Below are 101262 nucleotides of genomic sequence, written 5' to 3' on the forward strand. Positions count from 1 at the left end.
TGGCTTACGAACAGGAATAAAAGGGATCCCTAACGCGTAAGATAGCGGTGCACCAAAAATAAAGCCGCGAGATTCTGTACCAATAATTTTTGTAAAGCCTTGGTTTTTATATTCGTTTATAAAAGCATCGATTGTTGCTTTAAAGGCTTCTGGATTTGCCATTAGTGTTGTTACATCACGAAACATAATGCCTGGTTTAGGATAGTCGGCAATGGTTGCGATACTGTTTTTAATAATAGCGGGTGTTACTTGAGTCATAAGTTTAATTGCTCAATAGTTTATATTTCAAAGCAGCTGATTATAACCTTAACTGACGTTAAAATGCGAGTTTGCTGTTATTAATACCAAGGTGGTTTGAAAATTATAAGGGTGGAGGAAGAAAAGAAGCTTAAGGCTGATATAAACAACAGCCTTAATAGAGCAAGGAGCTTTAAGTTAGGCTTGTGATCCAGCCTAAAATCGCATTTAAACAGCCAATACCTACAAAAACTGCTAAAAAAGCAATAAAGTAAGTAGCGTTAAACGGATCTTTAAAGTCTTTATCATCTGACATTGGTATAACCTTTTTTTAAGCACGACAAATAAGGCTGCCATGATAGACGAAGTAAAAACATCTATAAAGACCTTAATGTTGATTTTTTGTCACGATAATACCGCGCTCGCACATTGCATTAAGCGTACTTAACGCACCATGCGCAATTTGTTGTTCACTAAAATTGGGCGCGTGGACTAAAACCTGCTGGCATACACTCTCAAAGTCAATGCCCGCATTAGATTCTATTATTGAAAGTAACAAGGCGGTCATTGCATTTGTGGCTAAAAACTGTACGTCGTCGTTATCATCTCTGTATACAACAAAGTAATTAGGCAGCTCAGATGGCGTGCTGGGTTTATACTCTGTGCTGATATTTTGCACCGCATACTGGTAGCTTAAATTACGCGCTACACTCGATAAGTAAAGTGTAGAACTGGTTAGTTCAGTGCTTTTTAAGCGTTGCTCATTGGTATCTTCATTAGCCACGGAAACATCAAGCTCTATCCACTCATAATGTGCCAGCTCCAGCATAAATGCATAATCGTACTCTTGCAGGGTATAGCTGCTCGATAAGTAATTAATAAATTCCCCTGCTATGTCTAAAAAATAAGGCGACTTACAGTCATGCTCACTAAAAAATGCCCTTATTAATTTTTGCCATTGCTGCTGTGTATATAAAGTTTTAAGCACCGGAAAACCAGATGAGATAAACCCTGCAATATTATTAAAAAATAAGTCGCGGTAAATCGCCATGCGTCTATCTTCAATATCTTTAGGCTTTGGGTTATGCTCAGGCTCACGTATGTGCGCCATAAACTCATTTTGGCTGTCAATAAAGCTCATATTTATTCCTTTATGCTAATTGCTGAGTAGGCGATGCGCATAACTGCTTATTTTGTAAATCGTGAATAATATCAAGTTCTTTTGTTAGTGTATTTATACTTGGAATATTAAAATCACGCTCTAATAAGGTAGGAAACACCCCATGCGCTTGGTACGCTTTATCAAGCAAGTCCCATACGGGGTCAATAACATCCGCGCCGTGGGTATCAACAATTAAATCATCGGCTTCATTGTAGTGCCCAGCTACGTGCCCATATGCAATGCGTTTTGAAGGTAACCCTAATAAAAACGCTTCGGCGTTGTAACCATGATTAATTGAATTAACATAAATATTATTTACATCAAGCAGTAGCTTACAATCGGCTTGCTCTAAAATCGTGTTTGTAAATTCAAGCTCAGATAACTGCTGGCCAGGCGCCGCATAATAAGAGACATTTTCGATGGCTATTTGGCGCTCTAAAATATCTTGCACTTGTTTGATGCGAGGTACAACGTGTGCAATGGCATCTTCAGTAAAAGGGATTGGCATTAAATCGTACATGTGCCCTTTTCCAGAGCAGTAACTTAGGTGCTCACTGAATAGTTTAATGTTGTGCTGATCAAAAAACGTTTTTAGCGATTTAACAAATTCAATATCAAGAGGTTCAGGCGAGCCGATAGAAAGCGATAAACCATGGCAAACAAAATTATTGGCGTCAGTTAAGGTTTTAAATTGTTTTTTAAAACGCCCTCCCAGCTTAAGCCAGTTTTCAGGCGCTACTTCCATAAAATCAATTTGCTTTGGTATATTCGCTAGTAGTTCATCAAGCATCTCTCGACGAAGACCTAAGCCCACCATCCCAAATGCTGAGTTTTGTGTTGCTCTCATCATTATCTCCTAAAACAAAAAGGGCCTTTTGGCCCTTTTAGCATAACGTATATCTGAGTAAATCAGGTACTTAAATCAGCCTGTTATTGGCCGCCACATTTGCCTTCGCCGCATTTACCTTCTTTTTTACCTTTTGCGTCGCCGCCACATTTGCCTTCGCCGCACTTACCTTCTTTTTTACCTTTTGCGTCGCCGCCACATTTGCCTTCGCCGCACTTACCTTCTTTTTTGCCTTTTGCGTCGCCGCCACATTTGCCTTCGCCGCACTTGCCTTCTTTTTTACCTTTTGCGTCGCCGCCACATTTGCCTTCGCCGCACTTACCTTCTTTTTTACCTTTTGCCTCACCGCCACATTTGCCTTCGCCGCACTTACCTTCTTTTTTACCTTTTGCGTCGCCGCCACATTTGCCTTCACCGCACTTACCTTCTGCCGCATCAAGCTGGTATCCGGTTACTAGCTGTTGAAATTCAAATGGGTTTGCTTGTGCATCTGCAGAGGCAAAACTTGCAGAGCCAACAACTACTGCACCTAAGGTTAACGCGATTGAGTTTTTCTTTACTGTATTCATTGTATGACTCTCTTATATAAGTGTGTATTAAGATAACGCAAACTAATTATTGTCAATTATGCGTTGCTTGTATAATTAAATAGACCCGCTATCAAATAAAAACTTTCATTTATTTTCATTTTTTTTACTTTTAAATTTATACAAACAAATATGGCCAGTAATTTAAGTTTTATCAAACCATACTTTGCAGGTACACTACGCACCCGTTTTTTCAATAAAAATACTCTATGAAACTTGTTTTAGCGCCTATGGAAGGTGTTGTTGATTTTAAAATGCGCCAACTTCTTACCAATATTGGTGGCTTTGACCTATGCGTAACAGAATTTGTTAGAGTAATTGATAAATGTTTACCGGCTAAAGTGTTTCATCGCTATTGCCCTGAGCTCAATAATAACGGTTTAACCAAAGCCGGTACTCCTGTGCGCGTACAGTTATTAGGGCAAGTGGCCGACGTATTAGCAGAAAATGCGGTTAGAGCTATCGAATTAGGCTCCCACGGTATAGATCTTAATTTTGGCTGCCCTGCAAAAACGGTAAATAAAAGCCGCGGGGGTGCTGTTCTGCTAAAAGACCCTGACCATATGTATGACATAATCAAAGCGGTAAGGGATGCGGTAGATAGTAAACATCAAGTAAGTGCTAAAATACGCTTGGGCTTTGATGATGATAGCAATAGCCAAGAAATTGTAGATGCCGTTGTCAGCGCCGGTGCAGATAGTATTGCAATACACGCCCGTACTAAGCGTGATGGTTATAACCCACCTGCATACTGGGAAAAAATCCCCCCGCTAATAAAAGGTAAAAACATAGCCGTGGTTGCCAATGGTGAAATTTGGCAAGTGGAAGATGCTCTACTTTGCCAAACCCGAAGCCAGTGTAGCGATTTAATGCTAGGGCGCGGTGCGCTTTCTCACCCTGATTTAGCAAAAAAAATTAAAGCTCATGTTAATAATGAACAATATAATGGCCTAGAGTGGGAACATATAATTTATCATTTGATTCACTCTGCTATTCATCAAGACCCCACACAAGATGAAAAATATTTTGCCTCTCGTACTAAACAATGGCTGGGTTATCTAAAACGCCAATACCCACAAGCTAATGCCCTATTTGATGAAATAAGACGTCTTAAAGTAAAAGGTGATGTAGCACAGGTTTTAAAAAAATACGCTAAGTCTCCGCAACTTGATTCAAATCATAGCGTATAAGCAGCGCAGCTCAGATAATACCGGTATAACGAAACGCTAAATGAAGGTTATACCAATATGCTTTATCAGCAACAACTGCACAGTGAAATAGCACACGTTAAATCAGTAATATTAGCGATGCTGAGCCAATCTGCACACCCTGCCCATCTTAAGCTACGTGACGTTATATTAACTAGCCAGCATAACGAATGGCTTGACACGGCCACCTACCACTTAGGTCCTGAATATCAAACTTTAGTTAATAGGCTGACAGAATTAGAAGCGGCAATAAGCCAAATTGATATTGGTCAATACGGCTATTGCTGCGATTGTGAAGAAGCAATTTCTGAGCGGTTACTTAAAAAAGACCCTGCAACACAGCGTTGTGAAATGTGCGCTAAGCGCACATAAGCGTTTAAAGTGTTAATAGTTGCTCGGCAAAACTAAAAGCGTGGCCTGGGTAAAGCACACTATCTTCAACTAAATACTGCGCATCGCGCTGTGAAATAGCTAATCGTTTTACTAAATTCACTTTTGCCTGAGATAAAGTCCATGCATGGTAGTGTATGCCCACATCGGTTTCCATTAGCGCAAGCATTAGCCTTTTATCTTCTGGGCTTAGCTGGCTGTTTTTAGCCATAGCGGGCAACAGCATGTAATCTGTTTGCCAATCAACCCCTTTTACTTTTGGCGCCTTGCTTAAATATTGGCTAATAAACGAAGTACTATGATGCTCGTTATAGCTCAAATTAGGTGCAGTATGCGAATCAATTTGAAGATGCTGATTAATAGTATCAACCCATTGCAAAGGCGACTTAACTGCCCCACTGAAGTAATTTAGTTTACTTTGATACCATTCACTGCCATTAGCAAGTCCACGTAAGCCAATGCTTCCCCTTGGTTTGTATTGGGCCAAGTAATCATTAAACTCTGCAATCTGGGCTTTTAAATCGTTTGCGCTAGATTGTTTTAATAGTGACGTTTGTAAGTAACCCTGCAGGAGGTTTAATTCAATCTTGTTTAATCTCAAATTGCTTTGCAGCGCACTGTCTAATTGATCTTGAGTGAACTTAAGCCACTCAATTACCTCGTTAGCCTTAGTACTTTGCATTTGCGCTGATAATAAGTTCTCTAACACATTGACCTGTGCAGGCCAGCTGAAAAAGCGCTCAGGAAAACGCTCAGCAATAATTAAGTAATTTAGCTGCTGTGTTTGCGCATTTGAAAGAGTCATTGTTTGTAGGCGCTGATACATCTGATGACGAAGCGATAAATACGCTGAGGAAAAAGGCAGTACTTGTTCAGTGGATACACTTGCAGTGTCCGCAGGCTTTAGCGCCGTGTTTAAACTTTTAATACTCTGCTGCGCAGCATCATAAGATTCAAAAGGCAGTGGTTGTTTTGAACAAGCAACCAAAAACAGACTAAATAGGACAGACAAAAGATGCGTTTTATTCATTATAAATTCCAATAAAAAAAGCCCCAAAGGGGCTTTTTATATAATTGCTAAAACAAATTAAAGTTAAATTTTAACACCGTTGCGAGCGGCTTTATCTTTAATAAATGTAGACCAACCTTTAGCAAACTTACGTGTGCGTGGGTCGTCCATTGCTTTAGTAATAGCAGCATAAGCTTGCTTGTATTTAGCTTGGTAGTAGTACGCTTCAGCTAAATCTGAATAAATGGTGCCTTTTTTGTCAGAGCCAAGCTCTAACGCTTTGTTCAAACGAACAACAGCAGCACTAAAGTTCTCAGATTGTAAAAGTAACGATCCTGCTTTGCGGTAAAGCTCTGCATCGTCGTCAAATTTAGCAGCTTCTTCGTAGTACTTAGCAGCTTTTTCGATGTCTTTAGAACGGTGGTAGTTACTAGCAATTGCGTTAACATTTTGCTTAGTACGCTTAACTTTGTCTTCTTTAATCGCATTTTCAAGGGTTTTAGCCGCTTTAAATGGAATTTCGTTTAAAGAGTAAAAGTTAGAAAGTACTTTGTAATCTACTTCCGCTTCAAAATAGCCATTTTTGAATGCTACTTCCATGGTCGCTAGACCTTTAGAGTAGTCTTCGGTTTGTAGGTAGTATTTACCTAAACTAACCCAGGCTTTTTTGTCATCTGGCCAAACTCGTACAATCTCTTCACCAATTTTCACCATGTTGGCGTAGTCTTTAAGTTCAAAGTAAGAACCTAATTTTAATTGGTAAGGGGCCTTGTTAGGCTCCTTTTGTAAAGAGATTGCCTTGTCGGCAGGTTTAAAAACATCACGAAACTGACCTAACTGATAGTTAGCTTGCGCGATACGAGTATACACTTTAGGGTCTTCTTCGCCGGTGAAGTCCATCCAAGCTGTATAAGCTTTTTTGGCTTCTTGGAACTTTTCAGTACCTGCGTATAAATCACCTAATAGCTTTAAAGTTTGCTCGTGATCTGCGAAGTTTAAAATATCAGGGGCAACAGCTTGTCTAGAGTATTTAATCGCTTCATCGTACTTCTCTTTTTGCGCGTACATGCTACCTAAGTAACGATTTACAGTCGCTTTATCGAAGTCGTTAGATGCGTCAATCTCTTTTAACAAGGCAATTGCTTCATCAATTTTGTCTTCATTGTACAAGTCAAACGCTTTAATTACCTTTTTACCAGTACGCTCGCCCATGATTTTAGTCTTGGCTTTTTTACGCTCTTCAATTTTAGCGTAATCCGGCGCTGCTAATACAGGTGCAGTTATAGCTGCACCTGACACAGACATAAGAATTGCAAGAGCAGTTACTTTAGATAAATTTCTCATTACTCGCCTCCTTAGCCTTGGTTAAGTTTAAAGTCTAGTTGAACTTGTAAACCAACTTGTTTCTGTGGTTTACCGTCAATAATTTTAGGACGGTATTTCCACTTGCGTAATGCACGTTTTGCTTCACGGTCAAAGATACGTTTTGGTTCTGCGTCAATAACTTGAACGTCAGTCACGCCACCTAACTCATCAATTGTGAACGAAAGTTGTACCCAACCTTCTTTACCATCACGCGCTGCTTGCGTTGGATATTTTGGTTCAATACGAACGATAGGTGTCGCATCACCATCTCGTCCAAATGCACCTGGACCACTTAGTCCACCAGCCGAACTTCCTACATCAATGCTACCCATGTTAAATGACATAGCACCAGGGTTAGGATTGTTATTCTCCGGCTGTGGCGGCTGCGGTTTAGGCGGCTGCTTTGGCGGTGGCGGAGGCGGAGGCGGAACACGCTTCCTCTCCTGCACCTTAGATTCAGGCGGATTCGTCATTATTTCGACTATGATCTGCTCTTTTTGTTCAGTATTACGGTCAGCCCCACCAGAGATGAGGTAAGCCATGAAGTAGAACAAGCCGAAAGTAACTGCCCCACCTGCAATCAGTGAAAACAGAAAACGAATCATTACTGATCTCCAGCTATTGAAATTCTCAGGTTGTCACCTGTCGCTTTGATCTGGTCCATAACTTTAACCACTACGCCGTGCTTTGCTTCTTTATCAGCTTGCAAAATCACAACATCAGTAGGTTGTTCTGCTAATAAACTTTCGATTTTTGCTGAAACACGTTCAACATCAACTTGCTGTTTATCAATCCAGATAGCACCATCACTGCGAATAGCAACAAAAATGTTAGCATTTTTTTGCTTCGTAGCTTGGGCCGCTTTAGGTTTATTGACCTCGATACCAGCCTCTTTAACGAACGATGTAGTTACGATAAAGAAAATAAGCATGATAAATACGATGTCAAGCATTGGCGTCATATCTACCGCTGCTTCTTCTTCTTCACGAAAACGTTGTTTACGTGCCATATTTAATTCTCTCTCTAGTGATGAGGCATGCTATCTACAAGTTTGGCTTTCACCATTCTCGCTCTTGCCTCAAGGCGTGAGCTAAAGAAAACTCCAGATAGTGCCGCAACCATTCCAGCCATTGTTGGGATTGTTGCCATTGAAATACCTGATGCCATTAAACGTGCATTACCAGTACCTTGGGTTGCCATGGTTTCGAAAACCGCGATCATACCCGTTACAGTTCCAAGTAAGCCTATTAAAGGACAAACAGCTACTAATGTTTTAATCAACAACATACGCTGATCTAATTTTTCAGACGCTTCAGAAATCCATGCTTCACGGATTCTGTGTGCGTACCAAGACGTAGTGTCTTGGCGGGCATCCCACTTTGCTACAATATCCTTCGTTAAACGAGGAAATTCAGCAAGTAGGAACCAATAGCGCTCAATCATTAAAACCCACATAAGAAAGAGTGCTATCGCGACCACGTATAATACCTGGCCGCCTGTGCCAACAAAATCCCTGATAGATTCCCATATCTCCATCAGGACTAGCATTAGGCTTTCTCCTTCTCCGCGTGAGTAGCAACGATACCCGCGCTTTGCTCATCAAGGATATGTAATACTGACTTACTACGACCTGCAACAATTGAATGAAGTAGGATAAGTGGTAGTGCAGCAATTAGACCTAGCGCTGTAGTTACAAGAGCTAGAGAGATGTTACCAGCCATGATCTTCGGATCGCCCGTACCGAACAATGTGATTGTTTGGAACGTTAAGATCATACCGATTACTGTACCTAGTAGACCAAGTAACGGTGCGATTGCAGCAAGAATCTTGATGATGTTGATGCCAGCTTCAACACGTGGCGTTTCACGTAAGATAGCTTCATCAAGTTTAAGCTCAAGGTTTTCAACGTCTTGGCTCTTGTTGTCATGGTACACTTTAAGAATACGACCCAGTGGGTTGTTTGTATTCGGTGTAGACAAGTTTTTAAGCTGAGACTTGATCTTAGAAGTAGTAAGCGCTAAGTCAACGAAACGTACTAAGAAGATTAGTAGACCAACAGCTAATAAAACTGTGATGATGTAACCAACTTCCGCACCTTGCTCGTAGTATTCCATAAGCGTTTTCTTCTGCGTGTTGATACGTAAGATTGCACCACGAGTCGGGTCAATGTATACGCCAGCGTAATTGTCAGAAGAAGTACCTTCAAGAGCAGAGATACCATCTAAAATGTAGCTATCAGGTTGTTTACCTAAAGGCTGAATAGATTTTGTCTCTGGCGAGTAGATTAAGTAACCTTCGTCAGTAACTAAGTTAAAGTTACCAATACGTGTTACTTGCTTAACTGTAGAGTTACCGTCAAGACCTGACACTTCAGTTTCAAAAGTAGAAACTTTTGCTGACTCAGTCATTTCTGTTTGAAGTGCAATCCAAAGTTCTTCAAGTTCACGAACTGTTGGAAGTTCTTTAGCTGCTGCTAATGAACGAAGTACTTCTGCACGGCCTGGCTTTTCAGCACTTACTAGTGAAGCTTCGATAGAACCGATAGCGTCTTGCGCTGCACGACGTACAACACCAAACATTTCACCAAGAGTACCTTGTGCGTTTTGAAGCGCTTGCTCTTTTTCAGCTAATGTATTTTCGTTTTGTGCATATTGCTTAGCTAAGCTGTCACCGCGTGCTTTTTCAGACGCTAATTGGCTTTTTGCTTTGTTAAGTAATGCTTGCTTGTCAGCACGTTCTGATAAGAACTCTTGCTCACGTTGCTTATTGATTTTACCTTCAGAGATACGTTCTTGCTTTACTTGCTCAAGAATTTTATCTAAAGCATCAGTATTTGCATGTGCATTAAGCGCGGTACCTGCAGAAACAGATAGTACTGCTGCAACAGCAAAACCTTTAAATAGTTTCTTCATTATTCGATTACTCCGCGCCAAAGATTGGTAGTTTAACAAGTTCTAGTGTCGCTTGCTTACGCGCCATACGAATCACTTCTTTAACTGGTTTTAGGTATTCTTCACCTAATTCTTTCCACTCTTTAGTGTTGTTGTCCCACACCCAAGCGTGTTTTAAGTCAAAAGATTGTGCTACGTAAGTGATACGACCTAAACGACCGATATCAACGTTAATGTTTTTACCATCAACTTCTAAAGTACCTTGAGAAGCAGTTACAGCCGAGCTGTAAGCAGTTTCAACTGTGTATGCTTCAAGAACTTGGCGGAATTTCTCAGACGTCGTTACAGACGCAGAAGCCATGATTTCACGAAGTCTTTCTACACGAGCAAGACGAGAATCAAGATTGAACGGAACGTCCGCTTTGATGAATTGCTCAAGCGTATCGATCATGCGATACATCAAAGGCACAACGTTTTGTTTAGTGTTGTCGATAGTAGCGATTTGACGGTCAAACGATTCGATTGACGCATTTTGGTCAGCGACCAAACGTGCTACGTGATCGTTGTACACTTTCATAAGTTCAGTCTCATCAACAATACTACGGTACTCAGCGATTAGCTCTTGAGTTTGACCGTATACGTTGTCAATTTTAGTTTGAGACTTAACAGCAGCCTTTTGAATTTGCTGACCTGCTTTTTGCACGTCATTCAAAGGATCTGCAATCACATTGCTGCTTGCAAATGCAAAAGCGCCAACCAACGCAGATGCTACAAGACTCTTTCTGATTTTAACAGACATAGTTCCCAACCAATTAAGTAATGTTACTTTTATAATTTAATTATCAACCTTATTAAGGATGACAACCCTGATATCTTTTAATAGATATCAACCCTCCAATAATGCTAAATGCAATACGCCCTGTCAACTTGATGTTAGCTATTCTAAGTAAATAAATACCTTGAAAAAGCTAAAACTAAAGTATTACAAAAAATACTGTTAACATAAATGCAACCAGCATTAAGGCGTTTTAGCATTATATAGCCCCTTTAAAATTAAACACTAGTTAAAAATTAGACACTTACATGAAACAAAAATGCAACATCTAAACAAAACTGAATTGCACCTTAAAAAAAAACAAAAATAATAAAAATGTGACAATTTGATGAACTAGATTTGGTTAAATTAGGCTAAAAGCACATCTTAACTTACAAATCCTGCGCTTCATCGTATAAAAATACAACAATTCGAACGTGGTTTTGAGATGATGTATAAATATTACTGCATTTAAGTTAATGGCTTTAACTTTGCTAAGCCCAAGTTAAGCCTTATTAAAGCCAGTAAAACACTCAGTTAATTACACGGTTTTTTAATACACACTATGCGTGTGGTAAATGTATTGTTTAACCTTGGTGAAAGTATGCAGATTATGAGCTGTTAGTGTATTGAAGCGGCGTTGCTATTAAATAGGGTTTTTAACTATTTAAATGGCAAATATGTTAAACGTGTTTGAAGCTATAGCGAGAAGTAAATTTTAACGTTTGACTGTATTATGGAGTGAACAAACAATATTAGAGAGTATAAAAACAATGAGGAAGATTTTGAGGAATTATGGTGAAACAGAAAACTGCTTCACCAAGATGAACTAAGGTTCACATAATTAAAATTATGCTACTTCTACGTTCTCAGCTTCAGGGCCTTTTTGACCTTGTTTGATGCTGAAAGTCACTGCTTGACCTTCGCTAAGAGTGCGAAAACCAGAACCAGTGATTGCGCTGAAATGTACAAACACGTCAGGACCATTTTCTTGTTCAATGAAACCAAAGCCTTTAGCTTCGTTGAAAAATTTTACTTTACCAGTAACCGACATACTAAATTTTCCTGTAAGTCAATAATTAAAATTCAGCCATATTATTATGGCTATATCCTCCCTGAGTCAGTGCCCAAAATTCTGGAGGTATAGTACAGGAACAAGTTTTAACCTAACCGGTAACCTTAAACGCAGCACAATATCCGTAAATTCAATACGCAAAAACTCAAAGCAAGTTAAGGTTAACACATTAATTTTTTTTTGGCTCTATTAATTAAGATTTATTTACTCAGAACAAAAATAAATAAAGCATTATGTGTAAGTGGTTATTTTTAAAGCTAAAATTGAACAAAAAACGGCAGCTTTGTTGCTCCTAATTGTAACAAATCATGTATAACAGCTTAGCTTTACAAATAAAGCCCCTCGTAAACAGCGTTAAAAACTCGCGTAAAGATTGAATTTCAAGCAAATAAAAAGCCGTACAGCAAGCTATACGGCTTTAATACAATGCTAATTTAATGCACTTTACTTAACCTGCCAGTCAATAGTAGCTTCTGCTTTAATAGGCACGACTTGTGAGTCACCAAGTGTGTAACTTGCGGGAACTTGCCAAGGGCTTTTCTCTAGGGTAATTGTATCGGTGTTACGGGCAAGTCCGTAAAAGTCAGGCCCAAAATGGCTTGCAAAGCCCTCTAGTTTGTCCAGTGCGCCCGCCTCTTCAAAGGCTTCGGCGTAAAGTTCAATCGCAGCATGTGCTGTATAGGCGCCGGCACAACCACATGCTGCTTCCTTTTTATCTTTATAATGTGGTGCTGAGTCAGTCCCTAAAAAGAACTTTTTATTTCCACTTATAGCTGCCGCCATTAATGCTTGTTGATGAATATTGCGCTTTAAAATAGGTAAACAGTAATAATGCGGACGTATGCCACCAGCTAACATGTGATTACGGTTATACAATAAGTGATGCGCGGTAATAGTTGCCGCCACATTTTGCGGCGCGGCTGTTACAAAATCAACGGCGTCTTTTGTCGTAATGTGTTCTAGCACTATTTTCAGCTTTGGAAAATCAGCTACAACTTCGCCTAAAATCGTCTCTAAAAATACTTTTTCACGGTCAAAAATATCTATTGATGAATCAGTCACCTCACCATGCACTAATAACAGCATGCCCACGTCTTGCATCGCTTCTAATACAGGGTAAATATTCTTTACTGATGTAACCCCTGAATCTGAGTTAGTGGTTGCCCCAGCGGGGTACAACTTGGCAGCAACAATTTTACCCGTTGCTTTGGCTTTTTTAATTTCTTCAGGTGTGGTTTTATCGGTTAGGTAAAGCACCATTAAGGGTTCAAAGTTGCCCTGCGGCCCCGCTGCCATAATTCGCTCTCGATAAGCTAGCGCTAAATCTGTGCTCGTTGCTGGCGGTACAAGGTTTGGCATTATGATGGCGCGGCCCATGTAGCGGCTAATATCGCGTACTGTATCTTTGAGTTGCTCACCATCACGTAAATGGACATGCCAATCATCAGGACGAGTTATGGTTAATGTGTTTTTTGAATCGGTATTAATGCTCATTACTTTTTTCCACGGCTGAATTTATCCGATCATAGGCATATGGAAAGACCTAGTAAAGTGTTATCTAAACTATTCCCCTTTATGAGTGCTGCAAAATACTATTGGGTTTAAGTTTAACGACGATTACACTCGTTTAAGCGTTTTATTTTGAACATGCTTTAAATTTGGGTTAACTTATCGGTGCTAATACAAATAAAAAGAATAAAATTACCCTATGTCGAATCATATCGATACTTATAAAGCGCTCGAAGTTAAAACTGAACAGCTGAGCATAATAAATCAGTTTTCCTCAAGCTTATTACAACTCGATACCCTAGAAGAGTTATTTGAGTATGTAACCACTCAAGTAGTAAACCGCCTTGGGTTTGTTGATTGTGTTATTTACCTGGCTGATGAAACACGTTTACAGCTAAATCAAGTCGCTTCTATGGGCATAACCCACGCCAGAGACGAATACCAAGCAGAGCGTAAAATTATTGGCTTTAACGAAGGTATAACCGGTTATGTTGCCCGTACAGGCACAGCTATTATTATTGGCGATGTTACGCAAGACCCTCGCTACATTGCTGATGAGCGCCCTGCTCAATCAGAGTTATGTGTGCCACTTATATACAAGGATCATGTTTTAGGGGTTATTGATTGTGAACATCCAATAAAAAACTACTTCACAAACGCCCATCTAGAAATATTAACCACGGTTGCGCATTTATTAAGTGCTAAGCTAAACCAAGTAAACACGGTCAATAGCTTAACGCACACAGTAAAACAGTTAAATGATGCGCAAAAGCTTGAAAACAGCTTACTGCAAATCGCTAATTTAACGTATAAAGCCAGTAACCTAGATACCTTTTTTGAAGCTCTTCACAGCATAATAAATAGCTTACTTCCTGCAGATAACTTTTTTATTGCCCTTTACGATAAGCAAGTAGACATACTCGATTTGGTTTACATCGTTGAAGAAGGCATTCAAACGCACGCCCACAAAAAAATATCAAAAGAGCAATTAAAAGACACAGCTTCGTATTACCTACTGAAATCAGACCGTGTACTGCTATTAAATCAAAACGATTATCAGCAACATATAAATAACGGCGACTTTAAACTTGTTGGCCGTCTTTCTGAATCCTGGCTAGGTGTGCCTTTTAAAGCAAATGATAGAATAAGCGGTGTAATTGTTGTTCAAAGTTACGATAAAAAGCTGCATTACAACGAACACGACAGCGCCCTTTTAACCTACGTAAGTAGGCAAATTAGTATGGCCATAGATAGGCAGCTTGCAAGGCAAGAGCTTGAACACAAAGCATTGCATGATGAGCTAACAGGCCTCGCTAATCGCTCGTTACTAATTGAGCGTATTAAACATGCAATTTTGCGTTTATCGCGTGTTAAAAAAGGCACGAGCCATGCCTTGCTATATTTAGATTTTGATCGATTTAAAAGTATCAATGATTCGCTTGGGCATGAGGTTGGCGATCATTTTTTAATTAAAATTTGTGAGCTCATAAAAGGCACCGTCAGAAACACCGATACGTTTGCACGCCTGGGTGGCGACGAATTTGCTATTTTTATGGAAAACATCACGCACCGAAACCAGGTTAGCGAAGCGCTAAAACGAATAAACACAGCCCTTGCTAAGCCACTTAATGTGGATAGTCATTTATTGCAAGCATCAACCAGCATTGGCATCGCCTTTAGTGAAAGCAGCGACGATAAAGCCTATTTGCTATTACAGCAAGCCGATGCCGCTATGTACGAAGCTAAATCAAGCGGGCGTGGCCAAGTTAAGTTTTTTAATAACACCATGCGTAAAAAGCTCAAAACACATGCCGATATAGAAAACGACTTACAACACGGCATTGAACACAACGAATTTGAGCTTTATTTTCAGCCTATTTTTACTATAGCGACAAGCGAAGTTGTCGGCTTTGAGGCATTAGTGAGATGGCACCATCCAAAAAAAGGGTTTGTGCCACCAAATGAGTTTATTCCGATAGCCGAAACCACCGGGCAAATTATTAACCTCGATTTGCACTTGCTTGACCTCGCTGCACAACATATTGCGCACTGGCACACATTAGGGCATCGCTTTTTAAAAGTAACGGTCAATGTGTCATCGCGTCATTTTGCCAGTCTCGACTTTGTTGCCCAAGTTCACGCATTATATAATAAATACCAACTGCCTTTAGGGTCGTTGTGTTTAGAAATCACTGAATCAGGGCTTATTGCTAACCTTGATTTAGCAACTCAAATAATAGAAGGGCTAGCCCCACTTAAAGTAAAGTTATGCTTAGATGACTTTGGTACTGGATACTCAGCACTTGGTTACTTACACCAATTACCTATTCATATTTTAAAAATAGATAAAAGCTTTATCGATCACCTCAACAAAACCAATAATCCGTTAGTAGAGGCCATTCTCTCATTAGCGCAATCACTAAACTTTGAAGTTGTGGCTGAGGGAATCGAAACCCAAGAGCAACTAAATATTTTACAAGCCACTCAATGTAATTACGGGCAAGGCTTTTTAAAGTCAAAACCAGTTACAGCACAACACGCCATTAAGCTTATCCACAATCCCCTGTAGTAGCTGTTATCAAAGGCTTACTTTTTCACAACCAAAAAGGTGTAAAAAGTAAGCCCCGTAATACCCATTCGTTTATTTAAGCGCTCAGTTTTAAAGCAATAAAAACATATTATTACTGTTTAAGCTTTAGCCCATTAAAAACAGACCTGTTATTACGCGTTGTGATAATTCCTTATCCCTCTTAAAAACCAGTGCCATTTATTAAGCTGCCCTGCCCATAACGCTGCTTTAAACAGCCGCTGTATTACCCAACAAAACAACTTGAGCTAAACTCATACCAAACTCATCAAACCAGTAGCAACCAAAGTACCCACATTAGTTAATTTAACTTTAAGGGATTATTTTAGTAATTAATAGATTATTTTAGCCATCTAGACGTTGAAACGTTTTTTGTAAAGGCGTAGTATGTAGTCAATCTGAGCCAAACTCACTTTTCCCTTGAGAATTATTAAAGATGATTGATATAAAACACCTTAAAACTATTGCGACATTAAAAGACACCGGATCGTTAGTTAATACAGCCCGCGAATTATTTTTAACGCAATCAGCTTTATCTCATCAAATTAAAGACTTAGAAAACAAATTAGACTGCCAATTATTTGAAAGAAAAACGCAACCTGTGCGCTTTACGCCACAAGGAATGCTATTACTCGAACTTGCCAACGAAGTTTTACCTAAAGTAGAAGCTACTAAGTGCCGTTTAAAAGAAAGCCTTAATCAACCTATTTCCCAACTGCGCTTAAGTGTTGAATGCCATGCATGTTTTCATTGGCTGCTGCCAACTATTAAAGAATTTAATAATTTTTGGCCAGACATTAAAATTGACTACGAACGCGGCTTTAGCTACGACGCTATACCAGATTTACTCAACGATGAGCTCGACTTAGTATTAACCTCAGATATACGCGATCCTGACAAGCTAGAATACGCTCATTTATTTGATTTTAAATTAAAGCTTATCGTCGCCCCTGATCACGACCTAGCTAAAAAGGCATATGTAACGGCGCTTGATTTAAAAAACGAAACCATTATTTCGTATCCTATTCCGCGCGAGCGACAAGATATATTTAAACACTTTATTCAAAATGCCCGCTTTGACGGCACCTTAAAAAATGTAGATCAAGGCTTATTAATTTTTCAGCTAGTGAGTGCAGGAATGGGTGTAGCAGCGCTGCCTGATTGGTTGGTAACACCTTACGAAAGCCAAGGTTTAATAAAATCAATCCCGCTTGGTGCACTAGGGCTAACCCGCCCTATGTACCTAGCAATGAAAAAAGACATGAAAGACAACCCCGTTTATCGCCATTTTTTAAATACCTGTAAGCAAAATAACGGTCGATAAATCACAAACGAATAAGTAACATAAGGCCTATTGTGTTTTATGTTGCTTGTTATGTTTGAATTAAAAAAATTATTAGGTGGCTTAATTATGCCGCTACCGCTATTTGGTTTACTTGCGTTTGTAATGCTAGTTTTGGCATTTCGTGCACGTAAGTCTGCTTTAGTGATCGCAAGCTTGAGTCTATTGGCGCTTTTAGTGTTAAGTACGCCATTTGCTGTGCATCAACTGATTAAAAACAATGAGCCCGCATCATTGGCATTTAATGCACTAAAACACCCAACCCTTGATAAAATTGTTGTGCTGGGTTGCGACATAAACCCTAACCCCGCTTTAAGCGCTAATAACCAGCTAGGAAATTGTGCGCTTACTCGCTTGGTAGAAGGGGTTAAGCTTGCAAAAAAATACCCTAATGCAACGCTTATCGTATCTGGCGGTGGCTATGGCAAAGTAACCAATAGCGCGTTAATGAGCCAAACAGCAATAAATTTAGGGGTGAGTAAAAACCGCATAAAACAAAACCCACAGGCGATGGATACAGCCGCAGAAGCCAAACTACTCGCGCCTAAGCTCGTTGATTTTAAGGTTGCACTGGTTACGTCTGTGCTACATATGCCGCGCTCAATAAACCTGTTTAATGCCCAAGGCATTGAGGTAATTCCTGCCGCTACGGATTATCACAATTTTTCGGCTTTACCTTTGTATAAACAATTTATACCAAATGCTGAGGCATTACGTGTAGTAACGCAATATGCCCATGAAGTGATTGGGAATGCTTGGATAAGTATGCGCCGCTGGATAAACCCAGAGGCGCTGTAGAGTATATAAATTTATACTGGGTTATCTATATCTATAAAGCTCACATCAAAACCATGTTCTTTAGCGAGTAATTCACCAAGGGCTTTAATTCCGTAACGCTCGGTTGCATGATGCCCTGCTGCAAAAAAGTCTATATTTTGCTCTCGCGAGCTGTGAATAGTTTGCTCTGAGGCTTCACCCGTTAGGTATGCATCAATCCCCTGCTCTGCAGCTAAATCGATATAACCTTGCCCGCCTCCTGTACACAGGGCAATGGTGTTAATTTTTTCATCGCGTACAACACTACTTAAAGGTTCGCGGTTTAAAACTTTGGCTATTTTATTTGCAAACTCGCTACCTGTAAGCGGAGTTTTTAACCGTCCTTTCATAGCAACGCTATTAGTAACGGGTTCAAGCCCTGTCTCTAATTCAATATCAAGCAAATTAGCAAGCTGGGCGTTGTTACCTATAACAGGGTGAATATCAAGCGGTAAATGATAGGCAAATAAATTAATATCGTGCGCTAACAAAGCCCCAATACGGCGTTTTTTCATGCCTGTAATAGGTTGCGATTCACCTTTCCAAAAATAACCATGGTGAACCAAAACAGCATCGGCTTTTTTTTCTATCGCTGCATCAATGAGTGCTTGGCTTGCAGTCACCCCCGTAACAATCGTTCTGATTTCATTTTTACCTTCGACTTGCAGCCCGTTAGGACAAAAATCTTTAATTGTGTGAGGCTTTAAAATGTCGTTTAACAGTTGGTTAAATTCTCTACGTTGCATACTTATTACCTTACTCAGCACTGAATTTTGTGCAAATTTTGGCGTTTATGGGGCTAAAATGGAAGGAAAATCGCAAAAAATTGAAAAACAGTTGGAAAATAGGTATAAATACGGCTTCTTTATCTGTGTTCACAACGTATAGGGTCTCTGATGAGCAAACTAGACAAAACAGAAGTTTTATCTGCCTTTGAAGCTGCATATGAAGCTGCCAATGGTAAAAAACCTGAAATTACTACAAAACCTGGCTGGTACAGCATCGATGGTGGCAAAAACTTACGCCTAGCTGATGTAGCAGAGCTAACGAAAGAATTAAGCTCTGGAAAATCGCCTGCACAAGCTGAGCAAAAAGCGCCTGCGAAAAAAACTAAAACTAAAGCTGCTGCGCCTGTTAAAGCACAAAAAACAGCGCCGTTTACTGTTGTAACACAAAGCGAAGACGGCTACACAGCTGAAGAGCTTTGGATTGTTGAGCTTGCAAGTAAAGATCACGACTGTCGCTTACCGCGCGGTGTTGTTTAAACAACATGTGATTAATAAAAAAGCCGCGTTAAGCGGTTTTTTTGTGACTGTTTATCACCTTCTATCAATTCGCTTTTTTAAATAATTTATTTTGAGCTAAAAAAAAGCGGCTAATAGCTAATGCCAGTCAGTTAAGCTGACTGGCATTTTTCTTTTTGGTGGGGTATTTACTTGGCTTGGGTTTGACCCTTCGAGGGTAAAATCTATCTTCCCACCTCGTCGGAAGTGCATAATAAGTTAGCTGAGTGATGAGATTTTCATACAGCACGGGGAGCTTTCCTGGGCTTGTAAGTCCTGTTGTAAGTAAGAATGCTACAACCGCGCTTGAGCACCCGCTGAAGCTTAGCTGATTTGGCCAGATACCTTTACGTGTAGCCGCTTCGGTCATAGCCACTCTTATCAAGTTGTAAGCAAGCAGTAATCCCCACAATTCTTGCTCAACCATGTCTGGGCGCTTGCTTCTAAGCGTGTATTCACTGTTCAGTAGCGTTTGTTTCATTTCACGATACCCTAACTCAATTTCCCAGCGGTGACTGTATAAGTCTACAATTTCGTCACTGGGGTAACGCATTACATCGGTAAGCGATGTAAGAATTCGGCACTCTTTTCCTTTCACTTTTTTCGTAATTAGCCGCGCCTCAATCTCCTCCGGCAGCTCGGGGAACTTTTTTCTCGCTTGTGGTGTGGCTCTCAGCCTTACCTGTTTATCTACACGGCTATAACTTTTTATTACATCAAATTGGAGCCCTTTTCTTGCCGGTATCATCCAGTGCCTCTCTTCTCCAGCGAGTTGCCATTGATGGAGTAAGCCTAAGGAATAAAAACCACGGTCAAACAGGGTCAGTGAATGATTAGGCGTATCGCTAATTAGCTGCTCTGCTAGCACCATTTCACTCGCTTTGTATTTATCAAACGCGCTATTAATGAGTTGGTGGCTTGTCAGCTCCATTTGGCACACCATGCGGATTTGAGGAAATGCCGTGTCGCCATACTGAGTACTACCAGAGCCATACTTTTCACGGTTTTGAGCTGTATCAGTCGTTCTCCACACAACCCCATCGACACCGAGTAAATTTAGTCCATTCCATGTTTCGAATTTACCTTGTTGATACCAATGCTTAGCCATCTTCTTAAAGGATTGTTCGACAGCGTTGGTTCCTAGGCGCTGTCGAGCCTGAACCATCGCACTGGGTGCAACAAGCGGTGCTTTACCTGGTAGTGCAATATCCATCTTAGTCGCAATATTCCACACTGACTCTTGCCTAAAAAGACTCATCCCCATGACGCACCACATCACAGATTCAAGAGGTAAGCGACGCTTTCTGACGGTTGCGACTCCCGCTTCAACAAAAGCCTCATCAATAATAGATGGATCTAGAAGTGATGAGAGTTTTTCAAATGAATGAAATTGGGTACTGGCATTAAATGCGGTGTCTAAAGCTGTTTTAATATTCATAAAAAAATCCGATGGCAAATGCTCATCGGATTCTTACATCTATAGAAGATCGGTCAACTGATCATTAAAATATTTCTTAACTGATCGGCATTAGGCTAATAGCCGCTTTTTAAACGTGTATTACAATTATAGCTTTTCAAAATAAAGTGGTTTTCGCTGCTTTTTACCCACTTCGTTCATTGTGCTTGCATCAAATAAACGCCCATTGATCATGGTGTAATCGACCTTATCTGAATCGCGAATATTTTTCAGCGGATCGCCATCAATAACAATTAAATCGGCAAGCTTACCTACTTCTAGCGAGCCTATATTTTTATCAAGCCCCAAGTATTTAGCAGGGTCAAGCGTAGAGGCTCTAATTGCTTCAAGTGAACTCATACCGCCTTGAGCAAACATCCACATTTCCCAATGTGCACCTAAGCCCTCGCGTTGTCCGTGAGCACCTAAATTTACCAGTACACCTAAATCTTGCAGCTCTTTAGCAACGCGGGCGTTATTAAAGTGGTTATAGTGATGATCGGGCGCTTTTACTCGGCGCATAGCACGTGGCAACAGCTGATTTTTAGGCACAAACTTACTTAAACGCGGGTGATTCCACACGTCCGTTTTATCGTACCAGTAATTTTCTCCCCAAATTCCGCCATAGGCGACAACAAGCGTTGGGGTATAACCAACATCACTTTGCGACCATAATTGTTTTATATCATCGTAAATATGCTCAACCGGAATTGAGTGTTCAATTCCCGTATGCCCGTCAACAACCATACTTAAGTTATGTTGTAGCAGTGAGCCGCCCTCTGGCACAACCATCATCTCAAGCTCACGCCCTGCTTCAATAACTTGTTGGCGCTGCTCACGGCGTGGCTGGTTGTACGATTTAACACTAAACGCGCCAACCTTTTTAAGACGCTCTAAATGAAATTTAGCATCATCTAGCGAATCAATATGCGAGGTGTAACCAGGCATATTTGCTCCATATAAAATGGTGCCGGTAGAAAAAATACGTGGCCCGACAATCATGCCGGCTTTTTGCATTTCACTGGCGGTAAATATTTCAGAGGTATCGTTTGATGGATCATGAATTGTTGTGACACCTAACGCTAAACCGGCATAGTTTTTCCAGTTTTGCTGAGGAATAATTTCATCGCTGGCTTGTGAGCCATGGGCATGCGCATCAACAATCCCAGGCATAATTGTTTTACCTGCTACATCGATAATTTCAGCCCCTTTGGGGATCGTTACCTCATCAGCAGTACCTATTGCTTTTATGCGTTTACCGTCTGTGATGATGACACCATTTTCAATGACTTGCTCACCTTTCATGGTAATAATGTTGGCCCCCTTTAGCGCAATCATGCCCTTTGGTGCAGCCATTTTTTTACTAAAGCTAATATTCTCACCGCTTTTTACTTTAAAGTCGGCATCATCGGCTTTATCAATAGCAAACATACCGTCAAGGCTTGCATGGTATAGCTCGGGCCCTAAGCTCCAGTAGAGAGTGTTACTTTGAGCACTCCAACTTATATTTTCACCCGCACGCACAGACAACTGCTCAATAGGAAACTGGTTATCTTTAGGGCTTATTGTGATAGGTGATCCGCTTTCTACCAGCGGGGTAACAAATACTTTAAAGCGCTCAGCAAACGCTAAGTATTTACCATCTGGTGAGACTCGAAATTCAGTCGCATGCTCTGATTCGTAAAGTTTACGAACGTTTTTAGTTTCAAGCTCCACAACACTTAAGGTAGGCTTAGGCCAAGGGCTCATGATAAATACACGGTCATTAGCGTTACCAAACTGAGGTTGATAACCACTTTTAGAAATAAGCTCGCTCTCTCCCCCTTTTGCGCTTACTTTATAAATACCTGGGTTAAGTGACCACTTAGGATTTAAAATACTTCCGCCGGTGGCTTTACGATAAACGATTGTTTTGCCGTCAGGACTAAAAGTAGGCTCAACGTATTTACCCGGCTCGCGGGTTATCGCCTCGCCGCGCCCGCTACGAGCAGAGACAACACGTACAGTGCCTTGCTTAGTATCACTCCAGGTGGTGTAAACAATCTTTTTCCCATCGCGGGAGTACTGCGGGAACAGCTCATAATGATCAGTTTGTTTGGTTAAGCGCTTAATTTTACCAGAGTCTAAATCGCGTTTATAAATATAACCTAATGCTTCAAAAATCGCAGTTTCACCATCGGGGCTAACCTGCACGTTGCGCAACATTTTTACATCAAACTCATCGGTATCTAAATTTTGAGTAAAGCGTACCGCGGTTTGTATTTTTTTACTGGTGTTTACTTTAAAGGGAACACGCGCAACAGCTTTATCATCAACAGCAATTTTATGTATCGAACCGGAAGCCCAAAACACCAGCTCTTCGTTATCTGGGGTCCACGCAATGGTTGGATACACACCATGAATAGCCCAAGTTTCTTGCATATCGCGTTCAAGCTTGTCATAAAGCTTGGTGTGCTCGCCACTGGTTAGGTCGTATAAGTACAAGCTTGTTTGAAAGTCATCACGTCTTATATAGGCAAGCTTTTTACCATCAGGTGAAGGTGTGGGTCTTATCGCACCGCCCATGCCTTGTATTATGGTTTCTATTTCGCCTGTTTCTCTATCGTAGCGCTTAATTTTATAAATACCGGCAACAGAATCTTTAGAGTAGTGAAAAGTTTTACCTGGCGTCGCGTCATGAGAAAAATAAACATAGCGCCCATCTGGTGAGAACATTGGCTCACCTAAGTCTTTTTGGTCGTTCTCACGTTTAGTAAGCTGAACACCTTTACCACCCGCTTTGTGATAGAGCCACACTTCTCCAGCCCCTAGTGAGCGACTAGCGGTAAAGTGTTTGCGTGCGACAAGGTAATCGCCATCAGGGCTCCATGCGGGGCTGTTTAAAAGTCTAAAGGTTTCGTCAGTCACAGCGTGTTGATTGCTACCATCAACATCCATAACCCAAATATTATCACCACCGCCTTGATCTGAGGTAAACGCAATGTGTTTACCATCAGGGCTAAAGCGAGGCTGCATTTGCCAAGCAATATCTGAGGTGAGTTTAGTTGCTTCACCTCCGCTTATAGGCATAGTGTAAATGTCGCCAAGTAAGTCAAACACCAGCGTGTTGCCATCAGGACTAACATCAATGTTCATCCATGTGCCTTGCTCTGTGCTAATGGTGGCATCTACAAACTCACCTTTTGGTGAGTCTACCTGCCACTTTTCTTGCTCTTCGTTTGCGTGCGGCTGACCTATTGCAAGGGCGACTGATAAAGCCAGTGCAGTGTGAAGCATTTTTTTCATGCATTTCTCGCTTGTTATTATTGCAGTTAAACTCTCTAACACGATTGCAACAAAAACAGCGCTAACTTGCCAGCGTTATCAGACCAAGTACCAAAAATTAATGCCAAACTATGGGGTCAAATTGGTAGTAATCCACCAGCATTCTATAAATTTCAGGGTCGTGCTGCCTAAGCTGCGCCGGCTTTTCTAAAAAGGTCTCTGTGAGTACTGCAAAAAACTCAGCCTCGTTGGTTGCCCCATAACTATGAATAACGTGAGGCATGTTATAAGCAACATGACTTTTTAACTGCACAAAGGCACGACTAAACACTCGAGCCCATTCTTTATAAGCATTGGGGTTTTTTAATAATGGAGTGCCAGTGGTTTTTCCGGTTTCTTGGTCTAACTGGTGGGCAAATTCATGAAACACTAAATTATGGCCATCGCTTGGTAAACGGTTGCCTTCAAGTACATCGTGCCAACTTAGCACTAACGTGCCACCAGGCCACGACTCACCTAGGCGTACCGCGTTGTGGTAACTAACCAGCCCAGCACTATCTCGTGTAGATTGCGGCGCATAATACGCACTGGGGTAGAGTAAAATTTCTTTCACGTTTTTATAAAGTGGCCAAGGTTTATTAAGCACTAACACACAGGCATCGGCAGCAACTATCAGCTTCATGGCGGGGGTTAGCTTTAGTCCGTCTCGGCCTAAAAAGCGCTTTTCATTTAAAAACCATACTATGTGGCGCTCAAGCTTGGCTCTGTCGTTATCCGTCATCTTTTTATAGATAGGCATGCAACGAAGGAGTATTTCTTTTTGTTGGGAGTTTAAAACCGCGTTTTTATATTTTTTATTCCAAAGCCAGTTTTGTAGTGCCTGCCAGCGCCAATAAATTACAACAAAAATAGCCAAAGCAAAAATGAGTAGCCCGTTTATCATGGGGACATCCAAAATAAGTTAGTCTCTTATTAATATGTGCGCATGCACTCATTTTCAATCAGATAATTTCTGTGCAATTTCGTCCGCTATTTTTAGCTTTGTATAATGCTTGATCTGCCCGCGATAAAAGACGGTCGTAATCACCGACGTTGGTTGAGTCAGACAAGCCAAAACTGGCTGTTACACTTAACCCCTCACCAATGGCCGAAAAGTCATGCTGTGCAATGCTCTCGCGCAGTGCTTCGCATATGATTTTTGCTTCGCCGGCGGTTTTATCTGCAAAAACAATTGTAAACTCTTCACCGCCCCAGCGTGCTATATGCTGGTTTTCTTGGCAGCCATTTTTAAGCAGCTCTGCAATAGTACAAATCACTTTGTCGCCAATAATATGCGACCAGTTATCGTTAATCCGCTTAAAGTGATCAATATCCAGTATAGCTATGGCTAACGGCCGGTTTTGCTGTTTGTAAGTGGCAAAGTTATGGGCAAGCCAGCTATCAAAAGCACGCCTGTTAGGCATGTCGGTAAGTTGGTCGTGTGTTGCTTGGTATGCAAACGCATTGGCTTGCGTTTGTAGGTCTTGGGTTTGCTTTTCTACGCGATTAGTCAGCTCTATTTCTATTTTTTTGTAGTGGTATAAACGGTATTTGTATATAGCAAAAATAACCATTAAAAATAATACAAATACTGCAAACTTAAATTGCGGTTTTTGCCAAAAAAATGACTGAATTACAATATTTACAGCTTGCTGATTATCTTGCCACTGTGCGTTAGGGTAACTTGCTCGTACCATAAAGGTATATTCCCCAGGCGGTAAGTTAGTGTACTCAGCACCGGTCATATGTTGGCGATTAACCCATTTATCGTTAAAGCCCTTTAATTGGGTTTGAAAATTTAATCGCTGCGGCATAATAAAGCTCAGCCCTGCATAATGAAACGATAAACGCGATACCCCCGGTGGCAAAAATACCGACTCTCCTTCAAGCGGAAGCGCAATAGGCTTACCATCTACAAAAATATTTTCAATAATGGTCGGCAGCGCAATTTGCGTTGATGCTTGTAAGCGCGCGGGTTTTACGGTACTCACCCCCTTTGCGGTTGCAAACCAAATACTCCCATCGTTATGCGTTACAGCCGAAGGGGTTGAACCTCCATTAGCCTGCGCACTTAACATCCCATCGCCTTCATCATACAGTTGATAGTTAAGCACGGGTGCTTTAGCGCTCGCGGGAGCGTCGAGGATTTGCTGTATATGATTTTTATCGATTTGAATAATTCCGCGGTTGCTCGAGAGCCAAAATGAGCCATTGTGCGGCACCACTTGAAATAGTTTATCGATAGGTAAACCTTGCTCTAAGCCAAGCATGGCCATTTTTCCGCTTGTTAGCTCATAGCGCACTAAGCCCCTATCTGTGGCCATCCAAGTATAGGTATCATCAATATAAAACCCAAACGCATATTGCGCAGAAAACTCACGAGGGAATTCAACCGTTGTAAATTGCTCACTAACAATATCAAATACCACCACCCCATTGCCGGTACCTACCCAAATATTGCCTGCGTTATCTTCACTGAGTGCAAGTACAAACCCACTTGGTAAGTCTTTTTTATTTGTAAATTGATTTAAGCTGCCATCTTCATTGATGCGCGTAAGCCCCATAGCAGAGCCTATCCACAAACGGTTTTTAGAATCAAATAATAAAGCCCTTACTTCGTTACTCCCAAGGCCAGTGCTACGATTAATAAACGGCGTAAAGGTATTATTAACTATTTTTAAAACACCTGAGGTATACGTACCTGCCCACACACTACCATCGGGTGCTTCGTGTAAACTGAGCACAGAATAAGGACTGCTTTGTTTAGAGCCTGAAACCAAGGTAGCGCGATTATTTTTTATTATATTTAAGCCAGAGCTTCCCCCCACCCATAAACTGCCATCGGAGTGAGAAAGCACTGTGCGGGTATAATCCCCCGCTAAACCTCTTTTTTGGGTCCACGATGAAAACGGCGACTCACGCAGGCGAAACAACCCGGCGTTAGTGCCAATCCAAATACTGTTTTCTCTATCTTGTAACAAAGATAAAATACGATTGGCGGGTAATCCGTTATTGGCATCTAACTGCTCTACGCCATCGGGCGATAACCTAAACACCCCTTTATTAATTGTGCCAAACCATAAATCTCCATGGTTATCTTCTAATAAGCTGGAAATAGATTCATTGCTAAGCTTTTCATGTATTGGCTGAAACTGCGCCTTGGTTTTGATCCACGCGCCTTTTTCGCTTCCTACAATAAGCGAGCCACCACGGGTAATTAATAAGTTATAGACAGGTGTATTTGGTAAACCAAAGTGTGGCGTCATTAAGGTCGGTATTTTGTTGTGTATTTTATAAAGGCCTGCACTGGTTGCTGCCCAAATAACCCCATCGTGATCTTCTATAACCCGATAAGCACTCACATTTTTAATAATCGCAAGGTCGGTATCACTGTTATGTTCACGATAAAACACGCCGTCGTTTTCAAGGGCTAACCATAGGCTTTGATCAGCACTTTCAATTAAATGATTAACCATGGTTGATGCTGATCGCTTGGTATCCCACTGCCTATGTTGATATAAGCTAATTCCTCCGCGCGACCCCGCTATGTATAACCCACCACTATTTGTGGGAGTGAGTGCCCTTAAACCCGAGTCGGGTAAGTTATTAATATGAGCACGGGTTAATATTGTAAACTCTTGGCCATTAAAACGTGCCAAACCTTCCCATGTAGCAACCCATAAGTAGCCATCTTGGGTTTGCGTAACGCTATTAATACTGTTGTGTGGCAATCCAGAACGGGTATTCCATGTTTCAGAAAAATAATCACTTAACGGTAAACGGGTTTGCTCTTGGGCTTCACATAAAAACATGACGAAAAAAGAACATATAATGCTTAATTGTCTCATCATCAACTGCCTTAGTTATTCTTTTACTTGTGTGTAAGCGTTTTATCGTTATTTAAAAGGAGTAGGAAAGAATTTACTTGGCACTGAGCACACCAAAATTGTGCACTCCAACAAAGCGTTAAAATCCCTATACGCATTGGGTGAATACACTAGGGTTTGTTTAAGCGCTAAAAGCGCGTTAATTAAAACTAAACAATAGCGTAAACAACTAATAATACGTGCTAAAAAGCACCTTAAATAAGTCGCTAAAACTTAATGTCGTAAACGTATCAGCTAATCGTTACAAATTAACTTATATCGCCTATCTAACTAAAAATACTACCATAGCAAATAAATACATTGCATTAACTAAATTCAATTAATCTTTACAAAAGTCGTCAATATTGTTTTGTAATACGTTTATAAACGCTGCGACGTGTAAACCGTCCATTAGCGAATGATGCACATCAATCGAAAACGGCATTAGGCCCGTGGTTTTATCGTATTGACCAAACACAAATTTAGGAATACCTAAGCTTTTCCCTTCACTAAAGGCATGCGAAAAACTACTAAAGTTCAGCCAAGGTAAAACCGATATATGTATCAAATCGGCCTGCCCTTCGGTTTGATTAAACGCCTGAGAAAATAACGGTTGAGATTTAGCATTGGCGCTTATAGCTGTGGCGTGCTGAGCAAATTCTTCAAGGCAAGGCGAATAATTAAAGTAACTAAATATAAACGAATCATCACTAGCAAGCTCGACCACACTGGCTCTTACTTGCTTTAAGCGCCATGGGCATTCATTTATAATTCTTAGCATAATCGGGTTATAAGCGTGGCAGGCTTTTAATGTGGCATGCACATATGCTTGAAAAAAAGACAATTTATTTTGTTTACAATATTCAAATAAAGGCTTGGCGTTAAGTGTTACGCACACATTAAAATATGGCTGAGTAAAGTTTTTAAATAATTCAAAGTGTTGTTGGCGAGGCCATGTATCAAGGTCGATGGGCTCCATTAAGGCGTTTGTATCAGTCATAATATCCATAAGCTTGTCGTTAACGATTAGGCCGGATTGCCATAAGGGTCTTGGCCACAAAATTACCACGCCATAGAGTATAAACAAAAAAGGCGTACCACTGTACGCCTTAGTTTAAATAAACGGGGTAAATTTACAGGCCGTTTTGAATTATCTCTTGCGCTAACTCATCGGCAATCAAATGCGTTGATTTTTGCTCTTTTTCACTACGGGTGAATATTTCGGTTAAGGTATCAAAAATACCTTCAACGTGTTTATTAGACGCCGCCTCACTGTAGCCTTGTGGTGCAGTTTCGTAATACACATTAATAATGCCACCAGCGTTAATAACGTAATCGGGTGCATACAAAATACCTTTTTCACGAAGTACTTCACCGTGACGAGACTGCGCTAGCTGATTATTAGCACACCCAGCAATAATGGTTGCCTTAATACGTGCAATGGTTTCATCATTAATGGTGGCACCTAATGCACAAGGTGCGTATACATCAACATCAAGGTCGTAAATTTCATCAATACCCACCGCCGTAGCACCAAAGTCATTTACTACCCGCTTTACAGCATCTTGATTGATATCTGTTACAAATAATTTTGCACCAGCTTGCGCTAAATGCTTACATAAACCATAGGCGACTGCACCTAAACCTTGTACAGCCACTTTAATGCCCGCAAAATCTTGATGTCCGCGTTGGTGCTGTAATGCCGCTTTAATTCCTAAAAACGTACCGTAAGCTGTAAAAGGTGACGGATTACCGCTTTTTCCTTCCAAGCCCAGCACATAATTTGTTTCTTTATTCATTAATGCAACGTCATCACATGTAATGTTTACATCTTCGGCAGAATAGTAACGGCCATTTAATCGCTCTAATTGACGACCAAAAGCTCGAAATAACTGCTCTGATTTAATCTCTTTTGCATTGCCAATAATAACCGATTTACCACCACCAAACGGTAGGCGAGCAACCGCATTTTTATAGGTCATCCCTTTAGAGAGACGTAAAACATCGTAAACGGCATCTTCATCGTTGGCATAGTCCCACATTCTACAACCACCAACAGCAGGGCCAAGGTTAGTATTATGTACGGCAATAATTGCTTTTAAACCTGACACTTCGTCAGAACAAAAAACCACTTGTTCGTGGTTATCAAATTCAGCTTGATTAAACACAGCCACTGTAATTACTCCAAAATAGTTTACCCGTGAGAGGGATGAGCGCTGGAAATTGACGAAACTTTACCACTTCATTTTTAAGGGTGCCACATAATGAGAAGTTAAACCCGTAAAAAGCCAGCCTTGTGAATTAATAAATCTAAATAGCAATAAAATATGGATATAAAATTCAACAAAAGGCACATAAATTAAATTTAAAGCTAACAACACCGTTAAAAAGCGCTTTCACATTTACGTGAACGTAAAGGTAACGCCAAGTGTAAACCTTGTATTACACAGCTCCCCTCCCAGCAAAGTCGCACAGTGTATAGGTTTATGAAGAAAAAAGCAGATTTACTGTAACTGGTCTGAGGTGTTTATTTGAAGGGGCAATTTGCGCTTTTTTAATATTTCATAAAAAAAATACAAAAAAAGCGAGCCTAAGCTCGCTTTGTAATTAGATTACGTAAACCTTTATTTAAGCTTGCCGTCTAGCTCTTCAATTTTAGCTTTCCAAATTGCAGGGCCTTGCGTGTGTGCGTTAGCACCTTCGCTGTCTACAGCAACCGTAACTGGCATATCTTCTACTTCAAATTCGTAGATTGCTTCCATACCTAAATCTTCAAAGGCAACCACGCGTGCTTTTTTAATTGCTTTAGATACTAAGTATGCCGCACCACCTACCGCCATTAAATAAACCGATTTATGCTCTTTAATCGACTCAACTGTAGCAGGACCACGCTCAGCTTTACCTATCATGCCTACAATGCCGGTTTTTTCTAGCATCATATCGGTAAATTTATCCATACGTGTTGCAGTAGTAGGGCCTGCAGGGCCTACAGCTTCATCACCTACAGCATCAACTGGACCAACGTAATAAATAAACTTATTATCAAAATCAACGCCCTCAGGTAAACCTTCACCTGAATTGATCATATCTTGTAAGCGTTTATGAGCAGCATCACGGCCTGTTAAAATAGTGCCTGAGAGTAAAAGTGTTTCTCCCATTTTCCACTCGCGGGTATCTTCTTTAGTTAACGTATCTAAATTAACACGGCGAGTTCCTTCACCTACTTCAAACGTCACTTCTGGCCAGTCTTCTAGTTTAGGTGCTTTTAAATCTGCAGGGCCTGAGCCGTCTAGTGTAAAGTGTACGTGGCGCGTAGCAGCACAGTTAGGGATCATCACAACAGGTTTTGATGCCGCATGCGTAGGCGCTGTTTTTACTTTAATATCAACAACCGTTGTTAAACCACCTAAACCTTGCGCGCCAATACCTAGCTTGTTAGCACGTTCAAAAATTTCTAAACGCAGTTTTTCTTCCGTTGTTTCTGCACCGCGCTCCATAAGCTCATGAATATCAACCGGGTCCATTAACGACTCTTTTGCCATTACCGCTGCTATTTCGGCGGTTCCACCAATGCCTATACCTAGCATGCCTGGCGGGCACCAACCAGCGCCCATTGTCGGTAGCGTTTTTTCTACCCATGCAGCTACATCGTCAGATGGGTTTAGCATAACCATTTTACTTTTGTTCTCTGAGCCGCCGCCTTTCGCTGCAACCATTACTTCTACTTCGCCGCCCGCCACTAAATCGATGTGCACAACTGAAGGGGTATTATCTTTAGTGTTTTTACGTGTGCCAGCAGGGTCAGCCACAATAGAAGCTCGTAGTGGGTTATCTGGATTTAAATATGCGCGACGTGTGCCTTCATCAACCATTTGTTGTACGGTTAAATCTGTTTTATCCCACTTAACATCCATCCCTACTTTTACAAAACAGGTAATAATACCCGTGTCTTGACACAATGGACGCTTGCCTTCAGCCGACATACGCGAGTTAATTAAAATTTGCGCGATTGCATCTTTTGCAGCCTTGCTTTGTTCTTTGTTGTAGGCTTTTTCTAGCGCTTGAACAAAATCAAGGGGATGATAAAAAGAGATATATTGCAACGCATCTTCAATGCTATCAATAAAGTCTTGCTGACGGATTGTACTCATAGTGGTTCCTTAAGTTAGCGTTACGCTTAAGCGTAATCTATACCAAACCGGTGACGGTGGTTTGCACTGTTTTAATTACAACGTAGATTTGATACTAAACGCTGCCAAAAAAATTTGACTTATGATACCCTCCCAGCCCGTTTCGAGCCAGTTCTTAAAGGGGCAGTAAATGCTAAACAATGAAAAAAATTGTGTAAAATTAGCCATAACACAAAACTGCATTGATGTTTTCGCGCATTTTGCGCATTTACCCTATGCCGTATTACTAGACTCAGCCAATAGCGAGCACATAAATAGTCGCTTTGATATTATTGCGATAGAGCCTCACGCTATTTTAGAAGTAAACAATAATCAAAGCGTATTTAATCAGCAGCTTGACTCGCGTAGCCCCTTTACAATAATGAACGATGAGCTAAGTAAACTTAACGCGCAAAAAGCCGCTAATAACCTGCCTTTTAACGGCGGCTGGCTTGGTTATTTTGGTTACGATTTAGGGCGTATTATTGAGCACATGCCACGCACGGCAAAACACGATATAACGTTGCCACAAATGGCCATTGGCCTTTATTTAGATGCGCTGATATTTGATAAACACCAGCAAAGCTGGTTTTACGTTTCCCAGCCTGAAGTACATCGTTTAGCGCTTTACCAGCAATATTTAGCAAACGATGTAGCGCCTGCACAGTTTTCGCTCACCAGCAATTGGCACTCAAATATGAGTGAACATGAATACGCTGACAAATTTTCGCAAATACAAGATTATTTAAAAAGCGGTGATTGCTATCAAATCAACCTAGCACAGCGCTTTAGTGCCGGTTTTAAAGGCGACCCATTCCAAGCCTACAAAGTATTGCGTGAGGCTAATAAAGCGCCATTTTCTAGCTTTATTAATCACCCACGTGGCGCCATTTTATCAATATCGCCAGAGCGCTTTATTGCAGTTCACGACAATATAGTTGAAACAAAACCTATCAAAGGCACTTTGCCACGCATGGCAGATGCAATCGCAGATCAACAGCAAGCCAGAGCCCTTGAAAACTCAACCAAAGACCGCGCAGAGAACGTAATGATTGTTGATTTACTGCGTAACGATTTAGGTAAAGTTGCAAAACCTGGCTCTGTAAAGGTGCCCTCACTTTTTGCTATTGAGAGCTTTCCGGCAGTGCATCACTTAGTGAGTACCGTAACGGCAGAGCTAGATGAAAGCAAAACGTGTGTTGATCAACTTGAAGCAGCATTCCCCGGAGGGTCAATCACTGGCGCGCCTAAGATTAGAGCTATGGAGATAATTGAAGAGCTAGAGCCTCATAGGCGAAGTATTTACTGTGGCTCTATAGGTTATTTAAGCGCCTGCGGTAATATGGACACCAGTATTACAATCCGTACATTGGTTTGTCATAACGAACACATTTATTGCTGGGCCGGTGGTGGTATTGTCGCTGATTCTAAAGTCGAATTGGAATACCAAGAAACATACGATAAAGTGAATAAAATACTTCCTTTATTAAAACAGTAGAACGCTTTGAATAGTGAACATATTATGGCGCGGTTTCAGCTAAGCCCTACTGCTGCGCCAAATCAAATAAAAGATACCCGTAAAAAGCGTGCCAGTGCGGTTATGCTGCCTATTATTGATGTTGATAACCACGCGCATATTTTATTGTGCAAACGCCCTACTTATTTACATCATCACCCTGGGGAAATTTGTTTACCCGGCGGTAAATTTGAGCAAAGCGATAAACACCTGCGCACCACAGCGCTTCGAGAACTACACGAAGAGCTTAATATAGCGCCAAGTAATGTTAAAGTGCTCGGGCAGCTGCCACAATACTCTACCCTAACTGGCTTTAGCATTAGCCCATTTGTGGGTTTACTTGATGAACACACAGTATGGGAGAACGATTACAATGAAGTGCAAGCTAGCTTTTTACTGTCGCTTACCCAGCTTTCAAACGAGGCCAATTGGCAGCCTATTCCTTTTCAACGTTTTGGCAAAACCATCACCTTGCAAGGGTTTAGTACACCGCACGGATTACTGTGGGGAGCAACGGCTAGCATTATAAAAAACTTTACAAAACAGCTTGCCCTACCAGTGTAAAACTTACTACCAAATAGTTACATAATATAGAATTAACGTTATGATACTCGACCGTTCAAAGAACAGCTTTCGGGCTGAGTAAATAAAGTAGAGACCCATAGTATGATCAGTGCATTTGATATGTTTAGCATTGGTATTGGCCCATCGTCGTCACATACCGTTGGCCCAATGCGTGCCTCGCGCTTATTTGTTAATGACCTACAAGAGCAACAACTTTTAACCTCTGTTACCGATATAAAGGTAGAGCTTTATGGCTCACTGGGTCAAACCGGCGTAGGCCATGGCTCTGGTAAAGCCGTTATATTAGGGCTTGCCGGCTACGACCCAGAAACAATAGATGCCGATTTAGTTGACGATATCCTTGCCACCATTGAAAAAGAGCAAGTGATATACCTCAACCAAACCCATAAAGCGAATTTTCCTAAGCAAGGGGCTATTGTTTTTCATCGCCGTAAAACCTTACCTAAGCACTCTAATGCCATGGAAATTATTGCCTCAAATAATGGCGAAAAAGTATATAGCAAAGTGTACTACTCTATTGGCGGCGGCTTTATTGTTACCGATGAAGAATTTGAAAACGAAAAACAAGCAGCCCTTGATATTCGCGAGCAAAACCCGGCTCCTTACCCGTTCGAAAGTGCAAAAGATTTACTAGAGCTGTGTAAAGAATCAGGCTTTAGTGTATCTACTTTAATGATGCATAACGAAAAAACGCTGCGCAAAGAAGACGATATTAAAGACGAGTTGTTTAATATTTGGCAAGTAATGAAAGCCTGTATTGAACGTGGCATGCGCACCGAGGGAATTTTACCTGGTGGTTTAAAAGTTAAACGCCGTGCACCTAGTTTGTATTTAAAGCTAAATGTAGAAGTGAGTAATGACCCACTCAGAGCAATGGATTGGGTGGATTTATTCGCCTTAGCCGTAAATGAAGAAAATGCCGCAGGTGGGCGCGTAGTCACGGCGCCAACAAATGGTGCTGCGGGTATATTGCCGGCCGTTTTAATGTACTACCACACATTTATTAAAGAAGTGGACCGCGACATAGCCACACGCTATTTATTAACCGCAGCGGCGATTGGTATTTTATACAAAAAAAATGCCTCTATTTCGGGCGCAGAAGTAGGCTGTCAAGGTGAAGTAGGTGTTGCCTGTTCAATGGCTGCCGGCGCACTCACCGAAATTGTTGGTGGTAATGTAGTACATGTTGAAAACGCCGCCGAAATAGGCATGGAACATAATTTAGGCCTAACCTGCGACCCTGTAGGCGGATTGGTACAAGTACCGTGTATTGAGCGCAATGCCATGGGTGCCATTAAAGCAATTAATGCCTCTCGCCTAGCAATACGTGGCAGTGGCGAGCAAAAGGTGTCGCTTGATAAAGTGATTAAAACCATGCTCGATACCGGTAACGACATGAAAACCAAATATAAAGAAACCGCACGCGGTGGATTAGCGGTAAACATTATTGAATGTTAAGCGTATAAAAACAAAAAACCGCGTATTTTAGCAATACGCGGTTTTTTAGTATTTGTATACTTAAAGTCTTACTATTTTACTGGCAGTTCTATGTCGGCAAATAACGCATCAACATCTTCTTGATTACGTAATAAGCTGGCTCGCTCTACTCGCTCTTTAGTTAAATGCGGGGCAAAACGCTCAATAAAATCATACATATAAGTACGTAAAAAACTGCCCTTTCTAAAGCCAATTTTAGTTGTGCTAGCTTCAAATAAATGGCTGGCATCAATACACACTAAATCTGTGTCACTTAATTGATCAACAGCCATTGAGGCAACTACACCCACACCTAGCCCTAACCTTACATAAGTTTTAATTACATCGGCATCGGTTGCAGTAAACACAATGTGCGGCTCAAGGCCGTGCGCGTTAAATGCTTTATCAAGCTCAGAGCGCCCAGTAAACCCAAATACATACGTAATAAGCGGATACTGCGCTATATCGGCAACGGTTAAATTGTCGGCCTTTTGTGCTAGAGGGTGATCTTTTGCCACCACAATGCTGCGGTTCCAATGATAGCAAGGCAGCATAACTAAATCTGAGTATAAATGAAGTGCTTCAGTTGCAATGGCAAAGTCTGCGTCACCGCGCGCTGCCGCATCAGAAATCTGTTGTGGTGTACCTTGATGCATATGCAGCGAAACTGCTGGGTATTTTTTCATAAAGCCCTGAATAACACTTGGCAAAGCATAACGAGCTTGCGTATGTGTGGTGGCTATATTTAGTTTACCCTGATCAGGCAGCGTGTGCTCATTAGCAACCGCTTTTATACCTTCGACTTTAGATAAAATTTCGCGAGAAATGTTAATTATTTCTTCGCCGGCACCTGTAACATGCGTTAAATGCTTACCACTGCGGCCAAAAATTTGTACACCTAGCTCATCTTCAAGCATGCGCACTTGTTTAGATATACCAGGCTGTGAGGTAAATAAACTCTCAGCAGTTGCTGATACGTTTAGCTTATGGTTTTGAACTTCTACGATGTATCTAAGTTGTTGTAATTTCATGGTTGCAGTTTTTAACGTTATTATTAAGCTTATATGATGGTAATACTAAGCAAAACCAAGTTTAATTTAGTTAAAACTTGGCAAAGTAAGCACGTATATTTTCATTATTTAAGCATTAAGGCTAGCATAATAAACCCGCTGCAGATAGCGATGTTTATTCAGGTTCAACTTATAATACATTATTCTTATATCTAATTTTTAACATATTTTTAAGTTAATCAGCGCAAAGCTACCCTCAAAGCATATATTTGATGTAATATAAAAAAACAGATTATGAATCCGAGAATTAAGCCATGATCGTTTCGATTATAATTGTGCTTATAGTGGCACTGATAGTGATTGCACTGTGGGTAAGCGCTGTACAGCAGCATAAAGAAAAGCAAGAAGTTGAACGTCGCAAAGAATTAACAAAACAAAAAGCGATAATTGAAGAAACCGAAGAAGCACTTATGAATAGCGCTAATATTCCGCTTTCTGAAAACATTATACGCGTTTTACAACGTAGATGTTACGAAGCACTTAACGCTATGGTGAACCATTCACCTAATTCTAAAGCATTAAAAAGCAGAATGAACGAAGCTAAAGAAAAGCTAAGTGGTGCAGTACAAGGTAATAGCAGCGACAATTTATCGTTACCAAGTAATGATAAGCAGTTAGTCTCGTTAATTCAGGGCATAAAAAAGCTTAGAGTTATTATGCGCTCTGAGCACAGTAAAGGCCGTGTAGATAGCCAAGTATTTGCAGCAGAAGATAAGCGCCTTGAAAAGTTACAACTTAGAATCAACATAGAAAGCCAAATTAAACGCGGTTTATCTGCTCGCTCAGCGAGCATGGTGGGCTCTGCTAGGCAATATTTTGAAAAAGCCTATGCCACACTTAGTGCCGTTACCTATTCTGATGAATACGTAAACGCAAAACGCCAAGAAGTTGAAGCCTATTTAGAAGAAATAAGCACCGAACTAAAAGCATCAAATGCCACTGCCTTGAAGAAAAAAGCAGAAGCAGAGCAAGATGACTTAGACGTATTATTTGCACCTAAAAAGAAATGGTAATTTTAAATACCCAAAAGAAAGCCCATACATAATGTATGGGCTTTTTTGTATCTGTTAAGCTTTTACCAATGGGTAAATACTAACGTATTTTGAGGCACTACCTAGCGCTCACCACGTTATAAACGCTCATTTACCACAACATAGATACGCAAGGTATAACAATGCAGTGGCAATGAGCGATAGCCACTAAATAATAAATGTTTACCCACCCTCAAGCTAAAACTCTAACTAAAAGAATAGGTATTAACTATTACGATAGAAATGCAAACTTGATAATAAATAACGCTGTTAAAATCCACACGCTAATACTAACCTGATCGCGTTTACCACACAGTACTTTAACCGCAGTGTACGATATAAAACCAAGAGCAATACCGTGCGCAATAGAGAATGTAAGTGGCGTCATAAGTAGTACCACACTTACCGGAATTGCATCACTCATGTCATCCCAGTTTACAAACTTAAGGTTTTGCAGCATTAATACCGCAACGTATAAAATAGCACCCGCTGTTGCATAAGCCGGCACCATTTGCGCAAGCGGCGCAAAAAACATCATTAGTAAAAAGCATATACCCACAACAACAGCTGTTAAGCCAGTACGCCCACCAACTGATACACCGGCTACAGACTCAATATAAGAAGTAGTGGTAGAAGTACCTAACATTGCACCCGCAATAGTAGCTGTACTATCTGCACTTAAAGCACGCCCTAAACGTGGCATATTGCCTTTTTCATCGGCTAAGCCTGCTTTTTGAGTTACCGCAACTAACGTGCCTGATGTATCAAATAAATCAACAAACAAAAACGCAAAAATTACACTCAGCATAGAAAGCTCAAAGGCCGCTGCAAAATCAAGTTGCATGAAGGTAGGTAAAATAGATGGTGGCATTGACATTACGCCGTGGTACTCAACTAAGTCGAGGCTTAACGCAATGCCCGTTACTAGCAAAATGCTAATAAGTACGCCGCTTTTTATATCACGATAAAGCAAAGCAGCAATGACAAAAAAGCTTAAAATAGCTAATAAAGGACCTGCCGAAGTAATATCGCCAAGCTGTACTAATGTAGCTGGGCTTGAAACAATAATGCCTGCATTTTTAAGCGCAATTAACGCTAAAAACGCACCAATACCAGTGGCAATAGCCTGCTTTAAAACCAAAGGAATAGCATTAATTATCCACTCTCTGACCTTAAACAAACTTAATATTAAAAATATACAACCAGACATAAATACCGCACCTAATGCAGCTTGCCAGCTATAACCCATGCCCAGTACAACACCGTAAGTAAAAAATGCGTTTAAACCCATGCCCGGCGCAAGTGCTAAAGGGTAATTAGCCCACAATCCCATAATAAAACAGCCAATAGCAGCCGCAATACAGGTAGCAACAAATGCAGCACCTTGATCCATGCCTGCTTCCGCAAGCATTGCAGGGTTTACAAATACAATGTAAACCATAGTAATGAAAGTAGTGATTCCAGCAATGCTTTCGCGTCGCACATTGGAGTTATTTTCGCGGAGTTTAAATAGAGCTTCGAGCATAATAGACTTGTGATAGTAAAAAGTGACGTGATTTTACCATAAAATTAAGTATAAACAGGACATTTTACCTTGCGATATACTAAACTGTTGACGTAGAAACTATAAAAAAGAAAATATATGAATAAGACTCAGCCTAGCGGACAAGACTTAGAGCAGCAATTAAACAATATTTTAGATTTTGTAACACAGCCTACAAACCACAGCGCTGAAAACAATAGTGATATAAGTGAGCAAACAACACTTAACAAAGCACTGTATTATTTAAAGCATAACCAAGCACCGTTGGCAGCTAAGTGGATGCGCCTTGCCGCAATGGCCGGAAATCATCGCGCCCAGTTTTATTTAGGGTTATTTTTTGTCAAAGGCCAAGGCGTACCAAAAAGCGTATTTCACGCAGCAGCATGGTTAAGTTTAGCCAGCAGCCAAGGCTATGAACCGGCAACCGCTGCTTTAGATGATTTAAGAAAATATATCGACACCAAACGTCTTAAAGACGCTCAGTGCTATGCAGCCAGTTTGTATGAGCAAATCCACCAAATTCAGTTTGCCCACTTAATCCCAAAAAATGACTAACTACTGTATAGCTAACAGCTAAGCACTGTAAAACACACTAAAATAACTGTATAGCCATCCCTTAAGTACTGTATAACGCTGCTACACTTTATACAGTACTGCAAACACCCTCAGCTTTCACTTACACGGCTTAAATTATAACCCACTGTTTTTAAAGTATTATTTTTATTATTTATTTTTTAAAACCATTAACTGTATAAAAAATAACAAAAAAACGCTTGCACACAACAACTGTATAAACTACTGTATACGTGTACTGTATATAAACCCAGTGAGTGAGACCTATGCTACAGCCAATTACCGTAAGAACCGTTAAAAGCTACCAACAACATAATGAAAGTGAGTCGGTAAACTTAATAAAAGTAGAAGATGAAATTTCTGCTACGTTTGAAATGCTAAAAGTGTTGCACCAATACAATCGCTCTAACGCGTGGACCTTACTGATTGCGCCCGACCATGTGCCTAGTAAAGCCTTACTAGATAGCTGCTCTATAGATACCAGCAAACTGCTTGTAATAAGACAAAAGCATTTAGTAAATTTAGAGTATGTGCTTAATTCAGCACTTCATAATGGTAACTTTGCAGCCATTATTACTTGGACAGATATAGTAAGTGAACAGCAGCTTGTTAATTTATCGCTTAATTTAGACAAAAGAAGCGCTAAGCTATTTTGCTTTACTAAAAAAACCAGTACTACAGCAATATCACTTACTCAATAAGCTTGGTAAAATACATTTTTAATTTATGTTAATTAGTATTTTATGAGTGTAACCAGTACTAGCGCTTGCTTATGCAACAGTCAGCTTAATTATGGTGACTGTTGCCAGCCTTATCATCTTGATATAAAAACCCCAGCAACACCTGAGCAACTAATGCGTTCGCGCTTTAGTGCTTATGCATTAAAAAATGCATCTTATGTATTTAAAACTTACGCCAAAGAAAAACAAGCACAAAACCCAGTAAATGAAATTGCTGACTTTGCCAATAGCTGTCGCTTTGTAAAATTAGTTGTGCGCGATACGCAGCAAAGTGATGAGCGAGGTTATGTTGCCTTTAACGCGTATTATTTTTACCAAAACTTATATTGTGAGTTGGATGAGAAATCAGACTTTATAAAAGAGGACGGTGAATGGCGTTATTTAGAGGGTATTATTAATCCGGTCGCCGATATAAAAGTTGCCAGAAACGACCCCTGCCCATGTGCAAGCGGTAAAAAATATAAAAAGTGTCACAGTGTATAAAATAAGCTAAACACTTAGCATAAAAATAGCTTTTTATTTAAGCGCTACTCTATACCACTAAACATGTTAATAACTGCCATAAACAAAAAATGGACCATCTAGGTCCATTTTCTACAATATTGCTATTGGTTTATTCATCATCATCTAGATCGAACGATTCACGCTGCGCAGGTCTAGCTAAAATCTCAACATAGAATGAAGTAAGCGCCTGCTTTTCGATTTCGCTGATCTTGTTGTTAATTTCAGCTACGTGAACAACTTCGGCATCATCGGCACTTGTGCCAAACTTACAGTCAAACGCCCAGTAATCAGCTTCAACAGGTAGCGTTTTATTGCGCTCTCTTTTCAAATATTTTTTCACTTCATGCTTTGCAGCATCAACCATACGAGGGTATTTGATTTTCTCATGATTTAGCGTGAATGTTTTCTTCATTACGTTCCTAATTACCTTGATTTAATGATAATGGCACTCAAGTCATACCATTTGCAGCCATTATAGCAATTGCATTTAATTTGTGGATGCTTTTTTTAAACAAAAAAAGAATTGTTCTATTTTATTGCATAACCGGTTATTAAATATAAGGTGTTTTAGGCTTTTAAAACGCACAAGTGTTAAATTATTTTTATGCGTTAGCAACAAGCAATGGCTTATGTATAGCCTCATTAGTTAAATCGTCATAAAATGCTGCGGCGTCCATTTGTGGACTTGCAAGCGCGGTGTGCGTGTCATTTAAGCGTCTGCGTACTGATAGTTCACAATTATCGATTACTGTTAAAGGGATATGTAACTTGTCATCTCTAATCGCTAGTGGCTCAGGGTTTAAGCAGTGGCTTAATTTTATTGCTTTCATACCTGCTTGCTCGCCTTGTTGAACAATCATCGACGCGTGCTCTTGCCCTATGGTCATATCAAATTTTTCGGGAGCTAATAATTGCTTTGGTCCAGCACCAAAGCGCTCCCTTAACTGTTCTTCGTCTACATAAGCACTATGCGTTTCACTTTTTGGCAAGTGAAATTGACTAAAATCCAGCGCATCGTGCGATAGCATCGCTAATAAAAGTGAAAATTCGCCTCTGCGATTTTCATGCACACTTTTATTTAGCCTGGTCTTTAGTTGACTCTCTGTGATTAACAAATCATCGATTTGCATAGTCTTTAGCCGATTATGATAACTGATAGATATTTATCGGCTTTATTTCAAATTTCTTTAGCTTTTTTCTTTACTTAAATACGCAGTTTGCTATTATCAGCGCCGTTGCATTGGAGGGGTTCCCGAGCGGCCAAAGGGATCAGACTGTAAATCTGACGGCTCAGCCTTCGCTGGTTCGAATCCAGCTCCCTCCACCACTTTTCTTACCGCTAAGTTAAGTGGGGCCAAATGTAACAAAATAGTGTGGAGGGGTTCCCGAGCGGCCAAAGGGATCAGACTGTAAATCTGACGGCTCAGCCTTCGCTGGTTCGAATCCAGCTCCCTCCACCACTTCTTATCTTCAGTATCCTTTTCTATATCTTTTTCATTACTATTTAAAACTTCATTTTTAGACTAATTATCAAATACCCACTGTAATGTTGCCCCGTGGTTTTTAAGCCATGCTGATGCAGATTTATAATCGGGATAAAAGTTAGCTACGCGCTTCCAAAAAGCGCTGCTGTGGTTTAAATGCTTTAAATGAGCCAATTCGTGAACAATAACATAATCAATTATATGATGAGGTGCCCCAACAAGGTTAAGGCTAAAGGTTAGCTCTCGCCGAGAATTACAACTCCCCCACTTACGTTTATAACTTCCAATCGTCAATTTAGTCGGTAATGCTTCTGACATCTGTTGGCTATAATAAGCTAAACGCATTTCAATGTAGTTTGTTAGCGTTTCTTCAAGGGCAAGGCAAAGTAGCTGCTTGCGTTTTTCAGGCTGTTTTTTTACTCGATTAGAAGTGTAAATAGTAAATACGCTATCGGATTGCTGAACATGTGAGCGTGTCCCTTTTGCAAAAGTAATAGTATATGGCTTAGCAAAAACCATTATTTGCTGGTTTTTAAACGGGTGTTGATGAGTATCAATGGCGTTAAGTTGTTTATGCAATTGCGCAGTTACCCACTCATTTTTACTAAACAGCCATTGTTCTATTTGTAGTTTTGGCACGTGTGTAGGCGCATAAACAGTAACTAATTTTTGGCTAACTTTTATTGCCACTGTTTTACGCCTTGCACTGCGTTTTAGCTGATACTCAAACAAGGTGTATGCTCTAAATATAAATAAAAGCGTATTATAAAGCCTTATTTAATCAATGCAGTTATTTAGCGATAAATAAATGGGCTCAGTGTTTATTATTATTTTTATTTACGCAAAATCTCGTCTTATTAATAAAGTACGCTACGCATGTTAATACTTTAATGCTAAAAAGTAACATCGCTAATTTATAATATAAATTATTAGATTAACAGTTTATTTATATAATAAATCTATTAAACTAGTTCAATAAAGATACTAATTTGAGCCACTATGCTGTCTGCATTTTTTATAACCGACCACGATCCGAGCCTCATTATCAACGGTGCATATAACCCTATACTGGTTAGTTTATCGGTCATTACCGCTATTTTTGCTGCCTTTTTTACGATCTGGTTGGTTGATGTAGCAAAGCAAACGCAATTCGAAAGCTATAAACGCTTAGCCAATGTGACCGGTGCCACTGTTTTATCGGCCGGTATTTGGAGTATGCATTTTATAGGTATGTTGGCCTTTTCGTTATGCACAGAAATACACTACGACCCAATCATTACCGTTTTGTCTTTTTTACCGGCGTTTATTGCATGTCAGTACGCTTTTTCGATTTTAGTAAAATCGCAAGGGTCATACAAACACCTTATTATTTGCTCTATTTTACTAGGCTCAGGCATTGGTACAATGCACTACAGCGGCATGGCAGCAATGGAGCTGGCCCCGTTACTACGTTACGATGCAATCATATTTGCTTTATCAATTGTGGTCGCTGTTGGTTTATCGTTCATAGCACTTTTTACGCGTTATCATTTAACGCGTTTGCTACCTAATTTATCACAACTGCAAGCGCGCTCTATTACCGCTGTTATTTTAGGCTCAGCGGTGGCAGGTATGCACTATATGGGTATGGCTGCTACCCGCTTTGTTGCAACCTCTCCGCTTTTACCCGATTATCAAGAGTCAACCACTGAGCTTGCTTTTGTGGCTATTGCCGTAGCTACCGCGACCGTTGCTATAACCTGTGTCATTGCAGTTATAAATGGCATGGTTAGATACCGCTTACTGCTTGAGGAAAAATCGGCGGATGAATCTCGACTAAATGCTATTTTAGGCACTGCTATTGATGGCATTGTGACTATAGATCACACCGGCATTATTTTGAGCTTTAACGAAGCTGCCAGCAAAATTTTTGGTTGGCGAGAAAACGAAGTTCAAGGTCATAATGTAAAAATGCTGATGGCCGATGAAATCGCTCGCCACCATGATGGCTATTTGTCTCACGCCAAAAATGTAGATCTAGGAAAAGTAATTGGTATAAATAGGGATGTGTCTGCCAAACACAAAGATGGCCACCTTTTTCCTATTCGCTTAGGTATAGGGGAAGTTAATCAGCCAGGCCATATGCCGTTATATGTTGGCTTTATCACCGATTTAACCGAACAACGCGCTATGCAGCAAAGTCTTATTGAAAAAGAGCAAAAGTACCGCTCTTTAATGGATAATATGCCTGGCGCTGCTTTTCGCTGTAAGTACGACGAAAACTGGAGCATGTTATTTATCAGCCCAACAGTGGCTGAACTAACAGGGTACACGCCAGAAGAGTTCACAGAAAGCTGCATAGAACTTAACGATCTTATTTTGAAAACAGATCAGCCAACGGTAAACGAAGCCGTAGCGCAAGCCATGACCTCAAGTTTAAAGTACTCGGTAGAGTATCGTATTCGCCACCGTAACGGCAAAGTTGCCTGGGTATTAGATAAAGGCAGTATTACCTGTGATAAAGATAATAACCCGCAGTGGATAGATGGGGTATTGGTTGATATTACAGAACAAAAAGAATACGAAGACAAACTTGAGCAGGCAAAATTGCAAGCTGAAGAAGCAGCGCACGCTAAGCAATCTTTTATGGCTAATATGAGCCATGAGATCCGCACGCCGATGAATTCTATTATCGGTTTTAGCGACCTACTGATGGACACTCCGCTAAACCAAGAACAGCAAAAGCACTTGGTTACAGTTAATAATGCGGCGCGTTCATTATTAAGGTTACTTAACGAAGTGCTTGATACCGCAAAACTTGAGCGCGGAAAGCTAACTATTGAACCCGTTCACTTTAGTTTAAAACAAGTACTCGATAGCATTATTTCGACATTTTGGCTTGAAGCAAAAAAGAAAGACTTGCGTTTAAAGTTGAACATTAAAGATTCTGTTGCCACAACTTACTATGGCGACCCAGATAGGTTAAGGCAAATTTTAACTAACCTCATCGGTAACGCCATTAAATTTACCGAGCAAGGTTCGGTTGAGCTAACTGTAAGTACTACGCAAACTGATCAGCTCTTTTTTGAAGTGCAAGATACCGGCATAGGTATTGCCAAAGACCGTGTTAAAGCTATATTTCAGCCGTTTGTTCAGGCCGATGGCACCACTACTCGTCGCTTTGGCGGTACAGGCCTTGGAACAACCATTAGTAAACAATTAGTAGAGCTAATGGGCGGCACTATAAACCTAGTCAGTGAAGAAAACAAAGGTAGCTGCTTTTACTTCTCTTTACCGCTTAAACAAGGCGATGCAGAAAAAATAGACCATTTCGATGGCCTGCACACTCAATTACCATCGCTAAGGGTACTTGTGGTGGATGATATTGAGCAAAACACCGAGCTGCTTTCGTTATTACTTTCTAAAGATCAACATTTGGTAAGCAAAGCAAGCAACGGTTTAGAGGCTATTGCAATATTCGAGAAACAAGATTTTGATGTCATCTTAATGGATATTCATATGCCTGAGTGTGATGGCATAGAAGCAACCACAAAAATTAGAGCCATAGAAAAGCAAAGGCAGCTTAAATTTACCCCCATTATTGCGTTAACGGCAAGCGTCCTACAACAAGATAAACTCACAGCTAAACGTGCTGGCATGAACGGCTTTGCTAATAAGCCGATAGATATAAATCAGCTTAACCAAGAAATTGCTCAGGTGCTTGGCTTAGGTATTGCTAAAGATATGGTTATTAGCCAATCAGACCCTGAGGCTAAACACATCGACTTTGAAAAAGGTGTGATGCTTTGGGGTAATAAATGCAAACAGTTAACCGAAATTGCCAAATTTATAAATGACAGCAATAAACGATTTGATATTTTATTTAACAGTAAGTTATCTGAGATTAAAGACGCCAATAGCCTGATACATACCCTTAAAGGGGTCGCCGGTAATTTAGGCCTAACAACATTAATGACTTTATTAGCCAAGTTAGAGCGTGAGCAAACTTCTGAGCAATCTACAGCGTTAGTAACACAAATAAAAGACGAGTTAGAGACAATAACGCAATTAATATCAGGCGATGAGTGCGCACAAATCACGCCTGCAGAGAGTGAAAATACTGAGCAAAAAAGCACGCTAAACGCGGCTGAATTAAAGTCACTGTGTGAAACGCTACACCATGAAGCGCAAAGCGCCGAGCTCAACGATGATTTGCTAGCGCAGCTTGAAAATAACGCCCCTGCACACTTACAAACTCAAATAAATGAGGTTGTAAACGCATTTGATGAATTTGACTTTGATCAGGCGCAACACGTCCTAGACGGTCTAATTAAAGAGTTTACCCAAGAATGAGAATATTGAATGGATTTTAGCAACGACAAACCACGTATATTAATCGTTGACGATGAACCTGCTAACTTAAAAGTCATGCGAGAAGTATTAGGTAATCAATACCGTATGTCTTTTGCTAAATCGGGCGCTGCAGCACTTGCGCTACTAGAAAAAGAACAGCCTAAACTTATATTACTCGATATCATGATGCCCGATATGAATGGCTTTGAGGTGTGCGAAATACTTAAAAGCACACCCGCGCTTTCGCATATCCCAATTATTTTTGTAACGGCTTTGGGTGATGAAAGCGATGAGTTTAAAGGCTTTGAATTTGGTGCTGTTGATTACATTACTAAACCTATTAGCCCTGCGATTGTGCGCGCACGTGTTAAAACGCATTTATCGCTTGTACAAGCCGAGCAATTAAAGCAAGCCCATGTTGATTTAGTACATCGATTAGGCCGCGCTGCAGAGTACAAAGACACAGACACTGGCGAGCACATTGCTAGGATGAGCCAATACAGTAAATTATTAGCATTAGAATTTGGCATGGGTGAGCAACAAGCAGAGCTACTTCGCCAAGCAGCCCCCATGCACGATGTAGGTAAAATAGGTATTCCGGATGCTATTTTATTAAAACCAGGGCGATTAACCCCTGACGAATTTGACCACATGAAACAGCATGCGGCTATTGGCGCGCAAATTTTAGCAAATTCCTCATCACCGCTATTACAACTTGCCCATAAACTGGCTCTAGAGCACCACGAAAAGTGGGATGGCAGTGGCTACCCTAATGGTTTAAAAGGCGAACAAATATCGGTTGAAGGGCGTATTGTGGCTATTGCAGATGTATTTGATGCCCTTACCTCAAAACGCCCGTATAAAGAGGCTTGGGGTGTAGAAGAGGCGCTTGAGCATATGCAAGCACAAGCGGGTAAACACTTTGACCCCCACCTCATCAATTTATTTGTAAATAAGCTCGATGCTATAATCGCAATTAAAAACACATATCAAGAGCAACACTAAGTATTGCGCGTGCGCGAGCCTTGTTTTACACCACCATATACCGCTTTTATGTGCGGGTAGTCATGAGAGGTTATTTCGTGACTATTCCCACAGTTATCTTTAAAATAAAGCGAAAACGTTACACCGTGATCGGCCAGTACAGTTTTTATGTTTAAGCCATTTAAATAATCAACCCAACGAATAAACTGTGCACCGGTGGCTGCAAACGCAATACCTTTGCTTCGCCCTTGTCCTTCAAATAACGCTAAACGCGTTGTTTTTGCGCTATCTTCAAGTGTGAGTGGCCCCTTGCCATTTTCATCCCAAAAGGCAAGCTCTTCAACGACGCTAAAGCCTAGTACCTGCTTGTACCACTTTAGCGCTTCTGGGATGTTTGCAACATTAAGGTGGCAATGATCAATGCCCGATAATAACGGAGCGCTCATATTATTGACCAATTTCTGATTTTAGCTGCTCTAAAAACGCATACATATACTCTGTGCGTCGCTCTGCCTCGGCTTTAGCTGAGGGCGTATTCATACTCTTAGCAATATGAAGCAATTTAATAAAAAAATGATCAAGGGTATAGGTTTTATCATCTGCTTCGCGGTTAACACAAAATGGGTCATCAGGGTTATACAGTAAGCGGCTAATAGAGCCCCCTACTTTCATACAACGGCTAACGCCTATTGCACCGAGTGCATCCATTCTATCGGCATCTTGCACGATTTGCGCTTCTACAGTTTTAACCGCTATATTGGCGCTAAAGCTATGAGCGGCTATAGCATGATGAATATCATCAAACAAACATGCGTCGTAGTTAATTGATTTTAAAAACGCAATGGCTTTATCTGCCGCCATAGTAGATGCTTTTGCTCTATCGGGGTGGTTTTTTGCCACCGCAACACAATCGTGCATCCACGCCGCCGGCAAAACAATATTCATATTGGCTTGCTCGGCGTGACATAATTGAATGGCAACACGCACTACGCGTTCAATATGTGTTATGTCGTGTGCTACATCGGCATGTATTAACGAAGTAATAAATGAGCGACATTGAGAATCAAGCTGTTGTAACTCAGGGCTTAAAGCAGTGTTGGCCACAGTGATGTTCCAAAAAACTAATTTATATGAGAATTATCCGTACTTTAACGTGCTTTACACCTCCCTTGCAAAACATTCATTGTATGTTGCCCTATGCTTGACTAAAATACAGCGCTTATTTATTACAACTGAGAAGTCTTATGTCATCTGCCGTTTACCTACAAGCTGGTCGCGAAAAATCATTAAAAAGAAAACACCCTTGGTTATTTTCAAAAGCCATCAAAAAAATTAAAGGTAAACCAGGCCTAGGTGATACGGTTACCATTCACGACAGCGAAGGTAAATTTTTAGCCACCGCTGCTTATAGCCCTCACTCACAAATAAGAGCGCGTGTGTGGAGCTTTGATGAAAAAGAAGTAATAGACCAACACTTTTTTGAGCGTCGCTTACGCCGTGCTTTACATGCCCGCGAGCATGCAATAGCCGAAGGCGGTTTAACTGGCTTTAGGTTGTGTGCTGCTGAGTCTGACTACTTGCCAGGTGTAACCATTGATAAGTTTGATAACACCTTAGTTTGCCAATTACTAAGTGCCGGCGCTGAGCGCCATAAAGGTGAAATTGTAGGCGCGTTAATGGCTATTTTTCCTGGTGCGAATATTTATGAGCGCTCAGATGTAGACGTGCGCACCAAAGAAGGCTTAGAACCTATTAAAGGTGTACTGTGGGGCAACGAACCTTCAGAGCCGGTGGTTATTGAAGAAAATGGCTTAAAGCTTGAAGTAGACATTTTAGAAGGTCATAAAACAGGCTTTTACCTGGATCAACGTGATAGCCGCGCAGCACTTGAGCGCTTTTCAAAAGATAAAACCGTATTAAATTGCTTTAGCTACACAGGTACTTTCTCACTTTACGCACTACGTGGTGGCTGTAAACACGTCACTAATGTTGATGTATCACAACCAGCACTGGATACCGCTAAGCGTAACGTAGAGCACAATAACTTAGATTTAAATAAAGTCGATTTTGTAAAACAAGATGTGTTTAAGCTATTACGCCAATACCGTGAGGAAGGCAAACAGTTTGACACTATTGTGATGGACCCACCAAAATTTGCAGACAATAAAGCGCAGCTAACCGGTGCGTGTCGTGGTTATAAAGATATAAACATGATTGCTATGCAAATATTAAAGCCAGGCGGTACATTACTTACCTTCTCGTGCTCTGGATTAATGGAGCAAAACTTGTTTCAAAAAGTGGTAGCAGACGCTGCGCTAGATGCAGGTAAAGAGCTATTGATTATGGAGCGTTTAAATCAAGCGGCCGATCACCCTATTGCTGGCAGTTACCCTGAAGGCTTTTACTTAAAAGGCTTGATTTGTAAGGTTTACTAAAAATTATTGTTATTACCTACAAGGACGTAGGTAATAAAATCGAACGTTGTTTAACACCCGCGATAGCAAAAGCCAGCCGCTAGGTGTTTATTCAATTTAGTTAAACTGAACTATTTCTAATCCTGCGGTAATAGTGCCATCGTCTTCTTTGCTAGCACGTATAACTTTAGCCGTTGCATTTAAAGAGGCAATACTTGGGTGAGTCGACTCTATATTAACCTGTAGCAAAGTATCGAGCTCAAGCAAGTCATCTAAATGTAGTGATAACCCAGTGGCACTTAAATCAACACATTCTGCGGTATAATTAAGCCCAGCAACAGGCTCTATTGTTGTTAATTGCGCAGGGGTATTAACCTGCATACGTCTAAAATTGCGCTTATCTTCAGTAAACATGCATCACCTTTAAACAACCGTGTTTATTTGCTCAAATAAAGTACCCATCGAAAACGGTTTTACTACATAGGCATCACACCCTGCATCAAAGCCAGCTTGCTTTTCCGAGGGCGACTCTAAGCCCGAAACCATAACAACAGGTATATTTTTAGTCTCAGGCGTGTGCTTAAGCATCCGACATGTATCATACCCATCGAGGCCAGGCATACATACATCAAGCAAAATAATATCCGGCGGGTTAGCAATGGCAGACGCCAAACAGCTTTTCCCCGAGTCAGCATAACTAACATCAAATTTTGAGGTCAGGGCAGATTTAAGCATTTCATAATTAAAATACTCGTCATCTACAACTAACAATCGCTTAATCTTATGTTCAACCGATGAGGACATAGGTATGTCGCTTCCTTCTCAACCAAAAATAAATCCTTCTATTAAGGTACTAAGCTTAATAGAAAATGCAAGTTTTATTCTATCTCTTTTATCGCATTCATAACGCGTTTTGCAGAAATAGGATATGGGGTTCCTAAGGTTTGCGCAAACAGTGACACCCTAAGCTCCTGCTGCATCCAAAAAATAGCGTTTACCTGTTGCGGAATAGGTAAGCCTTTTGGAATTTTATTTACGAGCTTTTTGTACTCTTGCGCTACTTTTTCAAGTTCTAAAACACACAGTCTATCGCGGTTAGGATCAACAGGCAGTTTTTCTAAACGTTTTTGAATCGCTTTTAAATAACGAATTAGGTCGGGCATTTTATTCGCACCGTGAGCGCTCACAAACCCTTTGAAGATAAGTGACTCAAGCTGCGATTTTATATCGCCATGGGCAGTTATCATAGTTAAATCGACACGCCCTTTCATTTTTTTATGTAACGCGTGAGCAATGCTTAAAACTTGTTCAACCTGTGTGGCAATTTCGACCACAGCATCGCCTAGTTCGCCCCTAATTTGCTCTTTAACTTTATCAAAAGCGTTTTCATCGCGTATATCGCCATGCTTTATTAATAAACTGTCTACGCCGGCGGCAATACAATCGTCAATTAAATCTGCAATTTTCCCAAACGGGTTAAAGTACAAGCCCAGTTTAGCTTTATTAGGCAAGTTTTGCTGAAGGTACTTTATTGGCGACGGCACATTTAATAAAACTAAACGACGTAAACCTTGCTGATGCGCTTGCTGGGCTTTTTCTTCACTATCAAAGAGCTCAATTGCCGCTGTGGATTTTTTATCTACCAGCGCTGGGTAAGCTTTTATTTCGTATTGGCCTTGCTTTTTAACGTACGAGGCAGGCAAAGCGCCAAAGTCCCATTGTGTTAAATCAGCTTTTTCAATGCCTTTATCAGCCACCTTCGATAGCGTATCAGTTACTTTACCTTGCAGCTGTGCTTTTAGTTTTGCTAAATCTAGCCCGCGTGCAAGCAATTTATCGTGCTCATCACGCACCTCAAACTGCAACCTTAAATGAGGCGCCAGTGCGTTTAAATCCCACGCTTCTATATCTACTTTTACGCCTGTCATTCTTAGTAAGCGTGTAGTAAGTGCATCAAGTAAGCTGCCTTGCATAGGCTCAATGGCTGCCAGTACAGCATCAGCGTAATTGGGAGCAGGTACAAAGTTACGACGTAACGACTTAGGTAACGATTTAATTAAACCACTTATTAGCTCATGCCTAAAAGCAGGTATGTGCCAATCAAACCCGGTTTCTTGCACTTGGTTTAAAAGTGCTACCGGTATTTGTACAGCCACCCCATCAACAGCTTGTCCTGGATCAAAATGATAGCTCAGCGGCAAAATGATATTATCTTGCTGCCATGTATCAGGGTAATCAAACTCAGTAATATTACTTGCACCGTGCTGCATAAGCTCTTCACGGGTCATGTATAGGTAGCGTTTGTCTTTTTGCTTTTGAGTTTTATACCACTTTATAAAGGCTGCACGGTTGTTGATTTCTTTAGGTATTTTTTTATCGTAAAATTCAAATAAGGTTTGCTCATCAACCAAAATATCACGACGTCGCGATTTATGCTCAAGTACCTGAATATCTTCTATTAGCTCGCGGTTGTACGCTAAAAATTGCTCATTTAAGCCAAGCTCTTGCTCTACAAGGGCGGTGCGTACAAACAGCTCACGGCTAACTTTAGGGTCTATATTGCTATACACACAGCGGCGTTTATTAACCACCAATAAGCCGTACAAGGTTTGTTGCTCGAACGCGATAACAGCGCCTGGTTTTTTCTCCCAATGCGGCTCAGAATAGCTTCGTTTTACTAAATGCTGTGCAAGGGGCTCTACCCAATTAATATCTATTTTGGCATTAATGCGTGCGTATAGTTTACTGGTCTCTACCAGCTCTGCCGACATAATCCATATGGGGCTCTTTTTAAATAATCCAGAACCCGGAAAAATATGAAACTGGCTATTACGAGCGCCTTTATATACTTGCTTTTCGTCTTTGAAGCCTATGTGACTTAACATGCCGCTCAGTAGCGCTTTGTGTATTAGCTCTGAGTCTGCCACTTGCGTGGTGGCTTTAATTTTCATTTCGTTGCACACAGTGCTTATTTGATAAACAATGTCTTGCCACTCACGAATACGCATATAAGCTAAAAAGTCTTTTTGGCACAACTTTCTAAACTGGCTATTTGTCAGCTCACTTTGCTGCTCTTCTAGGTAATTCCAAAGATTTAAAAAAGCAATAAAATCCGAGTCAGGGTCATCAAAGCGACTGTGTTTTTCGTTCGCTGCGGCGCGTTTTTCTTGCGGGCGCTCTCGGGGGTCTTGAATCGACAGCGCTGCCACAATAATAATAACTTCTCGTAGTGCACCGAGCTTATTAGCCGTCAACACCATTTTAGCTAAACGCGGGTCGACCGGTAAGCGGCTAAGCTCACGCCCTGATTGCGTTAAACTCGTTTGATGGCGCTTTTTACTCGGCTTAATCGCCTGAAGTTCTTCAAGTAGGGTTAAACCATCGTTAATATTGCGACTATCTGGCGCTTGTACAAACGGAAACTCGCTCATATCGCCAAGCCCTAATGCCAACATTTGCAAAATAACAGAGGCTAAATTAGTGCGCAGTATTTCTGGGTCTGTAAATTCTGGGCGAGATATAAAGTCATCTTGCGAATACAAGCGAATACAAATACCCGCTTCAACACGGCCGCAACGTCCCATACGTTGGTTCGCACTTGCCTGAGAAATAGGCTCAATAGGTAAACGCTGTACTTTAGTACGATAGCTGTAACGGCTAATACGCGCTGTACCTGGGTCTATTACATAGCGAATACCCGGCACTGTTAATGAGGTTTCGGCCACGTTGGTTGATAAAATAATATGGCGGCGCGAATGCGGGGCAAATATACGGTTTTGCTCTGCGTTAGATAAGCGCGAATAAAGTGGTAATACGTCGGTGTGTTTTAAATTACGTTTAGAGAGCGCCTCTGCGGTATCGCGTATTTCGCGCTCGCCATTTAAAAATATGAGAATGTCCCCTGGCCCTTCAGCGCACAGCTCATCTACCGCATCAAAAATACCTTGCAGTTGGTCGCCTTCGGCTTCCATAGCGTCTTTATTTATATCGCTTATAGGGTTATAGCGCACCTCAACGGGGAATGTACGTCCCGATACTTCAATAATTGGCGCATCATCAAAGTGCTTTGAAAAACGTTCAGGATCAATGGTCGCCGAGGTAATAATAACTTTTAAGTCGGGGCGCTTTGGCAGTAAGTTTTTTAAATACCCTAAAATAAAATCGATATTTAAGCTGCGCTCATGGGCTTCATCAATAATGATGGTGTCGTACTGATTTAAAAAGCGGTCTTGTTGTATTTCGGCGAGCAAAATACCGTCGGTCATCAGTTTTACATACGTATTATTAGAGACCTGATCGCTAAAACGTATTTTAAAACCGATTTGTTGGCCAAGCTCACATTTCATTTCCTCAGCAATACGGTTAGCTACACTGCGCGCGGCTAAACGTCTTGGCTGGGTATGGCCAATAAAGCCATCAACCCCACGGCCAAGCTCTAAACACATTTTTGGTATTTGCGTGGTTTTACCTGAGCCTGTTTCACCGGCAATAATCACCACTTGATTATTCGCAATGGCGTCTTTAATGACGTCCTTTTTTTGACTTACCGGTAATTGCTCAGGGTACGTTACAGCGGGCAGCTCAGCTAAACGTTTTTCACGTAGCTGCTGGCTGCGGGTAATATCAGCCGCTATTTTTTCAAGGGCATTGGCCTGCTTAGTCTCGTCTTGTATTTTTTTTACGCCATGTAAGCGTTTTTTAAATATAAACTGATCTTTTTTTAAGCACGTTTTAAGCTCGCCAAACAACTGACCTAGGTTTACCACCCGCACACCTTATAAATTTAATAAATGAGGGCTAATAGTATCAAAATAAACGCGCAGCGTTAATCCTACAATCCCTATAAGGCTTATATATCACGCTATTGGTTTTTAAAAATGCCCACAAAGGTTGATTGTGTGTTCGATTTGCTTGCTCGGTACATGCCCGAGGTATTAAATGGCATACTAATATGACCTTTAGCATCTACAATAATAACCCCACCTGTACCACCTATAGGCGCAAGTACTTGGTTAATAACCTCATCCCCAGCTTGTTCAATGGTTTTATTTTGATATTTAACGCGTGCACAAATATCACTGGCAACACTGTAGCGAATAAAATACTCGCCGTGACCGGTGGCCGATACCGCACACGAATCGTTTTCAGCAAAAGTACCCGCGCCAATAACAGGGGAATCGCCAATGCGGCCAAAGCGTTTTGCGGTCATGCCACCTGTAGATGTACCTGCGGCTAAATTGCCGTTTTTATCAAGTGCCACTGCACCTACGGTGCCCATTTTATAATTTGTTGGCAGGGCTTTATGCGCAGCTTGGTAGTTTTTGCTGGTTGCTTTTTCTTTTTCTAATTTTTGCTTTGCTTTTAAAAGTGCTTCATAACGGTGCTTAGTATCAAATATATTATTTTCTATCAGCGCAACGCCCTGCTCTTTGGCAAATTCTTCAGCGCCTTGACCACTAAGCATTACGTGTACTGAGTTATCCATTATTGAGGCATCAAGTTCATGGCTGCCATCATAGGTGTACACTGCACCGCGCCCAGCATTAAAGTAAGGCGACTGCTCTAACACTTCAATAGCAGTGGTGATTGCATCTAAACTTTCGCCGCCCTTTTCAAGTACGGTGTAACCCGCTTCAACAGCTTCGGCTAGTTTTGCTCGGTAGGCTTTTTCTTGCTCTGGGGTAAATTTTGCTTTTTCAATTGTGCCTGCTCCACCATGAATCGCTATAGCAAACGGGGCTTGTTCACTTAATGCTTGCGTGCTTAGTGTTAAGCAGCCGCTGGCTAAAACTGACAATAAGAATGTTTTTTTCATTGTGCGCTCTTTTTTAAATTTAGTATTGAATTTACTTTGAATGGTTACACGTATTTTTTCAACTAATATCAACGGCATTAAGTTAGCGCTTTATTTAAGCAGCTAATAAACAGCCTAATAACAAAGCGAAATACGAGGGCGTTATTTCCCTTCATCACCCCTACTTTTTAACCCAATTGGCATAGAGTAAGTTTAATGGCACAAAAAAAGCGCCATCAGGCGCTTTTTACTAAACGTGTATGTAATTACGCGTCTTGCTTAGCTTTTAAACGTGCTAAACGTGCTACTTGGTGAGTAGATGTTAAGAACGAATAAATAGGTGCTAAGTAACCGCGCTTACGAAGCTCTAAAAATTCTTCATCGCTAAGCGAGTTAAGTTTTTTCTCATCGATAAGGTAAATACCGTTGATGTCTTTTTTCTCGCCTTTAATGTCTACTGTTAGCGTTTGCGCTACTAGTAGCTCTTTATCAGCTAAGTATTTAGTGAATGCTTCTGTTACTTGAGAAAACTCAATGAAAGACACTAAAGACTCTTTACGACGTTTTAAGTAGTCTGTTTCTTCACCGTTTTCAAATAATGCGTTGCCTTCTTCTTCACCTACAAGCGAGCTTGCTTCGTCAATCACAATACCGTACTGATCTTGCTCAGGGTGCTTTACTAGACCTAATGGGTAACGCGTTGATGCCATAGGAGCAAAAGCTGCTGTCCATTTACCATCTTCTACAAACAGGTTTTCGCCTGGCTCTAGGCCAAACATTGCAACTGCTTGGAAAGTACCGCTTTCGTTGTTTTTAACAAAAGACATTGGGAATTCATTTGCTACGCGTGCAAACTCATGTGCAACTACTGGCACTAAATGTTGAGTTTTCATAAATTCAACGTTGATGCCGTTTTGAATTTTAGTGTTGGCATGCTTTTCGTTGTGTAAAGGCTGTACTTGTTGCTCCGCCATGTTACTGCTCCGTTTATTTTTAATATATATGTTTCATTGTTAATGCCTTTAGGCTAATGCTTTTGAACGAAAAAAGGAAGGGAAAGTTTTATGACAACCGTCATGAAAAAATAAAGTTTAACTAAATCTGGGCGTTGCTAAAAAACAGACAATAAAAACGCAACTAATACGCTCAAAAACAGTACAAATAACGGGTGATTTTAATACAGCGCCATAAAAACCATTAACATTGGTTAACAGTTTGACGGTATTTTTTGAATAGGTTTAGCATGTTATTTAGCCAAATAAAAAGGCAGCTTAATTAAGCTGCCTTTTTAAACTGTAAATGAGCGGCTAAATTAAGGCGCCCAATACACTTCAATATTTATGCTTGGGTGGTTTAGCACAGCGCGAAGTGGCATATCGTTTACATCGCCACCCGCTTTAGCTTGCTTGTAAACCGCTAGCTTTTCTTCACCACTGATCAGAAGTTTAACCACTTTAGAGTTTGCTATTGCATTTAAAGTCAGTGTCATGCGCTCTGTAATGCTGCCTGTCACGTCACTTTCTATTGCATTAATAGCGCATACAGTTTGCTGTGTTGTTAAACCATGCTCAAGGCCCTGCGCATGTGGGAACAATGACGCTGTATGGCCATCTGGGCCCATGCCTAAAATTGTTACATCATACGGTGCTTTTAAAGCGCTATAAGCGGCTTCACATACTTGTGCGCCCTGCTCGGCCGTTGCTGCATCGTTTTTCATGGTAATAAAATTAGCGGCACTGCCGTAATTTTGTAACAAGGTGCTTTTTATAAACGATTCGTTACTTTTTTCGTGGCTTGGCTCAACCCAGCGCTCATCAACCATGGCAACATCTACATTTTGCCAATCTAAATCAAGCGTTGATAAGTGCTTGTACGCTGGCGCCGGAGACGAACCGCCCGATACCATTAGCACAGAACGGCCATCACTTTTTATGCCATCACGTAAAGATTGCTCAAGCGTGTGTGATAGCTCAGCGGTTAACTCATCTTTTGAGTCAAAAAATTTTTCAACAAGTGTTGCCATACCTTACGCCTTATCGCCTGTGTTAAACCACACGTGGTTGTTTTCAGCTAATAATTCATCAGCATCATCCGGTCCCCAGCTACCAGCACGGTAAAGTGCAGGTTTGCCTTTAGTTTGCCAGCGCTCAATAATTGGATCTATCCATTTCCACGCTTGACGAACTTCGTCACGGTGTATAAATAACGATGGGTTATTAGCTGCAGCATCAAGCATTAAGCGTTTGTACGCATCAGAATGGAAACCGTTGCTGTATGCTTGAGAAAGCTCAATATTCATCGTTACCGGCTCTAATTGCATTTCAAGATTATCAAGGCGCTTAGACATAAGCGTTAATTGAATCGTCTCTTCAGGCTGCAAACGAATAACAAGGCGGTTTGGCTCAATATTACCCACGTTTTCTTCATAAATATTGTGCGATACTTTTTTGTACTCAACCACAATTTCTGCACAACGTTTAGCCATACGCTTACCAGTACGAAGGTAAAAAGGTACCCCCGCCCAGCGCCAGTTATCAATGTGTGCACGAATAGCCACAAAGGTTTCTGTTTTACTTGAACCTTCGTTAAGCTCTTCTAAGTAACCTGGTACAATTTTACCGTTTAAATCCCCTGGTACGTATTGACCGCGAACGATATTTTCATCTACGTCACCTTCAAGTAACGGACGAAGTGCTTCTAATACTTTAAGTTTTTCAGTACGGATGCTATTTGCGTTTAGTTTATTTGGTGATTCCATTGCCACTAAGCACAATAACTGTAATAGGTGGTTTTGCACCATGTCGCGCAGTGCACCGGCTTTATCGTAAAAACCAGCACGGCTTTCAAGGCCTACCGTTTCAGATAAACTAATTTGAATATTATCAATAGATTTAGCATCCCACATGTTTTCAAACAGTGAATTTGAAAAACGCAGTGCCATTAGGTTTTGTACTGTCTCTTTACCTAAGTAGTGGTCAATACGGAAAATTTGCTCTTCGTCAAAAAACTCTGCAATTTTACCATTGATAGCCTCTGCTGATTCGCCGCAGTAACCAATTGGCTTTTCAACAACCACACGTGAAGTGGGTGTGATTAAACCTTTCGTTGATAAAATTTCACAACATGTGCCATAAACAGCAGGCGGAAGTGATAAATAAAATACGCGAGATTTATTGCTGTCGTGCTCATCTAAAATGCCTTTAAGTACATCCCAGTTGTCGTCAGCTTCGGTTACGTTGCTTACTACAGGCACTAAGTAAGTAGAAAATGCTTTCCAATCTTTAGCGTTAAATTCGCCTTTACTTAAAAATTCTTTCAGTGCGTTGTGTGCTGTTTCTATGTAGTCAGCACGCTTACTTTCTTCACGCACTGTAGGCAGAATACGCGAGCCTTCTGGTAAGTTGCCTTCTTGATATGCTCTGTACATTGCAGGTAGCAATTTGCGTAACGCAAGATCACCACCGCCCCCAAAAATTATAATATCAAAAGGATTAAGCATAGTTACTCTCTACGTTTGTAATACCTAAAAGCGACTTCCATAAGCCGCTTGGTATGCAGGTTTAGTGCTTGAATGACAGTGGCTCTTAGTGTTAATAAAAGCCTATTGAATGTTTTACGCTATGGCGTTTTATTTATTATTTGACTGTTCGCACAATTAAATGAGTCTTAGGAGTCCTGTAAATCCTCTCACAAAAATACAGGCCCTAAGAACTCCAGCGCTACCCGTTCAAAGGTACTCGGTTTGCTTATTTACATAAGCGAATATATTACTGCGTACGGTGTTGCTTGTAGTACGCGATTAAGCCATTTGTTGAACTATCGTGGGCGTGTTTTACGCTGTCATCGGTTAGTTCGCTTTCAATTTTAGAGGCAAGGCCTTTACCAAGCTCTACACCCCATTGATCAAATGAGCAAATTTCTAAAATTATGCCTTGGCAGAAAATTTTATGTTCGTACAGCGCAATTAAGCGTCCTACTGTTTTTGCATCAACTGTATCTAGCAGTATAGATGTTGTAGGGCGATTCCCCTGATGAATTTTATGATTTAGTAACTCATCAATTTGCGCTTGTGTTTTACCTTTAGCGGCTAAATCTTCTGTGACTTGCTGTGCATCTACACCGCTCATCATTGCTTCTGTTTGCGCTAAAAAGTTAGATAATAAAATATCGTGATGCTTATCTACGGCTACCTGCGGCTTAACTGAGGCTATAAAATCAGCAGGTACAATTACATTACCTTGGTGTAAGCACTGATAAAACGCATGTTGGCCGTTAATACCGGTCATACCCCAAATAATAGGAACCGTTGTATAAGGTACGGTTTCGCCTGCAAAGTTTACGTGTTTACCGTTACTTTCCATCTCACCTTGCTGTAAATACGCAGGTAACATATGAAGCGCTTGGTCGTACGGTAAAATAGCTTGCGACGTAAAGCCTAAAAAGCTGGTATTCCATACACTAAGTAGTGCCATTATAAGCGGAATATTTTGCTCAAATGGGGCTGCTTTAAAGTGCTCATCTACTTCAAATGCGCCTTCTAAAATAGCTTCAAACGCGTCATAACCTAGGTATAACGCAATAGGTAAGCCTATCGCACTCCAAAGTGAAAAGCGACCCCCTACCCAATCCCACATAGTGAATACGTTTTCATCGCTAATACCAAAGGCTGCGGTTTTTTCTAAGTTTGTGCTAACAGCAACAAAATGCTTAGCGATGGCGCTGTCATCTTTTGCTGTTTGTAAAAACCAATCAACGGCCGTTTTGGCGTTGGTCATGGTTTCTGATGTGGTAAATGTTTTCGATGAAATAACAAACAAGGTTGTTTCTGGGTCAATTGCTTTTAACACAGAGGCAATTTGAACACCGTCAGCATTAGATACGTAATGAACATTTAAAGTGTCATCAGCAAGTGCTTTTAGCGCTTCGGTTGCCATTTGCGGACCTAGGTTTGAACCACCTACACCAATGCTTACCACATCTTTTACTGCTTTACCTGTGTAGCCTACCCATTGCCCACTGCGTACTTTTTCTACAAAGGTTTTAATTTTTGCTAATTCGTTATCAACCGCTTGCGTTACGTCTTCGCCGTCAACAACTAAAGGCGTATGGGCACGATTACGTAAAGCAGTATGAAGAACAGCACGCTCTTCTGTAATATTGATTTTTTCACCGCTAAACATCTTGTCGCGCCAAGAGGTAATGTCACACTCTTTAGCAAGCTCGATGAGTTGTGCAAAAATAGTTTTATCAATACGCTGCTTTGAATAATCAAACAACACACCCGGAATTTGAGTAGAGAATGCATCAAATCGTGTATCATCTTGTGCAAATAACGTTTTTAGATGGGTTTGTTTCATCTGCGCGGCACTATTTTGTAGTGCTTGCCAACTTGCTAATTGCGAACGATTAGACATGTAAATATCCTCTAAAATATTTAAATTAATGATTTAAAAACAGTTTTAGATAAAAAGACTTCGCTAATTGCGCGTAGTGCTAGTAAAAAAGCAAGCGCTTAGTATAACGAAAAAAGTAATAAAAATGCTGTTTTTATAATTTATGATGCAGATAATAACGCAATTTTTTACTTTTGACACCGGTATCATAAAAATTTTATGAATTAATTACCCACAAATTTTAAGCATTTAATAGTTTAAACAACATTTATTAAATATTCATGAATTAGGGCCTGTTGACCTTTTAGGATTAAAATTTGTACAAACTAGGAACAATTTAATCCTGGCGCGAGGTTTGTTCCCTTATGGGCTCAGTAACTGCTCTTGCGTTACGCTACTGGCTTACATCCATGTAAAAAACCAAACACACTGCTGCAAATTAAACTTCGAAACATTATAGGCCCAAAGCATAAAATGCATCGTATGCACTCGCCTAGCTTTATAGGTGGTTAAAACATCCTCAAAACTAGGCCCATAATTAGCTCACCAACGCCAAGCCACCCGCTACGTTATAAATATTCGCAAAGCCTAATTGCTGTAAATTTGCCGCTGCAATTTTAGAACGATTGCCGCTTCTACACAGTAATATATAGGTGTGCTGCGGGTTTAATTGATTTTGTACTATGGCGTTAGCCATACGGCTAAGTGAAATATTTAGCGTATTAGCTAAAGGCGCAGCAAAAAGCTCCGCCACATTAATTGCGCCATGTTCATACGGCTCACGGGTATCAATTAAATACACATTTTTTTGCGTTAGTAACGCTTTAGCTTGCGTAAAGTCTAGCTGCTTAGTGTCTGTTTGCACCGCCGCCTGTACATAGCCACACAATTGGTTACTGGTTTGCATATGTAGCTGATCGTGTTGTGCTTTTAGCTGTGCAAATTGCGCCGTACTTATTTCTCCATTTAATAACGGGCTAAGCAAAGGCGTTTGTGCACGTACAGTACGCCAGTTAATGGCAAAGCATTGCTGATAGTCATGCCCCGAACAAATAACCGTATCGTCACTTATTTGCTCAGCAAGGGTAATAAGTGAGTGTGCCATTTGTGTTGCACTGCCCCCTTCAAGCGAGGTATTACCAAGTCCTGCAGGTAAAATTAAATCACCGCAAAAACAATAATCAATATGGCCTGTGGTGCGCTCTTTTAATAAATAACAAACGCTGTCTTTACTGTGCCCTGGGGTTGGCTTTATGGTTAGCGTTTTTGTACCAAGCTCAATGCTATTTTGCATCGCATGCGTTGTGCCCAGTACTTCATTTAACAAAGCCACTGCGCTTGGACGGTCTTGGTGCTGGTGGGTATCTAAAATTGCTTTTACGTTGAGCTGTTGTGTGCTCACTATTTTTTCAAAGCGCGGAATAAGCTCTAATACGGGGTCAATAATAACGGCGCTGTCATCGTCACTAACATACAGCCAGCTACACGCCCCTTTATGCCTAAATTGTGTTAACCCCAGCGCGCACACTTCTTGCTTTGGCGAGGCACTGTCAGAAACAATTAAGCAATTGGCCTCTAATACCGCCTTTAGCGAGCATATACGCTTACATGCTTGGCTAATTTGCTGCTCGGTTGCAGCAGGCCCAAAAGACAGCCTAATGGCGTTTTCACTTTGCCAATTAGTTGCCCCCATTGCATCAAGCACAAAACTGCGCGTTGCACCTGTACTGCACGCCGACCCACCGCTCACTCTAATGCCTGCTGCGTCAAATAAATCAATAACCTCTTTGGAGGTAAGCGTATCAACAGCAAAATTAAGGGTGGTAGGTACAGAATGTGAAAAATCGTGATTAAAGGTTATATCACCAAAGGTACTTTGCAGCGCATTAAGCAGTTGCGCTCTGTAGCTATTTAATACCTCAACCGACTTAAACGTGTCGTCGTTTTTATCTAGCAGCAAGTTAAACAGTTTATTAAGCCCTGCTATACCTGGTAGGTTTTCGGTGCCAGAGCGCATGCCGCTTTCTTGCCCGCCCCCCGCAATAAATGGCGTATAGGCACTGCCATTTTTAATGTATAAAAAACCAATACCTTTTGGTGCATAGAGTTTATGGCCCGAAAACGGGGCATAATCTATGCTGGTACTACTAAGCGCTAGCGCTTGTTTACCTAAGGCTTGTACACAATCAACCATCCAAGACACTGATTTATTACGGCTGCGAATAGTATGTTCTATAGCGTTTAAGTCTTGATAAACACCGGTTTCGTTATTAACCGCCATGGTGCAAATCATTAGCGCGTTATTTATGTGCTCACTAATAAACGCTAAATCTAACATCCCTTTACTATCAACAGGAATAGCAAGTAATTGGGCGTTAATGCCTAAAACGCTATTCCAATGTTTTAACGTGTTAGGCACCGCTTTGTGCTCAGTTGCCCCGTACAATAATACAGGGTTTTTAATCGTATGATTTTTAGCATGAATGAGCGTTGAAACAATGGCTGTTTGTATGCCCTCTGTTGCGCCTGAGGTAAAAAGAATATCGCCATCGGGCGCACCAATAACATGGCGTGCATTTTGCCTTGTTTGTTCTAATAAATACTTGGCTTGTATACCGCTAATGTGGGGGCTTGAGGGGTTACCAAAACAAATTTGCATGGTGTGCGACACCACATCGGCAATACAGGGTAAAACAGGTGTTGTAGCGTTTGCATCAAGATAAACTTGGGCTGCTTGTTCATCGTGCAATAAAAACTCAGACATTAAAAACGCACCTTTATTACTAAAAAATATATCTTATACCCAATAGTACATAAGTTTGTTCTCATTGGGTAATAATCAATTAGTAACTTAGGTGCGTTTACTATGCTTTTTTAAACTAAAAGTACGTTACTCTGCCAACTCTTTTGTTATTTCTCCATGGGTTGATGACCAGGCATTTATTAGCGCTTTTACAAGCGATGCGAGTGGAATGGCAAAAAACACGCCCCAAAATCCCCATAAGCCACCAAAAAATAGCACTGCAACAATAATAAATACGGGATTTAAATCAACGGCCTCAGAAAACAACAAGGGCACTAATACATTGCCATCGAGCGCCTGAATGATCCCGTAAATTATTAATATGGTCCAAAACTGCGTTTCGATACCAAATTGAAACAGCGCCACGGCCGCAACCGGTATGGTAACCAATGCCGCACCCACAAACGGAATTAACACCGAAAACCCAACCAACACGCCAAGTAAAGCTGCATAACGTAAATCAAGTACAGTAAAGGCAATAAACGAGGTGCCACCCACAATTAAAATTTCGAATACTTTGCCTCGAATATAATTCATTATTTGCTGGTTCATTTCGTGCCACACTTGCAAAATTAACCGTCTCTGCTGCGGAATAAGCGTAGCGGCACTGCTTGTAAGCTCAAGCTTGTCTTTAAGCATAAAAAATACAAGTAAGGGTACAAGCACCAAATAAATAAGCCATGCCACAACATCTTTTAACGAAGTAAGTGAAAACGAGACAATAACTTGGCCAAATTCGAGCGCCTTTGCCTCTACACTTGCCACAATAGCTTGGACCTGCTCGGCATTAATTAAACTGGGGTATTGCTGTGGTAAGGCCATTAAAAATGACTTACCTTGCTCTACCATGTGTGGGGTTTCTTGTACTAAATTACTGGTTTGCTTCCAAAGCACAGGGCCAATAACCAAAATAAGGGTAAGCATAACCCCGGTAAATATCAGCATTACAATGACTGTGGCACTAAAGCGTTTTAACCCAAAGCGCTCTAAGTGTACAACCGGCCAATCAAGTAAATAAGCAATCACCAATGCCACTAACACAGGAACAATTAACGAGCCAAAAAAGTACAGTAATGCCACAGAGGCAATGAGTAAAAAAAGTAAGGTGACTGAATGAGGATCTGAGAACTTTCTTTCGTACCATGTTTTAACGTATTCAAACATGCAATGGCTCCACTAGTAATAGTCCTAGGTGTTGATCAAATTTATATGTATATGCATTTTTGCTTAAAAAACGCGTAATATCATCTGCGCTTTCGTCGTTATTTATACTAAACGTTATTGCCTTATTAGATGACTGCGCATTACGAAGCGCTAATTTAAATTGTACAAACTGTTGTGGGCATTTAAATTTTTTTAAATCGCACTCTAACATAACTACTTTACTCGCTAAGTAAAATGAATAATAAGTCGCATATTGTCGGTCATTCTATTTATAAAATGTGAACAGCAGTAACTTTTTCTTAAAACCATTCCAGCAATGGTTTATCCTTATAACATAATTAGCAGTAAGGATAAGTTAATGCCTGGCACGCATAATAAAGCGCAACTACCTAGTAATCCAACTCTCAAAGAGATTAATTGGTATAAAAAGCAGATAAACTGGGGAGAGCTCCCGCCTTTTTATCATCTTGTTGCTTCTTCGGTCAGCGAATCTGAAGGAATATTGGAGCACGGATTTGATAATGCTGTAAAAAGCCTGATCAATAAACGCAATTGGAACTTAGACTTACTTGATGGCTATGAAGATGATTTTGGTGAAATACACACCAAGCATAAGCCGCGTATAGCGCTACACCAAGTATTTACCGACCGAGGCTTTGAGCTCTGGGCGCAACCCTATGCTAAAGATATAATTATTGATCAATACGTTAAAGATAACCGCTTTATGGAGTTTAAAGTATGGGATCCGCATTCAATGAAAAACCTGATCCGCATAAATCAGCTCCATAAGTTTATTGGCTTTTATTTTGAGCGCGGCGACAAGGCCGATAAAGCCATTATTTTACATGCACATAAGGTAGTACATAAAATTATTAAATTTTTGCAGCAGGAATTGAACGTTGTAAAGCTTGATGGAGTCACAATAAAAGAACTCTACCAATTGTGCGAAAAAGACAGCCGTGCAAGCAGCGATGAAATTGACATAGCAAAAATTGCCATTGGTGAACAAATTAACAAGGAATAAAATGCAGCTAAAATCAGCCTTTATCACTTTATGCAGTGCCGCGCTTACCTTTAGCCTACTGGTTAGTGAGCCGTTAAAGGCACAAACAAACTTTACGCTACCCGATTTAGGCACGTCTGCGCTACAAGTTTTGCCACTTGAAAAAGAACAAGCCATTGGCGAAGTGATGATGATGCAAATAAGAGGCTCATCACCGGTGGTAAACGACCCCGTTTTAGACGAATACTTAACCACACTTGGCAGAAAACTTGTAGCTAATGCAAACGACGTGCGTTTTCCTTTTTCGTTTTTTTGGGTAAATAACAACGAAATTAACGCCTTTGCTTTTTACGGCGGGCATGTTGGTGTGCATACGGGGCTTATTGCGCAATCAGATAACGAAAGCCAATTTGCCTCTGTACTTGGGCACGAAATAGCGCACGTAACTCAGCGCCATTTAGCTCGTCGTATTCAGCAACAACAAGACAACAGCGCTCTGACTATTGCAGGCATGATAGCCGGTATCTTAGCCACCGTGGTTGCTCCCGACGCAGGTATTGCTATTATTTCGGCTAACCAAACCCAAGCCGCGTTTAGCCAACTAACTCACAGCCGTGCTGCCGAGCAAGAAGCCGACAGAATTGGTATGCAAACCCTTAATAACGCCGGTTTTGACGCCCGTGCATCGAGTGAGTTTTTAACTAAACTTTCAGCGCAAATAAGATATAAGTACAAACCACCCGCTTTTTTACTGACTCACCCATTGCCAGAGAGCCGTGTATCTGACGTACGCCTACGTGCAGAGCAATTCCCTGTGCGCCATTTAAACCCAAGCCTTGAGTTTAATTTAGCAAAAAGCCGAGTACTTGCTCGTTATGCCAATAAGCCCGAAAATGCCGAAGCGTTATTTAAAAAATTAATGCGCGAAAACAGTTACAACAACACCGCGCTTAAATACGGCTTGGGTATAAGCTTACTTGATCAAGATAAACTAGATGAAGCCGCCGAAATTTTAGAGCCGCTATTAGCGCAAAGTCCTAAAAATTTATTTTATATCGATACTCACACCGATTTACTAATAGCGCAAAAAAAAGCCGACGAAGCGGTAAAGTTTTTGGCTGAACTAAACAACTATCGCCCTAACAACCAAGTTATAACTTTAAACTATGCAAATGCAGCATTAGAGGCTAAGCAGTTTGAACTAGCTGAAAACATTTTAAAAAGCTTTTTACTTGAAAAACCCGACCACAACTTAGGCAAACAGCTATTAGCCGATGCCTATAAAAAACAAGACAAGCTTGCCGCTTATCACGAGGCCAATGCTGATGTGTTATCGCAATATGGCGCGTATATTAAAGCCGCAGACGAAATCCAAAAAGCGCTTAACTTCGTAGAACCCACAGAGCTGGTTAAACAGCAACGCTTAAAAGCCTTGCTTACTCAGTATCGCCGTTTACAAAAAGAGCTGGCAAGGCTTTAAGTCTGCCAGCGCTTGCCCTAAAATAGCGGCAAATTACATTTTGGAACTAATTGTATGTCAGTTACTATTTATCATAATCCACGTTGTTCTAAGTCGCGTGAAACCCTCGCATTACTAGAACAAAACAACGTAACACCAAGCGTAGTAGAGTATTTAAAAACACCGCTTAACCATGAGCAAATAAGCCAACTTTTAGAACAATTAGGCTTTAGCTCAGCTCGCCAGCTAATGCGCACAAAAGAAGATGCATACAAAGCGCTTAACCTAAAAGAAGAAACCAACGAGTCAGCGCTAATAAATGCCATGGTAGACAACCCTAAACTTATTGAACGCCCTATTGTACAAAACAACGATAAAGCAGCCCTTGGCCGTCCGCCTGAAAACGTATTAAGCGTATTATAATGACGACTCGCATTGTTGTACTGTATCACTCAAGCCATGGCTCGGTTGAAGCTATGGCGCACGAAATAGCCGAATCTATAGAGCAACAGGGTGCCACAGCCGTATTGCGTACCTTTGTTGCTAAAAATCCGCACGATATAGTAATTACAAAAGATGATTTAATAAATTGCGACGGCCTTGCGTTTGGCACACCTACCCGATTTGGCATGATGGCATCGCAAGCAAAAACGTTTTGGGAAACCACCAGCGATCTCTGGCTAAAAGGCCAGTTAATAGATAAACCAGCCTGTGTGTTTTCATCGTCAAGCAGTATGCATGGCGGCAATGAAGCCACCTTACTTAATTTATCATTGCCGCTACTACACCACGGCATGATGTTATTAGGAGTACCTTACGAAGTACCAGAGTTACTAGCTACGCAAACCGGCGGCACACCTTACGGGGCAACGCATGTAGCCGGCAGTAGTAATACGAATACTTTAAGTAAAGACGAAATTAAAATATGCCAAAGCGTTGGTAAACGCCTCACTCACATTGCGAGAAAACTTCAATGAATACCGCTGACACCCCTGCTAAAAAGCCAATTACTGTAAAATTTCAGCGCACCGCTATTTTTGGCTATGTGGGTTTATTACTTTTATTTCCTCTGTGGATGTACTTTGTACCTCCGCTAAATGGCAACGCAAGTGTTGTATCCTTGTTTGTGCCTATAATCCCGTTACTGTTGCCCTTAAGAGGCTTTATTAAAGACAACACTTACACTTACGCCTGGGCTAACTTTGTTGTTATGTTGTACTTTATACACGGCTTAACCATGTTATGGGCTGCACCTGATGAGCTAATATGGGTGTTATTAGAGCTTGTATTTGCCTCTGCCATGTTTATTGGCTGCACGTATTACGCAAGGCACCGCGGGCAAGAGCAAGGCTTAAAAATACGTAAACTTAAAGAAGAACTCGCAGAGGAAAAAGCCGCTAACGAATACAATAAATAATACTAATTCGCAAAATTAAGTATTTATGTTGGAAGTTGAAATAATACCAATCCGCATAAGTAAGTGACCTATTTTGAGGATGGAAAAACGTGTTGATAGCAAGGCAAAAAATTCGCTATTTAGTTGTTCTAAATGAGAGTTTTTTAACGCAGATAGCGACACGTTTAGCCCCGCAAAATGATTAGATATTATTGCGGATTGGTATAATAGCTTATACATACAAAAAACGCGCTTAACATAACAATGTAAGCGCGTTTTTTTAGGCTTTTAGTTTGCCATGGCGGCCGCTACACTAATTCGCTCAGTGCAGCGAGTGCAACTATGCTGGCTAATCCAAGCTGAGCTATTAAGCTTAACAACGAAAAAACACGCAACACAAATAATCCCCACGGGTGCTTTATATGTGGATAGAGCGCACAGCGCTTTAAGCTCGCCGCAAAGAAAAAACACACCGATGCAATCAATGTAAAAATTAAAGTCAGCTCACTTTTTATGGCAATGCTTTCATCAAAAAAGAAATACAGCTGCAATGGCAATAAAATAGTGACAATTGCGTGTAAGGCGTGCACCTTTTTAATGCGGTTAAACTGCCCTTCTGGCGAAAGCTCTTTTATACCAAAATCGCGCTCAAGGCATTTAACTAAATTGCTTGCTTTAATACTTACTGCTAACCGGTAACAGCTTAAGCCCTCGTTATTACGTGCTCTAAAGTCGTAACCTGCTTTTAGTAATAGCACCATAAGGGTTTCGTTTTTAGCTAACACTGCATAATGCAGTGCGGTATTGCCTAAGGTGTCTTGCGCTTTTTGATCCTGTTTAGCCAACAGGGTTTCTATCACATTTACATAGCCTTTTTCGGCTGCCCACATAAACGCTGTTTTATTGTTTTCATCAGCCAATGTACCAGTGGCACCTTGCTCTATAAAACGCATCGCCATGGTTTGCTTTGCGCTTTTTTGGCTTAAATGAGCAAGTAATGCTTTTTCAAGCAATACAATAGAATCTACATCAGGCGATACTTGCGTTAACAACGTAAAATAGTCTTTACCGTTTGCTACTTTTTGACTCGCAAGCTCTGTAAGTTCGTTTAAATCAGCGACCGATTCAGGTAAAAAAGCACTTAAACGCTCTCTAAAATCAACTTCTTGCCACAGTGCTAGCGTATCGTGTGCACTTAATTTGCTGCCACTATTTAGAGCATGTTCAATTAACGAAAAATAGCGTTTACTAAATAATAAGCTAAACAACGAAAGCGGCGTATCAAGTGCGTTCTGCGCCGCCACACTGGCGTATTTTTCTAAGCGCTGGCACAGCATTAGCGCCATTGATTCGCTGGTGTATTCGTTATCTAAATAATGATTTTTAACAGCAGCAATGTAAGCGTGCGCATCTTCGTCATATTCACTAATATGCTGAAAATAACACTCTTCAAAGGGTTCAAGCGGGGTTAACCATATCAAATAGTAAATGGGTGGTAGCACAGTGGTGCATACACCGTCATCTTCAATAGTAGAACGACATGCAGGCCAAGCTTCTAAAGCATCTAAAATAAAGGCACCGTTTTGTTCTACAAGTCCTTTAATAAGTAATGGGTATTCCTTTGGCCAAATCAGTACATTTTCCATTAAAACAGCACAACTCCAGTGTAGCTTGATGAGGCGTCAGTTATAGCAGTTTTTAGCTGACACCACGCTTAATCGACGTGGTGATATTCTATCACACCTTTTTTTTGCTGCGAGCTTAAAGTAGATGAATATTAAGAAAATATAAAAGCAGCCAATACACTTTAGTGCGGCTGCTTTTGTGGTTGGAGAGGGTCTTAATCAGGAAGTGAACTATTTATTTTTTAGTTCAGTAATTACTTGCTCTAAGCCTACATCAGAAATGCGTTGAATGATCTCTTTTTGCTTAGCGCTTAAAAGCGAAATACCTTCGGCAACAATGTCGTATACTTTCCATTGCTGGTCTTTACCTTGGCGCAGCTTAAAATGCAGATCAATCACGGGCGCGTTTGGCTCAATAATTTGCGTTTTAACCGTCGCGTACTCAGAGTCGCTTTTCGCGGTATCTTGTTCAAATACTACTTGCTGGCCGGTGTACTTCATTAGCGCACCTGCGTAAGTACCTGTTAAATAATGCTCTACTGCATCAATAAAACGTACAGCTTGCTCGCGCTCAATGCCTTTTATGTGCTTACCAAGCAATTTAAACGACACAAACTTAATATCTATGTTTGGCATTAAACGCGTCTCTACAATGCGCGCCATATCGGCTTTGCTTGCATCGCCTTGTGCATTTACTTTTGCAATATCGCTAAAAAGCGTATCGGCAACGCCCTCAAGCATATGTTGAGGCGACTGCGCCGTTTGCGCAAATAACGCGCTGCTAAAAAAGGCAGCAGCAATAAAAATAGTGTTAAAAAGTTTCATGAGCGTGACCATGTGTGTGATTAAGATGTGGCTAAATTACGCGATTTTAAGCCACAAAAACAGACACAAAAATGCACCTTATTAATGCCAAAACAGCACCAATTAAATAAACTATTTATTTTCAATTAGTTAAGCCTTCCCTGTTAACAGCCCATAAACAAGCGGCATTTTGTCCTCATTGAAAATGTGAATGGCCCGCCCTTATCATTTATTTACTCATTCGACTCACACACCAATTTGGCAGTTATGAAACCGGTATATAAAACTTTCACACTTATTCTATTTTTAGTTATTTCTGTATGGGGTAACACGGCGCTTGCGCAGTCTAATCATGGTTACGCCGTAGATGTTCTCAAAGGCGAAGGCAACGTGAATGGCGTTAAGCTGGCTTATCAATATCATGCCCCTAGCTTACAAAACTTAGTGGGCGATGCGCGCTTTTATTTTGAAACCAGCGTTAATATGTGGGAATACCGCCATGGTGACAACTCGCAATCTAATCTTGTTTTGGCTATGTCGCCCGTACTGCAGTTTCCTGCTTTTAGTTTTCATAATACCCCGTTTTATATTGAAGCAGGTATTGGCGTATCGCTTATTGATGAAACTAAATTTGCGGGCAAAAATATCAGTACCCACTACCAATTTGAAGACCGTATTGGCCTAGTTGCAGACTTTGGCCACACTAACGTAGCGCTTCGGGTTATTCATTACTCAAACGCCGGATTTAAAGAGCCTAACCCAGGTTTAAACTTTTTAACTCTTTCAGTGGCAAGGCGTTTTTAATCTTCATTGGTATTTAGTATCAATTTGCCACTTAAAAGGGTTAAGTATTAGGGTAATTGAAATAACTAGCCACAAAAAGGCCCTGATAAATCAGGGCTTTTTATAATTTTAATACACTACTAGCCAACTAACCAATGCGCCATTAAGGCAATAACCGGCAGCGTAATAAGTGTACGTAAAATAAATATAACGAACAGCTCAACAATGTTTACCGGTATTTTACTGCCCAGTAAAAGTGCGCCAACCTCAGACATGTAAATTAGCTGAGTTACGCTCATTGCGGCAATAATAAAGCGAGTTACATCACTTTCAATGGTGCCCGCAGCTAAAATTGACGGAATAAACATATCGGCAAATCCCACCATAATAGTTTGTGCCGCGGCCTGTGCTTCGGGTACTTGTAACCACTCTAAAAATGGCACAAACGGCATACCTAAATATTGAAATACCGGCGTGTGCTCAGCAATAATAAGTGCAAATGTTCCTACGGCCATTACAACAGGCAGTACACCAAACACCATATCAAGTGCATTATGTACACCCTCTTTTAAGGTACCTTTAAAGCCCGACGAGTTATTGGCTTTTGCTAATGCTACATCAAGTGAGTGCCCTACTAAGCTTTTACCCGTTGGGATAGCCTCAGCATCGCGATTTGGCTCACTGCCATCAATCAGCAAGTCTTTTTTAAAGCGAAGTGGCGGTAAACGCGGCACAATAATAGCGGCTACCACACCGGCTAAACATACGGTGGCATAAAATGGGGCAAATAAGTGCTCTAATTTCACTTGGCCTAAAACCACCAAGCTAAAGGTAATAGAAACCGCCGAAAACGTAGTACCAATAATAGCGGCTTCGCGCTGCGTGTAGTGCTTTTGGTCGTACTGCCTTGCGGTCATTAAAATACCAACACTGCCATCACCTAACCACGACGCAGTACAGTCAACTGCACTTCGCCCAGGTACGCCAAATACAGGGCGCATTACTTTGGTTAGCATAGTGCCTGCAAGCTCTAATAACCCAAAGTTAATTAGTAAAGGCAGTAATAAACCGGCCAGTATAAATACCGAGAACAAAACAGGTAATAAGTCGTTTAATACCAAAGCGCCTGTGTTTGCAGAGGTGATTGCCTCGCTACCTAACCCTAAATGGGTCATTAGCACAAACGCCATACCAAATAAACGCACCACTAACCACACTACACTTACATCAAATAAATGCTTTAACAGGGGTGATTGGCAAATAGCGGCGGGTTTAAATACTTTGGTGATCACCGACATAACGCCAGTAATACAAATAATAAGGGTAATAATTGCTTGCGCAGAGCCAGACATCAACGCTTGCACGCCTTTAGCCATTAACGCAATAGGAATGGTCATCCCGTCTGCGGTAGGAATGGGTGTCATAAATAAAAACACACCAATTAACGACGGTAGTAAAAAAGTAAACCAAGTGCGCCACGTATAGTGCCCGCGAGGAGGTAACTGAGACATATTTTTTAATCCATAAAAACTACAAAAAGAGCAAAGCGCTCTTTTTGTAGTAAAAACTTATTATTAATTATTAAATTTTGATGCCGCGCTGAATAAGTGCTGCTTCTAACGCTTGTTGTAAACCATTCATGGTGCCAGGTTCGAGTGTTTCGCCTTTGTCATCCATCCAGGTTAAGCTTGTACCGCCTTCTTTAGTTTTGCTCACTAAAATTTGGTATTGGCCTTCTTCAATTGGAAGCTGCGCAACTTCGTCGCCCCAAATAGAATCCCATACACTGCTTTCTGGCTTGTTGTAGTCGGCAGTTATTAAGCCGGTATCGGTTTTAATCTCAACAATAGTAAACGATAGGCGTTCTAAAAAGCCCGAGAAGCGGTCGAATACTGCATCGTATGATTGCTCAGTAACAAGTGCAGCATTGCCTTTGTTATCAAAGCCCATTTCTAAAGAAATAATACCTTGGCGCTTGCGGTTTTCTACTTCTAACTGACGATAGCGATAATCAAATTCAGCCACAACTTGGTTAAGCGCGCGTACTTCTAATTGCTGCTTAAGTAAATCGGTTAACGTATCATCACCTTTAAAGTCAATAAGTTCAGCGCGTAACGAAGCAGTACGCTGATGCGATTTTTCTTCAATTGTGAATCTAAAGCGCTCTTGGTTTTCGCTTACCTCATCGCCCCATAACCAGCTCTCTTCAGCTTTAATTATTGAGTACCAGTCGGTTTCGATAATACCAAGTAGCTTATCTTCTTTTGTGGTTGTTGCATTATTTTCGGCAATAACCGCTTTAATTGAGTCCCAAACAAATTCATCTAAATCAACAATGCCATCGTTTTTATCAAAGTAAATACGCGCTTGTTTATCGCCCTCTTCTACCCAGCTACCTTTAGCAACAGTTAAAACCTGTGCTGGTGGACGATAGTTTGTTGCCTCAGGGTTGTTATCGTATTGGCCCACATCCATTTTATAAACCGGATCTTGCGCTGGTTGAGATAACGATGGCGGGGTTTTAACACCCTCATGCGTACGATAATTGCGTTCGTTGTGCGCTTCATTAATAAAAACATTACACCCTGATAAACTTACCAATACACTCACTGCAAGTGCTTTTGGGATCCAATACTGCACAGATATTTCTCCTTAGCATACCCTTTAATTGTTTTACACGTATATGAGTGGGTAATACCGAATTTGGTTCAGTGTAAAATCAACATTAACTTTACATTTATTATTTGGCTGTCTAATTGCAATAAAGTTCACACCTAAGTGTTATAAAATCAATCACAACAAAAAGACAAATTTTAGCTATGGTACTTTCCTGTGCCAGTAAAAACAAGGAACACAACGCTTTAAAGCGCCTTTAATTAAGCGCCTATGTAGTTTAGGGTGCTTTTTGTGTTAAACTTCGCCGCCGTGCAACGTAGTGTATGCGCAGCGGGCTATACCAACTCGGTTGTTATATTTCAAAAAACGTAGGTATTAAACTTCATGACTGCATTTTCAAATCATCAAATTGTTTTAACCGCTATTGGCGAAGATAGACCGGGAATTGTAAGCGAACTTACACAGCTTGTAAGTGATTGTCATTGCAACATTATAGATAGCCGAATAGCTATTTTAGGCAGCGAATTTACCTTTACCATGCTGCTAAGCGGCGATATGTCGGCCATTAGCCGCATAGAGCACACCTTGCCTACTAAAGGCATGGAGCTAGGCCTACTCACCATGATGAAGCGCAGCACCACTCGCCACACCGAAAGTGAATTTTGCGCAGGCTATACCCTTGAATACACAGGGATAGACACCCCAGGTACACTGAGTAAAGTAACGCGTTTTTTTGCCGATCACCACATTAGTATCTGCTCATTAAAGTCAGACACTTACGATGAAGAAACCGACACTAAAATGCGCTGCGAAATTGAGTTTAATATCCCAGTAGAGGTTGATATAGACCAATTTAAAGTGACCTTTGAAAACCTTTCGCACAGTCTTAACGTAGATTATATTTTTAAACGTATTCGCTAAGGAGCACAGCATGAACAAAATTAGTCCATTACAAGCCGGTGATACAGCACCAGAATTTAGCTTACAAAACCAAAACGACGAAACAGTCACCCTAAGTGAGCTGTTAAAAGAGCAACAAGTACTGGTGTACTTTTACCCTAAAGCCTCTACACCGGGTTGTACGGTTCAAGCCGAAAACCTACGTGACCAACAAGCGCAGCTTGCTCAATTTAACACCCGCGTTGTAGGAATTAGCCCAGATCCAATTAAGCGCCTTAAAAACTTTGAAACTAAAAAAGAGCTTAACTTTGATTTGCTCGCCGATGAAGATCACGCCATTGCTGAAGCATTTGGCGTATGGGGCTACAAAAAGTTTATGGGTAAAGAATACGATGGTATTCACCGCTTAACCTTTTTAGTAGGCCAAGACGGTAAAATTAAACACTTATTTGATAAGTTTAAAACCAAAGATCATCATCAAGTGGTTTTAGATTACTTAGCGGCGGAATAAGTTAGCTATCAGCTATCAGCTATCAGCTATCAGCTATCAGCTATCAGCTATCAGCTATCAGCTATCAGCTATCAAAAAATAGAAAAAGCGTTGCTCTAGGGCAACGCTTTTTTATTAGCGTTTATTGAATAAAGTAAAGTGACTCGTTACATAATTAATTAACCATAAGCGCCACTTGAATATATAAGCTCGTAACTGTGGCTATAAATTTCTAAAATATTGCCAAACGGGTCTTCCATGTAAATCATGCGGTATGGTTTTTCCCCTGGGTAATAATAGCGCGGCGCTTTCATACGCTTTTTTCCGCCCGCGGCCACTATTTTATCAGCGAGTCCTTCTACATCAGGGTCTTGTACGCATAAATGAAATATTCCCGTTTTCCAATACTCAAAATTATTTTTTGGGTTTTGCTGATTTTTAAATTCAAATAGCTCAACCCCCACCCTATCCCCTGTTGATAAATTGGCTATTTTAAAACTGCCCCACCCAGCACCAAATACATCAGTACACATCTCACCAATCGGTGATTTATCTTCTGTTATTTGTGTGGGTTTCATAATTAAATACCAGCCCAGCACCTCAGTATAAAACTTAACGGCTTTTTCTAGGCTTGGTACTGACACACCAATATGCGAAAACGTGCGCGGATAAGGCATTGGCGAACCAGCTAAGCCATTTGCTAGCTCGCCTTTATCAGCTGCTTGCAGGTTGGCATTAGCATTCAAACTTGTAAACAGCATAGGCAGCGCGGCAGCACCCAACCCAGCAGCCGATAACTTCATAAAGTCTCTTCGATTTAGCTCTTTTTTACTCATGGCATGTTCCTTAACGGCAAAGGCGTTAAATGTAATTAAAGGAATTAATTAGCCATGATAAATGATTGTAGTGAGGACAAAAAATTATCAAATATGATATTAATGATTACGTTTTGTGATGATGAGAGCTGTAATATTTTTATTATTTTACTGGGGTTCTATAAATATTTAGGCTTTGTAATACATTATCTGCAACTAAAAAATTAGGTATAACATCTACGAGCAAAGCGCCTGATTTCAACGCAACCTTTATACTTGCCTCGTTTCTCTCTAGGCACCTAAATTCGATAAATTTAACATGAGTGCTCGTGAGTAGCTGCGGAGCTTTTGAAATGATTTGACTAATAATCCCGTTACCATGCGCGTTTTGAGCTAGCCAATAGCCTAATTCAGCAACTGCCGAATCGGGACATATCGATTTAATGGCAAATACACCACAAAACTTACCTTTAAAGTTTATTTTGAACCATCGTGAACCACTTTTTCCGCTATTTACTCGTTCAAAAATATATTTATGGGCCGACGCTATGTCTGACACATCTTTAACCCAGTAAAGATATTTTGCTAAATTAATACGGTTTTCATTAACTAATCTTAAAACAACGGGAGCGTCACTTTCTAATAAAGGTGAGAGCTTTATGTCTTTTGATATTTTTATATGTAAGTACTTTTCCATTTAACTTTTGATCTCCATATATCCTTAATTACACTTTAAAATACCCAACATAAACTTTAAGTGGCTAATTTCCAATCTATTTGATAAAAAGATAAAAAAGGAGAATTTTATTTTGAGTAAGGCAATCAAGTTTAGAGTGTATTTAGTCGCATTGATTATATGTGTTATTGGCTTTATGTTTTTACCAGCGAGTAGCCAGTTTTATACAAACCCGTTTTATATTGGCAGTTTTATTTTTGCAATCGCGCTAATTGTGAATGTTATTAATTACTTTTGCCCAAATTGTAAGAAAAACCAGGTAATGCAATCAGCTACTAGCTATCGCCTGCCAAAAAATAAATGCTATCACTGCTGGGAAGAAATTAATTAGCCTTTTCGGATGGCGCTTTGCTTATCCGACCTACGCGTTTAAATAAGCTGGTGTGGTACTTGATATATAGAGTGAGTAATGGAGTTGTGGTGTTGGGTTTCGTTTCACTCAACCCAACCTACTAGAGAACCTGAGGGGTCAAATCTTGACTTCATACATCATAAATTAATTAGCCATTTATATTCGCCGAAACTTAAATAAGTTACTGCGTCGGATGGCGCTTCGCTTATCCGACCTACGCGTTTAAATAAGCTGGTGTGGTGGTTTATATAAAGAGTGAGTAATGGGGTTATGGTGTTGGGTTTCGTTTCACCAAACCCAACCTTGTATCTACGTAATATAACTTAACGCCGAGCAGCTTATCGCTTACAGCTAAGCACTTACAGCTGCTCTTTCGCTTTAGCTAATCCCTAAATACTTATGTACCTGCACCGATAAACGCCAGTTCTTGGCAATACAGGTGTCGATGGCTAATTTAGTGGCTGACACTTTTTGGCTGATTGGCTGTAAGTATACAAGCTTCGGGTTAACACCTGTTTTGGCAAATAGCGCTTCAAGCTCTTCTACGTGCTTTTGCATCGCTACTGGGTGTTTTATTTCGTTGGCGCGCTTCATGGCGCTGGTAAGTACTTCGTATCCGCCGCGCATGTTAATTTTAGGCGATACGGTAACCCAGGTTTGCTCAGGGGCAAGTATTTCAAAGGTGCCGCTGGTTTCTATTTGTGTTGTAAAGCCGTTATCGTGCAATAGCTTACACACTGGGTTTAAATCGTACATACACGGCTCGCCGCCGGTAATTACAACATGCTTTGCTGTATAGCCACGCGATTTAAACAGCTCAAGTACTTGCTCGGCGCTGGCATCGGCCCAATGATCTGAATCGGCTTTTTTTTCTACCGTTTCATCAAGCGATACTTTGTACACGTTATCGACTTCCCAAGTTTGTTTAGTATCACACCATGCGCAGCCCACTGGGCAGCCTTGCAAACGCAAAAATATTGAGGGTGTGCCGGTAAAACTTGCTTCACCTTGGATGGTTTCAAACACTTCATTAATTTTGTACAAAAGAGATCTCACTTACTGCCTAGCTGCAAAATTGCTACTATAAAAGACGAAAAAGCGCTGCCCAAAAATTGTTATTTAAGCTGCGGCCGTGTAGTATATCGCGCCCTGATATAAACCTCTATTAAAACTAAAGAGCAATCCAGATATGACGCAAAAAGTAGTTGTTATTTATTCCGGCGGTATGGATTCGTTTACCGTATTAAATAAAGCCTTACAACAAGGCCATGATGTTTATGCCCTTTCATTTGACTATGGTCAGCGTCATGTTAAAGAGCTTGAAGTGGCTGCAAACGTGTGTGAAAAACTTAATGTTCCACATAAAATTGTAGATATATCAGCTATTAACCAGCTTATTGGCGGCTCATCACTGACTGATGATATTGATGTACCAGAAGGTCATTACGAAGAAGAAAGCATGAAAAGCACCATAGTGCCTAATCGTAATATGATTTTGCTTTCGCTGGCGGTTGGTTACGCTGTGTCTTTAAAAGCGAGCAAAGTATATTATGGCGCGCATTCGGGCGATCATGCTATTTACCCTGATTGCCGTCCTGAGTTTGTGCAAAAAATGGATGATGTATGTCGTATTGCTAACTACGACGCTGTAGAAATTTTTAGCCCGTACTTAAATAACACCAAAATTGATATTTTAACCGATGGCATAAAAATGGGCTTAGACTACAGCCAAACATGGACTTGTTATAACGGACGCGAAAAAGCCTGTGGTAAATGTGGCGCCTGTCAAGAACGTTTAGAGGCATTTTCGCTTAATAACGTCACTGATCCAATCGAATACGAATAACCGCTAGTTACGGGGTTTTCAGTGAAAGTACGGTTAATTTATTAGCGCTGAACGCAAAAAGGCTATCATCTCGATAGCCTTTTTTGTATTTGCTTGTAAATTACAACCAGCGTTTTACTTTGTTTTTATACTCTGTGAATTCTTGGCCAAATAATTTGCTAAGCGCCCGCTCCTCAGGAATTATTTGAAAAAACGTTAAATAAGCAATAAACCCAGCAACACATAAAAGTGCCCACAGCGAACTAAGCCAAATACCCCAGCCAGCTAAAATAAACGCAAAGCCCACATACATAGGGTTACGTGAAATTTTATATACGCCACTGGTTACCAACTTTGATGCTTGCTCGGGCTTATTTGGATTAACTGTGGTACGTGCAAGTTTAAAGCTTACCACTGCGGCTATACAAAATGCGCACCCTATAATGACTAAGCTTGCTGCTAGGTAGGCAATAAACGCTGTAAAATCAATCACACTGTAATGGGCTATTAACGCCATAATGCCTGCAAAAACGAGCACGACAATAACCGGAGGTATTTTATTATTTAACATAGCAACTCACTGTATTGATTATGAAATAAGGACCTATAAGTCTGTAAACACTATACCCGTTTGCATTAATACACAATTAAATACAAAGTTAACGCTGGCATAGAGCACGTTAAACTGCTGATTAAAGTCACACGGTTTAATCTCAAATAGACTTATTAATTACGCCATTAGTTATTAAACAATAACGCAGGTGTATCAATGATGAACACAACTCCACGCAGCAATCGACAAATAAAGTTACAATTGTCAGGTTTAACCGCTGCTAAATATGGTTATACTTTATGCAACAGTTAAAACTATAAAAAGGAAGTGGTTATGTCAGGCACTACAATGATAGTACTTATTGTGCTTATATCGGTTGGCTCTGGGGTTATTTACGATATGTACAAAAAGCACCTTGAATTTAAACACAAAATGCAAGATAGCAACCAAGATGCAAATAAACAACTGGCCGAGGTAAGTGCCCAAGTGGTTGCTTTAAAAGAGCGCGTGCAAACTCTTGAGGCCATAGTGACAGACTCAAGCTACACCACAAAAGAAGAAATTAACCGCCTTTAAAAACGATATAAATGTGCATTTTCTGGCTGCTCTATACCGTGGGCAGCTAAAAACCCATCTATAGCTTGGCCGCAACCTTGTGGCGCACGCGAACTATCAATTTCAAAATTAAGCTTATTTGCATGTTGCTTGCCAAGCGAGCACAGCCCCAACACTTTTGGCGAGCGCATTGCCACACTAAGTGCACCTATTTTTTCTACGCAATTGTGTTTACTAAATCGGGCAAACCCTTGGTATTTAAATTGCTCACTCACATACTCATTACTAATATCAACCAGGGCATTAATAAAGCCATGTAAAAAGCTATTTGCGCTGCTATCACTGGTTAAAAATGCAAAGGTTTTATTATTAAATTCAGTAAGCTGGCAAGTATTGCAGTGTAATTTTAAGGTGTATAACCACTGCTGCGAGCTTAGTTGCTGCATAGCACTTAGCGATACCTTAGCACCTGCAAATACTACCCGTTTTAATAACTGCTCAATAGTGCAATGTTGCTCATTGCCCTGCGCCGCGTGTGCAATAACAAGCTCTGCATTTTGTGCCATAACCGGTAAATCATGGTGATTATTAAATGGCGTGCTGGTTGTATTATTGCTGTGAGTAAGTTGAAACAGCTCTCTTACCTCGTGCTCTCGCGCTATTTTAAGCGCTAAAAACGCTGTTTGAATAAGCTCGGAGGTTGGTAAGTTTTCCTCTACTATCCAGCGTCTGCCAAACAGTAATTTTTTTGCTGTGCCCTCACCCGCGTAACTACTGGTTTTGTAATTATCGGGGCTGAGTACGGCAACTTGTAAATAAAGTTGCTGATCTTTTTGTGCAGCAAGCACTCTAAAGTGCGCTGAAAAATTAATATTTTCTAGTACTTGATTAACGCTTTGTAAGGTGTGTTTATAGCGTAAAAAGTGCTGTGGAACTATCCAGCTGTTATTAGCAAGTTGCACTAATGGAGCATACGAAATTGGCTGCTCGTAGCTGTTTTGCCATTTTTGCTCTGCACTGAGCAGCGGCTCAATGCGACTTTTTTTATCTGACATACATAAACCAAATAAACTCGCGCAAGGCGATATAATCTATGTTGATGTTACGTTTTTGCGCCTTGCATTAGATCACACTATTAGCGCTAAATAAGCCATTTTTAAGCGTCGCTGAGTTTTTTATAATCTGTTATAACTTTTTGATAATAAAGCTCATCTTTATTAAGCATTTTATTATAATGAGTGAGTAACTGTTTAAGGTATTGCCTGTGCGATGCATTATTTAAATCCCACATGCTGTTACCGGTAGATGTGAGCAACGTTGTGTTACGTTGACTTACCTCTATAAGCTCATAATAGCGGTTGTTTTCAGTGATTAATTGCTCGCTTTCAAGGCCTAAGTCTAATTTGGCTAAACCACTGCGCAAATGATAAGTATGGTGTATAGGGCAAACTATAAAGCGGGTGCTTGCTACAGATGCAGCGCAATTGTTTTTAATAATGCCGGCAACAAGTTTTAGTAACAGCTCGCCGCCAACACCTGCAATAACCACAGTATTTAAAGCATTTGGAACGAGCTTTATTTCTCTTACATCTTGGCAATGTACTTTATATTGCGCATTACTTGGCAGTGTTTGGCTAATATTTGTAAGGTGCTCGCTCAGCTCGGCCATTATTTTATCTACCACATCGACAAAATTAACCTGTTTTGCAGCGCGGCGCTTTAATAGTGCAATGCCTAAGTAACCATGATCGCAGCAGCAATCCCAAATAACATCAACGGGGTCAGTAATTAACGCATTAATTGCGTTTAAACGCTTACTCAGTTTCATTTAATACCAATTAGCTTAATTAAGTGATCTATTTTGAGGCTGGAAAAACGTGTTGATAGCTAGGCAAAAAATTCGCTATTTAGTTGTTCTAAATGAGAGTTTTTTAACACAGATAGCGACACGTTTAGCCCCTTAAAATGATTAAGTATTATTGCGAATTGGTATAAGTTGCGGTATGCGCCGTTTTATACACTAACGCTTTTAAGCTTTTATTGCTGTCTACTTCTACAAAACGGGCCGTTGGTGCAAGGCGCTCAACAAATTCTATTGCTCCTTGGGTGTGCTCGTTTATTAAAGCTTTAAACGCATCTTCGCTAAGCTCTGGGCTATTAGCGCATAATAAAAGCTGTGTGGTATCACACAGTAGTTCGGGTAATCTGCGCAGCACCTTTTGGTAATCTTTAGTTAGAATAAAGCTGCCCTTTTGAAAGCTTGGCGGGTCTACAATAATTAAATCAAACGGCGCTGCTTTTTTTAATTTACCAAACGACTTTAAAATATCGTGCGGTAAAAAGCTCACTCCGCGCTCAAAACCATTAAGTTGGTGGTTTTGCTTACCGACTTTAAGTACGCCTTTGCTCATATCCATGTTCATAACGTGATCAGCCCCGCCTTGCATTGCCGCAAGCGAAAAACCACACGTGTATGAAAACAAATTAAGTACTTTTGCATGTTTACTATTGGCAGAGACAAACTCACGCCCACTTCGCATATCGGGGAATATTCCGGTGTTTTGGCGGCTTGTTAAATCCACTAAAAAACCAATGCCGTTTTCTTTAACCACATGTGGCGAGGGAAGATTACCATGCACTAAACGATTACTGCTTTGTACACCCGCACGCTGTTGATACACCAATGCAGATATTAATTCAGGGTGATGCTGCTGCGCCCACGCCCAAAGGGTACTGGTCAGTGTATTTAACGTAGCTTCGTCAATTTCTTCGTACGAAATTAAAAACAAGCTTGGCGGATAAAAGTCTAAATTAATATGGCTTAGTGATGCCACGCTATGGCCGCGACCATGAAATACGCGGCATAGTTCGTTTTGTAGTAATGGCGCATCTTCAAGCGCGCTTATTAGGGGCGAAAAATCGGGTGTCATTTAGTTAATCAACTGTTGTTGTAGTTCGTGTATTTCGTCGCGTACAGACGCAGCTTTTTCAAATTCAAGATCGCTGGCATAAGCATGCATTTTGCTTTCAAGCTGTTTAATTTGTGTGGCAATTTCTTTGGCACTGAGTATTTTTTTAGACTCTTTACGCACCAACTTAAGGTTATCTTTTGGTGCTGCTTCTTCGCCCACATCCATAATATCGGTGATCTTTTTAACCAAGGCTTGCGGCTCAATGCCGTGCTCTATATTAAAGCCGTGTTGTATTTCGCGGCGGCGCTGTGTTTCGCTAATCGCTTTTTCCATCGATTTAGTTACTTTGTCGGCGTATAAAATGGCGCGCCCATCAAGGTGACGTGCAGCACGGCCAATAGTTTGAATAAGCGAACGTGCCGAGCGTAAAAAGCCTTCCTTATCGGCATCTAAAATGGCAACTAGCGCCACTTCTGGCATATCTAAGCCTTCTCGTAATAAGTTAATACCCACTAACACATCAAACACACCGGCGCGTAAATCACGAATTATTTCAACGCGTTCTACTGTGTCTATGTCTGAGTGCAGGTAACGTACTTTTACATTGTGCTCGCTTAAGTAATCGGTTAAATCTTCTGACATGCGCTTGGTAAGCGTAGTTACCAATACTCGCTCACCTTTTTCTACACATTTATAAATTTCTGAGAGTAAATCATCTACTTGAGTGCCTACAGGGCGTATTTCTATTTCTGGGTCTAACAGGCCAGTTGGGCGTATAACTTGCTCTGCTACTTCTCCTGCGCTGCGCTCTAATTCAAAATCACCCGGCGTTGCCGATACATAAATCGTTTGTGGTGCTATGGCTTCAAATTCTTCAAAGCGCAATGGGCGGTTATCCATCGCCGATGGCATTCTAAAGCCATATTCAACTAGGTTTTCTTTACGGCTTCTATCGCCTTTATACATGGCACCTATTTGCGATACGGTTACGTGCGATTCATCGATGATCATTAATGCATCATCAGGAAGATAATCGAGTAATGTGGGTGGTGGATCGCCCGGTGTACGCCCCGACAAATAACGGCTGTAGTTTTCTATGCCCGAGCAATAACCAAGCTCGGTCATCATTTCTATGTCGTATTGGGTACGCTGCGCTATGCGCTGCTCTTCTACTAATTTATTGGCACTTAATAATTGCGCTCTGCGTTCTTTAAGCTCGGCTTTTATTTTTTCTATGGCATCAAGAATTTTTTCGCGTGGCGTTACATAGTGCGTTTTAGGGTAAATAGTGGCACGAACTATGTGTTTTTCTACCGCACCAGTAAGGGGATCAAAAATACTAAGGCGCTCTATTTCGTCATCAAACATTTCTACGCGTACTGCATAGGTGTCTGACTCGGCAGGAAATATATCAACAACTTCGCCACGTACACGGTAAGTACCACGGCTAAAGTCAATGTCGTTACGGGTATATTGCAGCTCAGCTAAACGGCGCAGCATATCGCGTTGGTCGACCTGTTCGCCTACTTTTAAAAGCAGCATCATTTTCATGTATGAGTCGGGGTCGCCCAAACCATAAATAGCCGACACAGAAGCCACTATTATGGTATCGCGGCGCTCAAGCAATGCCTTAGTAGCACTTAAACGCATTTGCTCTATGTGCTCATTAATAGAGGCGTCTTTTTCTATGAACGTATCGCTGGCAACCACGTAGGCTTCTGGCTGGTAGTAATCGTAGTAAGATACAAAATACTCAACTGCATTATTAGGAAAAAACTCTTTCATTTCTCCATACAACTGCGCGGCTAGTGTTTTATTATGCGCCATTATTATTGTTGGGCGATTTAAATCGCTAATAATATTGGCCATGGTAAATGTTTTACCTGTACCTGTGGCACCGAGTAAGGTTTGATGCGCAAGCCCGGCTTCTAAGCCTTCTTCAAGCTGTTTAATCGCTGTGGGTTGATCGCCCGCGGGTTTAAATTGTGACTTTAGCTCAAAGTGATCACTCATTCATTTACTCCGTTACCGTGTTACTGCATATTGCATCTAGCTCTTTTACAAACCATTTGTACGCGACTAACCCTGTGAATACATTACCGATTGCAGCGCCAATAAATAAACCAATCAAGCCACCTAGCATACTGCCTACATAAGCAAAAGGCAGGTAAAAAACAAACAAACGAATAATACTTAAAAACAATGCATTCATAGGTTTGTGTAAAGCATTAAACGATGAATTTGATAAAATGATCACCCCTTGAAAACCATAACTTAGCGGTATGGTGTATATAAAGAGCTTAATAACATCGATTACAGCTTGTTCTTTACCAAATAATTGGCTTATTACCCCTGACAGCGCAATGAGTAAAATATAAATAGCAAATTGCCATATCATCACAAATTTAAGCGTACCAATGTACGCCTCTTTTACGCGGCCTAATTTACCCGCCCCAAAGTTTTGGCTAACAAAAGGAGGCAATGTCATCGATAAGGCCAGCACTAAGATACTGGCAATTGATTCAATACGGCTGCCCACACCAAAAGCGGCAACCGCTTCGGGTCCATGATTGGCAACGAGTGCGGTCATCACAGCCATTGCTACTGGGGTAAGCATGTTAGCCCCCGCTGCGGGTAAACCTATTTTAAGTACTTTTTTAATTGCACTGGCCGCAGTTTGATTACCGGCTTTTAAGCTTAATAGCCGCTTTTTAACGCCCAGCACATATAAAATAATAATAACCGCTACGCCCCAGGCAATAACACTGGCAATAGCGGCACCTTGAATGCCTAATGCCGGTACTGGGCCCCAGCCAAATATTAAAATAGGATCGAGTATGGCGTTAATAAGCCCTGCCCCACCCATTACTATGCTGGGTGTTTTAGTATCGCCACTGGCTCGTAATACCGAATTACCTATCATGGGGGTAATTAAAAATACGCTGCCAATAAACCAAATATTCATATATTCATGAATAAGTGGCAGCACTAATTGTCCGGCCCCTAATAAAGTGAATATTGGGTCGATTAGTAAATATCCAATAAACGAAAGTAAAATAACTAATAGTAGCGCCACAATAAGCGACACACTGGCATCAAATCGCGCCTCTTCTATTTTATTACTGCCTAAGGCTTTCGCTATTACCGCTGATGTGCCAATACCTAAACCTATGGCTAGGCTTATTACCGTAAAGGTTACCGGAAACGTAAAGCTTACCGCCGCAAGGGGCTCTGTGCCCAACATACTGATAAAAAATGTATCGACTATATTGAACATCATTAGCGTGACCATGCCAAATATCATCGGAATGGTCATTTTTTTCAATGTAGGCAAGATGGGATCGTTAAGTAAATCTGGGCGTGATTGAGAATGTGAAGTTTCGCGCATGGAATAAATAAGCCTCTTTTACTGAGCGAGCCATTTTAAAGCATCATAGCAATTCAAGCCACGGATTTATCAATGGATTTCATACTAATAATAAAGCAACAATTAAAAAAATAGCTAAAGTTGAATTTTTAAGCATTTGTGCACAAATACGCCCTTAGAGCTTTAAAAAACAATAAGTGAACATTTTTATTACTTTTTTAACATTTAACCCTGCAAATTCGCTGAATTTTTACACAGCGCGGTATTAATCTTTATCGTAACGAATTAATTTACTCATCGTTGCATGGTAATTCAGCATGCATTTATAACCCTATGTTTTTTATAGTAATAAAAAAATCGTTTTAAAAGCTTGAAATCGTTGTAGCGCCCTAAAACTCTGGTCGTGACAGTGTTCTTAAAGTTTCATAAACAGAGTTATCCACAGAAACCGTGGATAACTCAGCTGAGCCCGCATTTATAAAGGCTTGCGCGCTGGCTAAAATTCAGCTCAAGTCCAACCTTTGCTCAAAGTTAAAGTTAAAAACTTATCGATGCTTGCAAACAAAAAATTAAGCTAAGCCAAATCTTTGTGCCTAATACAGCTAAAAGTGACTTAATTAGTTAACGCAAATATTTAGCAACTTATTGATTGTTTTGTTTTTGTACAGCTTTTTAAAATAAAGTTTTCAGCCACGGCTTTATTAGTTTAACCCCTCTTAAATACCGTAATACGAAAAAACTACCCTGCTGGATTTTTTAAAAAGATCTGCTAGCTAAATTTATACTCGGTTTTATGACAACCAGGTTAAATACAAATTTACTGATTTGCCGCGATAAATTTTGTCTCAGCGGCATTTTTTACACATAAATTAAACAATGGCTATTTTATCGGCGCTGTTTTTTTCGTATTGGTGTGAGTCTAAATAGAGATTTACCGCCGTGTTTTGCATAAATAGAGTTATAAAATGCGCAGATCGAACATAAAAACAACGAATAAACTTCTTTTTTAAATTTATGACTTTTATATGTTGACACTTTGCGGCTCCATCATTAATATTTCGCCCCGTTGAAAGGCATGACGCTTCCCCCTTAGCTCAGTTGGTTAGAGCGACGGACTGTTAATCCGCAGGTCCCCCGTTCGAGTCGGGGAGGGGGAGCCAAGTTTTTCAATCATAAACGATTCCCCCTTAGCTCAGTTGGTTAGAGCGACGGACTGTTAATCCGCAGGTCCCCCGTTCGAGTCGGGGAGGGGGAGCCAAGTTTATGTTTATGATGTAGTTCCCCCTTAGCTCAGTTGGTTAGAGCGACGGACTGTTAATCCGCAGGTCCCCCGTTCGAGTCGGGGAGGGGGAGCCAAATCATAAAATGACATCTCTATTTGTTCCCCCTTAGCTCAGTTGGTTAGAGCGACGGACTGTTAATCCGCAGGTCCCCCGTTCGAGTCGGGGAGGGGGAGCCAATCATAAGAATTTCATAGACATTTCAGTAATTTTCCACTACTCTTCTGCTTTATAACTAAAACATAATATCTATTCTAATGTGTTGCTATTAGTTGAATGATCAAGGACCTGATTCCTTTCCTTTTGAACTATTAAAAGATTGATAACATGGCTGGCTTTAAAAAACTTATTTTTATACAAATCCTGTCTTGGCTTGTATGTGTTGCGGCTGGAAGCTACTTCATATCTGTAAGCTTTAATAATGCAGTAAGTGAAGCACAAACTTCAGCGCAAACCAGCGTAACACGTTACATTAACAGCTTAACAAGTGATGAGCTTTCGCCTGAAAGTATAAAAAAAGCGATTGGCGATGGTAAAACGTTTTCAAGCTTTATACTAAGAGACTACCAAGGGGCTGAGGTATTTTCAGTTAACTCCCCTACCCAGCTGCCCATGTTTGCTGAATTTATTCAATCTAGCTTTAATTCGGTTCGCCCACAGTTTGCCGTTAACGACGCTGCAGATATAAAAGTAGAATTTACCCTCAACATTGAACGTTTAGCGCAGCAGCTACAAACCTCGTTATTTATAGTTATATTTATTTCTGCCTTTTTAGTGATTATTCCTATTATATTAATGAAGTCTATTTTTCTTAGCTTAAATAAAAATATCAGCATGACCGTTGCCGATGTAATAGACATTTATATTAACCAAAATCAAATTGGCGACGACTTAGACACCGCACTTGATGCAAGTAAAATGAAAAAGCTAGGTAAAGATTTAGTCCCGAGCTTTAATCGCCTTTCGCATTTTTTAAAAAATAAAAATGATGATATTCAAAACGCTGCCCTTAGTATCAAGCAAGAAGCCTATAAAGATGTAATTACCGAATTAGGTAACCGTAATATGTTTGTTGAATATTACGAAAAACACATTGAAAACAGTGAGCGCAGTACGTTTGGTTCGTTAGCGCTTGTACGCTGTAGTGAGCTGCAAACTATAAACCAAAGCCGTGGCTACCAAAAAGGTGATGACTACGTTAAAGGTGTGGCGGATATAATTAAGCATATAAGTGGCACTTACACCGGCAGCCAAGTATTTAGGCTAAATAGCTCAGACTTTGCCGTTGTACTTCCTAATACCCCACTTAAAGAAGCAGAGCGTTTTGGTGAAAACCTGCAATCGCGCTTTACTCAATATCAACAAAATCAAGAGCTCAGCTCTGTGGCTAACACAGGTATTGTGGGCTACGAAAAAGGCAAACCGCTGGGTGAGCTATTATCGGTTGTCGATAACGCAATGAGCATGGCGCAATCTAAGCAAGTAAATGCATGGCATGTGCAGCGCGAAACCGATTTAGTTAATAATGTAAGTGCTGGGTTTGGTAACCAAAACTGGCGTAAAGTGATTAACGAAGTAATTGAATCAAAACGTGTTCACTTAGTAATGCAAAATATTATGCCGCTGGGTAAAAGCATTAAGGCGTATGCAGAGATACAAGTGCGCTTTAAAACCGAAGATAACCAAGTGCTCCCTACGGCTTCGTTTTTAGCCATGGCTGAAAAACTCGATATGGCCATAGAAATTGACCGCTTAATTATTGACTCATCACTTGAAAAAATTAAAAGCCGTAATCTCTCTGAAAAGTTTTTTGGCCTGAATGTAACCGCCTCAAGTGCACATAACGATCAATTTGTTATTTGGTTAGAGCGCCGCTTATTAAAAGATACGCATATAGCCTCTAAATTAGTATTTGAAGTAAGTGAGTTTGGCCTACAGCAAAATATTAAAGCCAGTAAACGCTTTATTGATATGGTGCATCGCGTAGGTGCCCGCGTAACGGTTGAACGCTTTGGTGTTGGACTAACGTCGTTTAAGTTTTTCCGTGATTTAAAACCAGACTTTATTAAAATGGATGCAAGTTACACCCGCGGCCTAGAAGATGATAAAAACAATCAATACTTTATGCGCCTAATGGTTGATTTAGCCCATCGCATTGGTGTGAGTGTGTTTGCTGAGGGCGTTGAAAGCCAAGAAGAAAAACACATAGTAGAAACGCTTTGCCTAGACGGCGTACAAGGTTATTACATAGAAAAACCTAAAGATATTTAGCACCTCCCCTTAATTAAAGTAAAAAAGAGCACATGTGCTCTTTTTTGCGTTTAGCTGTTTAATTTTTCGCTTACTTTAAAATCACATAAATTTTACAGCTTTGTGATCGCTTAATTATTTTACTGTGTTTATTTAACTGATAACGACTCGCATATGTTGTTTATCGGGGCAGAAAAAAGGATAATACACAGGATTTTAATAGCGCGAGGCACACATGACAGAATATGTCTTGTTATTGATTGGAACCGTTCTAGTTAATAACTTTGTATTAGTACAATTTTTAGGCTTATGTCCATTTATGGGTGTATCAGGCAAGCTTGATACCGCTATTGGTATGTCTTTAGCAACCACGTTTGTGCTTACTCTTGCCTCTGTTACAAGCTATTTAGTTAATCAATATATTTTAGCGCCGCTAGATATCGAATTTTTACGCACCATGAGCTTTATTTTAGTGATTGCCGTTGTGGTGCAATTTACCGAAATGGTTGTGCGTAAAACTAGCCCGACTTTATACCGTTTACTGGGTATATTTTTACCGCTGATCACCACTAACTGTGCGGTATTAGGTGTTGCGCTTCTTAATATAAAAGAAGATCACACATTTTTACAATCGGCCGTGTATGGTTTTGGCGCAGCCGTTGGCTTTTCATTAGTACTTGTATTATTTGCAGCGCTGCGCGAACGCCTTGCTGCTGCAGATGTTCCTACCCCGTTTAAAGGCGCCTCAATAGCCATGATCACCGCCGGCTTAATGTCGATGGCGTTTATGGGTTTTACCGGATTAGTGAAGTTTTAATATGACCTTAATGTATGCCTTGATAGCGCTTGGCTCGCTAGCGCTTGTTTTTGGACTTATTTTAGGCTTTGCAGCTATTCGCTTTCGTGTAGAAGGCGACCCAATTGTTGAGCAAATAGATACCATTTTACCGCAAACCCAGTGTGGCCAGTGTGGCTATCCGGGCTGTCGCCCCTACGCTGAGGCAATTGCCAACGGGGATGAAATTAATAAATGCCCACCAGGCGGTGAAGCAACGGTTAAAAAGCTGGCCGATTTAATGGGCGTAGAGCCTAAACCGCTTGCCGGTGGCGAACAAGCAGAGCCGATAAAAACAGTGGCCTATATTCGCGAAGACGAGTGCATAGGCTGTACTAAGTGTATTCAGGCATGCCCTGTGGATGCCATTGTCGGTGCTACACGCCAAATGCACACTGTACTAATAGAAGAATGTACCGGCTGCGATTTATGTGTAGAGCCCTGCCCTGTAGATTGCATTGATATGCTGCCTGTAGCCGAAACAAAACAAAACTGGAAATGGCAACTTGATGCTATTCCTGTCACGCAAATAGATTAGAGGTTTGAGTGGAAAAGTTACTTGAACAAATTAAAAAAGGCACTGTTTGGGCATTCCCGGGCGGCGTGCATCCACCACAACAAAAAACACTCTCTAACAGTGCGCGTATTGCTAGGCTTCCTCTACCTGATAAGTTAGTTGTACCAATTAAACAGCACATTGGTGCTAACGGTAAATTAATTGTAGAAAAAGGCCAACAGGTATTAAAAGGCCAAGCACTTACCGTGCCCGTTGCAAATTGGTCTGTGCCTGTACATGCGCCCAGCTCTGGCACCATAACAGATATTACCTCTATGCCTTCGGCGCATCCATCGGCTTTACCTGAGCTAAGTATTATTATTGAGCCTGATGGCAAAGATCAATGGTGCGAACTAACCCCAACACCTAACCCAAGTGAGCTTAGCCACGATGAATTAGTCGATATAATTCATCAAGCAGGTATAAGTGGTATGGGTGGAGCAGGCTTTCCTACTTATGTAAAAGCCGATATAAAACAACCTATTGAGTTTTTAATTGTTAATGCTGTTGAGTGCGAACCATACATAACAGCCGACGATGTGTTAATGCGTGAACATGCCAAGCAAGTAGTGCAAGGCATTGAGCTAATGCAACAAATTTTAAACCCGACACTGTGTATTGTTGGCATTGAAGATAATAAGCCCGAAGCCATAGCGGCTATGAAAAGTGCCGCAGAGCACAACGCCAATATTGTTATTCAAACGGTGCCTACTGTTTATCCATCGGGTGGCGAAAAACAATTAATTAAATTACTTACAAACCGTGAAGTACCCAGTGGCGGTATTCCTGCCGATATTGGTATTTTAGTGCACAACACAGGAACTTTGTTTGCTGTGCAACAAGCGGTGTACGAAGGTAAACCGCTTATAGAGCGCGTTGTTACAGTAACAGGTAACACCATTCATAATGCAGGTAATGTATGGGCATTATTAGGCACCGAAGTTAAGCACCTGCTTGATTGCCAAGGTTTTTCACCCGTACCCCAGCAGCGCGTTGTAATGGGCGGGCCGATGATGGGCTTTACCTTACCGACTGTGCGTATTGGGGTAATTAAAACCACCAACTGTATTTTAGCCCCCGATCATAAAGAGCTGGCAGAGCCTGGCCCTGAAAAAGCCTGTATACGGTGTAGTGCCTGTGCAGATGCCTGCCCAGCTTCGTTATTACCCCAGCAATTACAATGGTTTGCAAAATCAAAAGAATACGACAAATTACAAGAGCACAACTTATTTGATTGTATTGAATGTGGTGCGTGTGCGTATGTATGCCCAAGCGAAATTCCACTGGTGCAGTATTACCGCGTAGCAAAAGTAGAAATAAAAGAGCAACAAGCCGAAAAAATTAAAGCCGATAGAGCAAAAGAGCGCTTTGACGCCCGTAAAGAACGCCTAGAGCGCGAGCAACAAGAACGTCAAAACCGCCATAAACGTAAACCAGCGGCAAAAACATCAGATGAAAAGCAAAAAGTAGCGGATGCCCTTGCCCGCGTTAAGAGCAAATCATCAGATGGCGATGAAAAATCAGCTGTAGCCGCTGCAATTGCCCGCGCCAAAGCAAAAAAACAGCAAGGTGAAGAGCTAGAGCCAGATAACAGTGAAGTAGCTAAAGAGCGTGCACTACGTAAAGAAAAAGCACGTAAATATAAAGAACAAAAAGCTGCCGAGGGCGAGTCATCACCAGCACCTGATAATAAAAAGTCAACCGTAGCTGCTGCTATTGCCCGCGCTAAAGCGAAAAAAGCGACGCAAGCTGAGCAAAGTGCAGAGCCACAAAACGATGAAGCAACCGCCGCACCTGATGATAAAAAAGCAGCGGTAGCTGCTGCTATTGCCCGTGCTAAAGCGAAAAAAGCGGCGCAAGCTGAGCAAAGTGCAGAGCCACAAAGCGATGAAGCGCCCGCCCCAGCTGATGATAAAAAAGCTGCGGTAGCTGCTGCCATTGCCCGTGCTAAAGCGAAAAAAGCGGCGCAAGCTGAGCAAAGTGCAGAGCCACAAAGCGATGAAGCTCCCGCCCCAGCTGATGACAAAAAAGCTGCGGTAGCTGCTGCTATTGCGCGTGCTAAAGCTAAAAAAGCGGCGCAAGCTGAGCAAAATGCAGAGCCACAAAGCGATGAAGCCCCCGCGGCCGCAGATGATAAAAAAGCAGCGGTAGCTGCAGCTATTGCGCGTGCTAAAGCTAAAAAAGCCGCTAAAGCGGCTGCGCAATCCCAGCAATCAGATGAGCCAAGTGCTGCTGAGAAAACAGGTGAAGTTGAGCCTGAAAACTCACAAACACGCTCTCCTGCTGATGACAAAAAAGCGGCCGTAGCTGCTGCTATTGCCCGTGCTAAAGCAAAAAAAGCCGCTAAAGAAGCAGAGCAATCAGCAGCAAGTGAACACAGCGCACCTGAACACAGCAATGAGCCACAAACCAGCAGCGGTTCAGACTCTGAGAAAACGGCCTCTGAGCAAACTGCAGCAGAGAAGAAAAAAGCCGCCGTGGCCGCCGCAATAGCGCGCGCCAAAGCTAAAAAGTTACAAAAAGAAGGAAATGATCAGTCATGAAATTAACCATGGCCAGTTCGCCGCACAACCATAGCCATAAGTCGTTAACGCGATTAATGCTAACCGTAATTGCTGCGTGTATTCCTGGGCTAATAGCGCAAGTGGTATTTTTTGGAACTGGCGTACTTATTCAGTTAGTACTGGCACTTGTTGCTGTAAGCGTATTTGAAGCAGCCATTATGTTAATGCGTAAACGCCCTGTTTGGCCTGCATTGAGTGATGGTAGTGCTTGGCTTACTGGTGTGCTGTTAGCACTGAGTATTCCGCCGCTGGCGCCTTGGTGGGTCATTATTATTGGCTGTTTATTTGCCATTGTGATTGTAAAGCAACTTTATGGTGGGCTTGGGTTTAACTTATTTAACCCAGCAATGGCCGCATACGTACTACTTTTAGTCTCGTTTCCGGTGCAAATGACCGCTTGGTTACCCGTTACCGATTTACTTAACGCCCCAATTGGCTTTATTGACCAATTACGCCTTATATTTACTGATTTTACCGCTCTGGGCTTTAGTGTTGATCAAGTCCGTGCCGGCGTTGATGGCCTCACCATGGCCACCCCGCTTGATACAGTTAAAACCGATGTAGCTCATGGTCTAACTGTTAGCGAAAGCATGCAAAAACCGATTTTTTCTCAATGGGCTGGGCTTGGTTGGCTATGGGTTAACCTAAGCTTTTTAGCCGGTGGTTTATACCTATTAAAAGCTAACATTATAAACTGGCATATTCCAGTAAGCTTTATAGGCTCACTAGCGCTGTGCAGTGCCATTGGCTATATTGCCGCGCCGGGTACCGAGCCGGGTATGGTATTTCATTTATTAAGTGGCGCAACCATGATGGGCGCATTTTTTATCGCCACCGATCCTGTTTCGGCTGCAACTACCAATAAAGGGCGCTTAATTTATGGCGCGTTAATTGGCTTGTTGGTGTATTTAATTCGCACCTTTGGTGGCTTCCCTGATGCGGTAGCCTTTAGTGTATTATTAATTAATATTGCCGTACCGCTGATTGATTACTACACCCAACCACGCACTTATGGCCACGGAGCAGTAAAATGATTATTTCATCAATGGCTAAAAATGGCGCGATATTAACCGCCTTTGCACTGATAACAACAGGCTTAGTTGCCTCAATTGATGCCTTTACCGCCGATAAAATTGCCGAGCAAGAACGCCTGCAATTAACCTCACAATTACAAGAGGTATTAAACCCAAGCAGCTACGATAATCAGCTCAATACAAATTGCGTAATTATGAGCAACGAACAACTTGGTCCTTACCCCGAGCAAGTTATTTACCGCGCTTATAAAAATCAGCAACCTGTTGCACTTGTAATAAGACACATAACACCTAGTGGTTACAGTGGCGATATTAACTTATTAACCGCCGTACTTGCTGATGGCACCATTGCCGGCGTTCGTACTACTAAGCACGAAGAAACGCCCGGCTTAGGCGACAAAGTAGAAGTTAAAAAGTCGCTGTGGATCACTACATTTAACGATTTAACGGTTCAAAGTGAAGACGATGCCCGTTGGGCGGTAAAAAAAGATGGCGGCCAGTTTGACCAATTTACCGGCGCAACAATTACCCCTCGCGCCGTGGTAGGCTCGGTAAAAAATGCCGTATTATTTGCAAAAACTAACTTTGACGCCATTTTTAAACAGCCTAATGCTTGCCAAGAGGTAACACAATGAGTGAGTTAAAAACCTTATACAAAGAAGGCGTATGGGCTAATAACCCCGCGCTAGTGCAGCTACTCGGTTTATGCCCGCTTTTAGCTGTAACATCAACTGTAACCAACGCACTTGGCCTAGGGTTAGCTACTTTATTAGTTTTAGTAGGCTCTAATATTACTGTTTCAGTTGTGCGTAATTGGGTGCCTAAAGACATTCGTATTCCGGTATTTGTAATGATTATTGCAGGCTTTGTGACCATAGTTCAGCTACTTATGAATGCGTACACTTTTGGCTTGTATCAATCATTAGGCATATTTATTCCACTAATAGTAACTAACTGCGCCATTATTGGCCGTGCAGAGGCATATGCCTCTAAAAACCCTGTGCACCTGTCTGCATTCGATGGCCTAATGATGGGCTTAGGCTTTATGGCCGTACTGTTAGTGCTAGGTGCAATGCGCGAACTGATAGGCCAAGGTACATTATTTGATGGAGCCGATTTGCTTCTAGGGCCATGGGCACAAAGCCTACGCTTAGAAATATTTAGTTTCGATAGCCAGTTTTTACTCGCTATTTTACCACCCGGCGCCTTTTTAGGGCTTGGGCTGCTAATAGCAGCAAAAAATGTTATTGACGCACAAATAAAATCAAAACAAGTAACGCCGCCAGAAGCCGAAAAAGGCCCACGCGCACGTGTTACTAGCTTAACTTAAGGGGAAAACGCATTAACGCTATTAGCTAATGCGTTTTAAGTTGCATGAATAAAGAAAAACGTCACCAAATACTCTCGCGCTTGCGCGAACAAAACCCGCACCCAGAAACCGAGCTTGAATACTCAAGCCCATTTGAGCTACTAGTAGCCGTTACGCTCTCTGCACAAGCCACCGATGTAGGGGTAAATAAAGCCACCCGTAAATTATTTCCGGTTGCTAATACGCCACAAGCCATTTTAGATATTGGCCACGATGCGCTTCGCGATTATATAAAAACCATTGGCTTATTTAATTCAAAAGCCGCAAACGTGTACAAAATGTGCCAAATATTGGTTGACCAACATAACGGCATTGTTCCCGAGAACCGCGAAGCTCTAGAAGCCCTACCCGGTGTTGGCCGAAAAACCGCAAATGTCGTGCTCAACACAGCCTTCGGCTGGCCAACCATTGCCGTAGACACGCATATTTTTCGTGTTTCAAACCGCACCAAATTTGCTATGGGCAAAGATGTAGTCGCCGTTGAGCAAAAACTTGAAAAGGTTGTTCCTAAAGAATTTAAAGTAGACGTACACCACTGGTTAATACTACACGGGCGCTACACCTGCGTAGCACGTAAGCCTAAATGCGGCAGCTGTATTATTGAAGACTTGTGCGAGTTTAAGGATAAGACGGAATAGCTTTAATGCGCTTTGGGCAAGAAGCAGTCATTATCATCAGCAATTACTAATGACTTCAAATAGGCATTAGCTGACATCAGTTTTTTGGTTGATAAAATCAGCTAAATTCTCTAATAATGTATTCAGTATCACTAGGGCACTACAATAGACTTTTAGTACGCTTTATTTTAAGTAGCATTTCGAGATACACAATGTTCATCGTGTGTTCGCTTTCATTTTCGGTTTTAAACACCTATAAAGAACTAACACACCAAATAATTTAATTCTGTTGTAAAATCTCAACCATTTTCTGAGCGACAAGTGATGAGGATAGGTGATTTTGTCCTGTGACTATGCGCCCGTCGACTTCAACATGTGGTGTATTTCTGGCTGAATAGAAAAATTGACCTCCTCTGCTTTCAATGGTTTTTTGAATTAAGAATGGAAACTCTTTGAAGTAAGCGCGTGACTGATTTTCATAAGAATCAGGATAGCCTGATATCCGCTTGCCTGCCACTAGGTATTTACCCTCTTTCGTTTTTAAGTTAACAATCCCTGCGGTTCCATGGCAAACAGACGATACGATCCCTTGTTGCTCTTCATAAATAGTCATGGCGATTTTTTGTATGGCAACATTATCAGCAACCCCATACATCGCATTGCCTCCACCAACATAGTGAACGGCTAGGTAATTAGCTGGGTCAATCTGACTTGGCTGCTTAGTATTTTTGATCGCATACATAAAATCAGGTTCGTATAGATATTGCTTATGTATTTCCTCTGATGTATTTATATAGGCGAGTGGAATAGCTCCACCCTCTGGGCTAACAAAATCGACAGTGTAACCAGCCTTTTTAAAAGTGTCGTACGCTTTAACAATTTCTGAGAAACTAACACCCGTTGGTAATTTTGAATCGCCGTGAAAATGAGCATTGGAAACAATAAAAAGTATTCTTTTACCACTCTGTTCAGACGTTTCACTTGTCGCAGCCTTACTTACCACCTTCCAATTACCCGATATTTTTTTTAATAGGAATAAGTCAACATAACGTATAGATTTTTCGGGTATCAAAATTTCAACCTTAGCGGTAGCAATGTCACCTTCGAAATCAATGGATAGTATCTCTCCTATTCTGCCATTAAATTGTCTCTTATCTTTAAACCATGAAGCATATTTATTTGGGCTAACAGGCCATATTTCTTGGCCTTTTTTACTGAGTAATAATCGAGCCTCTTTTGCAAAAGCCCGCTTGATTAAGTCAGGTTCATTGTACGATGTCCCTGTAATATAGTTTTGTAATGTCTGTGTGATTTGAGCCTCATTATCTATTTGAAGTTTTGCTGTCAAATCAAAACTCAATAAGGTGATCAAAAGTAAGAGTGAATATTTCATTGTTTTTCTCCGTAAAGTAACTGTTTATTAGATTAAGGAAAAAACCAGAGAAAACATTAGCGTAGAATAATTCCGTAGTACGAAATTATAATTCCGAAGAGGTTATAAGGCTTTAAACTGCTTTCGGTATTGTGCAGGTGTTATATTTTCAAATTGTTTAAATGATGAATAAAAAGTAGATTGAGAGTTGTAACCGCAAGCTTCTGAAATTAACTCAATCGTCATGTATGAGTTTTCAACCAACAGCCTTTTCGCTTCTTCGATACGAAGCTCATTAACATACAGGGCAAAAGATTTATTCAAGTTATCGTTTAACAATTGCGATAACTGAGGCACAGATAATTGCAGTTTTTTCGCTAATATAGGTAAGGTTAAATTGGCATTTTTGTAAAGCTGTTCATTAATCATTAGCTCATTTAAACGTGTTATCAGCTGACTTGCTAATTCATGTGCAATTTTTTTATTAGCATAAGTCTGCTCTGAAGGTTTTCCCCCTTTATTAGATATATACCAAAGTGAGAGCGAAACATACAAAATAACTGAAAAAGACAAAGCTCCAGCGATATAAGAAGTATAAGACGCTGTAAAATATGCCAGCCAAATAAAAATCGTGCCGGCAAATACGTTGATACATAACAGTTCTTCTTTTGACAATCGAGTGTTGTCGCCAGCTAAAACAAATAGTTTGGGAAATAATTGAATAGCCGCAGCCATCATATATAAGCCCCAAGTTATATTGATTACTCTATATAACGATCCCCATAGTTCAACATTAGACTGATAAGGATACAAAACGCCAACACCAAAGATCAAACTAATAAGTAAAGCAAGATGTAACTTCCAATTAAACCTAAGCTTTTCTATATTAGCGGTTTGACTGACGACATAAAAATAAAGCAGTGGACCAATCAAAAAGCATGCAGACAACCCCAGTTGCAAAAACTGCTTGCCTAGCGTTGGATCAAAGTAAAACCAAATTGATTTAGAAATGCGTAAGCTAATAACTAACATGAGCAACGCTAGTAAACGGCGTTGAATTGACGCGGGATTAGAAAAAAGTAAATAGGCAGTCAACAACAGTCCATTAAAGGCACCTAACGCACTGAAGAAAAAAAGTAACTGACTATTCATTTCACGGTATGTTTATTAGTGGCTATATTGAAAGTAGTCTACGTTGCATAAAGAGGGATGTCTATATTCATAACCTTTTGCAAATTGATTTTAATATTTACCTACCTGCTTTTAACAGTGCTACGAACGGCTTAGACTTAAAGCTGCCTTTTTTAAATTCAGTAGTCAATCTCCTCTAATGACAAAAAACAGAAACCACTCTATGAACTCCCAATATCTACCATCCTTATATTTCGGCTGGCCGACAATTGCCGTAGACACGCATATTTTTCGTGTTTCAAACCGCACCAAATTTGCTATGGGTAAAGATGTAGTCGCTGTAGAACAAAAGCTTGAAAAGGTTGTCCCTAAAGAATTTAAAGTAGACGTACACCACTGGTTAATACTACACGGACGCTACACCTGCGTAGCACGCAAGCCTAAATGCGGCAGCTGTATTATTGAAGACTTGTGTGAGTTTAAAGACAAGACTGAATAGTTCTTCTGCTGTTCGTGAAATTCACATGTGAAGTTTTGACATAGAATCAAAACTTCAAACTGCACAGTAAGGTGGACTATTTAGTTCTAAAAGTTGCGCTTTAACCATTTAGAAAGAGAGCGTTCAGAATTCTGTGTCAGCCTAAGTTGCTAAATATCTAGCACACCATCTAACCTACCTTCGAAGTGGATGGCCAATTGCGACAATGTCAGATTCCAATTATGGATTGGCATTGTCCATTT

Annotated in this window: 89 protein-coding genes, 6 tRNA genes and 2 pseudogenes (1 of these 97 running past the window's edge); 41 read left to right on the forward strand and 56 right to left on the reverse strand. The window is 40.9% G+C overall.

What is annotated here, in order from left to right:
• The 5 genes from apt to PSH48_RS04255 all read right to left on the reverse strand — a co-directional run.
• Nucleotides 1-258, reverse strand: partial view of an adenine phosphoribosyltransferase gene (gene apt, locus PSH48_RS04235; protein WP_004588124.1) — the 5' portion only. Its footprint begins 288 nt before the window's first position; the window shows 258 of its 546 coding nt (coding positions 1-258); its start codon is at nt 256-258; its stop codon lies off the left edge, out of view.
• 172 nt (nt 259-430) lie between these two features.
• Nucleotides 431-553, reverse strand: coding sequence for a hypothetical protein (locus tag PSH48_RS04240; protein WP_004588125.1), 123 nt, complete (start codon nt 551-553; stop codon nt 431-433).
• Between the two features lie 72 nt (nt 554-625).
• Nucleotides 626-1378 carry an HvfC family RiPP maturation protein gene (locus PSH48_RS04245; protein ID WP_273610959.1) on the reverse strand — a complete coding sequence of 251 codons (753 nt, stop codon included), beginning with the start codon at nt 1376-1378 and terminating at the stop codon, nt 626-628.
• Between the two features lie 10 nt (nt 1379-1388).
• On the reverse strand, nt 1389-2246 hold the full coding sequence (locus PSH48_RS04250) for an HvfB family MNIO-type RiPP peptide maturase (protein ID WP_443197868.1): 858 nt from the start codon (nt 2244-2246) through the stop codon (nt 1389-1391).
• Nucleotides 2247-2329: 83 nt separating this feature from the next.
• On the reverse strand, nt 2330-2815 hold the full coding sequence (locus PSH48_RS04255) for an HvfA family oxazolone/thioamide-modified RiPP metallophore (protein ID WP_096739419.1): 486 nt from the start codon (nt 2813-2815) through the stop codon (nt 2330-2332).
• 227 nt (nt 2816-3042) lie between these two features.
• On the opposite strand from PSH48_RS04255, the gene PSH48_RS04260 reads away from it, so the two are divergent.
• Nucleotides 3043-4023, forward strand: a complete 981-nt coding sequence (locus PSH48_RS04260; protein ID WP_054983096.1) for a tRNA-dihydrouridine synthase — start codon at nt 3043-3045, stop codon at nt 4021-4023.
• Nucleotides 4024-4080: 57 nt separating this feature from the next.
• The gene (locus PSH48_RS04265) at nt 4081-4413 is read left to right on the forward strand and encodes a TraR/DksA C4-type zinc finger protein (protein WP_004588130.1); all 333 of its coding nucleotides are present in this window, start codon (nt 4081-4083) and stop codon (nt 4411-4413) included.
• A gap of 4 nt (nt 4414-4417) precedes the next feature.
• Here the strand turns inward: PSH48_RS04265 and PSH48_RS04270 are convergent, their stop codons facing one another.
• From PSH48_RS04270 to pyrC, 9 genes are all read right to left on the reverse strand, one after another.
• Entirely contained in the window at nt 4418-5461 is a 1044-nt protein-coding gene (locus PSH48_RS04270; RefSeq protein ID WP_273610960.1) for a hypothetical protein, read from the reverse strand.
• A gap of 63 nt (nt 5462-5524) precedes the next feature.
• A complete protein-coding gene (locus tag PSH48_RS04275; RefSeq protein WP_004588132.1) occupies nt 5525-6784 on the reverse strand; it encodes a tetratricopeptide repeat protein in 1260 nt (419 codons plus the stop codon).
• A gap of 11 nt (nt 6785-6795) precedes the next feature.
• A complete protein-coding gene (locus PSH48_RS04280; protein WP_004588133.1) occupies nt 6796-7410 on the reverse strand; it encodes an energy transducer TonB in 615 nt (204 codons plus the stop codon).
• Complete coding sequence (locus PSH48_RS04285; RefSeq protein WP_004588134.1) at nt 7410-7814, reverse strand: ExbD/TolR family protein; 405 nt, start codon at nt 7812-7814, stop codon at nt 7410-7412. The genes PSH48_RS04280 and PSH48_RS04285 overlap by 1 nt, the downstream gene beginning before the upstream one ends.
• 14 nt (nt 7815-7828) lie before the next feature.
• Entirely contained in the window at nt 7829-8353 is a 525-nt protein-coding gene (locus tag PSH48_RS04290; protein ID WP_004588135.1) for a MotA/TolQ/ExbB proton channel family protein, read from the reverse strand.
• A complete protein-coding gene (locus PSH48_RS04295; RefSeq protein ID WP_004588136.1) occupies nt 8353-9717 on the reverse strand; it encodes a MotA/TolQ/ExbB proton channel family protein in 1365 nt (454 codons plus the stop codon). Before PSH48_RS04295 ends, PSH48_RS04290 begins: the two co-directional genes overlap by 1 nt.
• A gap of 7 nt (nt 9718-9724) precedes the next feature.
• Nucleotides 9725-10495 (reverse strand): DUF3450 domain-containing protein, encoded by a 771-nt coding sequence (locus PSH48_RS04300; protein WP_004588137.1) that lies wholly within the window; start codon nt 10493-10495, stop codon nt 9725-9727.
• 865 nt (nt 10496-11360) lie between these two features.
• The gene (locus tag PSH48_RS04305; RefSeq protein WP_004588138.1) at nt 11361-11564 is read right to left on the reverse strand and encodes a cold-shock protein; all 204 of its coding nucleotides are present in this window, start codon (nt 11562-11564) and stop codon (nt 11361-11363) included.
• Nucleotides 11565-12029: 465 nt separating this feature from the next.
• Complete coding sequence (gene pyrC, locus PSH48_RS04310; protein WP_273610961.1) at nt 12030-13079, reverse strand: dihydroorotase; 1050 nt, start codon at nt 13077-13079, stop codon at nt 12030-12032.
• Nucleotides 13080-13293: 214 nt separating this feature from the next.
• On the opposite strand from pyrC, the gene PSH48_RS04315 reads away from it, so the two are divergent.
• The 3 genes from PSH48_RS04315 (at nt 13294) to PSH48_RS04325 (ending at nt 17821) form a co-directional block, all read left to right on the forward strand.
• A complete protein-coding gene (locus PSH48_RS04315; RefSeq protein ID WP_273610962.1) occupies nt 13294-15663 on the forward strand; it encodes a bifunctional diguanylate cyclase/phosphodiesterase in 2370 nt (789 codons plus the stop codon).
• Nucleotides 15664-16117: 454 nt separating this feature from the next.
• Nucleotides 16118-17005 carry a LysR substrate-binding domain-containing protein gene (locus tag PSH48_RS04320; protein WP_004588141.1) on the forward strand — a complete coding sequence of 296 codons (888 nt, stop codon included), beginning with the start codon at nt 16118-16120 and terminating at the stop codon, nt 17003-17005.
• Nucleotides 17006-17056: 51 nt separating this feature from the next.
• A complete protein-coding gene (locus tag PSH48_RS04325) occupies nt 17057-17821 on the forward strand; it encodes a YdcF family protein (protein ID WP_273586772.1) in 765 nt (254 codons plus the stop codon).
• Nucleotides 17822-17832: 11 nt separating this feature from the next.
• On the opposite strand, the gene PSH48_RS04330 is transcribed toward PSH48_RS04325, so the two are convergent.
• On the reverse strand, nt 17833-18585 hold the full coding sequence (locus PSH48_RS04330) for a Nif3-like dinuclear metal center hexameric protein (RefSeq protein ID WP_024033355.1): 753 nt from the start codon (nt 18583-18585) through the stop codon (nt 17833-17835).
• Nucleotides 18586-18735: 150 nt separating this feature from the next.
• On the opposite strand from PSH48_RS04330, the gene PSH48_RS04335 reads away from it, so the two are divergent.
• The gene (locus tag PSH48_RS04335) at nt 18736-19104 is read left to right on the forward strand and encodes a hypothetical protein (protein ID WP_004588144.1); all 369 of its coding nucleotides are present in this window, start codon (nt 18736-18738) and stop codon (nt 19102-19104) included.
• 127 nt (nt 19105-19231) lie between these two features.
• Here PSH48_RS04335 and PSH48_RS04340 read toward each other — a convergent pair whose 3' ends face one another.
• From PSH48_RS04340 to PSH48_RS04370, 7 genes are all read right to left on the reverse strand, one after another.
• Nucleotides 19232-20560 carry an IS4 family transposase gene (locus PSH48_RS04340; protein ID WP_273610990.1) on the reverse strand — a complete coding sequence of 443 codons (1329 nt, stop codon included), beginning with the start codon at nt 20558-20560 and terminating at the stop codon, nt 19232-19234.
• Between the two features lie 126 nt (nt 20561-20686).
• Entirely contained in the window at nt 20687-23863 is a 3177-nt protein-coding gene (locus tag PSH48_RS04345; RefSeq protein WP_273610963.1) for an amidohydrolase family protein, read from the reverse strand.
• A 97-nt stretch (nt 23864-23960) separates the two neighbouring features.
• Nucleotides 23961-24785 (reverse strand): M90 family metallopeptidase, encoded by an 825-nt coding sequence (locus PSH48_RS04350; RefSeq protein ID WP_273610964.1) that lies wholly within the window; start codon nt 24783-24785, stop codon nt 23961-23963.
• Between the two features lie 58 nt (nt 24786-24843).
• Nucleotides 24844-27732: a ligand-binding sensor domain-containing diguanylate cyclase gene (locus tag PSH48_RS04355; RefSeq protein WP_337946964.1), complete on the reverse strand. Its 2889-nt coding sequence runs from the start codon at nt 27730-27732 to the stop codon at nt 24844-24846.
• A gap of 355 nt (nt 27733-28087) precedes the next feature.
• Nucleotides 28088-28726 carry a CatA-like O-acetyltransferase gene (locus PSH48_RS04360; protein ID WP_083901813.1) on the reverse strand — a complete coding sequence of 213 codons (639 nt, stop codon included), beginning with the start codon at nt 28724-28726 and terminating at the stop codon, nt 28088-28090.
• Nucleotides 28727-28880: 154 nt separating this feature from the next.
• Entirely contained in the window at nt 28881-29921 is a 1041-nt protein-coding gene (locus PSH48_RS04365) for a Glu/Leu/Phe/Val family dehydrogenase (RefSeq protein WP_273610965.1), read from the reverse strand.
• A 450-nt stretch (nt 29922-30371) separates the two neighbouring features.
• A complete protein-coding gene (locus PSH48_RS04370; RefSeq protein ID WP_273610966.1) occupies nt 30372-31898 on the reverse strand; it encodes a fumarate hydratase in 1527 nt (508 codons plus the stop codon).
• 169 nt (nt 31899-32067) lie between these two features.
• On the opposite strand from PSH48_RS04370, the gene pabB reads away from it, so the two are divergent.
• The 3 genes from pabB (at nt 32068) to PSH48_RS04385 (ending at nt 35475) form a co-directional block, all read left to right on the forward strand.
• Complete coding sequence (pabB, locus tag PSH48_RS04375) at nt 32068-33414, forward strand: aminodeoxychorismate synthase component I (RefSeq protein ID WP_273610967.1); 1347 nt, start codon at nt 32068-32070, stop codon at nt 33412-33414.
• Between the two features lie 6 nt (nt 33415-33420).
• Nucleotides 33421-33996 carry an NUDIX hydrolase gene (locus PSH48_RS04380; RefSeq protein WP_039972509.1) on the forward strand — a complete coding sequence of 192 codons (576 nt, stop codon included), beginning with the start codon at nt 33421-33423 and terminating at the stop codon, nt 33994-33996.
• A 102-nt stretch (nt 33997-34098) separates the two neighbouring features.
• The gene (locus PSH48_RS04385; protein ID WP_004589403.1) at nt 34099-35475 is read left to right on the forward strand and encodes an L-serine ammonia-lyase; all 1377 of its coding nucleotides are present in this window, start codon (nt 34099-34101) and stop codon (nt 35473-35475) included.
• Nucleotides 35476-35546: 71 nt separating this feature from the next.
• On the opposite strand, the gene cysB is transcribed toward PSH48_RS04385, so the two are convergent.
• On the reverse strand, nt 35547-36524 hold the full coding sequence (gene cysB, locus PSH48_RS04390; RefSeq protein ID WP_024032357.1) for an HTH-type transcriptional regulator CysB: 978 nt from the start codon (nt 36522-36524) through the stop codon (nt 35547-35549).
• Nucleotides 36525-36817: 293 nt separating this feature from the next.
• Between cysB and PSH48_RS04395 the strand changes: the two genes are divergently transcribed.
• Nucleotides 36818-37576, forward strand: a complete 759-nt coding sequence (locus PSH48_RS04395; protein ID WP_064386676.1) for a hypothetical protein — start codon at nt 36818-36820, stop codon at nt 37574-37576.
• 250 nt (nt 37577-37826) lie between these two features.
• On the opposite strand, the gene PSH48_RS04400 is transcribed toward PSH48_RS04395, so the two are convergent.
• The gene (locus tag PSH48_RS04400) at nt 37827-39119 is read right to left on the reverse strand and encodes an NCS2 family permease (protein ID WP_004589400.1); all 1293 of its coding nucleotides are present in this window, start codon (nt 39117-39119) and stop codon (nt 37827-37829) included.
• Nucleotides 39120-39236: 117 nt separating this feature from the next.
• Here PSH48_RS04400 and PSH48_RS04405 point away from each other — a divergent pair, with 117 nt between their 5' ends.
• From PSH48_RS04405 to PSH48_RS04415, 3 genes are all read left to right on the forward strand, one after another.
• On the forward strand, nt 39237-39692 hold the full coding sequence (locus tag PSH48_RS04405) for a tetratricopeptide repeat protein (protein WP_273610968.1): 456 nt from the start codon (nt 39237-39239) through the stop codon (nt 39690-39692).
• Nucleotides 39693-39976: 284 nt separating this feature from the next.
• The gene (locus PSH48_RS04410) at nt 39977-40411 is read left to right on the forward strand and encodes a SulA-like leucine-rich domain-containing protein (RefSeq protein ID WP_273610969.1); all 435 of its coding nucleotides are present in this window, start codon (nt 39977-39979) and stop codon (nt 40409-40411) included.
• A 42-nt stretch (nt 40412-40453) separates the two neighbouring features.
• The gene (locus tag PSH48_RS04415) at nt 40454-40933 is read left to right on the forward strand and encodes a YchJ family protein (protein WP_029774254.1); all 480 of its coding nucleotides are present in this window, start codon (nt 40454-40456) and stop codon (nt 40931-40933) included.
• Nucleotides 40934-41063: 130 nt separating this feature from the next.
• On the opposite strand, the gene PSH48_RS04420 is transcribed toward PSH48_RS04415, so the two are convergent.
• Together PSH48_RS04420 and PSH48_RS04425 are read right to left on the reverse strand one after the other, a co-directional pair.
• A complete protein-coding gene (locus tag PSH48_RS04420; RefSeq protein ID WP_004589192.1) occupies nt 41064-41366 on the reverse strand; it encodes a DUF6172 family protein in 303 nt (100 codons plus the stop codon).
• Between the two features lie 190 nt (nt 41367-41556).
• The gene (locus PSH48_RS04425) at nt 41557-42084 is read right to left on the reverse strand and encodes a VC2046/SO_2500 family protein (RefSeq protein ID WP_004589191.1); all 528 of its coding nucleotides are present in this window, start codon (nt 42082-42084) and stop codon (nt 41557-41559) included.
• A gap of 112 nt (nt 42085-42196) precedes the next feature.
• Between PSH48_RS04425 and PSH48_RS04430 the strand changes: the two genes are divergently transcribed.
• Together PSH48_RS04430 and PSH48_RS04435 are read left to right on the forward strand one after the other, a co-directional pair.
• Nucleotides 42197-42281, forward strand: a tRNA-Tyr gene (locus tag PSH48_RS04430).
• Between the two features lie 48 nt (nt 42282-42329).
• Nucleotides 42330-42414: transfer RNA gene (locus PSH48_RS04435), tRNA-Tyr, on the forward strand.
• A 63-nt stretch (nt 42415-42477) separates the two neighbouring features.
• Here the strand turns inward: PSH48_RS04435 and PSH48_RS04440 are convergent.
• Nucleotides 42478-43128 carry a M48 family metallopeptidase gene (locus PSH48_RS04440; protein WP_273610970.1) on the reverse strand — a complete coding sequence of 217 codons (651 nt, stop codon included), beginning with the start codon at nt 43126-43128 and terminating at the stop codon, nt 42478-42480.
• 309 nt (nt 43129-43437) lie between these two features.
• On the opposite strand from PSH48_RS04440, the gene PSH48_RS04445 reads away from it, so the two are divergent.
• Nucleotides 43438-46770, forward strand: a complete 3333-nt coding sequence (locus PSH48_RS04445) for an MHYT domain-containing protein (protein ID WP_273610971.1) — start codon at nt 43438-43440, stop codon at nt 46768-46770.
• A 9-nt stretch (nt 46771-46779) separates the two neighbouring features.
• On the forward strand, nt 46780-47775 hold the full coding sequence (locus PSH48_RS04450) for a response regulator (RefSeq protein ID WP_273610972.1): 996 nt from the start codon (nt 46780-46782) through the stop codon (nt 47773-47775).
• Here PSH48_RS04450 and PSH48_RS04455 read toward each other — a convergent pair.
• Nucleotides 47772-48200: a VOC family protein gene (locus PSH48_RS04455; RefSeq protein WP_273610973.1), complete on the reverse strand. Its 429-nt coding sequence runs from the start codon at nt 48198-48200 to the stop codon at nt 47772-47774. The two genes, PSH48_RS04450 and PSH48_RS04455, sit on opposite strands and share 4 nt — an antisense overlap.
• A 1-nt stretch (nt 48201) precedes the next feature.
• Nucleotides 48202-48858, reverse strand: coding sequence for an HD domain-containing protein (locus tag PSH48_RS04460; RefSeq protein ID WP_004589186.1), 657 nt, complete (start codon nt 48856-48858; stop codon nt 48202-48204).
• A 140-nt stretch (nt 48859-48998) separates the two neighbouring features.
• Between PSH48_RS04460 and PSH48_RS04465 the strand changes: the two genes are divergently transcribed.
• The gene (locus tag PSH48_RS04465; protein WP_054983075.1) at nt 48999-50189 is read left to right on the forward strand and encodes a class I SAM-dependent methyltransferase; all 1191 of its coding nucleotides are present in this window, start codon (nt 48999-49001) and stop codon (nt 50187-50189) included.
• Nucleotides 50190-50285: 96 nt separating this feature from the next.
• Here PSH48_RS04465 and PSH48_RS04470 read toward each other — a convergent pair whose 3' ends face one another.
• The 11 genes from PSH48_RS04470 to PSH48_RS04520 form a co-directional block, all read right to left on the reverse strand.
• The gene (locus PSH48_RS04470) at nt 50286-50582 is read right to left on the reverse strand and encodes a PilZ domain-containing protein (RefSeq protein WP_004589184.1); all 297 of its coding nucleotides are present in this window, start codon (nt 50580-50582) and stop codon (nt 50286-50288) included.
• 9 nt (nt 50583-50591) lie between these two features.
• Nucleotides 50592-50972, reverse strand: coding sequence for a response regulator (locus PSH48_RS04475; protein ID WP_024034218.1), 381 nt, complete (start codon nt 50970-50972; stop codon nt 50592-50594).
• Nucleotides 50973-51046: 74 nt separating this feature from the next.
• Nucleotides 51047-54934, reverse strand: a complete 3888-nt coding sequence (hrpA, locus tag PSH48_RS04480) for an ATP-dependent RNA helicase HrpA (protein WP_273610974.1) — start codon at nt 54932-54934, stop codon at nt 51047-51049.
• 95 nt (nt 54935-55029) lie between these two features.
• Nucleotides 55030-55983: an isoaspartyl peptidase/L-asparaginase family protein gene (locus PSH48_RS04485; protein WP_273610975.1), complete on the reverse strand. Its 954-nt coding sequence runs from the start codon at nt 55981-55983 to the stop codon at nt 55030-55032.
• A gap of 245 nt (nt 55984-56228) precedes the next feature.
• Entirely contained in the window at nt 56229-56936 is a 708-nt protein-coding gene (locus PSH48_RS04490; RefSeq protein ID WP_004589180.1) for a SapC family protein, read from the reverse strand.
• A gap of 338 nt (nt 56937-57274) precedes the next feature.
• Nucleotides 57275-57985, reverse strand: a complete 711-nt coding sequence (gene pgl / locus PSH48_RS04495) for a 6-phosphogluconolactonase (RefSeq protein WP_273610976.1) — start codon at nt 57983-57985, stop codon at nt 57275-57277.
• A gap of 3 nt (nt 57986-57988) precedes the next feature.
• Nucleotides 57989-59461: a glucose-6-phosphate dehydrogenase gene (zwf, locus tag PSH48_RS04500; protein ID WP_004589178.1), complete on the reverse strand. Its 1473-nt coding sequence runs from the start codon at nt 59459-59461 to the stop codon at nt 57989-57991.
• 268 nt (nt 59462-59729) lie between these two features.
• Nucleotides 59730-61376: a glucose-6-phosphate isomerase gene (pgi, locus tag PSH48_RS04505; RefSeq protein ID WP_248444049.1), complete on the reverse strand. Its 1647-nt coding sequence runs from the start codon at nt 61374-61376 to the stop codon at nt 59730-59732.
• Nucleotides 61377-61893: 517 nt separating this feature from the next.
• The gene (locus PSH48_RS04510) at nt 61894-64119 is read right to left on the reverse strand and encodes an aminotransferase class V-fold PLP-dependent enzyme (protein WP_273610977.1); all 2226 of its coding nucleotides are present in this window, start codon (nt 64117-64119) and stop codon (nt 61894-61896) included.
• Between the two features lie 126 nt (nt 64120-64245).
• Nucleotides 64246-65322, reverse strand: a complete 1077-nt coding sequence (locus PSH48_RS04515; RefSeq protein ID WP_248462856.1) for an AI-2E family transporter — start codon at nt 65320-65322, stop codon at nt 64246-64248.
• Nucleotides 65315-65533 carry a hypothetical protein gene (locus PSH48_RS04520; protein WP_004589174.1) on the reverse strand — a complete coding sequence of 73 codons (219 nt, stop codon included), beginning with the start codon at nt 65531-65533 and terminating at the stop codon, nt 65315-65317. The genes PSH48_RS04515 and PSH48_RS04520 overlap by 8 nt, the downstream gene beginning before the upstream one ends.
• 147 nt (nt 65534-65680) lie before the next feature.
• Between PSH48_RS04520 and PSH48_RS04525 the strand changes: the two genes are divergently transcribed.
• Genes PSH48_RS04525 through PSH48_RS04545 form a run of 5 tightly spaced genes read left to right on the forward strand, consistent with a single transcriptional unit; the run spans nt 65681 to nt 69201 of the window.
• Nucleotides 65681-66346, forward strand: coding sequence for a hypothetical protein (locus PSH48_RS04525; RefSeq protein ID WP_004589173.1), 666 nt, complete (start codon nt 65681-65683; stop codon nt 66344-66346).
• Between the two features lies 1 nt (nt 66347).
• Nucleotides 66348-67805 (forward strand): M48 family metalloprotease, encoded by a 1458-nt coding sequence (locus PSH48_RS04530; RefSeq protein WP_138611458.1) that lies wholly within the window; start codon nt 66348-66350, stop codon nt 67803-67805.
• 54 nt (nt 67806-67859) lie between these two features.
• Nucleotides 67860-68207, forward strand: a complete 348-nt coding sequence (gene arsC, locus PSH48_RS04535; protein WP_273610978.1) for an arsenate reductase (glutaredoxin) — start codon at nt 67860-67862, stop codon at nt 68205-68207.
• A complete protein-coding gene (gene wrbA / locus PSH48_RS04540) occupies nt 68207-68761 on the forward strand; it encodes an NAD(P)H:quinone oxidoreductase (RefSeq protein ID WP_004589170.1) in 555 nt (184 codons plus the stop codon). The genes arsC and wrbA overlap by 1 nt, the downstream gene beginning before the upstream one ends.
• A complete protein-coding gene (locus tag PSH48_RS04545) occupies nt 68758-69201 on the forward strand; it encodes a DUF2069 domain-containing protein (RefSeq protein ID WP_024034209.1) in 444 nt (147 codons plus the stop codon). Before wrbA ends, PSH48_RS04545 begins: the two co-directional genes overlap by 4 nt.
• Nucleotides 69202-69488: 287 nt before the next feature.
• Here PSH48_RS04545 and PSH48_RS04550 read toward each other — a convergent pair whose 3' ends face one another.
• Together PSH48_RS04550 and PSH48_RS04555 are read right to left on the reverse strand one after the other, a co-directional pair.
• The gene (locus PSH48_RS04550; protein WP_004589168.1) at nt 69489-70826 is read right to left on the reverse strand and encodes an ankyrin repeat domain-containing protein; all 1338 of its coding nucleotides are present in this window, start codon (nt 70824-70826) and stop codon (nt 69489-69491) included.
• Nucleotides 70827-71036: 210 nt separating this feature from the next.
• A complete protein-coding gene (locus PSH48_RS04555; RefSeq protein WP_004589167.1) occupies nt 71037-71630 on the reverse strand; it encodes an MlaC/ttg2D family ABC transporter substrate-binding protein in 594 nt (197 codons plus the stop codon).
• Between the two features lie 246 nt (nt 71631-71876).
• Here PSH48_RS04555 and PSH48_RS04560 point away from each other — a divergent pair, with 246 nt between their 5' ends.
• Entirely contained in the window at nt 71877-72413 is a 537-nt protein-coding gene (locus PSH48_RS04560) for an acyloxyacyl hydrolase (protein WP_273610979.1), read from the forward strand.
• A 119-nt stretch (nt 72414-72532) separates the two neighbouring features.
• Here the strand turns inward: PSH48_RS04560 and PSH48_RS04565 are convergent, their stop codons facing one another.
• Entirely contained in the window at nt 72533-73903 is a 1371-nt protein-coding gene (locus tag PSH48_RS04565; protein WP_273610980.1) for a YjiH family protein, read from the reverse strand.
• 70 nt (nt 73904-73973) lie between these two features.
• Nucleotides 73974-75032: an outer membrane protein assembly factor BamC gene (gene bamC / locus PSH48_RS04570; protein ID WP_029772477.1), complete on the reverse strand. Its 1059-nt coding sequence runs from the start codon at nt 75030-75032 to the stop codon at nt 73974-73976.
• Nucleotides 75033-75392: 360 nt separating this feature from the next.
• Between bamC and PSH48_RS04575 the strand changes: the two genes are divergently transcribed.
• Both PSH48_RS04575 and bcp read left to right on the forward strand, forming a co-directional pair.
• Nucleotides 75393-75929, forward strand: coding sequence for a glycine cleavage system protein R (locus PSH48_RS04575; RefSeq protein WP_029774547.1), 537 nt, complete (start codon nt 75393-75395; stop codon nt 75927-75929).
• 10 nt (nt 75930-75939) lie between these two features.
• The gene (gene bcp, locus PSH48_RS04580; RefSeq protein ID WP_029774548.1) at nt 75940-76419 is read left to right on the forward strand and encodes a thioredoxin-dependent thiol peroxidase; all 480 of its coding nucleotides are present in this window, start codon (nt 75940-75942) and stop codon (nt 76417-76419) included.
• 158 nt (nt 76420-76577) lie between these two features.
• On the opposite strand, the gene PSH48_RS04585 is transcribed toward bcp, so the two are convergent.
• The 4 genes and pseudogenes from PSH48_RS04585 to queE form a co-directional block, all read right to left on the reverse strand.
• Nucleotides 76578-77075 carry a lactoylglutathione lyase family protein gene (locus PSH48_RS04585; RefSeq protein ID WP_273610992.1) on the reverse strand — a complete coding sequence of 166 codons (498 nt, stop codon included), beginning with the start codon at nt 77073-77075 and terminating at the stop codon, nt 76578-76580.
• 78 nt (nt 77076-77153) lie between these two features.
• A pseudogene (locus PSH48_RS04590) lies at nt 77154-77234 on the reverse strand (twin-arginine translocation signal domain-containing protein); the annotation flags it as partial.
• Nucleotides 77235-77376: 142 nt separating this feature from the next.
• Nucleotides 77377-77910, reverse strand: coding sequence for a GNAT family N-acetyltransferase (locus tag PSH48_RS04595; RefSeq protein WP_273610981.1), 534 nt, complete (start codon nt 77908-77910; stop codon nt 77377-77379).
• 769 nt (nt 77911-78679) lie between these two features.
• Complete coding sequence (queE, locus tag PSH48_RS04600; RefSeq protein ID WP_004589468.1) at nt 78680-79345, reverse strand: 7-carboxy-7-deazaguanine synthase QueE; 666 nt, start codon at nt 79343-79345, stop codon at nt 78680-78682.
• Between the two features lie 145 nt (nt 79346-79490).
• Here queE and queC point away from each other — a divergent pair, with 145 nt between their 5' ends.
• Nucleotides 79491-80147 carry a 7-cyano-7-deazaguanine synthase QueC gene (gene queC / locus PSH48_RS04605; RefSeq protein ID WP_004589469.1) on the forward strand — a complete coding sequence of 219 codons (657 nt, stop codon included), beginning with the start codon at nt 79491-79493 and terminating at the stop codon, nt 80145-80147.
• A gap of 100 nt (nt 80148-80247) precedes the next feature.
• Here queC and PSH48_RS04610 read toward each other — a convergent pair whose 3' ends face one another.
• A complete protein-coding gene (locus PSH48_RS04610) occupies nt 80248-80697 on the reverse strand; it encodes a methyltransferase family protein (RefSeq protein WP_004589470.1) in 450 nt (149 codons plus the stop codon).
• A gap of 315 nt (nt 80698-81012) precedes the next feature.
• Here PSH48_RS04610 and PSH48_RS04615 point away from each other — a divergent pair, with 315 nt between their 5' ends.
• Nucleotides 81013-81255, forward strand: a complete 243-nt coding sequence (locus tag PSH48_RS04615) for a hypothetical protein (RefSeq protein WP_024034198.1) — start codon at nt 81013-81015, stop codon at nt 81253-81255.
• Here the strand turns inward: PSH48_RS04615 and PSH48_RS04620 are convergent.
• The 5 genes from PSH48_RS04620 to PSH48_RS04640 all read right to left on the reverse strand — a co-directional run bounded on the left by PSH48_RS04620 (nt 81252) and on the right by PSH48_RS04640 (nt 87534).
• A complete protein-coding gene (locus PSH48_RS04620; protein WP_273610982.1) occupies nt 81252-82289 on the reverse strand; it encodes a hypothetical protein in 1038 nt (345 codons plus the stop codon). The genes PSH48_RS04615 and PSH48_RS04620 overlap by 4 nt on opposite strands.
• Before the next feature lie 101 nt (nt 82290-82390).
• Nucleotides 82391-83062: a tRNA (adenine(22)-N(1))-methyltransferase TrmK gene (locus PSH48_RS04625; RefSeq protein ID WP_273610983.1), complete on the reverse strand. Its 672-nt coding sequence runs from the start codon at nt 83060-83062 to the stop codon at nt 82391-82393.
• 148 nt (nt 83063-83210) lie between these two features.
• Nucleotides 83211-84164, reverse strand: coding sequence for a class I SAM-dependent methyltransferase (locus tag PSH48_RS04630; RefSeq protein WP_024034195.1), 954 nt, complete (start codon nt 84162-84164; stop codon nt 83211-83213).
• Nucleotides 84165-86159 carry an excinuclease ABC subunit UvrB gene (gene uvrB, locus PSH48_RS04635; protein ID WP_273610984.1) on the reverse strand — a complete coding sequence of 665 codons (1995 nt, stop codon included), beginning with the start codon at nt 86157-86159 and terminating at the stop codon, nt 84165-84167.
• Nucleotides 86160-86163: 4 nt separating this feature from the next.
• Entirely contained in the window at nt 86164-87534 is a 1371-nt protein-coding gene (locus PSH48_RS04640; RefSeq protein WP_096739369.1) for an MATE family efflux transporter, read from the reverse strand.
• Nucleotides 87535-88596: 1062 nt separating this feature from the next.
• Between PSH48_RS04640 and PSH48_RS04645 the strand changes: the two genes are divergently transcribed.
• From PSH48_RS04645 to nth, 12 genes are all read left to right on the forward strand, one after another.
• Nucleotides 88597-88673 (forward strand) — tRNA-Asn (locus tag PSH48_RS04645).
• 21 nt (nt 88674-88694) lie between these two features.
• A tRNA-Asn gene (locus tag PSH48_RS04650) sits at nt 88695-88771 on the forward strand.
• 21 nt (nt 88772-88792) lie between these two features.
• Nucleotides 88793-88869: transfer RNA gene (locus PSH48_RS04655), tRNA-Asn, on the forward strand.
• A 26-nt stretch (nt 88870-88895) separates the two neighbouring features.
• Nucleotides 88896-88972, forward strand: a tRNA-Asn gene (locus tag PSH48_RS04660).
• A gap of 148 nt (nt 88973-89120) precedes the next feature.
• On the forward strand, nt 89121-91064 hold the full coding sequence (locus tag PSH48_RS04665; protein ID WP_248534391.1) for an EAL domain-containing protein: 1944 nt from the start codon (nt 89121-89123) through the stop codon (nt 91062-91064).
• Nucleotides 91065-91278: 214 nt separating this feature from the next.
• Nucleotides 91279-91860, forward strand: coding sequence for an electron transport complex subunit RsxA (gene rsxA, locus PSH48_RS04670; RefSeq protein WP_004589478.1), 582 nt, complete (start codon nt 91279-91281; stop codon nt 91858-91860).
• 1 nt (nt 91861) lies between these two features.
• Nucleotides 91862-92416, forward strand: coding sequence for an electron transport complex subunit RsxB (rsxB, locus tag PSH48_RS04675; protein ID WP_004589479.1), 555 nt, complete (start codon nt 91862-91864; stop codon nt 92414-92416).
• 8 nt (nt 92417-92424) lie between these two features.
• Nucleotides 92425-94977, forward strand: coding sequence for an electron transport complex subunit RsxC (rsxC, locus tag PSH48_RS04680; RefSeq protein WP_273610985.1), 2553 nt, complete (start codon nt 92425-92427; stop codon nt 94975-94977).
• Nucleotides 94974-96032 carry an electron transport complex subunit RsxD gene (gene rsxD, locus PSH48_RS04685; RefSeq protein ID WP_273586749.1) on the forward strand — a complete coding sequence of 353 codons (1059 nt, stop codon included), beginning with the start codon at nt 94974-94976 and terminating at the stop codon, nt 96030-96032. The genes rsxC and rsxD overlap by 4 nt, the downstream gene beginning before the upstream one ends.
• Entirely contained in the window at nt 96029-96667 is a 639-nt protein-coding gene (gene rsxG, locus PSH48_RS04690) for an electron transport complex subunit RsxG (RefSeq protein ID WP_273610986.1), read from the forward strand. The genes rsxD and rsxG overlap by 4 nt, the downstream gene beginning before the upstream one ends.
• Entirely contained in the window at nt 96664-97362 is a 699-nt protein-coding gene (locus tag PSH48_RS04695) for an electron transport complex subunit E (RefSeq protein ID WP_004589483.1), read from the forward strand. Before rsxG ends, PSH48_RS04695 begins: the two co-directional genes overlap by 4 nt.
• 44 nt (nt 97363-97406) lie before the next feature.
• Nucleotides 97407-98039: an endonuclease III gene (nth, locus tag PSH48_RS04700; RefSeq protein WP_096739366.1), complete on the forward strand. Its 633-nt coding sequence runs from the start codon at nt 97407-97409 to the stop codon at nt 98037-98039.
• A 259-nt stretch (nt 98040-98298) separates the two neighbouring features.
• Here nth and PSH48_RS04705 read toward each other — a convergent pair whose 3' ends face one another.
• Nucleotides 98299-99411, reverse strand: coding sequence for a nuclear transport factor 2 family protein (locus PSH48_RS04705; RefSeq protein ID WP_248462836.1), 1113 nt, complete (start codon nt 99409-99411; stop codon nt 98299-98301).
• A gap of 102 nt (nt 99412-99513) precedes the next feature.
• On the reverse strand, nt 99514-100542 hold the full coding sequence (locus PSH48_RS04710; protein ID WP_248444034.1) for a helix-turn-helix domain-containing protein: 1029 nt from the start codon (nt 100540-100542) through the stop codon (nt 99514-99516).
• A gap of 232 nt (nt 100543-100774) precedes the next feature.
• On the opposite strand from PSH48_RS04710, the pseudogene PSH48_RS04715 reads away from it, so the two are divergent.
• Nucleotides 100775-101020 (forward strand): annotated as a pseudogene (locus tag PSH48_RS04715) (endonuclease III); the annotation flags it as partial.
• Nucleotides 101021-101262: the final 242 nt, after the last annotated feature.

The sequence above is a fragment of the Pseudoalteromonas sp. Angola-4 genome, assembly GCF_028599265.1.
Taxonomy (GTDB): domain Bacteria; phylum Pseudomonadota; class Gammaproteobacteria; order Enterobacterales; family Alteromonadaceae; genus Pseudoalteromonas; species Pseudoalteromonas atlantica.

Bases quoted from the DNA above. Each gene is read 5' to 3' on its own strand.
- PSH48_RS04515 (WP_248462856.1), bottom strand. From the start codon at position 65,322: ATGTTTGAATACGTTAAAACATGGTACGAAAGAAAGTTCTCAGATCCT.
- PSH48_RS04520 (WP_004589174.1), bottom strand. From the start codon at position 65,533: ATGTTAGAGTGCGATTTAAAAAAATTTAAATGCCCACAACAGTTTGTA.
- PSH48_RS04510 (WP_273610977.1), bottom strand. From the start codon at position 64,119: ATGTCTGAGTTTTTATTGCACGATGAACAAGCAGCCCAAGTTTATCTT.
- rsxD (WP_273586749.1), top strand. From the start codon at position 94,974: ATGAAATTAACCATGGCCAGTTCGCCGCACAACCATAGCCATAAGTCG.
- queC (WP_004589469.1), top strand. From the start codon at position 79,491: ATGACGCAAAAAGTAGTTGTTATTTATTCCGGCGGTATGGATTCGTTT.
- PSH48_RS04410 (WP_273610969.1), top strand. From the start codon at position 39,977: ATGCTACAGCCAATTACCGTAAGAACCGTTAAAAGCTACCAACAACAT.
- PSH48_RS04550 (WP_004589168.1), bottom strand. From the start codon at position 70,826: ATGGAAAATGTACTGATTTGGCCAAAGGAATACCCATTACTTATTAAA.
- PSH48_RS04620 (WP_273610982.1), bottom strand. From the start codon at position 82,289: ATGTCAGATAAAAAAAGTCGCATTGAGCCGCTGCTCAGTGCAGAGCAA.
- PSH48_RS04330 (WP_024033355.1), bottom strand. From the start codon at position 18,585: ATGCAACGTAGAGAATTTAACCAACTGTTAAACGACATTTTAAAGCCT.
- PSH48_RS04385 (WP_004589403.1), top strand. From the start codon at position 34,099: ATGATCAGTGCATTTGATATGTTTAGCATTGGTATTGGCCCATCGTCG.
- PSH48_RS04280 (WP_004588133.1), bottom strand. From the start codon at position 7,410: ATGATTCGTTTTCTGTTTTCACTGATTGCAGGTGGGGCAGTTACTTTC.
- PSH48_RS04445 (WP_273610971.1), top strand. From the start codon at position 43,438: ATGCTGTCTGCATTTTTTATAACCGACCACGATCCGAGCCTCATTATC.
- PSH48_RS04320 (WP_004588141.1), top strand. From the start codon at position 16,118: ATGATTGATATAAAACACCTTAAAACTATTGCGACATTAAAAGACACC.
- PSH48_RS04340 (WP_273610990.1), bottom strand. From the start codon at position 20,560: ATGAATATTAAAACAGCTTTAGACACCGCATTTAATGCCAGTACCCAA.
- PSH48_RS04415 (WP_029774254.1), top strand. From the start codon at position 40,454: ATGAGTGTAACCAGTACTAGCGCTTGCTTATGCAACAGTCAGCTTAAT.
- PSH48_RS04625 (WP_273610983.1), bottom strand. From the start codon at position 83,062: ATGAAACTGAGTAAGCGTTTAAACGCAATTAATGCGTTAATTACTGAC.
- PSH48_RS04420 (WP_004589192.1), bottom strand. From the start codon at position 41,366: ATGAAGAAAACATTCACGCTAAATCATGAGAAAATCAAATACCCTCGT.
- arsC (WP_273610978.1), top strand. From the start codon at position 67,860: ATGTCAGTTACTATTTATCATAATCCACGTTGTTCTAAGTCGCGTGAA.
- PSH48_RS04245 (WP_273610959.1), bottom strand. From the start codon at position 1,378: ATGAGCTTTATTGACAGCCAAAATGAGTTTATGGCGCACATACGTGAG.
- PSH48_RS04370 (WP_273610966.1), bottom strand. From the start codon at position 31,898: ATGAGTACAATCCGTCAGCAAGACTTTATTGATAGCATTGAAGATGCG.
- PSH48_RS04400 (WP_004589400.1), bottom strand. From the start codon at position 39,119: ATGCTCGAAGCTCTATTTAAACTCCGCGAAAATAACTCCAATGTGCGA.
- PSH48_RS04240 (WP_004588125.1), bottom strand. From the start codon at position 553: ATGTCAGATGATAAAGACTTTAAAGATCCGTTTAACGCTACTTACTTT.
- PSH48_RS04285 (WP_004588134.1), bottom strand. From the start codon at position 7,814: ATGGCACGTAAACAACGTTTTCGTGAAGAAGAAGAAGCAGCGGTAGAT.
- pgl (WP_273610976.1), bottom strand. From the start codon at position 57,985: ATGGCAACACTTGTTGAAAAATTTTTTGACTCAAAAGATGAGTTAACC.
- PSH48_RS04450 (WP_273610972.1), top strand. From the start codon at position 46,780: ATGGATTTTAGCAACGACAAACCACGTATATTAATCGTTGACGATGAA.
- PSH48_RS04615 (WP_024034198.1), top strand. From the start codon at position 81,013: ATGTCAGGCACTACAATGATAGTACTTATTGTGCTTATATCGGTTGGC.
- PSH48_RS04395 (WP_064386676.1), top strand. From the start codon at position 36,818: ATGATCGTTTCGATTATAATTGTGCTTATAGTGGCACTGATAGTGATT.
- PSH48_RS04290 (WP_004588135.1), bottom strand. From the start codon at position 8,353: ATGCTAGTCCTGATGGAGATATGGGAATCTATCAGGGATTTTGTTGGC.
- PSH48_RS04490 (WP_004589180.1), bottom strand. From the start codon at position 56,936: ATGGCGGAGCAACAAGTACAGCCTTTACACAACGAAAAGCATGCCAAC.
- PSH48_RS04270 (WP_273610960.1), bottom strand. From the start codon at position 5,461: ATGAATAAAACGCATCTTTTGTCTGTCCTATTTAGTCTGTTTTTGGTT.
- PSH48_RS04405 (WP_273610968.1), top strand. From the start codon at position 39,237: ATGAATAAGACTCAGCCTAGCGGACAAGACTTAGAGCAGCAATTAAAC.
- PSH48_RS04255 (WP_096739419.1), bottom strand. From the start codon at position 2,815: ATGAATACAGTAAAGAAAAACTCAATCGCGTTAACCTTAGGTGCAGTA.
- PSH48_RS04325 (WP_273586772.1), top strand. From the start codon at position 17,057: ATGTTTGAATTAAAAAAATTATTAGGTGGCTTAATTATGCCGCTACCG.
- zwf (WP_004589178.1), bottom strand. From the start codon at position 59,461: ATGCTTAATCCTTTTGATATTATAATTTTTGGGGGCGGTGGTGATCTT.
- PSH48_RS04425 (WP_004589191.1), bottom strand. From the start codon at position 42,084: ATGCAAATCGATGATTTGTTAATCACAGAGAGTCAACTAAAGACCAGG.
- PSH48_RS04705 (WP_248462836.1), bottom strand. From the start codon at position 99,411: ATGAAATATTCACTCTTACTTTTGATCACCTTATTGAGTTTTGATTTG.
- PSH48_RS04695 (WP_004589483.1), top strand. From the start codon at position 96,664: ATGAGTGAGTTAAAAACCTTATACAAAGAAGGCGTATGGGCTAATAAC.
- PSH48_RS04595 (WP_273610981.1), bottom strand. From the start codon at position 77,910: ATGGAAAAGTACTTACATATAAAAATATCAAAAGACATAAAGCTCTCA.
- PSH48_RS04555 (WP_004589167.1), bottom strand. From the start codon at position 71,630: ATGAAACTTTTTAACACTATTTTTATTGCTGCTGCCTTTTTTAGCAGC.
- PSH48_RS04575 (WP_029774547.1), top strand. From the start codon at position 75,393: ATGACTGCATTTTCAAATCATCAAATTGTTTTAACCGCTATTGGCGAA.
- PSH48_RS04260 (WP_054983096.1), top strand. From the start codon at position 3,043: ATGAAACTTGTTTTAGCGCCTATGGAAGGTGTTGTTGATTTTAAAATG.
- PSH48_RS04545 (WP_024034209.1), top strand. From the start codon at position 68,758: ATGAATACCGCTGACACCCCTGCTAAAAAGCCAATTACTGTAAAATTT.
- PSH48_RS04265 (WP_004588130.1), top strand. From the start codon at position 4,081: ATGCTTTATCAGCAACAACTGCACAGTGAAATAGCACACGTTAAATCA.
- PSH48_RS04585 (WP_273610992.1), bottom strand. From the start codon at position 77,075: ATGCCTTATCCGCGCACGTTTTCGCATATTGGTGTGTCAGTACCAAGC.
- PSH48_RS04275 (WP_004588132.1), bottom strand. From the start codon at position 6,784: ATGAGAAATTTATCTAAAGTAACTGCTCTTGCAATTCTTATGTCTGTG.
- PSH48_RS04565 (WP_273610980.1), bottom strand. From the start codon at position 73,903: ATGTCTCAGTTACCTCCTCGCGGGCACTATACGTGGCGCACTTGGTTT.
- pyrC (WP_273610961.1), bottom strand. From the start codon at position 13,079: ATGAGCATTAATACCGATTCAAAAAACACATTAACCATAACTCGTCCT.
- PSH48_RS04525 (WP_004589173.1), top strand. From the start codon at position 65,681: ATGCCTGGCACGCATAATAAAGCGCAACTACCTAGTAATCCAACTCTC.
- PSH48_RS04335 (WP_004588144.1), top strand. From the start codon at position 18,736: ATGAGCAAACTAGACAAAACAGAAGTTTTATCTGCCTTTGAAGCTGCA.
- rsxG (WP_273610986.1), top strand. From the start codon at position 96,029: ATGATTATTTCATCAATGGCTAAAAATGGCGCGATATTAACCGCCTTT.
- PSH48_RS04350 (WP_273610964.1), bottom strand. From the start codon at position 24,785: ATGATAAACGGGCTACTCATTTTTGCTTTGGCTATTTTTGTTGTAATT.
- pgi (WP_248444049.1), bottom strand. From the start codon at position 61,376: ATGTCTAATCGTTCGCAATTAGCAAGTTGGCAAGCACTACAAAATAGT.
- PSH48_RS04345 (WP_273610963.1), bottom strand. From the start codon at position 23,863: ATGAAAAAAATGCTTCACACTGCACTGGCTTTATCAGTCGCCCTTGCA.
- PSH48_RS04475 (WP_024034218.1), bottom strand. From the start codon at position 50,972: ATGTCCTCATCGGTTGAACATAAGATTAAGCGATTGTTAGTTGTAGAT.
- PSH48_RS04530 (WP_138611458.1), top strand. From the start codon at position 66,348: ATGCAGCTAAAATCAGCCTTTATCACTTTATGCAGTGCCGCGCTTACC.
- PSH48_RS04465 (WP_054983075.1), top strand. From the start codon at position 48,999: ATGTCATCTGCCGTTTACCTACAAGCTGGTCGCGAAAAATCATTAAAA.
- PSH48_RS04455 (WP_273610973.1), bottom strand. From the start codon at position 48,200: ATGAGCGCTCCGTTATTATCGGGCATTGATCATTGCCACCTTAATGTT.
- PSH48_RS04630 (WP_024034195.1), bottom strand. From the start codon at position 84,164: ATGACACCCGATTTTTCGCCCCTAATAAGCGCGCTTGAAGATGCGCCA.
- PSH48_RS04355 (WP_337946964.1), bottom strand. From the start codon at position 27,732: ATGATGAGACAATTAAGCATTATATGTTCTTTTTTCGTCATGTTTTTA.
- PSH48_RS04360 (WP_083901813.1), bottom strand. From the start codon at position 28,726: ATGGAGCCCATCGACCTTGATACATGGCCTCGCCAACAACACTTTGAA.
- wrbA (WP_004589170.1), top strand. From the start codon at position 68,207: ATGACGACTCGCATTGTTGTACTGTATCACTCAAGCCATGGCTCGGTT.
- PSH48_RS04295 (WP_004588136.1), bottom strand. From the start codon at position 9,717: ATGAAGAAACTATTTAAAGGTTTTGCTGTTGCAGCAGTACTATCTGTT.
- PSH48_RS04610 (WP_004589470.1), bottom strand. From the start codon at position 80,697: ATGTTAAATAATAAAATACCTCCGGTTATTGTCGTGCTCGTTTTTGCA.
- PSH48_RS04485 (WP_273610975.1), bottom strand. From the start codon at position 55,983: ATGAAAAAAACATTCTTATTGTCAGTTTTAGCCAGCGGCTGCTTAACA.
- PSH48_RS04710 (WP_248444034.1), bottom strand. From the start codon at position 100,542: ATGAATAGTCAGTTACTTTTTTTCTTCAGTGCGTTAGGTGCCTTTAAT.
- rsxA (WP_004589478.1), top strand. From the start codon at position 91,279: ATGACAGAATATGTCTTGTTATTGATTGGAACCGTTCTAGTTAATAAC.
- PSH48_RS04560 (WP_273610979.1), top strand. From the start codon at position 71,877: ATGAAACCGGTATATAAAACTTTCACACTTATTCTATTTTTAGTTATT.
- pabB (WP_273610967.1), top strand. From the start codon at position 32,068: ATGCTAAACAATGAAAAAAATTGTGTAAAATTAGCCATAACACAAAAC.
- rsxB (WP_004589479.1), top strand. From the start codon at position 91,862: ATGACCTTAATGTATGCCTTGATAGCGCTTGGCTCGCTAGCGCTTGTT.
- PSH48_RS04665 (WP_248534391.1), top strand. From the start codon at position 89,121: ATGGCTGGCTTTAAAAAACTTATTTTTATACAAATCCTGTCTTGGCTT.
- uvrB (WP_273610984.1), bottom strand. From the start codon at position 86,159: ATGAGTGATCACTTTGAGCTAAAGTCACAATTTAAACCCGCGGGCGAT.
- PSH48_RS04305 (WP_004588138.1), bottom strand. From the start codon at position 11,564: ATGTCGGTTACTGGTAAAGTAAAATTTTTCAACGAAGCTAAAGGCTTT.
- nth (WP_096739366.1), top strand. From the start codon at position 97,407: ATGAATAAAGAAAAACGTCACCAAATACTCTCGCGCTTGCGCGAACAA.
- PSH48_RS04470 (WP_004589184.1), bottom strand. From the start codon at position 50,582: ATGTTTACTGAAGATAAGCGCAATTTTAGACGTATGCAGGTTAATACC.
- PSH48_RS04300 (WP_004588137.1), bottom strand. From the start codon at position 10,495: ATGTCTGTTAAAATCAGAAAGAGTCTTGTAGCATCTGCGTTGGTTGGC.
- PSH48_RS04315 (WP_273610962.1), top strand. From the start codon at position 13,294: ATGTCGAATCATATCGATACTTATAAAGCGCTCGAAGTTAAAACTGAA.
- cysB (WP_024032357.1), bottom strand. From the start codon at position 36,524: ATGAAATTACAACAACTTAGATACATCGTAGAAGTTCAAAACCATAAG.
- PSH48_RS04640 (WP_096739369.1), bottom strand. From the start codon at position 87,534: ATGCGCGAAACTTCACATTCTCAATCACGCCCAGATTTACTTAACGAT.
- bcp (WP_029774548.1), top strand. From the start codon at position 75,940: ATGAACAAAATTAGTCCATTACAAGCCGGTGATACAGCACCAGAATTT.
- PSH48_RS04250 (WP_443197868.1), bottom strand. From the start codon at position 2,246: ATGAGAGCAACACAAAACTCAGCATTTGGGATGGTGGGCTTAGGTCTT.